The 114,204-nt window shown below is 60.6% G+C and carries 102 protein-coding genes and 5 pseudogenes (2 of these 107 running past the window's edge); 59 read left to right on the top strand and 48 right to left on the bottom strand.

Features of this window, described 5'->3' with window-relative positions; translation table 11 throughout:
- On the top strand, positions 1–182 hold the 3' end of the coding sequence (locus ACS4RR_RS29290; RefSeq protein WP_456190512.1) for a LysR family transcriptional regulator. Its footprint begins 808 nt before the window's first position; the window shows 182 of its 990 coding nt (coding positions 809–990); its start codon lies beyond the left edge, outside the window; it ends in the stop codon at positions 180–182.
- Here ACS4RR_RS29290 and ACS4RR_RS29285 read toward each other — a convergent pair.
- Positions 145–1,011 (bottom strand): creatininase family protein, encoded by an 867-nt coding sequence (locus tag ACS4RR_RS29285; RefSeq protein ID WP_456190511.1) that lies wholly within the window; start codon positions 1,009–1,011, stop codon positions 145–147. The two genes, ACS4RR_RS29290 and ACS4RR_RS29285, sit on opposite strands and share 38 nt — an antisense overlap.
- Before the next feature lie 234 nt (positions 1,012–1,245).
- Between ACS4RR_RS29285 and paoA the strand changes: the two genes are divergently transcribed.
- The 6 genes from paoA (at position 1,246) to ACS4RR_RS29255 (ending at position 7,490) form a co-directional block, all read left to right on the top strand.
- Complete coding sequence (paoA, locus tag ACS4RR_RS29280; protein WP_260059669.1) at positions 1,246–1,893, top strand: aldehyde dehydrogenase iron-sulfur subunit PaoA; 648 nt, start codon at positions 1,246–1,248, stop codon at positions 1,891–1,893.
- Complete coding sequence (locus ACS4RR_RS29275; protein ID WP_260059670.1) at positions 1,890–2,840, top strand: FAD binding domain-containing protein; 951 nt, start codon at positions 1,890–1,892, stop codon at positions 2,838–2,840. Before paoA ends, ACS4RR_RS29275 begins: the two co-directional genes overlap by 4 nt.
- 3 nt (positions 2,841–2,843) lie before the next feature.
- Entirely contained in the window at positions 2,844–5,042 is a 2,199-nt protein-coding gene (gene paoC, locus ACS4RR_RS29270; protein ID WP_260059672.1) for an aldehyde oxidoreductase molybdenum-binding subunit PaoC, read from the top strand.
- A 55-nt stretch (positions 5,043–5,097) separates the two neighbouring features.
- Entirely contained in the window at positions 5,098–6,024 is a 927-nt protein-coding gene (locus ACS4RR_RS29265; RefSeq protein ID WP_260059673.1) for an XdhC family protein, read from the top strand.
- The gene (locus ACS4RR_RS29260; RefSeq protein WP_260059674.1) at positions 6,017–6,631 is read left to right on the top strand and encodes a nucleotidyltransferase family protein; all 615 of its coding nucleotides are present in this window, start codon (positions 6,017–6,019) and stop codon (positions 6,629–6,631) included. Before ACS4RR_RS29265 ends, ACS4RR_RS29260 begins: the two co-directional genes overlap by 8 nt.
- A 373-nt stretch (positions 6,632–7,004) precedes the next feature.
- Positions 7,005–7,490, top strand: a complete 486-nt coding sequence (locus ACS4RR_RS29255) for a GFA family protein (protein WP_260111394.1) — start codon at positions 7,005–7,007, stop codon at positions 7,488–7,490.
- Between the two features lie 96 nt (positions 7,491–7,586).
- Here the strand turns inward: ACS4RR_RS29255 and ACS4RR_RS29250 are convergent, their stop codons facing one another.
- The 3 genes from ACS4RR_RS29250 to ACS4RR_RS29240 form a co-directional block, all read right to left on the bottom strand.
- Complete coding sequence (locus ACS4RR_RS29250; protein ID WP_017967695.1) at positions 7,587–8,168, bottom strand: nucleoside 2-deoxyribosyltransferase; 582 nt, start codon at positions 8,166–8,168, stop codon at positions 7,587–7,589.
- 222 nt (positions 8,169–8,390) lie between these two features.
- The gene (locus ACS4RR_RS29245) at positions 8,391–9,728 is read right to left on the bottom strand and encodes an epoxide hydrolase family protein (protein WP_260111395.1); all 1,338 of its coding nucleotides are present in this window, start codon (positions 9,726–9,728) and stop codon (positions 8,391–8,393) included.
- Positions 9,729–9,908: 180 nt separating this feature from the next.
- Positions 9,909–10,508 (bottom strand): TetR/AcrR family transcriptional regulator, encoded by a 600-nt coding sequence (locus ACS4RR_RS29240; RefSeq protein WP_162115825.1) that lies wholly within the window; start codon positions 10,506–10,508, stop codon positions 9,909–9,911.
- Positions 10,509–10,626: 118 nt separating this feature from the next.
- Here ACS4RR_RS29240 and ACS4RR_RS29235 point away from each other — a divergent pair, with 118 nt between their 5' ends.
- A complete protein-coding gene (locus ACS4RR_RS29235) occupies positions 10,627–11,853 on the top strand; it encodes an MFS transporter (protein ID WP_456190510.1) in 1,227 nt (408 codons plus the stop codon).
- Between the two features lie 232 nt (positions 11,854–12,085).
- Here the strand turns inward: ACS4RR_RS29235 and ACS4RR_RS29230 are convergent, their stop codons facing one another.
- Both ACS4RR_RS29230 and ACS4RR_RS29225 read right to left on the bottom strand, forming a co-directional pair.
- Entirely contained in the window at positions 12,086–12,373 is a 288-nt protein-coding gene (locus ACS4RR_RS29230; protein WP_017967692.1) for a hypothetical protein, read from the bottom strand.
- A gap of 94 nt (positions 12,374–12,467) precedes the next feature.
- Complete coding sequence (locus tag ACS4RR_RS29225; protein WP_456190509.1) at positions 12,468–13,316, bottom strand: ADYC domain-containing protein; 849 nt, start codon at positions 13,314–13,316, stop codon at positions 12,468–12,470.
- Positions 13,317–13,696: 380 nt separating this feature from the next.
- Between ACS4RR_RS29225 and ACS4RR_RS29220 the strand changes: the two genes are divergently transcribed.
- Entirely contained in the window at positions 13,697–14,776 is a 1,080-nt protein-coding gene (locus ACS4RR_RS29220) for a helix-turn-helix transcriptional regulator (protein WP_456190508.1), read from the top strand.
- A 52-nt stretch (positions 14,777–14,828) separates the two neighbouring features.
- Here the strand turns inward: ACS4RR_RS29220 and ACS4RR_RS29215 are convergent, their stop codons facing one another.
- The 5 genes from ACS4RR_RS29215 to ACS4RR_RS29195 form a co-directional block, all read right to left on the bottom strand.
- Positions 14,829–15,743, bottom strand: coding sequence for an SMP-30/gluconolactonase/LRE family protein (locus ACS4RR_RS29215; protein ID WP_222313345.1), 915 nt, complete (start codon positions 15,741–15,743; stop codon positions 14,829–14,831).
- 14 nt (positions 15,744–15,757) lie between these two features.
- Positions 15,758–16,708: an ABC transporter permease gene (locus tag ACS4RR_RS29210; RefSeq protein WP_260111400.1), complete on the bottom strand. Its 951-nt coding sequence runs from the start codon at positions 16,706–16,708 to the stop codon at positions 15,758–15,760.
- Positions 16,705–17,652, bottom strand: a complete 948-nt coding sequence (locus tag ACS4RR_RS29205; protein ID WP_222281307.1) for an ABC transporter permease — start codon at positions 17,650–17,652, stop codon at positions 16,705–16,707. The genes ACS4RR_RS29210 and ACS4RR_RS29205 overlap by 4 nt, the downstream gene beginning before the upstream one ends.
- Positions 17,649–19,097, bottom strand: a complete 1,449-nt coding sequence (locus tag ACS4RR_RS29200) for a sugar ABC transporter ATP-binding protein (RefSeq protein WP_456190507.1) — start codon at positions 19,095–19,097, stop codon at positions 17,649–17,651. The genes ACS4RR_RS29205 and ACS4RR_RS29200 overlap by 4 nt, the downstream gene beginning before the upstream one ends.
- Before the next feature lie 72 nt (positions 19,098–19,169).
- Positions 19,170–20,186 (bottom strand): ABC transporter substrate-binding protein, encoded by a 1,017-nt coding sequence (locus ACS4RR_RS29195; protein WP_260111402.1) that lies wholly within the window; start codon positions 20,184–20,186, stop codon positions 19,170–19,172.
- Between the two features lie 280 nt (positions 20,187–20,466).
- On the opposite strand from ACS4RR_RS29195, the gene ACS4RR_RS29190 reads away from it, so the two are divergent.
- Together ACS4RR_RS29190 and ACS4RR_RS29185 are read left to right on the top strand one after the other, a co-directional pair.
- The gene (locus ACS4RR_RS29190) at positions 20,467–21,705 is read left to right on the top strand and encodes a GAF domain-containing sensor histidine kinase (RefSeq protein WP_260111403.1); all 1,239 of its coding nucleotides are present in this window, start codon (positions 20,467–20,469) and stop codon (positions 21,703–21,705) included.
- Positions 21,706–21,718: 13 nt separating this feature from the next.
- The gene (locus ACS4RR_RS29185) at positions 21,719–22,441 is read left to right on the top strand and encodes a response regulator transcription factor (RefSeq protein ID WP_260111438.1); all 723 of its coding nucleotides are present in this window, start codon (positions 21,719–21,721) and stop codon (positions 22,439–22,441) included.
- A 57-nt stretch (positions 22,442–22,498) separates the two neighbouring features.
- Here ACS4RR_RS29185 and ACS4RR_RS29180 read toward each other — a convergent pair whose 3' ends face one another.
- A complete protein-coding gene (locus ACS4RR_RS29180) occupies positions 22,499–23,824 on the bottom strand; it encodes an aminotransferase-like domain-containing protein (protein ID WP_260111404.1) in 1,326 nt (441 codons plus the stop codon).
- A 102-nt stretch (positions 23,825–23,926) separates the two neighbouring features.
- Here ACS4RR_RS29180 and ACS4RR_RS29175 point away from each other — a divergent pair, with 102 nt between their 5' ends.
- From ACS4RR_RS29175 to ACS4RR_RS29145, 7 genes are all read left to right on the top strand, one after another.
- The gene (locus ACS4RR_RS29175) at positions 23,927–24,889 is read left to right on the top strand and encodes a type 2 periplasmic-binding domain-containing protein (RefSeq protein ID WP_222385887.1); all 963 of its coding nucleotides are present in this window, start codon (positions 23,927–23,929) and stop codon (positions 24,887–24,889) included.
- A gap of 71 nt (positions 24,890–24,960) precedes the next feature.
- Complete coding sequence (locus ACS4RR_RS29170; protein ID WP_222385888.1) at positions 24,961–25,851, top strand: ABC transporter substrate-binding protein; 891 nt, start codon at positions 24,961–24,963, stop codon at positions 25,849–25,851.
- Positions 25,848–26,777, top strand: a complete 930-nt coding sequence (locus ACS4RR_RS29165; protein WP_222385889.1) for an amino acid ABC transporter permease — start codon at positions 25,848–25,850, stop codon at positions 26,775–26,777. Before ACS4RR_RS29170 ends, ACS4RR_RS29165 begins: the two co-directional genes overlap by 4 nt.
- Entirely contained in the window at positions 26,774–27,553 is a 780-nt protein-coding gene (locus tag ACS4RR_RS29160; protein ID WP_222385890.1) for an amino acid ABC transporter ATP-binding protein, read from the top strand. The genes ACS4RR_RS29165 and ACS4RR_RS29160 overlap by 4 nt, the downstream gene beginning before the upstream one ends.
- A 71-nt stretch (positions 27,554–27,624) precedes the next feature.
- Positions 27,625–28,815 carry a M20 aminoacylase family protein gene (locus tag ACS4RR_RS29155; RefSeq protein WP_222385891.1) on the top strand — a complete coding sequence of 397 codons (1,191 nt, stop codon included), beginning with the start codon at positions 27,625–27,627 and terminating at the stop codon, positions 28,813–28,815.
- 117 nt (positions 28,816–28,932) lie between these two features.
- A complete protein-coding gene (locus ACS4RR_RS29150) occupies positions 28,933–29,412 on the top strand; it encodes an MEKHLA domain-containing protein (RefSeq protein ID WP_260111405.1) in 480 nt (159 codons plus the stop codon).
- A 149-nt stretch (positions 29,413–29,561) separates the two neighbouring features.
- Positions 29,562–31,676: a carboxy terminal-processing peptidase gene (locus tag ACS4RR_RS29145; RefSeq protein WP_222385893.1), complete on the top strand. Its 2,115-nt coding sequence runs from the start codon at positions 29,562–29,564 to the stop codon at positions 31,674–31,676.
- 105 nt (positions 31,677–31,781) lie between these two features.
- Here ACS4RR_RS29145 and ACS4RR_RS29140 read toward each other — a convergent pair whose 3' ends face one another.
- From ACS4RR_RS29140 to ACS4RR_RS29120, 5 genes are read right to left on the bottom strand one after another with little or no spacing between them, the layout of a single operon-like run.
- The gene (locus tag ACS4RR_RS29140) at positions 31,782–32,744 is read right to left on the bottom strand and encodes an ABC transporter ATP-binding protein (protein WP_222385894.1); all 963 of its coding nucleotides are present in this window, start codon (positions 32,742–32,744) and stop codon (positions 31,782–31,784) included.
- Positions 32,741–33,712, bottom strand: coding sequence for an ABC transporter ATP-binding protein (locus ACS4RR_RS29135; RefSeq protein ID WP_222385895.1), 972 nt, complete (start codon positions 33,710–33,712; stop codon positions 32,741–32,743). Before ACS4RR_RS29135 ends, ACS4RR_RS29140 begins: the two co-directional genes overlap by 4 nt.
- Entirely contained in the window at positions 33,712–34,629 is a 918-nt protein-coding gene (locus ACS4RR_RS29130; RefSeq protein ID WP_260111406.1) for an ABC transporter permease, read from the bottom strand. The genes ACS4RR_RS29135 and ACS4RR_RS29130 overlap by 1 nt, the downstream gene beginning before the upstream one ends.
- Positions 34,626–35,546, bottom strand: coding sequence for an ABC transporter permease (locus ACS4RR_RS29125; protein WP_017967673.1), 921 nt, complete (start codon positions 35,544–35,546; stop codon positions 34,626–34,628). The genes ACS4RR_RS29130 and ACS4RR_RS29125 overlap by 4 nt, the downstream gene beginning before the upstream one ends.
- Before the next feature lie 40 nt (positions 35,547–35,586).
- Positions 35,587–37,107, bottom strand: a complete 1,521-nt coding sequence (locus tag ACS4RR_RS29120) for an ABC transporter substrate-binding protein (RefSeq protein ID WP_170259487.1) — start codon at positions 37,105–37,107, stop codon at positions 35,587–35,589.
- A gap of 214 nt (positions 37,108–37,321) precedes the next feature.
- Here ACS4RR_RS29120 and ACS4RR_RS29115 point away from each other — a divergent pair, with 214 nt between their 5' ends.
- The 5 genes and pseudogenes from ACS4RR_RS29115 to ACS4RR_RS29095 all read left to right on the top strand — a co-directional run bounded on the left by ACS4RR_RS29115 (position 37,322) and on the right by ACS4RR_RS29095 (position 41,164).
- Complete coding sequence (locus ACS4RR_RS29115; RefSeq protein WP_222385897.1) at positions 37,322–38,107, top strand: IclR family transcriptional regulator; 786 nt, start codon at positions 37,322–37,324, stop codon at positions 38,105–38,107.
- A 70-nt stretch (positions 38,108–38,177) separates the two neighbouring features.
- On the top strand, positions 38,178–38,900 hold the full coding sequence (locus ACS4RR_RS29110) for a ribonuclease activity regulator RraA (RefSeq protein WP_017967670.1): 723 nt from the start codon (positions 38,178–38,180) through the stop codon (positions 38,898–38,900).
- Positions 38,901–39,326: 426 nt separating this feature from the next.
- Positions 39,327–40,162, top strand: a pseudogene (locus ACS4RR_RS29105) (DUF6030 family protein).
- A gap of 199 nt (positions 40,163–40,361) precedes the next feature.
- Complete coding sequence (locus ACS4RR_RS29100; protein ID WP_164577378.1) at positions 40,362–40,640, top strand: type II toxin-antitoxin system TacA family antitoxin; 279 nt, start codon at positions 40,362–40,364, stop codon at positions 40,638–40,640.
- Complete coding sequence (locus ACS4RR_RS29095) at positions 40,637–41,164, top strand: GNAT family N-acetyltransferase (RefSeq protein ID WP_222385899.1); 528 nt, start codon at positions 40,637–40,639, stop codon at positions 41,162–41,164. The genes ACS4RR_RS29100 and ACS4RR_RS29095 overlap by 4 nt, the downstream gene beginning before the upstream one ends.
- A 117-nt stretch (positions 41,165–41,281) precedes the next feature.
- On the opposite strand, the pseudogene ACS4RR_RS29090 reads toward ACS4RR_RS29095, so the two are convergent.
- Positions 41,282–41,785: pseudogene (locus tag ACS4RR_RS29090) on the bottom strand (hypothetical protein).
- Positions 41,786–42,043: 258 nt separating this feature from the next.
- On the opposite strand from ACS4RR_RS29090, the gene ACS4RR_RS29085 reads away from it, so the two are divergent.
- Entirely contained in the window at positions 42,044–42,565 is a 522-nt protein-coding gene (locus ACS4RR_RS29085; RefSeq protein ID WP_026154513.1) for a tetratricopeptide repeat protein, read from the top strand.
- 112 nt (positions 42,566–42,677) lie between these two features.
- Here the strand turns inward: ACS4RR_RS29085 and ACS4RR_RS29080 are convergent, their stop codons facing one another.
- The 14 genes from ACS4RR_RS29080 to ACS4RR_RS29015 form a co-directional block, all read right to left on the bottom strand.
- A complete protein-coding gene (locus ACS4RR_RS29080) occupies positions 42,678–43,238 on the bottom strand; it encodes a hypothetical protein (RefSeq protein WP_260111408.1) in 561 nt (186 codons plus the stop codon).
- A gap of 79 nt (positions 43,239–43,317) precedes the next feature.
- Entirely contained in the window at positions 43,318–44,622 is a 1,305-nt protein-coding gene (locus ACS4RR_RS29075) for a DUF8689 domain-containing protein (RefSeq protein ID WP_260111409.1), read from the bottom strand.
- Between the two features lie 15 nt (positions 44,623–44,637).
- Complete coding sequence (locus tag ACS4RR_RS29070) at positions 44,638–45,582, bottom strand: type II secretion system F family protein (RefSeq protein ID WP_260111410.1); 945 nt, start codon at positions 45,580–45,582, stop codon at positions 44,638–44,640.
- 7 nt (positions 45,583–45,589) lie between these two features.
- A complete protein-coding gene (locus ACS4RR_RS29065) occupies positions 45,590–46,543 on the bottom strand; it encodes a type II secretion system F family protein (RefSeq protein WP_260111411.1) in 954 nt (317 codons plus the stop codon).
- On the bottom strand, positions 46,540–47,985 hold the full coding sequence (locus tag ACS4RR_RS29060; RefSeq protein ID WP_260111412.1) for a TadA family conjugal transfer-associated ATPase: 1,446 nt from the start codon (positions 47,983–47,985) through the stop codon (positions 46,540–46,542). The genes ACS4RR_RS29065 and ACS4RR_RS29060 overlap by 4 nt, the downstream gene beginning before the upstream one ends.
- Positions 47,986–48,001: 16 nt before the next feature.
- Complete coding sequence (locus tag ACS4RR_RS29055; RefSeq protein ID WP_170255613.1) at positions 48,002–48,562, bottom strand: L,D-transpeptidase; 561 nt, start codon at positions 48,560–48,562, stop codon at positions 48,002–48,004.
- On the bottom strand, positions 48,559–49,701 hold the full coding sequence (locus ACS4RR_RS29050) for a pilus assembly protein (protein ID WP_260111414.1): 1,143 nt from the start codon (positions 49,699–49,701) through the stop codon (positions 48,559–48,561). The genes ACS4RR_RS29055 and ACS4RR_RS29050 overlap by 4 nt, the downstream gene beginning before the upstream one ends.
- 29 nt (positions 49,702–49,730) lie before the next feature.
- Complete coding sequence (locus tag ACS4RR_RS29045; protein WP_260111415.1) at positions 49,731–50,354, bottom strand: TadE/TadG family type IV pilus assembly protein; 624 nt, start codon at positions 50,352–50,354, stop codon at positions 49,731–49,733.
- On the bottom strand, positions 50,348–50,827 hold the full coding sequence (locus ACS4RR_RS29040; protein ID WP_260111416.1) for a TadE/TadG family type IV pilus assembly protein: 480 nt from the start codon (positions 50,825–50,827) through the stop codon (positions 50,348–50,350). Before ACS4RR_RS29040 ends, ACS4RR_RS29045 begins: the two co-directional genes overlap by 7 nt.
- Positions 50,824–52,425 (bottom strand): TadE/TadG family type IV pilus assembly protein, encoded by a 1,602-nt coding sequence (locus ACS4RR_RS29035; RefSeq protein ID WP_260111417.1) that lies wholly within the window; start codon positions 52,423–52,425, stop codon positions 50,824–50,826. Before ACS4RR_RS29035 ends, ACS4RR_RS29040 begins: the two co-directional genes overlap by 4 nt.
- Positions 52,426–52,516: 91 nt before the next feature.
- Complete coding sequence (locus ACS4RR_RS29030) at positions 52,517–52,822, bottom strand: hypothetical protein (protein ID WP_260111418.1); 306 nt, start codon at positions 52,820–52,822, stop codon at positions 52,517–52,519.
- Positions 52,806–54,293, bottom strand: coding sequence for a type II and III secretion system protein family protein (locus ACS4RR_RS29025; protein ID WP_260111419.1), 1,488 nt, complete (start codon positions 54,291–54,293; stop codon positions 52,806–52,808). The genes ACS4RR_RS29030 and ACS4RR_RS29025 overlap by 17 nt, the downstream gene beginning before the upstream one ends.
- 55 nt (positions 54,294–54,348) lie before the next feature.
- A complete protein-coding gene (gene cpaB, locus ACS4RR_RS29020; RefSeq protein ID WP_222281332.1) occupies positions 54,349–55,266 on the bottom strand; it encodes a Flp pilus assembly protein CpaB in 918 nt (305 codons plus the stop codon).
- A gap of 99 nt (positions 55,267–55,365) precedes the next feature.
- A complete protein-coding gene (locus tag ACS4RR_RS29015) occupies positions 55,366–55,560 on the bottom strand; it encodes a Flp family type IVb pilin (RefSeq protein ID WP_260111420.1) in 195 nt (64 codons plus the stop codon).
- A gap of 259 nt (positions 55,561–55,819) precedes the next feature.
- Between ACS4RR_RS29015 and ACS4RR_RS29010 the strand changes: the two genes are divergently transcribed.
- The 5 genes from ACS4RR_RS29010 to ACS4RR_RS28990 all read left to right on the top strand — a co-directional run bounded on the left by ACS4RR_RS29010 (position 55,820) and on the right by ACS4RR_RS28990 (position 63,925).
- On the top strand, positions 55,820–56,338 hold the full coding sequence (locus tag ACS4RR_RS29010) for a prepilin peptidase (protein ID WP_260111421.1): 519 nt from the start codon (positions 55,820–55,822) through the stop codon (positions 56,336–56,338).
- Positions 56,339–56,829: 491 nt separating this feature from the next.
- Positions 56,830–58,476 (top strand): acetolactate synthase large subunit, encoded by a 1,647-nt coding sequence (locus ACS4RR_RS29005; protein WP_260111422.1) that lies wholly within the window; start codon positions 56,830–56,832, stop codon positions 58,474–58,476.
- 1 nt (position 58,477) lies between these two features.
- The gene (locus ACS4RR_RS29000; protein ID WP_456190506.1) at positions 58,478–59,869 is read left to right on the top strand and encodes an aldehyde dehydrogenase family protein; all 1,392 of its coding nucleotides are present in this window, start codon (positions 58,478–58,480) and stop codon (positions 59,867–59,869) included.
- 307 nt (positions 59,870–60,176) lie between these two features.
- On the top strand, positions 60,177–61,301 hold the full coding sequence (locus ACS4RR_RS28995) for a metallophosphoesterase family protein (protein WP_260111424.1): 1,125 nt from the start codon (positions 60,177–60,179) through the stop codon (positions 61,299–61,301).
- Positions 61,298–63,925, top strand: coding sequence for an AAA family ATPase (locus ACS4RR_RS28990; protein WP_260111425.1), 2,628 nt, complete (start codon positions 61,298–61,300; stop codon positions 63,923–63,925). Before ACS4RR_RS28995 ends, ACS4RR_RS28990 begins: the two co-directional genes overlap by 4 nt.
- A gap of 88 nt (positions 63,926–64,013) precedes the next feature.
- Here ACS4RR_RS28990 and ACS4RR_RS28985 read toward each other — a convergent pair whose 3' ends face one another.
- The 10 genes from ACS4RR_RS28985 to ACS4RR_RS28940 form a co-directional block, all read right to left on the bottom strand.
- Positions 64,014–64,196, bottom strand: coding sequence for a type II toxin-antitoxin system RelE/ParE family toxin (locus ACS4RR_RS28985; protein WP_260111426.1), 183 nt, complete (start codon positions 64,194–64,196; stop codon positions 64,014–64,016).
- A 122-nt stretch (positions 64,197–64,318) separates the two neighbouring features.
- Complete coding sequence (locus ACS4RR_RS28980) at positions 64,319–64,594, bottom strand: ribbon-helix-helix domain-containing protein (RefSeq protein ID WP_260111427.1); 276 nt, start codon at positions 64,592–64,594, stop codon at positions 64,319–64,321.
- Between the two features lie 125 nt (positions 64,595–64,719).
- Positions 64,720–65,988 carry an MGH1-like glycoside hydrolase domain-containing protein gene (locus ACS4RR_RS28975; RefSeq protein WP_456190505.1) on the bottom strand — a complete coding sequence of 423 codons (1,269 nt, stop codon included), beginning with the start codon at positions 65,986–65,988 and terminating at the stop codon, positions 64,720–64,722.
- A 21-nt stretch (positions 65,989–66,009) separates the two neighbouring features.
- Positions 66,010–67,068: an ABC transporter ATP-binding protein gene (locus tag ACS4RR_RS28970; RefSeq protein ID WP_456190504.1), complete on the bottom strand. Its 1,059-nt coding sequence runs from the start codon at positions 67,066–67,068 to the stop codon at positions 66,010–66,012.
- Positions 67,069–67,081: 13 nt separating this feature from the next.
- Positions 67,082–67,939 (bottom strand): carbohydrate ABC transporter permease, encoded by an 858-nt coding sequence (locus tag ACS4RR_RS28965; RefSeq protein ID WP_260111430.1) that lies wholly within the window; start codon positions 67,937–67,939, stop codon positions 67,082–67,084.
- Positions 67,936–68,787, bottom strand: a complete 852-nt coding sequence (locus ACS4RR_RS28960; protein ID WP_260111431.1) for a carbohydrate ABC transporter permease — start codon at positions 68,785–68,787, stop codon at positions 67,936–67,938. The genes ACS4RR_RS28965 and ACS4RR_RS28960 overlap by 4 nt, the downstream gene beginning before the upstream one ends.
- A gap of 72 nt (positions 68,788–68,859) precedes the next feature.
- A complete protein-coding gene (locus ACS4RR_RS28955) occupies positions 68,860–70,134 on the bottom strand; it encodes an ABC transporter substrate-binding protein (RefSeq protein ID WP_456190503.1) in 1,275 nt (424 codons plus the stop codon).
- A 42-nt stretch (positions 70,135–70,176) separates the two neighbouring features.
- Positions 70,177–71,187, bottom strand: a complete 1,011-nt coding sequence (locus tag ACS4RR_RS28950) for a LacI family DNA-binding transcriptional regulator (protein WP_260111433.1) — start codon at positions 71,185–71,187, stop codon at positions 70,177–70,179.
- Between the two features lie 146 nt (positions 71,188–71,333).
- Positions 71,334–71,657 carry an antibiotic biosynthesis monooxygenase family protein gene (locus tag ACS4RR_RS28945; RefSeq protein ID WP_170259509.1) on the bottom strand — a complete coding sequence of 108 codons (324 nt, stop codon included), beginning with the start codon at positions 71,655–71,657 and terminating at the stop codon, positions 71,334–71,336.
- Between the two features lie 150 nt (positions 71,658–71,807).
- Positions 71,808–73,343: a sensor histidine kinase gene (locus tag ACS4RR_RS28940; RefSeq protein WP_260111141.1), complete on the bottom strand. Its 1,536-nt coding sequence runs from the start codon at positions 73,341–73,343 to the stop codon at positions 71,808–71,810.
- Positions 73,344–73,703: 360 nt separating this feature from the next.
- Between ACS4RR_RS28940 and ACS4RR_RS28935 the strand changes: the two genes are divergently transcribed.
- The gene (locus ACS4RR_RS28935) at positions 73,704–75,518 is read left to right on the top strand and encodes a putative bifunctional diguanylate cyclase/phosphodiesterase (RefSeq protein ID WP_260111142.1); all 1,815 of its coding nucleotides are present in this window, start codon (positions 73,704–73,706) and stop codon (positions 75,516–75,518) included.
- A gap of 84 nt (positions 75,519–75,602) precedes the next feature.
- A pseudogene (locus tag ACS4RR_RS28930) lies at positions 75,603–76,561 on the top strand (HD-GYP domain-containing protein).
- Positions 76,562–76,573: 12 nt separating this feature from the next.
- Here ACS4RR_RS28930 and ACS4RR_RS28925 read toward each other — a convergent pair.
- Positions 76,574–77,520, bottom strand: a protein-coding gene (locus tag ACS4RR_RS28925; protein ID WP_222282285.1) for an IS630 family transposase whose coding sequence is annotated in 2 segments (ribosomal slippage) — positions 76,574–77,179 and positions 77,182–77,520 — 945 coding nt in all. Because the reading frame shifts where the segments join, the coding sequence is not laid out codon by codon here.
- A 323-nt stretch (positions 77,521–77,843) separates the two neighbouring features.
- Positions 77,844–78,524: a redoxin domain-containing protein gene (locus ACS4RR_RS28920; protein WP_222385922.1), complete on the bottom strand. Its 681-nt coding sequence runs from the start codon at positions 78,522–78,524 to the stop codon at positions 77,844–77,846.
- A gap of 192 nt (positions 78,525–78,716) precedes the next feature.
- Between ACS4RR_RS28920 and ACS4RR_RS28915 the strand changes: the two genes are divergently transcribed.
- The 8 genes from ACS4RR_RS28915 to ACS4RR_RS28880 all read left to right on the top strand — a co-directional run bounded on the left by ACS4RR_RS28915 (position 78,717) and on the right by ACS4RR_RS28880 (position 85,635).
- Positions 78,717–78,902, top strand: coding sequence for a hypothetical protein (locus tag ACS4RR_RS28915; protein ID WP_222296209.1), 186 nt, complete (start codon positions 78,717–78,719; stop codon positions 78,900–78,902).
- A 24-nt stretch (positions 78,903–78,926) separates the two neighbouring features.
- Positions 78,927–79,391, top strand: coding sequence for an NUDIX hydrolase (locus tag ACS4RR_RS28910; protein WP_260111143.1), 465 nt, complete (start codon positions 78,927–78,929; stop codon positions 79,389–79,391).
- 168 nt (positions 79,392–79,559) lie between these two features.
- Entirely contained in the window at positions 79,560–79,841 is a 282-nt protein-coding gene (locus tag ACS4RR_RS28905; protein WP_222385924.1) for a hypothetical protein, read from the top strand.
- 355 nt (positions 79,842–80,196) lie between these two features.
- Complete coding sequence (locus ACS4RR_RS28900; protein ID WP_456190502.1) at positions 80,197–81,063, top strand: DMT family transporter; 867 nt, start codon at positions 80,197–80,199, stop codon at positions 81,061–81,063.
- Between the two features lie 156 nt (positions 81,064–81,219).
- The gene (locus ACS4RR_RS28895; protein ID WP_222385925.1) at positions 81,220–82,134 is read left to right on the top strand and encodes an ABC transporter permease; all 915 of its coding nucleotides are present in this window, start codon (positions 81,220–81,222) and stop codon (positions 82,132–82,134) included.
- A gap of 3 nt (positions 82,135–82,137) precedes the next feature.
- Positions 82,138–83,064: an ABC transporter permease gene (locus tag ACS4RR_RS28890; RefSeq protein WP_260111144.1), complete on the top strand. Its 927-nt coding sequence runs from the start codon at positions 82,138–82,140 to the stop codon at positions 83,062–83,064.
- Positions 83,057–84,691: an ABC transporter ATP-binding protein gene (locus ACS4RR_RS28885; RefSeq protein WP_260111145.1), complete on the top strand. Its 1,635-nt coding sequence runs from the start codon at positions 83,057–83,059 to the stop codon at positions 84,689–84,691. Before ACS4RR_RS28890 ends, ACS4RR_RS28885 begins: the two co-directional genes overlap by 8 nt.
- Positions 84,688–85,635, top strand: a complete 948-nt coding sequence (locus ACS4RR_RS28880) for a 2-hydroxyacid dehydrogenase (protein ID WP_260111146.1) — start codon at positions 84,688–84,690, stop codon at positions 85,633–85,635. Before ACS4RR_RS28885 ends, ACS4RR_RS28880 begins: the two co-directional genes overlap by 4 nt.
- A 24-nt stretch (positions 85,636–85,659) precedes the next feature.
- Here the strand turns inward: ACS4RR_RS28880 and ACS4RR_RS28875 are convergent, their stop codons facing one another.
- Positions 85,660–86,379 carry a GntR family transcriptional regulator gene (locus tag ACS4RR_RS28875; protein ID WP_222385929.1) on the bottom strand — a complete coding sequence of 240 codons (720 nt, stop codon included), beginning with the start codon at positions 86,377–86,379 and terminating at the stop codon, positions 85,660–85,662.
- 143 nt (positions 86,380–86,522) lie between these two features.
- On the opposite strand from ACS4RR_RS28875, the gene araD reads away from it, so the two are divergent.
- From araD to ACS4RR_RS28840, 7 genes are all read left to right on the top strand, one after another.
- Positions 86,523–88,259, top strand: coding sequence for an L-arabinonate dehydratase (araD, locus tag ACS4RR_RS28870; protein ID WP_260111147.1), 1,737 nt, complete (start codon positions 86,523–86,525; stop codon positions 88,257–88,259).
- Between the two features lie 9 nt (positions 88,260–88,268).
- On the top strand, positions 88,269–89,459 hold the full coding sequence (locus ACS4RR_RS28865; RefSeq protein ID WP_222385931.1) for an L-talarate/galactarate dehydratase: 1,191 nt from the start codon (positions 88,269–88,271) through the stop codon (positions 89,457–89,459).
- A 22-nt stretch (positions 89,460–89,481) separates the two neighbouring features.
- The gene (locus ACS4RR_RS28860) at positions 89,482–90,192 is read left to right on the top strand and encodes a ribonuclease activity regulator RraA (RefSeq protein ID WP_260111148.1); all 711 of its coding nucleotides are present in this window, start codon (positions 89,482–89,484) and stop codon (positions 90,190–90,192) included.
- Between the two features lie 66 nt (positions 90,193–90,258).
- Positions 90,259–91,776: an aldehyde dehydrogenase (NADP(+)) gene (locus ACS4RR_RS28855; protein ID WP_260111149.1), complete on the top strand. Its 1,518-nt coding sequence runs from the start codon at positions 90,259–90,261 to the stop codon at positions 91,774–91,776.
- A 12-nt stretch (positions 91,777–91,788) separates the two neighbouring features.
- Positions 91,789–92,694, top strand: a complete 906-nt coding sequence (locus ACS4RR_RS28850) for a 5-dehydro-4-deoxyglucarate dehydratase (protein ID WP_260111150.1) — start codon at positions 91,789–91,791, stop codon at positions 92,692–92,694.
- A gap of 184 nt (positions 92,695–92,878) precedes the next feature.
- On the top strand, positions 92,879–94,399 hold the full coding sequence (locus ACS4RR_RS28845) for an ABC transporter substrate-binding protein (RefSeq protein WP_260111151.1): 1,521 nt from the start codon (positions 92,879–92,881) through the stop codon (positions 94,397–94,399).
- 70 nt (positions 94,400–94,469) lie between these two features.
- Positions 94,470–95,531: an Ldh family oxidoreductase gene (locus tag ACS4RR_RS28840; RefSeq protein ID WP_260111152.1), complete on the top strand. Its 1,062-nt coding sequence runs from the start codon at positions 94,470–94,472 to the stop codon at positions 95,529–95,531.
- 60 nt (positions 95,532–95,591) lie between these two features.
- On the opposite strand, the pseudogene ACS4RR_RS28835 reads toward ACS4RR_RS28840, so the two are convergent.
- Positions 95,592–97,357 (bottom strand): annotated as a pseudogene (locus tag ACS4RR_RS28835) (SLC13 family permease).
- A 258-nt stretch (positions 97,358–97,615) separates the two neighbouring features.
- On the opposite strand from ACS4RR_RS28835, the pseudogene ACS4RR_RS28830 reads away from it, so the two are divergent.
- The 8 genes and pseudogenes from ACS4RR_RS28830 (at position 97,616) to ACS4RR_RS28795 (ending at position 107,154) form a co-directional block, all read left to right on the top strand.
- A pseudogene (locus tag ACS4RR_RS28830) lies at positions 97,616–97,926 on the top strand (DUF982 domain-containing protein).
- A gap of 114 nt (positions 97,927–98,040) precedes the next feature.
- Positions 98,041–100,686, top strand: a complete 2,646-nt coding sequence (ligD, locus tag ACS4RR_RS28825) for a DNA ligase D (RefSeq protein WP_260111153.1) — start codon at positions 98,041–98,043, stop codon at positions 100,684–100,686.
- Positions 100,687–100,808: 122 nt separating this feature from the next.
- Positions 100,809–101,537: a FadR/GntR family transcriptional regulator gene (locus ACS4RR_RS28820; RefSeq protein ID WP_162115904.1), complete on the top strand. Its 729-nt coding sequence runs from the start codon at positions 100,809–100,811 to the stop codon at positions 101,535–101,537.
- Between the two features lie 21 nt (positions 101,538–101,558).
- Positions 101,559–102,545 carry a D-erythronate dehydrogenase gene (gene denD / locus ACS4RR_RS28815; protein WP_162115763.1) on the top strand — a complete coding sequence of 329 codons (987 nt, stop codon included), beginning with the start codon at positions 101,559–101,561 and terminating at the stop codon, positions 102,543–102,545.
- Between the two features lie 166 nt (positions 102,546–102,711).
- Positions 102,712–103,779: an ABC transporter ATP-binding protein gene (locus ACS4RR_RS28810; RefSeq protein ID WP_260111154.1), complete on the top strand. Its 1,068-nt coding sequence runs from the start codon at positions 102,712–102,714 to the stop codon at positions 103,777–103,779.
- Positions 103,780–103,927: 148 nt separating this feature from the next.
- A complete protein-coding gene (locus ACS4RR_RS28805) occupies positions 103,928–105,232 on the top strand; it encodes an ABC transporter substrate-binding protein (RefSeq protein ID WP_260111155.1) in 1,305 nt (434 codons plus the stop codon).
- Between the two features lie 85 nt (positions 105,233–105,317).
- Positions 105,318–106,250, top strand: coding sequence for a carbohydrate ABC transporter permease (locus ACS4RR_RS28800; protein WP_260111156.1), 933 nt, complete (start codon positions 105,318–105,320; stop codon positions 106,248–106,250).
- A gap of 4 nt (positions 106,251–106,254) precedes the next feature.
- The gene (locus ACS4RR_RS28795; RefSeq protein ID WP_020397497.1) at positions 106,255–107,154 is read left to right on the top strand and encodes a carbohydrate ABC transporter permease; all 900 of its coding nucleotides are present in this window, start codon (positions 106,255–106,257) and stop codon (positions 107,152–107,154) included.
- A 192-nt stretch (positions 107,155–107,346) separates the two neighbouring features.
- Here the strand turns inward: ACS4RR_RS28795 and ACS4RR_RS28790 are convergent, their stop codons facing one another.
- Together ACS4RR_RS28790 and ACS4RR_RS28785 are read right to left on the bottom strand one after the other, a co-directional pair.
- Entirely contained in the window at positions 107,347–108,648 is a 1,302-nt protein-coding gene (locus ACS4RR_RS28790; RefSeq protein WP_456190500.1) for an MFS transporter, read from the bottom strand.
- A gap of 182 nt (positions 108,649–108,830) precedes the next feature.
- Complete coding sequence (locus ACS4RR_RS28785) at positions 108,831–109,283, bottom strand: MarR family winged helix-turn-helix transcriptional regulator (protein WP_017967618.1); 453 nt, start codon at positions 109,281–109,283, stop codon at positions 108,831–108,833.
- A 200-nt stretch (positions 109,284–109,483) separates the two neighbouring features.
- Here ACS4RR_RS28785 and ACS4RR_RS28780 point away from each other — a divergent pair, with 200 nt between their 5' ends.
- The 5 genes in view from ACS4RR_RS28780 to ACS4RR_RS28760 are tightly spaced (at most 47 nt apart) and all read left to right on the top strand, a layout consistent with a single transcriptional unit that may run on beyond the window.
- Positions 109,484–110,023, top strand: a complete 540-nt coding sequence (locus ACS4RR_RS28780; RefSeq protein WP_017967617.1) for a flavin reductase family protein — start codon at positions 109,484–109,486, stop codon at positions 110,021–110,023.
- Positions 110,024–110,033: 10 nt separating this feature from the next.
- Complete coding sequence (locus ACS4RR_RS28775) at positions 110,034–111,266, top strand: flavin-dependent monooxygenase (RefSeq protein WP_260111158.1); 1,233 nt, start codon at positions 110,034–110,036, stop codon at positions 111,264–111,266.
- Positions 111,267–111,313: 47 nt separating this feature from the next.
- Positions 111,314–112,294 (top strand): gamma-resorcylate decarboxylase, encoded by a 981-nt coding sequence (gene tsdA / locus ACS4RR_RS28770; RefSeq protein WP_260111159.1) that lies wholly within the window; start codon positions 111,314–111,316, stop codon positions 112,292–112,294.
- A 1-nt stretch (position 112,295) separates the two neighbouring features.
- Positions 112,296–113,354 carry a maleylacetate reductase gene (locus tag ACS4RR_RS28765; RefSeq protein ID WP_260111160.1) on the top strand — a complete coding sequence of 353 codons (1,059 nt, stop codon included), beginning with the start codon at positions 112,296–112,298 and terminating at the stop codon, positions 113,352–113,354.
- Between the two features lie 19 nt (positions 113,355–113,373).
- On the top strand, positions 113,374–114,204 hold the 5' portion of the coding sequence (locus tag ACS4RR_RS28760) for a dioxygenase family protein (protein WP_017967613.1). The gene runs 18 nt beyond the window's last position; only the first 831 of its 849 coding nucleotides appear in the window; its start codon is at positions 113,374–113,376; its stop codon lies beyond the right edge, outside the window.

Below are 114,204 nucleotides of genomic sequence, written 5' to 3'. Positions count from 1 at the left end.
TGAAGCTGTTTGCGCGTGCCCGCGCGCCCCTCGACGCGGCCACCAGCCTTTTCGTCGAATATCTGCTCGCCGAACTGCTCGGCCTGGTGCAGGAATTGCAGGCCAAGGGTCATATCCCACCGGATGTGAAACCCGCGGCTGAGCCTATTTCACATAGAGATCTGAAAGCGGATAGGCCTTGAGATCCTGGAGCAGCTCGACAAACCCCTTGACCTGATGGCGGCAGATCGCCTCGCCCTTTTCGGCTGTGGCGATCGAGGCATCGCCGACCACGCCGAAGGGATTGAGGTCATGCGCGATCCAGGCCAGCGAATGCGGCGGCAGAGGCTGAAGAAATTTCGATTGCTCTCGCATCCCTTCGGCCTTCGAGGCAAAGTTTTGGGCCTTGTCCATGCGCACCAGTTCGGGGCGGAAGTTGAGCATCAACGACGTCTCGACATCACCGCCGTGGATGCCGTATTTGCTCTCGTGATCGCTGACCATGCCTTCCGGATGACCGAAACGGCCCCATTGGGTGGAGACCACCGCCATTTGATGGCGCACGCGCAGTTCGCGCGCGACGATGCTCATGATGTCGACATTGCCGCCGTGGGAGTTGACGATCACCATCTTCCGCAGCCCGGCTTCGGCAACCTTTGCGCCAATCGCCGTCCAGACGGGGATGAGTAGTTCGGCACTGAGCGACAGAGTGCCGGGGCCGTAGATGTGTTCGTTGGCCTTGCCGATCTCCTGTGTCGGAAGAACCAGGATATCCAGATCCTCCGGCTGCTGCCGCTTCAACTCCGCCAGCATGCCGGTCGCGATCGCGACATCCGTTGCGACCGGCAGATGCGGGCCGTGCTGTTCGGTCGAGGCGATAGGCAGGATAGCAATCGTGGTCTCGGGGGAGAGGCCGGCAAAATCATATGTGTTGAGCTCGTTCCAGTAAAACGGCGTGGGCATGCGGTCATCCCTTTTCGTCACCTGCTTCGATAGGGAGTAGGGAATAAAGATAAGCCGGAAAAGCATCATTTTTTGCGCATGGCGCTGCTTTTTTTCGCGCGCATCGGCGGCCGTTACTCCGCGGGCGCTTCAGCATCCAATCCGACTTTACTGAATATGTGGCTCGCAGCATCATACGAGCGCGGCTCGGGGAATTCATGAGCTAGATCGATAACCGTATGCAACGGAAAGGGACTAATCAGACGGCGGAGTTGCACTACCTCAGCAGACGGCGTCGACGCGCGCCTATGTCCAACGAGCAAGGTGGAACACTTCATGCCAAGCCAGACACAACTGGAACTTTCCCGTCGAGATCTACTTATCTCGTCGGCCGCAGCGATTGCGGTCACCGGAGCCGTCGCGCCCGCAGCGGCACAGTCCCCAGGAAATGAAATGGCCTATACATCGAAAGTTTCTTTCGCGGTCAACGGCGAGAACCGTGATCTCGAGGTCGACAACAGAACGTCGCTGCTCGACGCGCTGCGCGAGCACCTGCATCTCACAGGCACGAAAAAGGGATGCGACCACGGCCAATGCGGTGCATGCACCGTGATGGTCGACGGCCACCGCATCAACGCCTGCCTGACGCTGGCGGTGATGCACGAAGGCGATCAAATCACCACGATCGAAGGCCTCGGCCAGCCTGAAAACCTTCATCCGATGCAGGCGGCCTTCGTCAAGCATGACGGCTTCCAGTGCGGCTACTGCACGCCGGGACAGATCTGTTCCTCCGTGGCCGTGCTCGAGGAGATCAAGGCGAACATACCGAGCCACGTCACCGGCGACCTTACGGCTCAGGCGGCTGTCACTGCGGCCGAGATCCGCGAACGCATGAGCGGTAACATCTGTCGATGCGGCGCCTATTCCAACATTCTCGATGCCATTTCGGAAGTCGCGGGGATAAGAGCATGAGAGCCTTTACCTATGAACGCGCCTCGTCCGTCGAGGCCGCGGCCAAGGCGGCCGCCTTAAATCCTGAGACCAAGTTCATCGCCGGCGGCACCAATCTCCTCGACCTGATGAAGCTCGAGATCGAGACGCCGACGCATCTGATCGACGTCAACGGTGTCGGCCTCGACAAGATCGAACCCACGCCGGAGGGCGGGCTGCGCATCGGCGCCTTGGTCCGCAACACCGATCTTGCCGCCCATGAGACCGTTCGCCGTGACTACGGCCTGCTCTCCAGGGCCCTGGTCGCCGGCGCCTCCGGGCAATTGCGCAACAAGGCAACCACGGCCGGCAACCTTCTGCAGCGCACGCGCTGTCCCTATTTCTATGACACGAACCAGCCGTGCAACAAGCGGCAGCCCGGCAGCGGCTGTTCCGCCATCGGCGGCTTCAGCCGCCAGCATGCCGTCGTCGGCACCAGCGAATCCTGCATCGCCACGCATCCGAGTGACATGGCCATCGCCATGCGGGCGCTCGATGCTGTTGTGGAAACCGTCAAGGCCGACGGCAGTCGCCGCGCGATTGCGATTGCCGACCTTCACCGGTTGCCCGGCGACACGCCCCATTTGGAGACCGTTCTCGAGCGCGGCGAGTTCATCACGGCGGTCCTGCTGCCGCCCCCGATCGGCGGCAAGCACATCTATCGTAAAGTCCGAGACCGCGCCTCCTATGCCTTCGCACTCGTCTCGGTCGGAGCCGTAATCCAATCGGACGGCACAGGACGGATCGCCGTCGGCGGCGTCGCCCACAAGCCATGGCGCATCGAGGCAGCCGAAGCCGAGCTGCCGAAAGGCGCGCGGGCGGCGGCAGGCGTTCTTCTTGCCGATGCCCATCCGACCGAACAGAACCGTTTCAAGGTCGATCTGGTCGAGCGCACGCTCGGCGCCGTCATTGCCGAAGCAAGGGGTTGAGCCATGCAGTTCGATACGCCAGCGACAACCAACCCGATCGACAATCTGAAGGTCGTCGGACAGCCGATCCACCGGATCGACGGTCAGCTCAAGACGACCGGGCGGGCAATGTATGCTTATGAGTGGCACGATCCGAATATGCGCTACGCCTATGGTTATCCGGTTGGCGCGGCCATCGCCAAGGGCCGCATCACCTCCATGGACGTTTCCGCCGCCAAGACGGCTCCGGGTGTGCTTGCCGTCGTGACGACACTCGACGTCGGCGAACGGAAGAAGGGCAAGTTCAACACCGCCAAGCTCTTCGGCGGCGACGAGGTTCAGCACTATCACCAGACAGTCGCCGTCGTCGTTGCCGAGAGCTTCGAGCAGGCGCGTGCCGCAGCCGCTCTGGTCAAGGTCGACTACGCCGAAGAAAAGGGTGTGTACGATCTCGGCCAGGCAAAGGATAAAGCCGTCAAGCCGGACCAATCGCAGCAGCCCGATACCGCAGTCGGCGATTTCGAGGCTGCCTTCAGGTCAGCGCCCGTCACTCTGGACGCGACCTACACGACGCCCGACCAATCCCATTCCATGATGGAGCCGCATGCTTCCATCGCTGCCTGGAGCGGCGATGAACTGACGGTGTGGACGTCAAGTCAGATGATCGACTGGTGGCGCACGGATCTGGCGACCACACTCGGCATCGACAAGGAAAAGGTCCATCTGATGTCGCCGTTCATCGGCGGCGGGTTCGGCGGCAAGCTCTTCCTGCGAGCCGACGCCGTGCTTGCCGCGTTCGGAGCAAAGGCGGTCGGGCGGCCGGTCAAAGTCGCTCTTCCACGACCGCTCATGCCGAACAACACAACTCATCGGCCGGCGACAATCCAGCGGATCCGTATTGGAACCGAGCGTGACGGCAAGATAACCGCCATTGCGCACGAAAGTTGGTCCGGCGACCAACCCGGCGGTCAGCTTGAGACCGCCGTCAATCAGACCCGTCTTCTCTATGCCGGGGCGAACCGCATGACCGCGATGCGGCTGGCAACACTTCACCTTCCAGAGGGCAACGCCATGCGCGCTCCGGGCGAAGCCCCCGGACTGATGGCGCTCGAAATCGCCATCGACGAGATTGCCGAAAAAGTTGAGATCGATCCCGTGCAGTTTCGGATCGTCAACGACACGCAGGTCGATCCGGAGAAGCCGGAGCGGCCTTTTTCCCAGCGCAATCTCATCGGCTGCCTCACGCTCGGTGCAGAGCGGTTTGGCTGGGGTCAACGGGGAAGACCAGGTTCCAAACGGGAGGGAAACTGGCTGGTCGGCATGGGCGTAGCCGCTGCCTTCCGCAACAACCTCGTGCTTCCTTCCGGAGCAAGGGTGAAGCTCGACCAAGAAGGCGTCGTGACGGTTGAAACCGACATGACCGATATCGGCACCGGCAGCTACACCATCATCGCCCAGACGGCCGCCGAAATGATGGGTGTCACGATCGACAAGGTTGCCGTCCAGCTCGGCGACTCGCGTTTTCCTGTTTCGGCAGGCTCCGGCGGACAGTTCGGTGCGAACTCTTCCACGTCTGGCGTCTATGCAGCCTGCGTCAAGCTGCGTGAAGCCATTGCCAAGAAGCTCGGCTTCAATTCCGAAGACGTCGTCTTCGAGAACGGAGAGGTCCGCTCGGGCAATCGTTCGGTGCCCCTTGCCGAGGCTGCCGGTCCGGATGGCCTTGTCGGCGAGGACACGATCAAGTGGGGTGAGCTCACCGAGACCCATCAGCAATCGACGTTCGGAGCGCACTTCGTGGAGGTTGGCGTCGACATTGCCACCGGTGAGAGCCGCATCCGCAAGATGCTCGCAGTCTGCGCGGCGGGCCGCATCCTCAACCCGATCACCGCCCGCGGCCAGGTCATCGGCGCGATGACGATGGGGGCCGGCGCAGCGCTGTCGGAGGAATTGGCGGTCGATACCCGCCGCGGCTTCTTCGTCAATCACGACCTCGCCAGCTACGAAGTCGCGGTGCATGCCGACATTCCGCACCAGGAGGTGATCTTCATGGACGAGACCGATCCGATGTCCTCGCCGATGAAGGCCAAGGGCGTCGGCGAACTCGGCCTTTGCGGCGTTGCGGCAGCGATCGCCAACGCCGTTTACAATGCGACCGGCGTCAGGGTTCGGCACTACCCGCTGAGGCTTGACAAGCTGATCGGCGGCCTGCCGGACGTGGCGTGATTATGTCGACGGCGGTGCGAAAGCCGGACCGTCGTTAATTCCTGTAGGATTTCCCATGGATCAGACACTTGCACCCGTCACGGCGCCAATTCCCGTCAGAGCCTCGTCCACCGACGACCCTGCGGAACTGCTTCGCTTCGCGATAGACGCCCATGGTCTTGGCGCGGCGGCACTTGCCACCCTCGTCGACATCCGGGGCGGGGCTGCACGCGCGCTCGGCGCTCATATGGTGGTCGCCGCAGACGGGCGGTTCTGCGGCTATGTCTCCGGCGGATGTGTCGAAGCCGCCGTCGCTTCCGAAGCGCTTCTGGCAATGGCGCAAGGGCGCGACCGCATGGTCAAGTTCGGCGACGGCTCGCCCTTCTTCGACATCGTCCTTCCCTGTGGTGGAGGAATCTCTGTCGCAATCCATGTCCTGAAAGATGTCGCAGCTTTGCGGCATGTGCTGGAGCGTCTCGAACGCAGGCAGGCAGCCGGCCTTGCATATTCGCCAGAGCGCCAGGCGCTCGAACCGGTAGAACCGCTGCCACGGACGTGCTGGCTCGAACGAGATTTCCTGACCGTCTACCGTCCCCGTACCCGCGTCCTCATTTCCGGGCAGACGATCGAAGCGCAAGCCGTCGTACGACTGGCCGAGGCTTCCGGCTACGACGTGATTGCCGTGCCGCCGGGCGGCGTCCGGCCGGTTGCCGACATCATCGATCCCTTCACGGCCATCGTGCTCCTGCATCATGAGCTTGACGCCGAAGCTGCCATTCTCGAGACCGCACTTGCCTCGCCTGGGTTCTACATCGGCGCGCTCGGCAGCACCCGGACGCATCGTCGACGTGTCGAGCGGCTGAGAGCCATGCCTTTCAGACGGGACGACATCGCTCGCATCAAGGCGCCTATCGGGATGTTCGGCCCGACACGGGATGCAACGTCGCTCGCCCTGTCGGTTCTGGCTGATATCGCCGCGGCAAGACTGGTGGCTTATGCCTAAGGCGTCGGTCGCGATCGTCGTTCTCGCTGCCGGCAAGGCAAGCCGGATGGGTGAGGGCGGGAAACACAAGTTGCTGGCCGAATTCGACGGCGTGCCGCTCGTGAGGCGGTCGGCATTGATCGCGCTCGGTGCGGATGCCGGATCCGTCATTGTCGTCACCGGCCATCGCAGGAGCGAGATCGAGGCCGCGCTCGATGGGCTCGATCTGACTTTCATCGATAATCCCGACTACGCCAGCGGCATGGCGAGTTCGCTGATGGCAGGTGTCTCATCAAAGTGGGCCGACGGCGCCGACGGCATTCTCGTCATGCTGGCCGATATGCCCGGCCTTTCCACCGCACATCTCGATGCCTTGATTTTCGCATTTCGCAATGCGGGCGGCGAGGCTGCCGTGCGCGCCGTCTCACGCGGCAAGCCCGGCAATCCCGTTATTCTGCCGCGTGCTCTCAAACAGGCAGTGCTGAGACTTGAGGGCGACGTCGGCGCGCGCGATATCATTGCGACGTCAGGGCTGCCCGTGCTCGATGTCGATGTCGGCGATGCGGCTTGCCTCGACGTCGATACGCCGGACGATATCGTGGCCGCCGGTGGCGCAATGAAGAACTAGTTCGCGGACAAGGCAGCGAGATGGTCCGGTTGCATTCGGTCTGGAACCACCACGGCTAAAGGTGGGTCGAGATATGTTTATTCACAGGTGACGTTGACGTCCGTCAGAACAGGTCGTCACAGACGGCTTTCGATCCCGCGAAATAATTGTTATTGAGGACGCGGTTGCAGGTGTGAAAAACGTGCTGCAATGGAGAAGTGAGGACCGGCTCTATGCTCACTGAAGACGCTACTTTTGGGTGCTGGCAAGGCGCCTCCGCCCTGGACACACACCCTTACCAAACGGGGGCACCGTTTCAACCATTTCGCCCCCAGGTGATACGTACTCCGCCAATACAACGCGAGCCAGCGCGATCTTTCCATGGTTTGTCCGCATGCAGACCGTCGTTCTGACGGGTGGCTGCCAATGTGGCGCCGTGCGGTACGCGCTGGAGGAGCCGCCGCAAAACGTCCATATCTGCCACTGCCGGATGTGCCAGAAGGCTGTGGGCGGTCCGTTCGCGATCATCTGCCCGGTGATGAAGCCCGCTTTTCGCCTGACGCGTGGCGCAATCAGCTATTTTCGCAGCTCGGACGTCGGCCGACGTGGTTTTTGCCGTGACTGTGGCACCCCACTCATCTTCGATTATCCCGATGGTGACGACATCGGAGTTTTGGTCGGTACCCTCGATGAGCCCGATCGGGCGCCGCCCGAAAACCAATACGGCAACGAGAGCCGGGTATCCTGGTACGCCAACCTGGCCCAAGTGCCGGGCGAGCGACCGACCTACGCCGACGATCCCCAGATGTTGCACCGGATCAGCAGCACCAATCATCAGCATCCTGACCATGATACCGACCCTTGGCCGCCGTCCGGCTAACTCTCAAACTTGTCCACCCACACAATGCGCGACTGGAGCGGCGATCCCTCGGGCGGCGTGAAGCGGGCTGCAAGCGGTCGACCGAGGGACTGCTGATTATTGAGCGCCTGAGCGCAGTTTTTCAACGGCGGCGGCAAGACAGGCCTTGAACGCGGCAAGGTCCGTATAGAGCGCATCCCGCGCCGCGTCTCCGACGATGAGGACGCCACCGCGCCGCTCGATCCCGGCGTGCAGCATCAGATTGTCGGCCAGGCCGAAATCCTCGACCGCAATTCCATTCGGGTCTCGCAATCGACCGTCGCCATCATAGGCGATGGCCCCGCCATAAAGATCGCTCACTCGTCCGCTGTGATCGCGAGCCACATTCGTGTAAGCGAATACAGGCTTACCGCTTGCGCACATAAAGCCGAGTTCGAAGGCTGTCCCTGTATCGGCCGCAATGCCGCGAAAGGGCGTCAGGTTGGCGATGATAGCGTCAGCCTCAATCATCATCTTCTCGTCCACCGCGTTTATCGCAGCCGCCCGCTCGCGCTTCGAGTTTGTGTGCGGGATTTCCAGATCGCCGGGCGACAGCGGGATAAGTCCCGCCTCACGGGCAAGTGCCGCCTTGCGGTCGAGCATTTCACGGGCATTGGGAAGGAAGACCTCCGGACCGGCGAGATAAACTTTTTTTGTCATAAAATCGCACCTTAAAGGGATGGGTTCGGCATCAAAATACCTTCCTCGCTCTACAGCGAAGTAGGATCACAATCCAGTGGACGAAACCGCCCACTGGATTGTAAGGGCTGCGTCGGCAGCGCAACGCCATCGCCACATCGGGCCTGCTCGTGCTCGATGTCGAGATTGGCGACGCGGCCCCGCTCGACGTCGACACGCCGGACGGGTATTACCGCCGGTGTATCAACGCACCGACCGGAACGCCTCTCGCAATTCCTCAGCGAAGAGTTTGGGCTGTTCCCAGGCGGCGAAGTGACCGCCCATATCGACACGGTGGTAATAATGCAGCGTGGGATAGGCCTGCTTGCTCCAACTCTCCGGCGCCTGGTAGATCTCCTTTGGGAATACGCTGATGGCCACCGGGATCTTGATCTCTTTGGTCTTCTGGGCGTCTGCGCTGAAATTGTTGTTGTTGTTTTCCCAATAGAACCGCGACGAGGATGCCCCAGTGTTGGTCAGCCAGTACAGCGTGATGTCATTCAGCATTTCGTCCTTCGAAAAAACGCGTTCAGGAATGCCCTCACTGTCGCTCCACTGCGCAAATTTTTCGTAGATCCATGCAGCCAGGCCGGACGGCGAGTCGGAAAGCGAGTAGCCGATCGTCTGCGGACGCGTCACCATCACGGCCCCATAGGCGGCATTCCGGCCGAAGAAGGTGCTCAACGATTCATAGGCATTCCGCTCGGGCGCCGACAGTTCCGCAGGAGCCGGGTCTCCGCTGTTGATCGCCTTCGTGAGATTGCCCGGAACGGTCGCCGGCATGTTGAGATGGATACCAAGCAAGCCCTTGGGTGCCTGGCGCGCCAGCGCGTCGGAGATAACGGAGCCGTGGTCGCCACCCTGGGAAACGTAGTGCGCGTAGCCGAGCCGCTTCATCAGCATGTCCCATGCTCGGGCAACGCGGTCAGGCCCCCAGCCAAGCTCCGTGGGCTTACCCGAAAAGCCGTAGCCGGGGATGGAAGGGATGACGACATCAAATGCGTCCTCCGCTTTACCGCCATAATCAGTCGGATCTGTAAGAGGGCCGATCGCCTTGATGAACTCAAAGGTCGAGCCCGGCCAGCCATGGGTCAGAATGACCGGAAGGGCGTTGGGATGACGCGATCGTACATGAATGAACTGGATATCGACCCCGTCGATCGTCGTGATGAATTCCGGAAGTGCATTGAGCTCAGCCTCGGCTTTGCGCCAGTCGTAATCAGTGCCCCAGTAACGCACCAGATCCTGGACGCGCGAAAGCTGAATGCCTTGCGAGGCGTCGCTCACCGTCTCCTTGTCTGGCCAACGCGTTTCGGCAATGCGCTTGCGCAGGTCGTCAAGCTGTGACTGCGGAACGTGGATCTGGAACGGGCGGATCGTTTCGTCGGCCCCGATCGGCGTCGCCGCCCCGTCCGATGTGAGGTCGGCGGCACTCGCTGGCACAAGGTAGCCGGCTGAAAACAGCAACATTGGTCCAACCGCCATCACCATTGCTCCGCGGGCAAGGCGGCGCCAGGCGAGAATATTGTCTATCTTCTTCATGAGGCACTCCATGTTGTTGTCGCCCAGGGCGACATTTCGTGACGGAGTGATGTCTGACGGGTCTGCGTATCTGGCATGTTTCAAGAAATGCCAAAAAAGTATCGGAGTGTGGCGGCTACACAGAGGCGGGAACACGATCGTCATGGAACGACCTGGTGCCCACGGCGCCTGAATAGGAAATCAAACACCTCTTTGCTGCCTGCGGAGGCTCTCCAGCATAGCCTTGAATCCCGTGACCGCCCGCTTCGAAACCCCCTCCGGATTCTCGGCATTGGCGATCCAAAGCGCCATATGGCTGCTGGCGCCATTGATGAGGCGGGCGGCGGTTTCGGTGTCGATGTCGATGATCTCGCCATCGGCCTTGAGTCGGTCGAGGCTGCGGGAGAGGGCGGCGATACAGCCGGGGGTGTTCTGCCATTGCGAGATGTCGCCGAGGACAGCCGGGCCATCGCGAAACATGATACGGCGGATTTCCGGTTCAAGCGCCATTTCAATATAGGCGGAGCATTCGTCGACAAAGCCCTGCCAGCGTGTCGGAGCGGCGGCCGAGACCTCGTTCAACCGCTCCGTCATCTCAGCATCGATCTCCACGATGACAGCCTGCAGCAGACCCTTCTTATCACCGAAGTGGTGATAAAGGGCCCCGCGCGTCAGCCCCGCTTCGCCGGTGAAATCGTCCATCGAGGCTTCCGCGTAGCCGATCGTGCCAAAGGCACGCCGCCCGGCTGCGATAAGTTTGCCGCGGGTCTCTGCGATCATCTCCCGGCGCGGTTTGCGCATGGCTTCTCCATTGGCATACGCCGCGTATCTTTTTCATTGACATACGGAGCGTATGCATTATCTGAACACATACGCTCCGTATATAAGTGTTCTATCCGATAGCTGGAAGGATCGTCCCATGTCAAATCCGTATAGGCAAATATTCGCGGCACCTGGAGCCAAGGGCTTCTCCGCAGCCGGCTTTTTCGCACGCCTTCCCATCGCCATGGCGCCGATTGGCATCGTTGCTATGCTCTCCCAGGCACATGGCGAATATTGGCTGGCAGGCGCCGTGTCGGCGACCTATGCACTCACCAATGCGGTGGTCTCGCCGCAGATTTCGCGAGCGGTCGACCGGCTGGGCCAGACGGCAGTGGTCGTTCCCACAACCATCGTATCGGTGCTGGCGTTCATCGCGCTGATCGCCGCGGCCAACCAGAACTGGCCGGTGTGGACGCTCTTTGCCTCAGCCTTCCTCGCGGCGGCCATGCCAAGCATTCCGGCGCTGATGCGGGCCCGCTGGACGGAACTCATTCGCAACCGGCCCGAGCTCAACACGGCCTTCGCGTTCGAAAGTGCCGCGGACGAACTGGTCTATATCACCGGCGCCTCGCTGTCGGTCGGGCTGGCCGTGGCGCTATTCCCGGAAGCCGGCATGATGGTGAGCACGGCTTTTCTGGCGCTCGGGACGGCCGCCTTCATCGTGCAGCGCGGCACCGAGCCGAAGGTGCGTCATGTCGCCGGCGCGGCTTCGGTTGGCTCCGCGATCCGCCAGCGTCCCGTGCAGATCATCACACTCGCGCTGATCTTCGTCGGCGCGATCTTCGCAACCGCTGAAGTGAGTGTTGTCGCCATCACCAAGGAGCTTGGTCAGCCGAATGCGGCAAGCCTGGTCATCGGTGTCTATGCCCTCGGTTCCTTCCTAGTGGGTTTGACCCTCGGCGCGCTTAATCTGCGCATCCCCTTGCAGCGTCAGCTGCTGATCGCTGTTGCGATCCTCGCACTGACCTCGCTGCCGCTGCTCGTCGCCGGCAGCTCGGTAACCCTGCTTGCTACCGCCGTCTTCGTCAGCGGCATCGCGATCTCGCCGACCTTTATAACGGCCTTCGGACTGATTGAGCGTCGCGTGCCGGAATCGGTGCTGACGGAAGGTGTCACCTGGGTGATGACGGGCATCGGCATCGGTATGGCGCTCGGCGCCTTCGTCTCGGGCTGGGTCGTCGATGCCTACGGCCCCCAGAGCGGGTTCTGGGTGTCTGCGGCGGCCGGGGCCGCCACCGTCCTTATCATTGCGCTCGGTCAGCGTACACTTTCGGGCGAGTGCACCGACGGAGAAGATTGCGCGATGCTGGAGCCGGCGCAGTAGGGTGGGCGATCGAAAGGAACGGCGCAGGAGACTTCCGAAACGCAGATGTCACGGACCTTGTCCTGCAGGATATTCTGGCGGGCGTTCTGTTGCCCGGAACCAGGCTGAAGCAGATCGATCTGGAGCGCTGATCGACGCCATCGCCGTCTGCATCGAGGAATGCAATCCAACCGAGTCAAAACATCGCCTTCGCCTGGAGAGCAGGGGCGAACAGCGCTCGCCCCTCCCTGGCTCATTTCGTGATGGTCTTGCCGCTCGGCAGTTCCACGCCAATGACGTCATCGACACTACCGGCGCCTATCTCTCCGACGGGTGCGACAGTTGCGGCTGAAAGAGCGTTCGTGTTGAGGGCATTGGAGGTAATCGCATTCGCGGTGATGGCGTTCGCGGTAATGGCATTCGCAGTGATGGCATTGGCCGTAATCGCGTTTGCAGTGATGGCATTGCTGACGGTTTCCGCAGATGCCGGAACCGCTGACGCAGTGAGAAGTGCGGCGGCGACGAGTTGGCGGATTTTCATGATCATTTCCTTTGGCTGAAGAGAACCGAGGACAATCCAGCGGTTTTGAAATTCCTGCGCTTCAAGGATTTGAAGACAGGAAACGGTGTTGCCGCTAATGGGAGCGGTTGAAAATCAACGCCTTGCCGAACAGTCCGGTTTTGGCGTTCTGTGCCGTGCAAAGCACCGAGCCGAGGCGGTTGGCGAGGCGGGGACAGGAGCGCTGTAGACCGTCGAGTGTCATCCTGTCCGGGACACGGGTATGAGCCACGCAGACAGCACCCGCGGTACTCCATCCCGCTTCGAAACTCAGCTCATCGCTCCCGGAACTCTCCGCCTCGCGTTGGATGCCGCGATCGTCGTAAATGTCGATCTTCATGCCCGTTCGGGTCGTGGCGCGATCGCCGCAATAGTCGGCACGGACCATATCGACGCAGGCGCGGTGATACTCCGCCAGATCCGTCCCGTCGGACAGGGTTTTCCAGGGCTTGTAACCGAAGCGGACGCACTTCCCCTGTGCTCCGGCTGAACATGTAAGGGTAAAACCGGACTGCGAAATCATCTTTCCCTCCGAATTCCATTGCCCCTTGAGCGGAAACATCCAGCGATTTCCATCAGGATCAGGGTCGCATAGTTCGACCGGTGTTCGGCCGTCGACAACGGTGACTTTGTGCAGGAGCACCTCGCCGTCGGGATCACGGCTGTCGGTCACGATGTCATCAATGCGGACACGGTGGGCAACAGCATCGCCGGACAAGCGTAGGGACAGGGTTGCGCCAACGAGTTCCTCGCCCTGAAGAACTTTGCCGCTCGAGAAGGTAAATCGGAACGCAGTTCCGACCACCTCGGTTTTCTCGATCCGCTCCGGCGGCGACGCTGCGGCCGCAGCCGGAAGCGAAGAGCTCGCGAACGCCGCGCAAAAGAGCAGAGCGCCAACAGCCAGTTTGATAAATGTTGCGATCATTATGGCCACACGATCACAATAAATACCGCAACGGCTCTTGCGCGTTGGCGCAGTTGATAGTGGCGGATATCCATGGAAGGTCTCGAGATCGAAGTTCTATGAAAGAGCGCGGCGCGCCTTGAGCAACGACGTCTAAAGAACCCTCCCGGCGCCGTCGTCACCCGCAAGTATGATGTCTTAAGCATTGTCTCCCGCAGAGCTTGCGCCACGAAAGCTTTCGATTGCATATCTCCCAGTATTCCTGCCAGTGTCTGGCTGGCAGAGGTGGAAGAAGCGATTGCGCAGGGGACCGCATGAGTAGGCTGGGTGACGAAATACTGTCTTCGATAATCGGCGATATCTATGATTGCGCTTTGAGCCCGGAAGGCTGGACGGGTGTCATGACCCGCATTACCAGCACCATCGACGCCGCCTATACGACGATTGCACTCACTAGCGTCACGGATAGCCGAGGTAGGTTTGCGGCTCAGTCTCCCTGGGACGCCGAGCAGTTGAGAGCGCTACAGGACTATGAGCTCGACGCGATACCGGGCCTGAGGGCCGCGGTCATTGGCGACATTGATCTGCCGCAGCGGACATTGTCTCTCGTCAGCGAAGGGGAACTGGAGCAATCCGCATTCTTCCAAGAATGGGCAAAGCCTCAAGGCCTACGCGAGGCGTGTACGACGAAGTTCGTCGATACTGCCGACCGGATTGGACTATTCAGTACGACGACGTGGGCGAACCGGCCGCCCATCAGCGCCGAAGAACAGCGCTTTCTGGCCTTGCTTTCACCCCACCTGCGGCGAGCTTCCCTGATTGGCGACCTTTTGGATCAGACGCGCGTCACCACCGGCATGTATCGCGGTGTCCTCGACAGCCTCGCAGTTCCCGTCATTCTCACTGGGGCAGATGGGGCAGTTCTTCACGCCAACGCCCATGCGGCAAAATTGCTTGACGAGCGTATACTTCTGCGCTCGCGAAACGGCGTTCTTCAGGCCCAGACACCCATGGTTTCACGGGCTTTGCTGGAAGCAATCGGCGCCGCAGCCCATGCGGACGCCCTGTTGGGGTCGCGCGGTATCGGCCTTCCGATTTCCACTCCGGGCCAGTCTCCGGCGGTCGCCTATATTCTGCCGTTGAGCGAAGGGACGGCTCGAGCAGCTTTTAGGCCTGCATGCGCTGCCGTGTTCATATCAACCACCATTTCGGCTTCGCCTCCGCCAGAAGAGGTGTTGATCACGCTTTACGACCTGACCCCGGCCGAGGCGCGGGTCGTCCTGCAGATCGGCAGAGGATTGAGCGCTGCGCAATGTGCTGCAACTCTGGCAATCAGCGAGAATACGCTGAAGACCCATCTTGGCCGGGTCTATGCAAAGACCTCCACCGCACGTCAGGCCGATCTCGTCGCCCTCGTTTCGACGATCTCATCACCAATCATGCACGGGATGTCGCTGGCGACATCGGCTAACACCACGTGATACGGATTGCAGGGTCGATAGCTCGATCTCACCCATGGCGACAGTCAAGACCTCACGGCACCTGCGCCCCACTCACCGCGACATAGACCGAATAAACCGAATGCGTCGCTGCAATAAAAAGCCGGTTGCGTTTAGGCCCGCCGAAGGTGAGGTTGGCGACGGTTTGCGGGACGCGGATCTTGCCGATCAGTTTGCCCGTCGGGTCGAAGCAATGCACGCCATCGGCCGCACTCGACCAGAGGTTCCCGCTGGCGTCGGTGCGGATGCCGTCCGGGATGCCGCTATCGATGAGGCAGAAGACGCGGCCGTTTGCCAGACTGTTGCCGTCGACCACGTCGAAAGCGCGGATGTGGCGCGGCAGGCTTTCGTCGTGGCTTGCGGCCGAATCCGCCACATAGAGGATTGTCTCGTCGGGCGAGAAGGCGAGGCCGTTCGGCTGGATAAAATCCGTGACGACAGCCGCAAGCGCGCCGCTCGTCGGATCGAGCCGATAGACGTTGCGCGTCGGTTGCTCCGGCTCGGCGCGAAAGCCTTCGTAGTCCGACATGATGCCGTAGGTCGGGTCGGTGAACCAGATCGTGCCGTCTGATTTCACCACCACGTCGTTCGGCGAATTGAGCCTGGCGCCGTCAAAACGGTCCGCGAGCACGGTGATCGAGCCGTCGACCTCTGTGCGCGTGACGCAGCGCGTCCCATGTTCGCAGGAGATCAGCCGCCCCTGCCTGTCGCGCGTATGGCCGTTGGTGAAGTTGGAGGGTTGGCGATAGACGGAGACGCCGCTCTCGGGCGTCCATCGCAGCATGCGCTGGTTGGGAATGTCGCTCCACAGCAGCTGGTTCGCATCGTTGAACCAGACGGGACCCTCCGCCCAGCGGCAGCCGGAATAGAGTTCGTCGAGACCGGCGCTGGTCACGATCATCTGCCGGAAGCGCGCGTCGTGGATTTCGTAAATGCTGGCCTCGGCCATGGCGGTCTTCCCGTTTATCGCATGCCGGCCCGGCGACCGCCGGCGAGCATGATGACGCTGATGATGATGAGGCCGGTCAAGATCAGGCGGATGCCCGCGCCGAATCCGTAAGTGTTGAGCATGGAGACGACCAGGAACATGAAGAGCGATGCGCCCCAGATCCCCGGCACATTGGAATCGCCGCCGGCAACCGCCGTGCCGCCGATCACCACGACGGCGATCGACATCAGCAGATATTCCGAGCCCATGTTGAGCGCTGCGCCGCCGGAGAAGCAGGCAAGCAGATAGCCGGCGACCGAGGCGAGCACGGCACAGAAGAGGTAGGTGACGAAACGCGTGCCGTCGACGGGTATGCCGGCCATGCGCGCGGCCGGCATGCTCTGGCCGATCGCCGAGATCCAGCGCCCGTAGATCGTTTTCTCGAGCAGGAACCAGGCAATGAGCGAGATGAGGAATGCCACGATCGCCGCGTTCGGCATGCCGAGCGTGTTCGACGTCGTGAATTCCGCCAGCACGCTCGGAGGTTTGATGCGCAAGCCCCGGTTCGTCCAGATCGCCGCGGATTGGACGATGAAGCTCATGGACAGTGTGGCGATGATCGGCGGAATGCGCAGCGCCTTGATGAGCGCATAATTGCCGAGGCCGACAACAAGGCCGATGACAATGGCGACAAGAAGGCCCGGCAGGATCATGCCGTTTTCGACATTCATCAGCTTCAGTGCCACCGTGCCGGCAAGCGTCATGGTGGCGGGAACCGAGAGATCGATATTGCCGGGGCCGAGCGTGATCACGAACATCTGGCCAATGCCGACGATGACCGAAAAGGCGGCGAAGGTGAGGGCTGCTTGCGACAGACCGAGCGTGCTGGCGCCGAGTGTGACCATGATCGTCAGGAACCAGACGACAAAGGCGGCAAGCCAAGACCAGATCCAGGGTTTGCCGAAAAGGCGAAGGAGGGCGGTCATCGACGTTTCTCCCGCTTCTCCAGGCGATTCAGCATCAGCCGAAGTGCCAGCACGATGATCAGGATCGCGCCCTGAGCCCCGATCTGCCAGTCCGGCGAGATGCGCAGGAAGGACAGGAACGAGCCGGCGAGCGTCAGCGTCAGCGCGCCGATGACGGCGCCGATCGGGGAGACGCGGCCGCCGATGAACTCGCCACCGCCGAGGATCACGCCGGCGATCGACAGCAGCGTGTAGCGCAGCGCTATATTGGCATCGGCCGAGGTGGTCAGCCCGACGAGGGCGATGCCGGCAAGCACGGCAAAGAGGCCCGCAAGACCATAGGCGGCAGCGCGCGCGCCGACAATCGACCAGCCGGCGCGCTCGACCGAGCGTTGGTTACCGCCGATGCCACGCATCAGCACGCCGAGCGACGATCGCATGACGAGAAGATGGGCGACCAAGGCGATGACGATGCTGGCAACGATCGCCATCGGCGCCAACGGCGGCTTGACGGTCATCAGCCAGCGCACCCAGTCCGGCGCCTGCCCGCCCGGTGCCGGTAGCAGCAGGACGGCAAGGCCACCCCAGACGAAGCTCATGCCGAGGGTCACGACGATGGACGGCAGGTTGCGTAGATAGATGACGACGCCGAGGCCCGCATAGGCTGCGATCGCGCCGGTAAGGATCAGGACGCCGCTCATCGGGGCATCCCGCAGAAAAGTCGCGGTGACGCAGGCGACGAAGCTGACGAAGGCGCCCATCGAGAGATCGAGATCGTTGACCGCCATCACGATCATCTGGGCGATCGTCGCAAGCGCGATCGGCACAGCCAGGTTGAACAGCAGGTTGAGCCCGACATAGCTCATGGCGCGCGGCTGCAGCCAGAAGACGGCGGCGAGCAGCAGGGTCAGCGACAGGGCGGGAATGGCAAGACGCAGGGCGTCGGACGACAGCCGGAACGTCATGCGGCGACCCCTTCGAAGGAGGCGGCGATGATGTTCTTCTCGTTGACGGCATCACCGGCGAGTTCAGTGGTGATGCGGCCTTCGCGGAACACGTAGACGCGGTCGCAGAGGCGGACCTCGTCCATCTCGGTCGAGTACCAGATGAAGGTGCGGCCGCGCGCCGCTTCCTCGCGGATAATCGCGTAGACCTCCTGCTTGGTCCCGACGTCGACGCCGCGCATCGGATCGTCCATCAGCACGATTGGCGCGCGCGTCGCCAGCGCGCGAGCAAAGAGCACCTTTTGCTGGTTGCCGCCGGAAAGCGAGAGGATGCGGTTGCCCATATCGGGCGTGCGGATCTCTATCCGCCGCTTCCAGTCGGCGCCCTTTGTCTCCTCTTCACTTTCAAGGATGAGGCCGCGCCGGGACAGGTCGCCAAGCGAGGCGATGGAGAAGTTGCGCAGGATGCTCCACAACTCGAAGACGCCGTTGAGGCGGCGGTCGCCGGCGACAAAGGTGACGAGCGGATCGCGCTCGGGCAGCCAGTTGCCGGACTGGGCGGTATGCAGGGCAAGCAGCAGCTCGGTCTGCCCATGGCCCGCCAGGCCCGCCAGTCCGATGATCTCGCCCTTGCGGGCCGCAAAGGAAAGGCCCTTCGCCTGATGGGACAGAATAAGCGGAGCGGTGGATTGTTGGCGGGCCGAGCGCTTGGTTTCCTCCTTCGCAACAGTGCCCATGGCTTCGACGAGGCCATGATGGTCGAAGCCATGAGCCGGACGTTCGGCGACGACGCGGCCGTCCTTCATGACGACGATGCGATCGGAGGTTTCGAGGATCTCGTGCAGGATATGTGAGATGAAGATGACGGACCCGCCCGTGGCGATGAAGCGGCGGACATGGCCGAGCATCTGGCGGGCAAGGCTTGCATCGAGCGACGAAGTGGGTTCATCGAGGATCACCAGACGCGGCGCAATGCCGGCGTCGGAAAAGGCCATTGATATCTCGACCATCTGCCGCTCGGCGATCGAAAGATTCCCCACGGCCCGGCTGCTGTCGATGCCGTGGCCGGGAAAGACGGCGTCGAGGCTCTTCTCGATAATTTTTGCGGCGCGCCTCCGCCAGCCGAAGCCTCCGAGATGGCGATGCATGATGCGCGTGTTCTCGACGATCGAAAGGTTGGGGCAGAGCGAAAGCTCCTGGAAGACGCAGCGCACGCCGCGGGCCCGCGCCGCGTTGATGCCATAGCGCTCCAGTCGCTCGCCGTCGCTCGCCACACTTCCTTCGTGTGGCATGAGGCCGCCGTTGATGACGCTGACGATGGTCGACTTGCCGGCGCCATTGTGTCCGACAAGCCCGACGCATTCGCCCGGCATAACGCGGAGGGTCACGCCATCGAGCGCTCTGACCGCGCCGAAGCTCACCTTGGCGCCATCGATGGCGATCACCGCCTTCACAACGTCATCCATGCTGCCCGCCATGCCTGCTTGCAAAAAAATGCCGCGCGGCATTCTGTGGCCGCGCGGCAGTCGCCGGGAGATTTACTTTGCCGACTCGATGACCTTGATTGCGTCTGCCTGCGTGTATTCCACGTTGGCGACGCCGCCGGCCTGGGTATTGGCGAGGTTGGTTTCGAGATTGTCCTGGTCGATGCGCAGGAAGGGCACGACGAGGTCTTTCTTGACTTGCTTGCCATCAAGGATCTGCTGCGCCACCCAGAAGGCGAGCGTGGAGACACCTGGCGCGATCGACACGGACATGGTCTCGTAGCCCTTCGCGTCCTTCTGCTCCTTCCACCACTTCAGTTCGTCTTCGCGGTTGCCCATGATAATGATCGGCATCTTCCGGTCGGTCGCAGCAATCGCCTGTGCGGCGCCATAGCCGTCGCCGCCCTGCGTTACCACGCCGGCAAGGTCGGGCAGGCTCGGCAGGATGCCGGCAACAGCCTTCTGCGCCACGTCCTGGGCCCAGTCTCCATGAACGGAGCCGACAATCTTGAACTGCGGGTACTGTTTGACGCCGTCGTGAATGCCGGCCGAGATCTCGTCATCGACGAAGACACCGGCAAGGCCGCGGATCTCGAGCAGGTTACCGCCTTCCGGCAGTTTCTTCGACAGGTACTCGACCTCGCTGCGGCCCATTTCCTTGAAGTTGACGGCGATGCGCCAGGCGCAGGGTTCGGTGACGATGCCGTCGAAGGACACGACGGTGATGCCGGCGTCGCAGGCCTCCTTGACCGCGCCGTTCAACGCCGTCGGCGAGGCGGCATTGAGCACGATGGCGTCATAGCCTTGCAGGATCATGTTCTGGATCTGCGCGGCCTGTTCCGTCGCCTGGTTCTCGGCGGTGGTGAAAGGGTCGGCTGCGGCAACGGTGCCGGCCTTTACGGCTTCGCCCGTCACCTTGCCCCAACTCGTCAGCATGGCCTGGCGCCACGAATTGCCGGCATAGTTATTGGAAAGGGCGATTTTCTTGGCCGCAGTATCGGCAAAGGCGGAAACGGGCATCGCGGCGCAAGCAATAGCGGCCGATGCCAGAAGCATCTTACGGATTGTCATGTCTTCCTCCCTGATGATCGCGCTGGTCGGCGGATCGATTCACTCCTGCCGGCCCAATTGGGTCCGAGTGAAAATTGTTCTTGCACTGAGCTTCCTCCTCTCAGTAAGGGCAGGATGCGGGAGATCGATCGGCCTGTACAGGGGCAAGGCGGCAATCCGTTTGCGGGATTTGCGCAACAAGCTGCGGGTTTACGCAAGACGGAGGCGCTTCCGCAGGCGCTTACTGGGAAGGGGCGCTGCAGGTTGAGGAGCCTGCCGCCGTCTCGGGGAGGAACTGACGATGCTGCATCTCGTACCGGCAGCCATGTTCGACCATTATCTCGGCATTTCCCGGCTGCTCGCGGGCCAGCTCGACTTCCGCTCGGCTATCCGTTCCGTCGCGGCCGAGGTCGCCCATATCATCCCGCACGACCATCTCGATGTCTGCGTGCTGCTTGAGGGCGGCAACTATCACACGGCCTACGAGACGGGCATCGAGACCGCCTGGGGCGGGCTTGCCGGCGCGCCTGTTGTCAACAGCCCCATCCGCTCGCTGCTCTGGGGCGAGGTGGATTTTCTGCTGGCGGACGACGCCATGACCGACCCGCGTTTCCACTTCGAGGGCGCCTTCAAGCGGCCGATCGTCGAACAGTCGCTGAGGAGCCGCTTGCATGTGCCGATGAAGGTGCAGGGCACGATCATCGCAGCACTCTCCTGTTCGTCGCACAAGGCGGGCGTCTATACGATGGAGGATATCGAACGCGCCCGCATCATTGCCGATTTGCTGACGCCCTATTTCTTCGCGCTGCAGGCGGCCGAGCAGGCGCAACGCTCGGCCATTGTCGAGGCAGAGGCCCGCGCTCGCGAGGAGGGCCTGCGGCAAGGTGCGCTGAAGCTTACCGAAGCGCTGGAGCAGGAACGCCAGCGGATCGGCATGGATTTGCACGACCAGACACTCGCCGACCTGACGCGGCTCGCCCGCCGGATCGATCGGCTGTCGCGCAACGGCGAGGTGGCGCCCGAGACGCTGGAGCCGATCTCCCGTTCGCTGCAGCATTGCATGCAGGATCTGCGGCAGATCATCGAACAGGCAAAACCCTCCGTGCTGCAGCTCTTCGGCCTCGCCCAGGCGATCGAGCATCATCTGGACCGATCGACCCGCGACAGCGGATCGGGCATCGAATGGGGCCTTGTCGACGAGACGCACGGCGCGCTGGAGCGACTGGAACCAACCGTCAGCGTTGCGCTGTTCCGGATCGCCCAGGAGGCGATCAACAATGCGGTGCGCCATGCCGCGCCGCTCGCCGTCACGGTACGGCTCGAGGCCGACGAGGAACGGCTTTCGATCGAAATCTCCGACGACGGAACCGGGCTTGCTAAGGCGCGGGGACGGATCGGCGGCGGCATCGACAATATGAAGACCCGTGCGCGGCTGATTTCGGCGCGGTTCACGACCGGGCCCGGTCACAACAATCACGGGACTGCGGTGCGCGTCGTGCTACCGCTTGTCCCGCACGACCCGGCAATCGGGGCAAACTGAGGACAAGGGCATGATGAAGGTTCTGATCGTCGAGGATGACCCGCTGCACCGATCCTATCTGCACGAGGCGGTCAACGCGGCTCTGCCGGAATGCGACACGGTGATCGAGGCGGAGAACGGAACCGTCGGCGAGAAGCTCGCCCGCGACCACAAGTCGGCGCATATCGTCATGGACCTGCAGATGGCGAGCCGCAACGGCATCGAAGCGGCGCGCACCATCTGGAAGGAGCGGCCGGAGACTCGCATTCTGTTCTGGTCGAATTATTCGGACGAGGCCTATGTGCGCGGCGTTTCCCGCATCGTGCCGGACGGCGCCGCCTATGGCTATGTGCTGAAATCCGCCTCCGACGAGCGGCTGAAGCTTGCGCTGCGCTCGATCTTCATCGAGAGCCAGTGCGTCATCGATCGCGAGGTGCGGGGCCTGCAGCAGAAGAGCCTCGGCCAGACGAACGGCTTCACCGATTCCGAATACGAGATCCTCGTCGATATCGCTCTCGGCCTCACCGACCGGGCCATCGCCAAACGTCGGGGCCTGTCGCTGCGCAGCGTTCAGAACCGACTGCAGCAGCTCTACGACAAGCTCGACGTCTACCAGAGCGCCGGCGACGACCACGAGGATGGCCGCTTCAATCTCCGCGCCCGCGCCGTCACGGTCGCTTTCCTGCGCAAACTCCTGAATTACAGCGCTCTGGAGCGGGCTGAGGCAGAGCTGCAGGAGTGGCTTGAGGGAAAGTAGCTCTGGACTTGGGTGGAATGGCTGGGGACCAGAGACTTGGGCTGCGGCCCCTGCTTTTCAAGGCGTATGAGCCAGCGCGATCGCATCGGCGGCTTCCTGATAGCGATGGCTGAGCGTGCTGGTCGCCACTCGAATATGACTGCTTGGCAAGACGGAGAATTTGCTGCCCGGGTTGACGGCGATATTGCGCGCAGCAAGCGTCACCATCGCGAATGGTTCGGAGACGACGGGCACCCAGAGGCACAGGCCCTGGCCCGCCGGTATCGGTATTCCCCGTTCGCTGAGCGCATCGGCAAGGGCGTCCCGCCTCTGCTGATAGATCTCGCGCGCCTCGCCGATAAGCTGCCAAGTTGCCGGATCGCGTAGCAGCCAGGCGGCGGCACCTTGCAGGATACGGCTGGTCCAGCCGGCGCTGAAGGAACGGTAAGACTGGATCTCGTCGACGATCGGCGCGGAACTCGACAGAACCGCGAGACGCAGATCCGGGCCGAGGCTTTTCGAGAGGGAGAGGATATGGATCGTCCGCTCCGCAAATCGGCCACCGAGCGACTGCGGATTTGCCGCCGACACGTCGCCGACGCCGTCATCCTCGATGATAAGCGTATCGCTGTCTTCCAGCACATCTCCTAGCTGATCGAGGCGGGATGAACTGACCGCAACGCCGGTCACCGAGTGCAGCCGCGGCTGGAACAGGAAAGCCGCCGGACGTTGCCGCAATGCGTCGCGCAGCGAATCCGGCAGGGGGCCTTCGCCGTCGCACGCGACAGGGATGATTTTCACGCCGAGATCTTCGAGAATATCGAGCAGTCGCATGGCTGTGGGATGTTCGATCGCGACCGACGAGCCCGGGGAGACCAGCGCATGCAATATCGTATAGACAGCGTTGTAACCGCCATTGGTGGCGAGAAAGGCTTCAGCCCCATAGGGCCATCGCTTGGAAATGGCATCCTTCAACTCAGGGACGATCCGGCTGCGCTCATAGCTGTTGAGATCATCGACAGACGCGCCATAGGCCATTGCGTCGGCGAGGCGCGGAAGAAGTGCTGCATCAGGCCCGGCTAAGGTAAGGTCGAGCACACCTGCCCTATAGTTTCCCGAGCTGGCGAGGCGTTCCGGCTTGGCGACAAAGCGGTCGCCGCTGACCCAGGTGCCGTTGCGCCCCCGGCCGCTGATGATCTTCTGCCGCCGCAATTCGCTCCAGGCTTCGGAGATCGTTGCCGGACTGACATGCAATTCGTAAGCGATATCGCGGATTGCCGGCAGGCGCGTCCCAATGGGCAGGACACCGGCACGGATCAGCGCGCTCGTTTCGAGAGCGATCCCCCGGATGCTGCGGTCGGCTATTTTTTCGGCAAACCAGGAGGCCTCGACCGTGTCGTCCATTTTTCTCTCACTTTAAATGTTCAATAACGTAATAACATTTGTACTCTCTACTTTGAACATTTAATTTGCCCCTCGTCGAGCCATTTCAGCGAGTTTTTTTGCATGCCTCTGCCGCTTCGCATCGCCCTGAGAGATTGGGATTACATGACACCGCTCGTGCTCGGTGACGTCAGTTCGTCCCGTCTCGATATCAAAGTGGATCGGGTGGGCACGCTGGTGTCCAGCCTCGCTGATGATGAGGCGCATGACGCCGCGGAAATGTCCTTCAGCCGCTATTCGCAGATGCGTCATGATGGCGATGATCGGGTTCTGGGCATGCCGAACTTCATCATGCGCGGCTTCCGTCATCGCTGCATCATCACCGCCAAGGGCAGTCCGCTCCGTACGCTGTCCGATCTGGCCGGCAAGAACATCGGCGTGACCGGCTGGCGCGATTCCGGAAATACCTGGACCCGCGCTGCGTTGCGCCGGGAGGGCGTCGGCGTCGAGGATGCGATGTGGTATGCCGGACGCCTGACCGAGGCTCATCCGATCGTGGATCGGCTCGATGGTTTCGGACGGCCCGGCCGCATCGAGGCTGCCCCCGGCGAACGTCCCATGGTCGATCTCTTGCTGGATGGCGGGCTCGATGCCGTGTTCACGCCTTTCATGCCGAAGGGTTTCTTCGACCAGGAATCGCCTCTGCGTCAGCTGCTGGATGATTTCCGCGCCGCCGAAGTCGCTTACCTCAATGAGGTTGGTTATATCCCGGGCATGCATCTGATCGGCTTCAAGGCTGATATCGTCAAGGAGCATCCTTGGATCATGGATGAACTCAGCGAGTTGATCGACGAGTCACAGCGTCTGTGGCTGGAAAAGCGCGAGAAATATGCCGACACCACGCCCTGGATGATCGACGAACTGCGCCGCTGCGCGGCCGACCTGCCGCCAAGCTGGAACGTCAGCGGGCTTGCAGCGAACGAGGCAATGATCGCCGATTTTGCCGAGGAACTTTACGAACAGAAGGTCATGCCGCGCCTTTTGACGCCCGCCGAGCTGTTTCCGTGGCACGCCAAGGCCCAGTGAACCATGCCCGGTGAAGCTCTTCAGGTCTCATCGTTGAATCACCATTTCGTAAACCAAAAAAGGGGAATGACATGCATTCGAAACTGATCGCTTCCGCCACCCTGCTGGGTCTGATGATGACGACGTTGGTCTTCGCTGAGGAAACCGCCGTACCAAAGCAGATCGTCAATGACGCGCTTCGGGCCCGCCTGCCGGAGAAGATCCGCACCGACGGCAAGATGATTTCCGTCAACAATGGTTCCTTTCCTCCCTATGAGATCGTCACCGGCACGAAATTGAGCGGTGCCAGCGCCGACCTGACTGATGCGATCGGCCAGATGCTCGGCGTCGAGATCGAGCATGAAACCGTCAGCGGACTGACCGCATTGCTCGCCGGCATCAATTCCGGCCGTTACCAGTTCGCCTTCGGTCCGATCGGTGACTTCAAGACCCGTGAGGAGGCTAATGATTTCGTCGATTGGGTTCAGGAGTTCGTGGTCTTCTCCGTTCAGAAAGGCAATCCGAAGGCCATCGGCTCGCTCGACAGCGCCTGCGGCAACCGCATCGCCGTCATGGCTGGCGGCTCCGCCGAAAAAGTGATCCAGGCCCAAGTCGAAAAGTGCAAGGCAAACGGCAAGCCTGCGCCCGAAGTGCAATCCTACACCGACCAGCCGAGCTCGATCCTGGCGGTCCGCTCCAAACGCGCCGATGCCTTCTTCTCCTCGCAGGCACCGTTGACCTATTTCGTGTCTCAGGCAAACGGCCAGCTGGAACTGAGCGGCGTCGGCCAGAAGAATGGCTTCGACGATCTCTATCAGGGCGCCGTCGTGCCGAAAGGCTCGCCGCTCGGCCCCGTTCTGCTCGACTCGATCAAGGCGTTGATGGATAACGGCGCCTACGCCGCCATCATGAAGAAGTGGGGTCTTGAGAACAACATGATCAAGCAGCCCGGCCTCAATCTTGGTGGAGCCCTGCCGAAATGAACAATAACCGCACGACTGCCGCACCGCCGCATGGCGGTGCGGACTTCCGGGATGTTGCCCACGCCCACAAGCCCTTTCAAACGGTCCGGCTCCTCCTGTGGGTGATCGTGCTCCTGATTGCCGCAAACTTCCTGTGGATCGTCGCCCATAATGAGAATTTCGGCTGGCCTGTTGTCGCGGCCTATTTCTTCGATCCGACTGTCATCAGTGGCCTTTACGTCAGCCTGGGCCTGACGATGGTTGCGATGGCCATCGGCATCGTGCTCGGCCTCGGACTGGCAATCGCCCGGCTGTCGAATGACCGGCTCGCACGTTCGCTGGCATCGCTGTTCATCTGGTTTTTCCGCGGCACGCCGCTCCTGGTGCAGTTGATCTTCTGGTACAATCTCTCGACCCTTTTCCCCGAACTTTCGATCGCCATTCCGTTCGGTCCGACGCTCGCAAGTTGGGAGACCAATTCGGTGATCACGCCGATGACAGCGGCAATCGTCGGCCTGGCCTTGAACGAAGCGGCCTACATGGCCGAAATCATTCGCGGCGGCCTGCTCTCGGTCGATCGCGGCCAGTTCGAGACGGCGGAAGCCTTCGGCATGACCAAGGCGAGGGCGCTGTGGCGGATCATCATTCCACAGGCGATGCGCTCGATCGTACCGCCGACCGGCAACCAGCTGATCAGCATGATCAAGGCAACGTCGCTCGTCAGCGTCATCGCCATGGCCGATCTGCTCTATTCCGTTCAGTCGATCTACAATCGCACCTTCGAGATCGTACCGATGCTGCTTGTCGCAGTCCTCTGGTACTTGCTTATCACCTCGATCCTCAATCTCGGCCAGAGCTATATCGAGGCCTATTACGGCCGCAGCGAACGGCGCAATAGTGTCGCTGCCGCAAAGCCCGAGGCCGTTGTCCAGGAGGCAAACCATTGATCGCCGCCGAGACCGCAAAACCTCTCGTCAGAGCCCGCAACGTCCACAAATCCTTCGACCAGCTCGAAGTGCTGAAGGGGATCGACCTTGACGTCATGCCGGGTGAAGTCGTCGTGGTGCTCGGCCCGTCCGGGTCGGGAAAGTCTACCTTCCTGCGCTGCATCAACCACCTCGAAGCGATCAATAAGGGGTTCATCGAAGTCGATGGCGAACAGATCGGTTATCGCCTCCGCAAGGACCGGCTGGAAAAGCTGTCGAGCAATGGGATCGCCCACCAGCGGCGCAAGATCGGCATGGTGTTCCAACAGTTCAACCTCTATCCGCATATGACGGTGCTGCAGAACATTATCGAGGCCCCGGTCGGCGTTCACGGAGAAAGCCGCAAGGCCGCGACCGAGAACGCCATGCGGCTTCTGGAACGGGTGGGGCTGTCGGAAAAGGCGGGCAGTTATCCCCGCCAGCTCTCCGGAGGTCAGCAGCAGCGCGTCGCCATCGCCCGTGCCTTGGCGATCAAGCCCAAGCTGATGCTGTTCGATGAGCCGACCTCGGCGCTCGACCCTGAACTCGTCGGCGAAGTTCTTTCCACCATGCGTGATCTGGCCAAGCAGGGCCTGACCATGATCGTCGTGACCCACGAGATCGGCTTCGCCCGCGAAGCGGCCGATCGTGTGGTGTTCATGGATGGCGGCAATGTCGTCGAAATGGGCAAGCCCGAGGATGTCATCGGCGATCCGCAACATCCCCGAACTCAGGCGTTTCTCGCCCGTTTTCTCTGACTGGTGTCAGCTTGCTGCTTCGACCCCCGGGCCGGAGCAATGGTTCTTTTCGATCAAGACTGGATGTTTTCATGCCCACGCTAGACAATGCCTATGCCCGCCTCTCCGATTTCGAAGCCACGGAGGCGGAGCTGAGGGCGACCCGTCACTACCTGCATGCCCATCCGGAACTCTCTTTCGAAGAGGCGGAGACGGCGCGTTACGTCGCCGAAAAGCTGGAAGGATGGGGTTATCAAGTGACCCGCAATGTCGGCGGTCACGGCGTTGTCGCCCGGCTCAGCGCCGGCAGGGGTGGCAAAGGCATCGCCATCCGCGCCGATATGGATGCACTGCCGATCATCGAGGAAACCGGACTACCCTATGCCAGCAGCACTCCCGGCAAGATGCATGCCTGCGGCCATGACGGCCACACGACCGTGCTGCTCGGCGCGGCCGAGTATCTCGCCCGCACCCGTCGCTTCAGCGGCACGGTGACGCTGATCTTCCAGCCGGCGGAAGAGGCGGGCAAGAATAGCGGCGCCCAGGCGATGATCGCCGACGGACTGTTCGAGCGGTTTCCGTTCGACGCAATCTTTGGCCTCCACAACCACCCCGGCGCTCCCGAAGGCACCATCCTGCTGCGATCCGGCCCGATGATGGCGGCATCGGATACCGTCGAGATGACTATCAAGGGCAAAGGCGGTCATGCCTCACGGCCGCACCTGACCATCGATCCCGTGGTCGTGGCCTGCAACCTGGTCGTCTCGCTACAGACGATCATCTCGCGCAACCTCGATCCGACCCAGACGGCGGTCATCACCGTCGGCACCATCCATGCCGGCGATGCCGTCAACGTCATTCCGGAATATGCCAAGCTCGCATTGAGCGTGCGCTCCTTCGAGCCCCGCATTCGCGATCTCCTGCAGGAGCGCATCACCAAGCTCGCCCGCTCTGTGGCCGAGGGTCACGATGCTGTGATCGAGATCGACTACGATCGCGGCAATCCTGTGGTCGTCAACTCGCGTGCCGAGACGGATTTCGCCCGGATCGTGGCGGCGGAACTGGTCGGCGAAGACAAGGTCGCGACTTGCCCGCTCATCCCCGGCAGCGAGGATTTCGCACACTTTCTCGAGCACAAGCCGGGCAGTTTCCTGCGTCTCGGCAACGGTATGAATTCCGCCATCCTGCATAGCCCCAAATATGACTTCGCCGATGCCAGCCTGACGGTTGGCGCGGCCATGTGGGCAAGGCTTACGGAACGCTACCTCCAGGACGACGACTGAAGTCTTGGTCGCCCTGCTTTACAGCGTCGCATTTGAAGCTTGCATTTTCTGCAGCGCAAAAGGATTTTGTAGGCCCTTGAAGTGAGGATCTCTCGCCGCAATTCCAGGATGCGCAGGATGATTGCCGATTATAACGACGCCGGACTCGACTTGTCTTACGATCTCGAATTTTACGCACTGATGGCGGAAAGCTTCGAACGAAGTGTGGGACGCCGTCTGGCGCCGGAAGGCGAGGGTGCTGAATGGCTCTACGACCAGTCGCCGGCAGTTGTCCTTGCCCACAACACAGACGCCGATCCGCGCTTTATCTACGCAAACCGCGCGGCCCAGGCCTGTTTTGAATATTCATGGGACGAGTTCATCACTTTGCCATCCCGTCTGTCGGCGGAGGCGCCCGATCGCGCCGAACGTGAGAGCTTGTTGAACGCCGTAACAACGAATGGCTTTATCGCCGACTATCGCGGACTTCGCATCGCCAAGTCAGGGCGGCGTTTCTACATCGAGAAAGCCGTCGTCTGGAATCTCGTCGACCGCAACGGATGCCGTCGCGGTCAAGCTGCGACATTCGATTCCTGGCGGGAAGTCCAGGCTGATTGAGCGCCGGCTCCGGAGACGCCGATCACGCGCTGGGTATGTTTCCGCGGCTTTGCAAACTATGTCGTTTGCCACTTGGTTGCCAAAAAACCATGATTGCGTCACATAGATCGCATATCGACACTCGGCATTAAGAATTGGATCAACGCTGAATGCGCATAGCCTACGTTTTCCTTGGTGCATTTCTCGCAATTGCACAGTCCGCATATGCTGAAGTCGCATCACCGCCTGTTTTGGCGCCGCTGAAGCGACAGGCACAAGCCGCAGAGTTGAGCGCACAATTTCTTTCGCGGTATAGCTACAAGCCCGTTCCACTTGACGACGCCCTGTCGGCCAGGATCATGGATGCGTTCATCAAGTCACTTGATCCGGACCGCATGCTATTCCTGCAGACTGATATCGACAGGTTCATGGCTGACCGCAGCGAGATCGACGATGCGATAGAACGGAAGGACTTGAAGATCCCATTTAGGATTTTCAACGCCTATGAACAGCGCGTTGTCGACCGCATGAACTACGCGCGCGGCCTGCTCAAGCAGGGCTTCGATTTCAGTGCGCAGGAAAATTATTCGGTGCTGCGCGATAAAGCGCCGTGGCCACAGTCGGAAGCCGAGAGCAATGAGCTCTGGCGCAAGCGTGTCAAGAGCGACTGGTTGCGGCTGAAGCTGGGCGGCAAAACCGATGCGGCTATTCGCGAAACGCTCGACAAACGTTATGAAAACACGCTCGAGCGCGCTTACAAGTTTAAAAGCGACGACGTTTTCCAGTCGTTCATGGACGCCTATTCAAACTCGATCGATCCGCACACCGACTATTTCGGCGCGGCCGCTTCAGCCGACTTCAATGTCTCGATGAAGCTTTCGCTGTTTGGTATCGGTGCTGTACTGCAGGAACGCGACGACTACACGACGATCCGTGAACTCGTGCCTGGCGGGCCGGCGCAACTGTCCGGCAAGCTCGCGGTCGGAGACCGCATTACCGGCGTTGGTCAAGGCAAGGATGGGGCGATCAAAGAAGTGGTGGGCACGCGCCTTGATGAAGTCGTGCAGATGATACGAGGGAAAAAAGACTCCGTCGTGCGGCTGGACATCCTGCCGGCAGATGCCGGAGCAGATGGCACGCATCGGGTCATCAGCCTGGTCCGCGATAAAATCAGTCTCGACAAGCAGGCCGCCAGGAAGACTGTGCTGTCCGTTAAGGCGGGCGACGCGACGCGTAAAATCGGGATCATCACTCTGCCGGTATTTTATGAGGACTTCGACGCCAAGGGCAAAGGGGACCAGGATTACAAAAGTGCAAGCCGCGATGTCGCCAAGCTTCTCGACGAACTGAAGCAAGAAAAGGTCGACAGCGTGCTCATCGACCTGCGTAACAATGGCGGCGGTTCATTGGACGAGGCGATTGATTTGACCGGTCTGTTCATCGGCAGTGGCCCGGTCGTTCAGCAACGTGGCAGCAATGGCAAGATCGAGGTCAAAAGCGCTGAGTTTGCAGCGCCTGTCTGGACGGGCCCGATGGGTGTCCTGATCAATCGCGGCTCGGCCTCGGCTTCGGAGATTTTTGCCGCGGCAATCCAGGATTATGGTCGCGGCGTGATCGTCGGCGAACCCAGTTTCGGGAAAGGCACCGTTCAAACGGTCGTCGATCTTGACCAGATTGTTCGCAACAGCAAACCCGAGTTCGGGGAGCTGAAAGTGACAATTGCCCAGTTTTTCCGGGTCAACGGTGGTACGACGCAGTTGCACGGCGTGACGCCAGATATCAGTCTGCCAGGACTTTCCGATCCGACAAGTTTCGGCGAGACCAGCTATGACAATGCCCTGCCGTGGGCTGAGATCAAGCCCGCGAACTACACGCCCGCCGATACAATCACGACGTTGCTGCCGACATTGAAAAGCCGCCATGATGCGCGGGTTGAGAGCAATCCGGACTTCCAACGCCTGCTAAAAGACATTGCCGACCTCAAGGCGCAGCGCGAGAAAGGAATTGTTTCCCTCAATGAGGCCGAACGCCGCAAAGAAGCGGCTGCTCGCGAGAAACGGTTTAAGGATCGAGCGGAAGCAGGGGATGGCGAGGATCTTGGAGATGATGGCCTGGAGGCTGGCGAGCGCAGCCTAAGTGCTGATATTGCCATTGAAAATGCTCGCAAGAATGCAAAAGACGTCTTGCTGGACGAGACCGTCGCCATTCTTGCCGACGAGGCGGGTCTGCAGGAAGGCGTGCTAAGGGCAGCCACGAAAGAACCGGGAAACACGAACGGAAAATAATCGTCGTTGACCGGCGCAACGGTGCGCGCAGCTTTGCGATCACCTTGGCATAATGGGCCTGGGTTCAGCTCCCTTCAAGGCGAGGGAACTCATGCAGTGTCCGAATCAGGCGGGGTGATGACAGGCGGTCAGAAGACCAGGGGCCGCCGTTCGCGCGGTCAGGGCAGGTTCCTGTTCTGCGCAGATCGACGTCGCTTTCCAGCAACGCGTTCGAAAACGGCATCCGCTGGGCGGATTGGCGGGGCTCGGCAGATCGCCCTGCAGAACGATGCGCTTGCGCTGCGCGCGACGCCTCGGATCGGGTGTCGGGACCGCCGACATCAGGGCCTGCGTGTAGGGATGAGCCGCCGCGCTGAAGATCGATTGCTTCGGCCCCGTTTCGATGATCTTGCCGAGATACATGACCATCACACGATCCGAGACATGCCGCACGACGGCGAGATCATGCGCGACGAACAGCATCGCCAGATTGCGCTCGCGCCTCAATCCGGCCAGCAGGTTGATCACCTGCGCCTGGACCGAGACGTCGAGGGCCGAGACAGGCTCGTCGCAGACAAGAAGTGTCGGATTAAGCGCGAGAGCGCGGGCAATGCCAAGGCGCTGCCGCTGGCCGCCTGAAAATTCAGAGGGATAACGGTCCGCATGCTCGGCGCGCAGCCCGACGGATTCGAGCAGCTTGACCGTCTCTTCACGCCAGTTGCTCTTGGGCACGACCCCCGGCTGCAACGCCCAGGGTTCGGAAATCAGCCGATCGACCCGCATGCGGGGATTGAGCGACTGGTAGGGGTCCTGGAAAACGACCTGCATCTTGCGGCGCAATTCATGCAGCCGCCGGCCACTGGCTGTCGTAATGTCCACACCGTCAAGCAAAGCGCTGCCGCTTGTCGCCGGTCCAAGCTTCAAGAGCGTCCGAACCAGCGAGGTTTTGCCGCAACCACTTTCGCCGACGAGGCCGAGCGTCTCTCCCTTGGCAATCTCGAAGCTGACATCGTCGACGGCACGCACCGGCGCCGAGGCGCTGCCGAAGTGCCGGGAGAGGTTTTGGACCTTGAGCAGAGGTTCGATCATACTGGTGATACCGGGAAGTGGCAGGCGGCCTGGCGGCCCGACCCTACGGTTTCAAGAGAGGGGACGACCTCGGCACAGAGCCCTTCGGCGCGTGGACAGCGCGTTCTGAATGCGCAGCCGGAAGGCAGGGCGACAGGATTGGGTGCGGAGCCGGGGATCGGCACCAATTCGTCTTCATCCGTGTCCATGCGCGGCTGCGAGGCAAGCAATCCAACGCTGTAAGGATGGCGGGCATCTTCGAACAGTTCGAAGACGCTTGCGGTCTCCACGACGCGGCCGGCATACATGACGGCGACGCGATCGGCGAGTTCGGCGACGACGCCGAGATCATGGGTGATGAAGATCATGCCGGCATCGCTGCGTTTGCGGATCGTCTCCAAAAGATCGACCACCTGCGCCTGGATCGTGACGTCGAGCGCCGTCGTCGGCTCGTCTGCGATGATGACATCCGGTTCCAGTGCCACGGCCATGGCGATCATGATGCGTTGGCGCATGCCGCCCGAAAACTCATGCGGATATTGCCTGGCACGGCTTTCAGGGTCGGGAATGCCGATGGCCGTCAGAAGGTCGATCACGGCTTTTTCGACACCACCTTTCGGAGTGCGGCCGTGGATGCGGAACATTTCTGCGATCTGCCAGCCCACGGAGTAGACCGGGTTGAGCGCTGCGAGCGCATCCTGAAAGATCAGGGCGATCCGATCGCCGCAGAGATCGCGCCGCTCGTTTCGCGAGAGCTGCAACAGCTCGACACCGTCGAATCGAATCGATCCTTGATTGATTTCGCCCGGCGGGTTGGGAACGAGATCCATGATGGCCGATGCGGTCACCGACTTGCCGGAGCCGCTCTCGCCGAGAAGCGCCAGGACCTCTCCACGCTCGAGCGAAAAGGAAACGCCGTTGAGCGCCAGAATGCGGCCCGCGGCCGTATCGAAACTGACCTGCAAGTCCTTGACTTCGAGAAGAGCCATCAGCGCCTCCGGCTGACAAGACGCCAGTGCTGCGACGGGTCATTGACGATCCGGAACCAGTTGGCGAGGAGATTGAAGGACATGGTCGTGAGCATCACAGCCAGACCGGGGAAAAAGCCCAGCCACCAGGCGGATGACAGATATCCCTGGCCTTGCGCCACCATCAGACCCCAGCTCACGGCAGGCGGCTGGATGCCGAGACCGAGATAGCTCAGCCCGGATTCGAACAGCATGACCACGGCGAGATTGACCGAGGCGAGCGTCAGCATCGTGGGAGCGACGCTTGGGAGAATGTGATTGCGCAATATCCAGACAGGCCCGCCGCCGAAGACGCGCGCCGCATCAACGAAAAGCCTCTCCCGGACTTCCAGAGTTTCGGCTCTTGCGACGCGGATATAGGCAGGCGTGCGGGTAACGGCGAGCACGATGATCAGGTTGCCGACGCTCGGACCGAACAGGTAGAGCCCGAAGAGCGCCACCAGCAGCGTGGGGAAACCCAGGATGATGTCGCATATCCGCATAACAAGGTTGCCGATGATGCCACCGAAGTAACCCGCGATCACGCCGAGCAGCGTTCCGCCGATCAGGCTCGTCAGAACGGTCACAAGCGCTATGCCGATGGTCGTCGATGCCGCCTGCATGAGGCGAACGAGGAGCGGGCGCCCAAGGGCGTCGGCGCCCAGCCACAACGTCCAGGACTGGCCGAAATCGAAGGGCGGCAGGTTGCGCGCCTTCAGCGAAATGCGGTTTCCGCCTAGCAGCGACGATGCATCCGCAAGGATGGCAAGGACGACGATCAGCAGCCAGATTATCGCAGCGATCGCCATCGGGTCACCCGCGAGCGCGCGCACGAACCACAAGATGCGACGGCTTCGGCGCTCGCCGGCAGGGAGGACGTCGACGGACGTGCTGGTCATTCGACCCTCACGCGCGGATCGATCGATGCATAGAGCATGTCGACCAGAATGTTGATGAAGAAGATGACGACGGCGACCGCGAAGATCGATGCCTGGACGATCGCGAAATCGCGCTTCAGGATGCCGTCGATCAGCAGCTTGCCGATGCCGGGAAACCCGAAAACAACCTCGACGACGCCACCGCCACCGGCGAACTGGGCGGCGAGGTCTCCGGTCACCGTCACCGCGGGCAGGAGGGCATTGCGCAACGCATGCACGAAGGTCACCCGGCCGCCGCGCGCGCCCTTGGCCCGCGCAGTCCGGACAAATGTCGCGTTCAGTGCTTCGATCATCGAGCCGCGGACGATCTGCACCAGCGTCCCGAACGGTCTGGCAAAAAGACAGGCAACCGGCAGGATCCAATAGATCGGACCGCCGAAACCCGATGTCGGCAGAATGCGCAAGGTGACGGCAAACAGCAGGACGCCCATCAGCCCGAGCCAGAAATCCGGCACGCTGGCCGCTGCCTGCGACAGCACGTTAATAGCCCGGTCGATCCAGCCGCCGGCGTTCACAGCGGCAATCGATCCAATGATGACGGCAGCGATAAAGGCCAGGGTCAAGGCAATGGCGCCGAGCGCCAGTGTATTCGGCAACGCCTCAAGGACAACATCCATGGCCGGGCGGTTGTGCCAAAGCGACGTGCCGAAATCGAGGCTCAGCATGTCCCCGGCCCAATCGAGGAATTGCCACGGGAGGGAACGATCGAGGCCGAGACGGACGCGCATGGCTTCGCGGGCCGCATCCGAGGCATCGACGGGCAGGTAGAGATTGACGGGATCGCCCGTCAACCGCACCAGGAAGAAGGCGGATGTCATCAATGCTGCAAGCGCGAGTGCCGCAAAGGCCGCACGTCTCAGGAAGTAGGTGAAGGACATCCGCTCTCCTCAAGGGACGTTCGGCGACCAGTCCGGGCGGTCAGCGATAGCTGATCGATTTAAGCTTGATCTCGTTGCCGGCCTGCACATCGGGCGTATAGGTGACGTTCTCGGCGACGCGGGCAATCGTGACCATGTGGAAGAGCGGGACGATATTGATCGCATCGACGGCGATGTAGCTGAACGCGTCCTCGAACAGTTTCTCGCGTTCGTCGCCGGTTGCCTTCGACGCGTTGGCAATCATCGCGTCGAGTTTGGCATCGGCGATGGTCGACTGGTTGCCGTCGGTGGTAAAACGGTTCGGCAGTGTAAATACGGCATCGCCTTCGGTGTTGTCGATCTGCGTCTGCAGGATCGACGGCTGACGTTCCTTGTCCCAAGGTTTCAGCAGCTTCTTCAGCCACGGGCTCGTTTCAAGCATTTCGAGCCGGGCATTGAAGCCGGCATCCGCGAGCATCGCCTGAATGGCTTCCAGGCTTTCGGACGAATTGGGATAGATGCCGATGCGGCCGTAGATGACGATTTCCTTGTCGACCGGCACGCCATCGGCTTTCGCCGCGGCGAGCAGGGACTTCGCTTTTTCGGGATCATACGTCCAGACGGGGATGTCGGGATTGAAGCCGAAGACGGACGGCGGCACCGCCTGCATCGCCTTTTGGGCATCCTGGTGGAAGATGGTGCCGACAAGGCCGTCCCGGTCGATCGCAAGATTAAGGGCTTCACGCACGCGTTGGTCGTTGAGCGGCGGAATTTCCGCGTCGATCCTCAGCAGCGAGGTTTCGGCGTTGGGGAAGGCATGATCCCGTTCCGTCGTGCCGTCCTGGGGCGCTATTTCATAGGCGATCTGCGCTTCCCCAGTGGCGACCATCGCCGCGCGAACAGCGGATTCGGCGCGCCAGATGATGGTTGCGTTCTTGATCGCCGGCTTGTCGCCCCAATAGGCGTCATAGGCCACGAGGTCGACCGATTGCCCGGGCGTCCACGCTGCAAGCTTGTAAGGTCCGGTTCCGGCCGGGGAGCGCGACTTGCCGTCGTTCGGGGTCGCCGGCGAACCGATGTCCACGGCGGACATCTTGTTCGGCAGGATCGGCTCGACGATATCCGTTTTGATGAGGAGGGTGGTCGGGCTCACCGCTTCTGCATTGAACTTGACGCCCTTCAACGTCGCAAGTCCGACTTCGCAGGCCAGTGCCGGATCCTGCGCCCGCTTGAGAGCGGCAACGACGGCATTGGCATCGAAGGCCTTGCCGTCGTGGAAGGTGACGTCGTCGCGAAGCTTGAATTCCCAGGTCAGTTCGTCCACTTGCCGCCAGCTGGTGGCAAGGCTCGGGACGACCGATCCGTCGGCCGGACTCAGGTTGACGAGCGCTTCGGTGATGTTGTTGTGCAGAATGCGAGAATTGCCCGAAAGGTCGGTATCACAGGGATCGAGCGATTTCGGTTCGTCGGTCACCACCACCGTCAGCTTATCCGAGGCAGCGTCGGCGCGAATTGCGCTGGCCGGAGCCAGCAGAAATGCCAACCCCATGCTCAGCGCGCCAATACCCTTCATCTTCTTCATGAAATCCCTCCTCCAGATCCAAACGAGCGGCATCCCGTCCATCGCGGTGCCGTCTTGTGAAAACCATGCGGTTGCGCACCGCCTGAGCGGGCATCCAAATGGCTTTACTTCCTCCGCCAAGCGCGTAGTGTCAAATGTGACACTCACGCCACTGAGCATGCCCGCTCGGTCCGGCGAAGTCAATATCGCAATTCTCATTTGGAATTCAAAGTTCATGATTGAACCCAAACATGGATCACCCGTCGTCGAAAAGACCGCCCACCTGCTTGAGGCCGTTGCCGATGCGAAGACGGGAATTTCCCTGGCCGCGCTGGTTGATCAGCTTGGAGTTCCGCGTTCGACCGTCTATCGGATCCTCAATTCATTGGCAGCGCATGGGCTTGTAGCGCGGGTGAATGGTGGAGCGTCCTATGAACTGGGGCCAAAATTCGTCGAGCTTGCGCGGCGCATCTCGCCCGGCGCCGACAGGGCAACGGTAATCGAGGCGGCAAGGCCGATCCTGACGGCTGCGGCTGACCGCATTTTCGAATCCTTCCGGCTGGCCGCCCCCGAAGGCAACGAGATGACGACGATATTTGCAGCCTGCAGTCCCGGCGATTATTCGCTTTTCATCAAGGTCGGCAGCCGCTCGCGTAAACATGTCGGCGCCGCCGGCAAGCTCGCCCTTGCCTATTCGGACTACGGTGACATCGAGGCCTATTGCAGCGGCGGGCTGGAGTCGAAGACGCCATACACGATCACCGATCCGGAGGCGCTGAAGGAGGCACTCGTTGAAATTCGGCGCAATGGCTGCGCCGAGGACAATCAGGAATCCAACCTTGGCCTCCGGGCCTTTGCCGCCCCCGTCTTCGATTCCGAAGGTCGACTCGTCGCGACGATCAGCGTCCCGTTCATTGGTGAAGCGACGCCGGACAGGGCGCGCGCAATCAAGCGCGAGGTTGTGGAGGGTGCCGCCATCTTGACAAAGGCGATCGATGGCAAGCAGCCTTTGTCCAAATAAGAAATATAAAATTCGTTATTGAACTATCTTCTCGTTATGCTAGAGCTTCAACCGGACAATGGAGGTTCTCATGACGGCTTTGGACCCATCAGTTTACGCAAAGCTTTTGCGGACGAATTCTGCAAGTCTCAGCACTCTGTTGCTGAAGCGTGGCCTGAAGAATACCGCGGTTCGCGGCGTGCGGCCGCTGGCGAACGCCGGCAGGCCGATGATCGGCCCAGCGGTCACTGTACGCTATATCCCCGCACGGGAAGATATCGACGGTTCGACTTATAGTTCGGATCCATCCAATCAACAACGCAAGGCCATCGACACGATCCCCGACGGCCATGTCCTCGTCTTCGATTGCCGCTCCTTGGCGGAAGTCGCCGGCATCGGCGCCATGCTCGCCCGTCGTCTCGTCTATCGTGGCGCCGCCGGTCTCGTGCTCGACGGCGGCGTCCGCGATACGGCCGATGTCGCGCAGCTGGGGCTCCCGACTTACTGCATGGGACCGGCTGCGCCGGCGAACCTGGTTGCCCACCATGCCTCAGACATGAATCAGCCAATCGCCTGCGGCGGCGTCGCCGTTTATCCCGATGACATCATCTTTGGCGACAGCGAAGCGGTGATCGTTATTCCGCGGGAATATGTCGATGACATTGCCGAAGAAGCTGTCGCGATGGAGGAGCAGGAAGAGTTTCTCAAGCTGGAAATCGAGTCAGGCAAATCGACCTTAGGCGTATACCCGCCAAACCAGCAGACCCTAGAGCGTTATGAGGCCTGGCGCCAAGCGCGTCAAATGACGGCATGACAGCATTGCTTCAAAGCATTGTCTAAGGCTGTCGTCTGCTCACAGATTAACCCGTGCGTTCGTTCTTTTGAAACGCGCTCCGGTGCTGCCGACATTGCAAAGCCGCCGCGGGATATTAGGGAATGAGCGCCATCAACTAGCGTTGCTGCTTGACGCTCCATACACGCCACTTCACAATTACTGGGTCGAAGGTGAGTCGGACAGACTGTACCGTTTTTCGCATCCGTTGCTCATCTCAGAGGGAGGCGTCAGCAGGGTTGCTTGGTCCGTGCCCCGACCGACACCGGTTGATCGCAAATGGGATCGAGATTGATTGAGTTCGAACTCGCAGCCGCTCCTATTTGCTTGTGAGGTCGCGCCGTGGATAAAGTGCCATCAGCAGTCGATCCTCGTCGCGAAAGTTCCCGTTGGCAGCGGATTTTCCCAATGCCGAGGAACCGCCGGTCCCTCCTTTGGCCAGGGCTTTTGATCTCAATTTTGCTTCTTGCGGGCATCGTTGTTTTTTACGATGAAATCCACCACCTAGAAGATGTCGGGCTCGTTGAAAATGCCGCTCGCGATAAGGCTGCACGATCATCTCACACAGCCGCTCGCCCGGATCCTGCGGTTCCTTCTCCCCTCCTGTCGACGACGATATCGCTGCAGCTGATCGAAGTCCCGAAGCTGGAGCTGGCAAGTCAGTTTATGCGGGTGTGGCGGGTCTCGGGGCGGAATATGTGCGGCGCTCTTCGAGAGGCCGGCATCGAGATGAGCGAGTGGAAAGCCGCATCGATGCGCAATCGCAGCTATGAATGTTATTTTCAGCGCATCTACGAACGGGACGAGGTGCGTCCCACCAGTTCAACCTTCCTTAAGGTTCGTGGAGATGAAATGGGCAATATTCTTGAGATCCGCGCCAAGATCATTGGGCCGTCGACCGACGCCCAGGGACGTCTCGCCCCGGCGGTCCTGCGCATATTCGAGATCATTGTGAAGCAGGCGTGCTGGCATGATTTCGAGGATACTCTTGCGTCGATCCAAGACCTTCGAAACGTCGAATACGAACGATTTGGCTCCTATCTCAGCTTCACGCGCGAAGCCGGGCGACCAATAACTTCAATTTTGTGCTTGGTCTTAAGGCGACGTCAGGTCCGCAGGTGAGGACGAAGACCTATTTTTCGACTGAGCGCTGGCTAGCCGCAACAAATTCGCGCAATGTTCCCGCAAACCTCATCCTCACGGACCGCTTGGGCGCGTCGAAATCTGCCAATTGCGCTCAATGACGTAGCAAGTGCCAGTCACATCCAGGATCAGGCTGGAGCTTGTCTGAACGTTGACGATTTCAATGTTTCGAGCGATGAGCGTCACCACCTTTGAGCATGAGACGTGAGACCGCCGTGTGATTTCGGCCCTGAATGCTGCGATCAACCAGGAAACTTCGTGTACACATACAATGTGTACATTGAGACCAAGGAGATAATCATGCCGAGAACCGCGGACAGTAAAACCGAACGCTACCAGCTGCGCATCCCGCCAAAGCAGAAGGCAATGATCGCGCGCGCGGCTGCCCTCTCGAACAAGGATATGGCCGATTTCATTCTCGATAAGATCGTACCTGAAGCCGAAGCCGTCATCCAGGCTGCGGAAGTTGAGACCGTTTCGAGCCGCGATTTCATCCGCATCCTCGATCTGCTTGAACACCCGCCCAAACCGAACGCGAAACTACGAGCCGCGATCTCTGCTCTACCGGATGCCTTGTGACCCTCCCCGTCTGGCATGAAGAGCCGATCGCTAAGTCGCACGATCGGGCCGCATTCGATTGTGGTGATGCGGCAATGAACGAGTTCATTCGGCGCTTAGCTCGGCAGAGCCATGAGCAGAATGCGGCGAAGACCTTCTGCGCTATCGACAAGGCCCAACCTGATTGCATCCTCGGATTCTACACAGTCGCGCCTTCGGCCGTTACGCATGAGGCCGTGCCTCCGAAGATGACGAGAGGCCTCGCGCGCCATGAAGTCGCAGGCTTCAAGCTCGCGCGCTTGGCAACCGACATAAAGGTGGCGGGAAAAGGTTTAGGCGGCCAGTTCATCGCCGCTGCGGCGCTCCGTTGCCTGCGGCTCGCCAGCGAGGGCGGCGGGATCCTGCTTATCATCGATACCAAGAACGAACGCGCCGCCCATTGGTATGCCGGCTACGGCGCCGAACCGCTGCAAGGGAAACCGCTCACCCTCGTTATGCCGCTTGCCACCTTCGCCGCCGACTTCAAGGCCAAGGGGCTTTTGTAGCCGCTTTGCCGCCAAGCGATTGGTTTCGTCCCTTCAGCACGCTGCTCAGGCAATACTCACGGAAGGACCTCGAGACTGCCGATTGTTACTGAGCGGGGGCGGTTCGCCCCTTTTCTATCATGCCGATTTTATACGATTGATGATTGTTAAATGGCAGCAAATGCAAGCCGACAATACGGATATGAAAAGGAAGGTCCCAAGCGGGGAGTGGGATAGCGGCAGGAACGACCAGTCGCCTCGCTGAAACTGAGGCATCGCCAAGTCGGAAAAGCCGGCTTGCGCAACTGCTGCCCGCCCCATCGTTAGACCGGTCGCGATCAGCGCGATATGCGCATGGATGAATCCAGACCGGTGGTGTCTTTGCGGCTGCAGAGCCACTCGAATCCCGAAAATCGATGCAAGCATCAACAGGATCGTGGCGCTCCAAATTCCAACGCCGGGTACCGCCAAGAGCAGATAGATGGGCTCGCGCATGACCGGAAGTACCGTCATATGCAGCCATCAGGCGGACGCACTTGATGGGTGGCTTTCCAAGAGTGGTATGCTGAGAACGAAGATCGATGCTACCGCGTAAGCCAATGATGGGGCAGGTCGCATCAGCGTGAAAATAGCGATCCGCATGCGGCGTTCCCTCTTTGACCTGGCGAGCAGGTAGGCGACGCTGATTAATTTTCTACGCTGAGAATCACTGAGCACAGGATACCAACTTTGAATGGTTGGCATTTATCACCTTGGCGCGTTCCGCGCGAAGACGGTATCTGTCGCTTTTTTGCGACTACTTGCTTAAATTCTTGAGTTGTTAGCTTTTTTTTATGATGATTTCCGGTGAACACATCCGAGTCTTGGGTAAGAATGTCTGATGGGGGGATCAAGTTGTCAATGTTGCAAATCAGAGCTGGGACTAAATGCATTGCGTTTTTGATAGCGACTGGCGTGATCTTAGCTGGTTGCCAGTCGTCTAGCGTTGATGGTCTGGCTGCTTATGGCGACAGTGCAAAGACCCTCGAGGATGACTCAGCCGTCGCCTTCTATAAGAACGACGAGTTGATAACGACCGGCAAACTGCAGTTTCAGGAAAAGAACTACGGAAAATCCTACGCCATTTACAAGCGAGCGGTTGACGTTTTTCCGGAAGATCCGGCCGCCTGGCTAGGCTTGGCAGCCTCCGCCGACATGGTTGCCCGCTTCGACACCTCCGACCGCGCCTACCAGCAACTCTCGCGCATGATCGGCAACACCCCAGTCTACTACAACAATATCGGATATTCTCACCTGCTGCGCGGTGACTTGCGCACTGCCAGACGGTATTTCCTGAAAGCCTATGAGCTTGATCCCGGAAACGAAGTCACTGCCCGTAACCTCGAATTGATGAAGAACAGCGTGAACTACGCTCAGCGGTGATGGGGCTTTCAGCGATCTGCATCGAGACGAGAGTGCCCTTGCCGCGTTGCGAGCATCGGCGCGGCGCCTCTGGCTGCGTCCAGCGACTGCTTTTTTGGGTGAAGTCGTTGTTTTACCGTGCCTTCCGAAGGATGAGCTGGCCCTCCGGCGAAAGGGTTCGTTCGTAACGCGGCAGGTCGTTGACTGCAATGCCCCCGGCCGCCATCGACCCAAGACTGCTATCCGGAGTTAGAGTTTCCGCTGGGGCGGCACGGGGTGCGAAAAATTGTGCCGGTTCCTTGCCGGGTGCGCGAAGGACCAAAGCTGAACCCATGCGAAGACCGCTTGTGTCGTTTCGCCGTTCGTTCATCATAGTCTTTTGCAGCCCATCCATCCCCTGGCGGATAAGTGCGACTTCGTCAGCCTTGGCATTATCCGCGATGTTGCGCGACTGCTTTTCCATTTGTCCCCTCAGGCCATCGATGGACCTCTTAAGCGCGGCGATGGTCTCGCGGCTCTCGCGAACATCCGCCGAGTTTTTGGCGGTATAGATGAGAACGCCAGCATTCACGGGCAGGAGCATCAGCAGCAAACCGACGAATAGCGGGCTTTTTGAGCCCCGCTGCTCTATCGCTCGCAAATTGCTTGGTTCTGCGCGGTCTGCGTCGACCTCAATACCCGGAATGCTGGTCATTCGTTTACTCCCCCATAAGTCATCAAATCTGCGTTGGACAGGTTGTCCAGGAACACCCCGTGTCAGCGACAAGCCCGCATCATTCCGACGTAAATACACCTTCCCACGCCCGTTCGAGCATACCGAGCGACGCGATCCCAGCTATGCCCTTGAACTCGCAGTAAGAACTGACGAAATCCAGAAGATATTTTGGATGATAGCAAGACGCTAGCACATCGCCATTATACTTGCGATCGTAGAAAAGATTCAGGTCTGGATCACAGACAACCAATCCCGTGCCGCTGGCATAGGATTTGAAGATTCTGATATATTCGTCGCGCGACGGAGTGTTCACAAAGATCTTGTATTTGAGGCGCCGCAAGCCCGCCTCATCAGAAAGATCCTTCGGTGCGATATTCGTCGAAAATACCACCAGCTCGTCAAAGGGAACCTTGAACTTCTTGCCGGTGTGCAGCGTCAGGAAATCATATCCGCGCTCGAGCGGCACAATCCAGCGATTGATAAGCGCCTGCGGCGCCACTTGTTGACGCCCGAAGTCGTCGATGATGAAAACGCCGCCTGATGCCTTCAAGTGGATGGGCGCTTCATAGACATTCGGTCCCGCGTTGAAGGTGAGATCGAGCTGATCGAGGGTCAATTCCCCGCCCGTCTTGATCACCGGACGGCGGCATTCGATCCATCGTTGATCCGCTTTCGGATGGGATTGTGTGTCAGCCTCCGATACAGGATGATGCACGGCTTCGTCATAGAAACTGATGACATGGCCGCCGACCTCGATGGCATAGGGCACCCAGATTGTTTGACGAAACAGTTGCGACGTCCGCTCGGCAATACTCGTCTTTCCGTTTCCGGGTGGTCCGTAGAGCAGGATCGAGCGACCGGAGTTGATGGCCGGGCCCAGCTTTTCGACCAAGGCGTCTGAGAGCACCAGCCCGTCAAGGCTTTCGGTCAGCCGCTCTGGCGTTACGCGCTCGTCATGGATGGACTGCAAGCCTATTTGCCGGCAGAACGCGTCCAGCGACACCGGCGCCGGCCCGACATATTGGCTTTGACGCGACGCCGCGTGGGCATATTCGAACCCCTTCATTGAAAGCGCATATCGAATATCGGATCTGACATCCTCGCCAGCCAGGCCGCGCGCCTCGAGGCATGCGAGTTTCACGAGTTCCTTGATCAGGATATTGACGATCACTTTCGGCAATTTCATCCGCTCAGCCAGATGAGATGCCGTGGTTGTATCCTGCTCGGCTGCACATTTTGACGCCAGCCGGAGGAGGAACGACGGATCCAGTCCGGCTTGTTCCAGGCTTGTCGGTGCCATCGGCATGCGCGGGTCGAGAGGAATGGTGGCATCGTTACGATCATGTTCGAGCGAATACTGCATATGACCTCGCTTGGCTCAACCGCTGGGGCTCATGCTGAGAAGAAGACTGATGACGCGGATAACAACGGGAACGAGAACGATGATGAGACTTACCGGAAAAAGGAACGCGCCGAGCGGCAGCAGCATCTTGACCGGCAAGGCGTTCGCCTTTTCCTCCGCGCGAATAATACGGAGGTCGCGCATTTCCTTGCAGTAGACCCGCAACGTCTGCGTTACGCTCGTCCCCAGTTCCTCCGATTGGCGGAACAGAACGGATAGCGCCCGGGCTTCGTCAATCCTCAGGCGGACGGCAAGGTTCGCAAGCGCCTCGCGTAAGCGCCGGCCTCCTCGCACTTCCAGCATCATGATCGAGAGGTGCAGGCCGAAGTCCTGCCGCTTGTCGACGAATTCCCGGGCAACTCGGTTCGCCGCTGCCTCGATGCTCATGCCCGCATCGAGGCAGACGATCAGCATATCCATAAAATCGGGAAAAAGGCGGCGGTACTCCCTCTCTTTGGCGGCGCCACGCCGGTCGATATAGATGTTGACCAGAATGAAGGTTACGCCCGCAGCAAACATGGCAACAACCAGCGTAACCACCCGAGACATGTCCGGCACGACCCAATTGAGAGCCCAGACCGCCGCGACCAGCACGCCGATACAGACCACTGCGCGAACCACCTGGAAGGTGGTCACGGCGCCGGCGGCGAAATAGCCTGCCCTGATCAGCCGGTTCTGGGTGGAGTTCGCATTGGTGTCACGTCGCGTAATCTCGAAATAGCGACGGATCAGGCGGTTTTCCGCCTCGCCGAGATCGGCAATCGTCGTATCGCCAAGGTGGAACTCCTCGCCTGTTGCCGCCGAGCTCTTTGAGACCCGAACCGAGACCTCGCGCCGTCGAAAATACAATTCCGACGCTGTTGCAGAGAATATCAGCACTGCAAAGAAGACGATCAGGTAAATTCCATACTCACTCGACATGACCGCCTCAGTACTCGAAGTTGACCATCTTGTAGAGAATGACATTCCCGATCGCCATGACGGCCAGCAGCACGGTCACGACGATGGCTCCGTGGCCGCTCTCCCAGACGGGATCGAAGTAGGTCGGCGACAACGCCTTGATCATCGCGTAGAGCAGAAACGGATACATTGACATGACGATCGCCGTAATGCGTCCTTCCGAGGAAATCGCCCTGACCTTTGCCTTCAGTAGCATGCGGTCTCGCAGCGTCTTCGAAAGGTTCTGCAAGATCTCCACGAGGTTGCCGCCGGTTCCCGCCTGTACGCTCAGCGATATCGCAAGCAGGTTCAGATCCTCGACGCCGACCCGGTCGGCCAAGTTCACAAGGGCGTCGTCTAGCGTCACGCCGTAGGTGAGTTCATCCGAGAGCAGGCCGAACTCGGTGCCGATCGGATCGGGCATCTCGCGTGCCACCAACGAAATCGCCGCCGGCAGCGGGTGGCCGGCGGCCAAGCTGCGATTGGCGACATCGAGCGCTTCAGGAAGCTTCTGTTCGAATTTCCTCATGCGGCGCACCCGGGCGCGCCAGACGACGAGTGCGGGGATGAGAAGGCAGATCAGCAGAAAGGCTGGCACTCTGAACAGAGTGTTCGGCAGGAGGATTTGAACGACCAGCCACGTCAAAAGAGCGCCCGCGATGGCGAAGAGAGCAAATCGCTTGGCATCGAACTTGATTCCCGACTGGGCGTAGAACTGCAGCAGCCGCTGCATCAAGGGGGTCTGCCGCCAACTGCCGCCGGCCCCGCGCTCCTTGAGCATATCACTATAGGTCTTGCGATGATCATCGCTGACCTCGAGCAAGCTCAGCCGATGGTTCACCGCGCGGTGGCGTTCGGATGTCTTGAAGTAGCCGCGCATGACCGCTTCGACAGCAACAAGGGCGGCGGTGAAAACGGCCGCGTAAAGGAGAAGCAGGATCATTGGACAGGTCCCGTCTGCAGCGGTTTACCGGGATCAAAAATCGTCACAGGGATCTCGATCCCGAGTTCGGCAAATTCCTCGACGAACCGCGGCCGAATGCCGGTGGCGCGGAATTCTCCATGGATTCGTCCGCCTTCATCGGTGCCGAGTTTCTTGAATTTCATAATCTCCTGCATCTGCACGACTTCGCCCTCCATGCCGGTGATCTCGGAAATCGAGACGACTTTGCGGGTACCGTCGCTCAGGCGCTGGACCTGCACGATCATGGTGATGGCGGAGGAGATCTGCGAGCGAATGCTCATCTGCGACATCGGCATCCCGGCCATGCCGACCATCTGCTCAAGCCGACCGACGGCATCGCGCGGCGTATTGGCGTGAATGGTCGTCATCGATCCCTCGTGACCGGTATTCATCGCCTGCAGCATGTCGAACGCTTCGTCGCCGCGAACTTCGCCGACGATGATACGATCGGGACGCATGCGCAGGGCGTTTTTCAAAAGTTCGCGTTGACGGATCTCGTTGCGTCCGTCGAGCGTCGGCGGGCGGGTTTCCAAACGTCCGACATGCGGCTGCTGGAGTTGAAGCTCGGCCGCATCCTCGATGGTGATCAGGCGCTCCCTTGGAGAAATCTGCGACGAGAGAGCGTTGAGCAAGGTGGTCTTGCCAGAACCGGTGCCGCCTGAAATGACCATGGACACCTTGCCCTTGACCGCGGCGCTGAGAAGGATGCGCATCGCATCGGCCATAGCGCCATATTGCACGAGGCGCTCCATTGTCAGCGGCTTGCGGGTGAATTTGCGAATGGAAACGAGCGGTCCATCGACCGAGATCGGCCTGATGGCGACGTTGACGCGCGAGCCATCCTTGAGGCGAGCGTCGACCATCGGCGTCGACTCGTCGACACGGCGGCCAACCGCCGAGACGATCTTGTTAATCACCCGAAGGAGATGATCCTCATCCTTGAAACGGACGGCGGTGCTCTCGAGCTTGCCGCTGCGCTCGACATAGACGCTGTTGTAGCCGTTGATGAGAATATCTGCGATCGTGTCGTCGGCCAGCAGCGGCTCGATCGGTCCGAGCCCGAGCATCTCGTCGGTGATATCGCGGATCAGATCATTGATTTCCTTGGCATTCAGCGGAAAATTGTTGGTCCGGATATAGTCCTTGACCAATGGCCGGATCTCGGTGGCGATCTCCTCGTTGTCGAGTGTATCGAGGATCCCGAGATTGATGCGATCGAGCAGGTAGCGGTGGAGATTGACCCGCTCGGAGACCATATCCGGCCCGAGCGAAGCCTCTTCGTCACTCGTCGCGGCGCTGTCGGAGGCCGGTTGGGCAGGCATGGCCTGAGCCGCGCCGAGCAAAGACAGTTCGGCCGTCTCCGGATGTTCCCGCTTTTCCGGCTCCTGCCTGTAGAAACGCCCCATGATACCGCTCGCCATGCGCCCCACTCCTGAACTATTTTACAATGACCGTGGAACCGACCTTCACCCTCTCATAGAGATCGATGACGTCGGCATTGCTCATGCGAAAACAGCCCGATGACGCAAAACCGCCGACCGTCGACTGCTCGTTTGTTCCATGAATGCGGTAGAGCGTGTCGGCCCCACCCTTGTAGAGATAGATCCCGCGAGCACCCAAAGGATTGAGCGGCCCGGCAGGCACCAGGTCCGGAAGCCCGGCTGCGCGTGCCTTCATCTCGGCAGGCGGGCGCCAGTCGGGCCATTCTGCCTTGCGTCCGATCTTGACGGTACCGCTCCAGCGAAACCCGTCTCGCCCGACGCCGATCTTGTAGCGGATCGCGCGCCCTTCGGAGATGACGAGATCCAGCGTACGGTTGCCGCTGACGATGACGATTGTCCCTGCCGCGTAGTTTTTTTCGATCGGCACCACGGCGCTTGTCGTCGGCCCGAGGCTGCGTGGCACAAGCCCGCTTGCCGCTGCATCTCCGACAGCGGCCAGAATTGCCAAAACGGCAAGGCCGGCACCGGCTGCGCAGGACCTTATGATCGCCTTCATCGCACCAGTGCTCCAAGCTTGCCGACCGCGCCGCAGAAGCGCGCCCGGGAATTCACTTGAAATGGCAGCACGCCGCGGTTGACCGCCTCGCTCAAAGTCTCCCAGTCATCCGCAATGACATGCGTCGGGATATCCTTGAATATCTTCTCCGTCTGTTGCCGGCGCAGGCCGAGGCCGAAAAGCTTGGCGCGGTATTTGTTGATGACGATGAATATCTGGTCCGCACTGCCCCGCAGCCGTACCAGATTGGCAAACAGATCCTTGGCTTGAGAAAGCGCAGGCACCGTCATTTCGGTGACGATGCAGACGCTGTTGACCGAAGTGAGCACCTCGTATTTCCACGGCGTGTCATAATAGGGAACGTCGATGATCGTGTGATCGCTCTCGAAGGCGGCGACGTCGAGCATACGCAGCACGAGTTCACGGCCCTTCGGCGCCAGAAGGACGGATGGCTGCTTGAAAGACAGCAGTGAAAAGCCCCCCGAATGCCGCTTTCGGACCAGATCGATGAATTCCAGATCGACCCGGGAGGGATTGGCGATGACCGGTTTCAAGTCGTAGTCGTTCACAAGGTTGAGATAATAGCCAAGCGCCCCGGAGCAAAAATCCGTGTCGAACAGGTCAATCCGCGGTGTGGAATTCTTGGTCGGCTGGGCCAGTACATGAGCAAGCGACGAAGCGATCACGCTGGCGCCGGCGCCGCCGACGGCCGAGACCACTGCATGCACCCGGCTGTCGCTCGCTCCGGTGCCCGGCGCATGGGTCGAAATCATGTCGATCAGTGCCCGGCGCTCGAGTGGCTTCTTCAGCCAGTCATTGCCGTTCAGGCGGAAGAGCAGCCGCAGCATGTCATCAGGCAGGTCTTCGGAAACCACGACGAGCGGAATGTCCCGATAGCTGGTGCGAAACGTGAAAAGCTCCGGCTGCTGCAGCAATGTCCCATTGTCGACGTCGAGAACGATCAGATCGAACTGCGCCGGATCGAACCGGCCCTTTTCCGCGAGCGCCTTCAGCGCGAGATGGCGGACATCGTACCGCGAAAGCGACCCGAACGTATCGAGCATGAAGCTCGCTGCAGCCGCGTCGTCGGAGAGGACCAGGATCTTGGTAGATGCGGCAATGTTCATGTGCGCTGTCATTTTCGCTTTCCTACGCGTAAATTAAGGAGTCAGCAGGTGGAGCACGTCTTCAGATCTTCCGTCGTGATCGTCACCGGATGGGCGGGGATGGTGACGTCGTTCAGTCCCAACAGGCCGCCGAGAACCGGCAGATCGAAGGTGATGTTGCGCACCTCCAGCCGCATCGTCAGCACAGGCCCGTCCGGCCGGCCCCAATAGCCGAGCCCCGATCGCTGATAGGTGACCATCAGCTTATCCGGCGTGATGCGCCAATTTAGGTCGCAAATGCCGGGGCGAGGATCAATACCCGCGTTGCAAACGCCGTCGCTTCCCCGGACAATCCGGTTCAATGCCGCCGTGCAGTTTGCAAGAGCCGGTCCGCAGGTCGAGGATATTGTTGCATCGTTCGGCGCCGCTTTGCCGTTGTTGAGTGGATCGGCGGCATCTGTTGGGAAAACGGCATTGAAATTCGTGGTCAGCGGATCGGATACTGCCGCCAAACGGGCGCCATATTGCAGTGCCTTGACCGTCTGATTCCACTGCGACATCGCGTAGCCGAACTCGATGAAGGCGGCGAACACCAGCATGACGATCGGAAAGGTCAGCAATGCTTCGACAAGGCTGACACCGCTGCTATCCTGCCAGAATGCCTTGATTGCCCTAGAGCTCACCATCCGATGTATCTCTCTTCATGGAAGGAACTGATGGTGATGGCGCCGATTCCCAGAAAGCCGAACACCGGCGAGGTCTGGTAGAGATGAGCGGTGGAAATGGTGATGTCCCCGTCCGCATTCGGCGCAGTGATGGTGATGTCGGCAGGGTTATTCCAGCCGGGGACGCGGGGTATGGCGCCTGCCGCGGGTGTTTGCGTTCCGTAAAAGGCGATCGTCTTCGCAGTCGCCTGATTGCATGTCGGCACATAGGTTCCCGACACCGGCCGGCATCGCGAGAGGTAACGCCCCGCATCGCGCAAGCCTGCGTCGATCTGCATACGCTGCCAGAAGATGCTGCCAAACTCGAGTATACCAGCCGCAAAGATCGTCACAAAGGGGATGGCGAGCAGCGCTTCGGCAAGCACTGCGCCTTCCTCACGCCGCAAGAAGCCGAGGCAAAGCCGATCCCGTATAAAATTGCGGAGCGCCATCATCTGACCAGCTCCGCTTCTTCCCGCAGCAATTCGTCTGCCGTACCGCGACCACCCTTGCCGGTGATGTCGATCATCTCCAGGGAAAGGTATCGTTCGCTGGAATCCTTTATCGCCGGCTTGGTCAGGAACATGCGCGCGAAGGCCACGGCGCGTGTGGCCTTGTGACCGTTTAAATGGCCGACCGAGGCTTCATAGCCACAATTGACAATGGCTGAGAAGATTTCGCGGCGATCACCATATTCGGCCGCCGTATAGCTCGAAAGGTCCGGGCCGGTATAGCACTGGCCGCCCATTACCGGTTTGCCGGTCTCGCCATTCGCCGAGGCATGGTTGATCAGAGATGCGTTGGCAAGCTCGTAACGATAAACATCGTATGCGGAGGGTCGGCTTGGTGTTCCAGTCGCCTGCGGGGGATAACTGGAGTAGTTGCTGAGGACCGTGCTCACCGATGGCGCAGCCGTGCCCTGCGCGACGTTCCAATAGGTCGTGTAATCCCAATTGTTGCTGCTGCTGATCTTGCCGCCGGAAAGCGAGGCCATGGCCGCTCCGTAGCCGAGCGGCAAAGCCTTGGTCGCATCGCCGACAACCTCTCCAACCTTGACGGGATCATAGGTGTCGCAGCCCGCCTTTCCCTTGGTGATTGCCCGAGCGGAGCGTACGTTTTGGGCAGGACGGTATCGATAATCTCCCTTCGACTTGTTGAAGGAGGAGGAGTAATAGCCGAAGCGCGTATTCACCCCGTCCTCGATCGGCCCCGCCATTCCGCCGGTCTCCGTATCGAGATTGTCCTGTGTATAGCAGGCGCCGGGATTGCCGGTGGCAAGAGCCTCCGCCAGCACGGACGCACCATTGCCCAACGGGGTGCGCAGGAACCCGAAATTGCCGGGACCGGGATTGGACACCGAGGTGCTGTGAAGCTCGATCTGTCGCCCGTAGAGATTGCCGGCGGCAAAATTGGTGTGTAGGGCCGTTGCTGCAGTTTCGCTGGCGCTTTCACTCGTGTTCCCTGCGGGCTCGAACGGATTGCAGATAAAGATCGGCGTCACGTCGCAGGCGCTGGCATGGTATACGGCCACGGCATCGGCAGCGATATTGATCGTACTGCGGGTGAACCCAACCGGAACCGGAAAGATGGTCTGCATCGCTTGCGGCTTGGCGATGACCCAGGCATAGGACGCTTCGCTCGCCACCGTCGTTTTCATCGAAGCCGGGATTGATGTATCGTCACTGGCCGGGATGTTCTTCAGAAAAAACACGGTGACCGTGCTGCCGGCGTCGTTTCCGGCGTTATAGGTCATGCTGATGTGCGAGCCGAGCGACATGCCGGCCCCGCCGCCGGAAAAAGCCGCGCTATTGGCGATTTTCTCGATCGACGTCTGCGCCCTCGAAATGGCATCGTCGCGGCCATCGAGTTCGCGGGCTCCGGCGAGCGCCATTGCATCGACCGCGTTCTGGAGATCGGTGTGCAGGTTGCTACTGCGGCCGACATCGATGACCAGCAGCGAAAAGCCGAGAAGCATAGGCATGGCGATGAGCGTCAAGGCGATAACATAGCCACGATGATCGTTCCAGAACCGTCTGACAACCCTGCTCAGCATTGGCCTACCCCCATCACGGCTTTCGTCGTGACGACCCTGTTTCGTGCATTTCCCTTCCGGCGCGCTACCGCCGTTCATGCCTTTCGAACCGCTACTGGCTGATGGTGGCCCCATTGGACGCACCGTTGGCCTCCATAGCGGGCGACGGCTGAATGACCCCCACCCCACCGTTCTGGTACTCGGTCATCACCCTGCGGATCACCTTGCCGTCGCTTGCGATACGGGTTCGCTGGGCTTCTGGCGGGAACGGGTCCTCTGTATGGATGGCCTTGTTTGCTTCCATGGCGTTCCCGAGCCCGAAGGTGATCGAGTCTCGATGGTTCATGTAGTCGGCGCAGCCGGAAACCAGGCCGGTGGCCGCAAGGACGAGAAGGACGCGCTTAGCGTTTTGTAGCAACAACTTGGGCTCCCTGGTTCAGGTCGAGACGATGGCCATAAGGCCCGGTCACACCTTCGCCGTTGCGAAAGCGCCGGAGCATGTCCTTGTCGACTTCCAGGACCCCGAGCGCGAAAAGCTCGACGTCGTTGGACGACCGCGTCTGATCGAGTGGACTATAGAGGTCCTCACCCGGGCGGGCGGGCCGCACGATGTGCGGCGTGACAACGATCACGAGGTCGGATTCCTTCTTCTGAAAACTCGTCGAGCGGAACAGCGCGCCGAGGATCGGTATCTTCCCCAGGCCCGGCAATTGCTGGATGTCCTTGGCATTGATCGACTGCAGCAGGCCTGCCATGGCAAAGCTCTGGCCGTCGCGAAGTGCGACCGTGGTGCTGGCCGCGCGCGAGATGAAACCCGGATTGCCGTTGACGTTGATCGACGGATCAAGCTCGGAAACCTCAGGCTCGATTTCCAGATTGATGACGCCGTCGTCAAGCACCACCGGTTTGAAGGTCAGCCGCACACCGAAGGGGCGATAGTCCGTCTCGGTGGCGACTGTCGTGCCGTTGTTGGTCGTCTTCAGGATCGGCACTTCACCGCCGGCATGGAAGCTGGCGGTCGAGCCGCTCATGGCGATGAGGTTCGGCTGAGCCAGACGACGCACCAATCCCTTCTGCTCGAGCGCGTTGATGACCACGTCGATGCGGCCGCCCGAAATTTCCAGCACCTTGGCGATCAACTGGCCGAAGGGCAGCATGCCGGTTGCCGCGCCCTTGGGGTCAACGAGGGTACGGGCCAGGCTGCCGTCATCGTTCACACCGATACCCTGGCTGGTCGTTGCCTTGCCGATGCCATTGTTGCCACGCCCGGACCAACCGATCCCGAGGTCACGACCCGTCTGACGCGAGGCTTCGATGACACGGACCTCCAGCATCACCTGCTGGCTGTCACTGACGCGCAACTGGTTCAGCACTGGTTGATCGGAATAGGACTGGGCAATTTCGATCACCCGCTGCAATTCGACGCCGTCACGAACCATACCCGTCAGGCGAATGCGGTCGTTGGAATTGGCCACGATAACCCGGGCCGAGGGCGCGGCAGAGCGAATGGCGGCGGCGACTTCGCTGAAATCGCTGGCAACGCGGACATCGATGACGCCGAGAAGCGACTTGTCGTCGCCATAGACAGAGATATTGGTGGCGCCGACCTTCTTACCGCGGATGAACAGCGACTTGTCGGAAAGCGGCACCACGTCAATCATATCGGCGCTGCCGATGACGAGATCGCCGAAGGGCTGGCCGGTGTTGAGCGTCAGCGTCGCGTTCGGAGGCAACGTCACACGCTGGACCGATTTGCCTAAGGTGACCGACTTTTCCTGTGCGTTGGCGCAGCCGGCAAATCCGGGACCTAAACACACACAGGCCGAAAACACTGCCGCCAGTGCCGCAAGGCTTTTCGTACTTGCGATTCTTCTCTTGCCATCCGCCATGCCTGCTGTTGCCCCCTCATTCGGCTGGCCGCATCTGCGGCATGCCGCCTAAACATCACTGGACCAGGCCGACTCTGTGCTCCTCGCGCTTCGTCGTGTTCCAGACCCCCACCGTCACCCACTTCGGCTCGACCGGCAATACCGGTTCGACCTTTGGCTCCACAATCTGCACTTGTTTTTCAGGTTCTGGCAACTTATTCTTTTCCAGATCATTGCCGAGTTCGGTCGCCATCGCCCCGCCACCAAGGTCGGCAACGGTGATCGGCCGGGTTTGCTCGATGGAGGCAGAGGCAATATTGCGAAGCGCCAGCGAGAGCGTGCCGATGCTGGAGCCGAGGGTAAGGCGCTGCGCCTCATCGGTCGTGACTTCAAAAGTCACGGTTTTCACGACGGATGGTTCGTCCTTGCGCTCGTCGGCCGTCTGGTCCACCGCCAGCACCTTGACGCCCTGCAGCAGCACGTCGACGAAGGTCTGGTCGTTGCCGGTCGGCCCGCGTACGACCCGCGTCAGAAGCACGTCGACGCGATCGGAAGGCCTGACGAAGCCGGCAACGCCGAGCACGTCGTTGACGCGGATGGAAACGGCCTTCATGCCCTGGTCGAGGGCCGCCGACAGCGTGGCGCGTTCGCCGGTACCGGTGATTTTCGAGGATAGCACCGGCTCGCCGGGGTCGATCGCCGCCATGGCATAGCGCGGCTGGGCATCGCTGCCAACGACCAGCTCGACGCTGACGAACGAGCCTGCGGGTGTTTCATTGGAGGGCCATGGGATGGCTCTGAGATTTTCGGGCCGGATCCGGTCGCCGAAGCGCATCGGTTTGGCGGCGACAACGAGTGTCCGTTCCTCGGCCTTCACGCCGTTCATCGCCAGCAGCCGGGCCTTCTGATCGGAGAGATACTCGCGCATGCCGAAAACTGCTGCGGCGGCAAGTACAAACGCAATAACGAGACTTAAGATCGTTGAAGAACGCATCGCGGTTACTCGCTACACTGGACGGAGTGCATCCATTCATTTTTGCTAATTTAGAGGAGAGGGGTTAACAAAAACCCCTCCCTTCTTAGAACGCCAATATCAGGCTGGGACAGCCAGATTGGTGGTGAACCACCCTGCCCATCCCGTCCAAACGGCAGCCAGATTGGTGCCGGCCAATGTCACCGCCGTAATCACGCCGCCGACCAGCAAGGCAAGCAGAATGAGGTATTCAGTGAGTGCGACGCCGTCTTCTTCCCGCGCGAAAGCGCGTACGCAGTTTACAAGTGCTTTCATCGAGAATTTACCTCCCAGGTAAGTTGTGCGCCGTAATTTCCCCCGGCCGCTCTGTCGTCGAGACCGCCCCTTCGACTGGTTGTATTAATAATCTGTTAAGTCTAATTTAGTCAATTGTTTTATACGCGGGCGATCGGCATCTATACTTTTATGGTTAAGACGAAAGTCCAGGGTCAATTCGTAAAAACCGAATACGTCATCGGATTTTATTGGAACTCAACTTTAAATCAGCGCATAATAGCCCGAAAGGTTGGATACTATGCTGAAAATGTTCGATGTTATTAGTTCGATTTCAGTATTACTTTTTCTCTACGCCGCCTGGACCGATTTCCGCACATGGAAGATCCCCAACGCGATCGTGCTTGCGCTCGTGACACTTTATGCACTGCGCGCGGTGGCCGTGATGCTCGGCTCCGAGGACGTCGGCGCTGCTCTCTTTGCGTCGAGCGGAATTGGCGGCGACGTCGGGGCCGGTCTGCTGATGTTTATGCTCGGAGTGGCGCTCTGGGCGTTCCGGCTGTTTGGTGCAGGGGATGCCAAGCTTTTTCTGCCGATCGGCCTTTTTGTCGGATGGCATGGAATGCTGCCGTTTTCGTTTTTCCTCCTCGTCCTTGGCATCGTCACACTGCTGGCCCTGCGGCTGCCGGTGCCATTGCCCGTCGCACACCTCGCCTTTTTCATGCGCATCGAGGAAATTCGGGCGAGCCGGAAGATACCTTATGGCGTCGTCATGGTATTCGCCGCGCTCCTCACCTTGGCCTTGCCCATTATCCGATAGCAACTGCGGCTACGGTGACCCGGCGTCGACAGAACTTCCTCGCAAGAGCCCCTTCGCATTCACGATCGTTTTCAGCAAAATCTGTTTTATCAGCTCGCACAGAAGACAGGCCTATCGCGCCCACAGTCGATGCGGCGCGAACGGACTTGGGGCGTTTCGGTATCAGCGAGAATGCGACGGGTCGCGAGAGTGGTCGTTTCAGCTATAGGCGGTGCTTGCAATTCACAGCGAGGCACCTGATCTTTTGCCGGCAACCGCGTGAGATGCCGGCCTAACGGCAACATCTCACATCATCAGTCAGAGCTGTCTGCCGGCAGAACTGCGGACAGCTTTTTTATTCCCGCGGCAAATCTTATCTGCAAATTCCCGGTCACCAGGATTGAGGGCAACCGCCAATGCCGTCGAACGCATGGACGAGCGCGAATAAGAACATATGTTCGAGGGGTCCTTCCTTTCTTGAAGCCTCTAACCAAACAGCGCGGCACACATCCATGACCAAAGGCTCCGATCTTCTAGTGGCAGCGCTTGAAAACGAAGGTGTCGATCGCATTTTCGGCATCCCAGGCGAAGAGAATCTCGACGTTGTCGAATCCATCCGCAAGTCGTCGATTGAGCTCGTGCTCACCCGACACGAGCAGGCGGCGGCTTTCATGGCGGCGACCTATGGCCGCCTGACAGGCAAGCCGGGCGTCTGCCTGACGACTCTCGGGCCCGGCGCCCTGAACCTCTCTACGGGTGCCGCATACGCCCTGCTCGGGGCGATGCCGATGGTGATGATCACCGGTCAGAAAGGCATCCTCTCGTCCCGCCAGGCGCGCTTCCAGGTGGTCGACGTCGTCGCGTCGATGAAGCCGCTGACCAAGCTCGCAAGGCAGATCGTGTCGCCGCAGATGATCCCGACGACGGTCAGGGAGGCGTTCCGCATCGCCCAGGAGGAAAGGCCGGGGCCGGTGCATCTTGAGCTTCCGGAAGATATCGCGGCCGAAGAATGCCAGGAGGTGGCGCTGATTGCGCCGCATCAGCTCGAACTGCCGACGGCAAGCGACGCGGCGCTTGACCGCGCCGCCGCACTCATTGCCGCAGCCAAACGTCCGCTTCTGATGTTCGGGGCCGCCGCCTCCCGTCCCCGCTCGACCTCTGACATCGCCCAATTCGTGATCCGCACGCGCATCCCGTTCTTCACGACCCAGATGGGGAAGGGAACGGTTCCAGGTGGAACCGAACTTTACATGGGCACCGCGGCGCTATCGGAGCGGGATTATGTCCACGAGGCCATCGAACAGGCCGACCTCATCATCACGATCGGCCATGACACGATCGAGAAGCCGCCGTTCATCATGGGCAAGGGCGGCCCGAAGGTCGTCCATATCGGATATCAGCCGGCGACCGTCGAGCAGGTCTATTTCCCGCAATCCGAGGTCATCGGCGACATCGGCCCCTCTCTGAAGGCGCTGGCCGACCGCCTCGAGGGCAAGCTGCCGAATGCGCAGGCGCTTCTCCATCTGCGCGAGCGCATTCTCGAGCGCATCGCCGCGCGGGCGACGGAGGATCGTTTCACCCCACAGCGGCTGGTCCACGATATAAGAGAAGTAATGCCGCATGACGGCATCCTGGCGCTCGACAACGGCATGTACAAGATCTGGTTCGCGCGGAACTACCGGACGCGGATGGCGAACACGCTGTTGCTCGACAACGCTCTTGCAACGATGGGAGCCGGACTGCCGTCGGCGATGGTTGCCTCGATGCTCTATCCCGAGCGACGGGTCATGGCCATCTCAGGTGACGGCGGCTTCATGATGAATTCCCAGGAACTCGAAACCGCCGTCCGGCTCAAACTCAACCTCGTTGTCCTCGTGATCGAGGACAATGCCTACGGCATGATCCGCTGGAAGCAGGCGGTGGATGAGTTCCCGGATTTCGGGATGACCTTCGGCAATCCCGACTTCGTGAAATATGCCGAATCCTACGGCGCCAAAGGAACCAGGGTCGATGATATCGGCCGGTTCAAACAGGTCCTCGAAGAGGCGTTCTCCGGCGGTGGCGTGCATCTGGTGAATGTGCCGGTGGACTACTCTGAAAATGAATGCGTGCTGGTGAAGGAGCTTCGCGAACGGCTCCCCGCGATATTGGAGGTCTGAGATGCCGCTTGCCATGAAGGTCTACCAGGCGTTCGACCGCGAACCGATAACAGAGCTGCCGGCAGACGACGCGGCCGCGCTCGAGCGCAAGCTTCAGCTCGCCGCCAAAGCCTTCGCCGATCGCGATGGCTGGCTGCCCGCGCATCAGAGGATGGCAATCCTCAGGAAGGCGTCGGCACTTCTTCAGGTGAACCGCGATCGTTTTGCGATGATGATCGCTCGTGAAGGCGGCAAGCCGCTGACCGAAGCAATCATCGAGGTGACGCGCGGGATCGACGGCCTCCTCAATGCGGCGGACGAGCTGCGCAATTTCGGCGGCAAGGAAATCCCTATGGGGCTGACTGCGGCCAGCGCGAACCGATGGGCTTTCACCACCAAGGAGCCGATCGGCGTCGTGGCGGCGATCTCGGCCTTCAACCATCCGCTCAATCTCATCATCCACCAGATCGCGCCGGCGATTGCAGTCGGTTGCCCGGTGATCATCAAGCCGGCAGCAACGACCCCGGTTTCCTGTATCGAGATCGTCAAGCTGTTCTGGGAGGCCGGTCTCGACGAACGCTGGTGCCAGACCCTCATCACCGAGGACAATGTGCTTGCCGAAGCCTTGGCAATCGATCGTCGTGTCGCGTTTCTGAGCTTCATCGGCTCGGCGAAGGTCGGCTGGTCCCTCAAGAGCAAGCTGCCGCCGGGCACCCGATGCGCGCTTGAGCACGGTGGAGCAGCACCCGTCATCGTCGACCGCAGCGCAAAGGTCGATGCGATCGTCGGCACCATCGTCAAAGGCGGCTATTATCACGCCGGGCAGGTCTGCGTGTCGGCCCAGCGTCTCTTCGTGCATGAAGATATTGTCGCTTCCTTCACCGAAGCTCTCGCTGCCAGGGTGGCAGCCCTGCATGTCGGCGATCCCACGCTTATGCAAACCGAGGTAGGGCCGCTCATTCTGCCACGCGAGGCAGACCGCGTCACGGCCTGGATCAAGGAGGCGACGGACGCCGGAGCCAGGCAGATCGGCGGTGGGCGGATGTCCGAGACGACACTTCTGCCTTCGGTTCTGCTGAACCCGCCTACTGAGGCGAAAGTGTCCATGCTCGAGGTCTTTGGACCACTGACCTGCGTCTACGGCTACCGCGACCTCGACCAAGCGATCCGCATTGCCAACTCGCTGCCTTATGCCTTCCAGGCGAGCGTCTTTTCCGCCGACATAGTGGTTGCTCTCAGGGCGGCAAAACATCTGGATGCATCGGCCGTTCTCGTCAACGACCACACCGCGTTCCGTACCGATTGGATGCCTTTTTCCGGACGCAGGCAGTCAGGATACGGGGTCGGTGGCATTCCCTGGACGATGGAAGAGATGGCCGACGACAAGATGGTGGTGTTCAACCAGGTGACTTAGGCGCAGCGATGATGGGATCAACTGTTCGATTTCCATCGGCAGGTAAAACCCTTGGATAATAGACGATGCCTTCGCCGACGTGGTCGGTCACCGCGTCTGCATAATTCCTGTACGGCGACGGGATGGATGTCGTGCACCGCTCAAAATCAGACAAACATTGGATAACCGCTTGCTCGGCCAGGATGGACTTGCCTCGCCCATAGCCGGGAGTCATGGTCTGCCTCGGAACAACGAATCACAAAACTGCGGACGAGAGGTCTTTGGCCATGCTCGAAGGCTCGCAGCGCATCGCAAACATGGCTGATCAATGTTTTCCTTCCTGCACAGTTCGGACCTGCATATTGGCAAACGATTTGGCAATCTTCCGGAGGATTTGAGAGGACGCCTGCGCGAGGCACGGCATGGTGTCATCGCCAGGCTTGCCGCTGCAGCACGAGAGCATGGGGCTGGTTTCATCCTGCTCGCCGGCGACACCTTCGACACCGAGACGCCGACGCCTGCCGTGCTTCGGCAAGCGCTTGGCGAGATGGCCCGGAATACGCCGCTGCGCTGGGTCTTGCTTCCCGGCAACCACGATTCGCTGCTGGCCGATCAGCTCTGGAGTGCTGCGCGCGGCGTGGTGCCCGACAATGTCATCCTGGCGACGGAAGCGGTGCCTCTTCCACTTGGGCCTGATGTCATCCTGCTGCCGGCGCCTTGCACGACCAGGAGGCCGGGCCGCGACCTGACCGAATGGATGACGGGTGCCGCCACAGCGGACGGCGCTATCCGCATCGGCCTCGCCCATGGCCCCATCCAGGAATTTTCGGAGGATGCCACGGCCGCCAACGTGATTGCGCCGAACCGCGCGGCGCTCGCCGGCCTCGACTACATGGCGCTCGGCGATTGGCACGGATCGGTGGCGGTGGACGCCAGAACATATTACAGCGGCGCGCCCGAGCCGGACCGTTTCAAGCATGACCGGCCGGGGCAGGCGATGGTCGTCTCCATTGCCGGGCAGGGGGCGATGCCAACGACGACGGCGGTGACGACCGCCAGCTTTTCCTGGCAGACATTGCAGCTTCCGCTGCTGGCGTCGGAAGACGGCGTTGAAGTGCTCAAGGCCGCGCTGCCGGAACCGTTCGCGCGGCGACAAACCCTGTTGCGCGTGGCGCTGTCCGGCCGTGCCCGGTTGAACGGGCGAACGGCGATGATCAGCCTGCTGGAGCAGGTCGCGCCGGAATTTGCGCATCTGGAGATCGATGCCGACCTTCTGGGGACCGACTGCGAGAGCGATGATCTGGAGACCATCGACCGAGCCGGTGCGCTGCGCGATGCTGCGGAATTGCTTCTTGCCGAAAGCCTCGACGAGGCCCGTTCCGGCGATGACAGGGGCGTGGCGCGCCAAGCGTTGATCCGCCTGTTTTCCTATTGCGAGGCGATCGATCGATGAAACTCACCGCCCTTCGCCTCCACAATGTCAAACGCTTCGCCGGCCGCGGAATATCCGTCGAAGGAATCGCCGACGGCGTCAATGTGCTGAGCGCCGCCAACGAACATGGAAAATCAACCTGTTTCGAGGCGCTGCATGCCCTGTTCTTCCAGCCGCACAGCGGCAACCCAAAGAGCGTGCAGATGCTACGCCCCTATAGCGGCGGCAATCCGATCGTCGAGGCCGATATCACGATCGAAGCCGGCCGCTACCGCCTGACCAAGCAGTTCCATAGCGGACGGCGCGCCAGCGTCACCGATCTCGGCAGCGGCCGGATCGTCGCCCAGGCTGACGAAGCCGAGGCTTTCATCGGCGATCTCATTTCCGGCGGAACCTCCGGCCCGGCAGGCCTGCTCTGGGTTCGCCAGGGCGTCACCGGCATCGAAAATCGCAGCAAGAGCGAGGAAGAAAACGACAAGCGAGTGCGCGAAAGCCTGCTGTCTTCGGTGCAGGGCGAGGTGGAGGCGCTGACGGGCGGACGGCGCATGTCGGCGGTGCTCGAAGCCTGCGAGGAAGAACTCAATCGCTTGGTCACCGCAACGCTGCGGCCGAAGGCAGGAGGCCGCTTTGCCGCCGCGCTCGAGGAGCGTGACGGGCTGCAGGAGGAGGAGGCGCGACTGGCCAAGGAGGTGGAGATGCTGCACGGCGCACTCGACCGCCGCCGCTCGGTGCAGGCGAGACTCGGCGAACTGGAAAACCCTGATGAGGAAGCCGGCCGGAAAACCGCGATTGCCAACGCCGAGTCGGTGCTCGAAGCCGCTAAACTGCATGACAGGGAACTCAAAGCGCTCGACGCAGAGGGTGCCTTGGCCGCCAGCCGCCGCGATCAGGCGCAGCAGGCATTCGACCGCTTCCACGCAGCATTGAACCGCAGCGGCGAACTCGCGCGGCGTTTCGCCTTGGCGGAGAAAGAGCTTTCAAATGCAGCCGAGCGACGCGCGGCATCGCTTGTTGAAAGCGAGGCTGCAACGGCGGAGGTGCAGGCGGCCGAAGAGGAGGAGCGGTTGAACCGCGAACTGCTTGGGCGGCTGGAGGCAGCGCTACGTTCACGCCACGCCGCCGAGCGTCTGGCCGAGGTCCGTCTGCGTCTCGAACAGGCGGAAGCGGCGCGCCAGCAGATCGAGGATGGGGAGGCGGCGCATGCATTGCTCGCCATTCCAGCCGATGCCATCGAACGGCTTGAAGCACTCGACATCAAGATCGTCGGCTTGCGCGCAGCCGCCGAGGTCGGCCTTCCCTCACTCAGGATCGATTACCTGAAGGACGTTTCCGGATTGGTGAGCATGGACCGCCAGCCTCTGCATGGGGGCGAGGATAAGAGCTTTGCCGGAATGGCGAGGCTTGACATAACAGGCATAGGCACCCTGACCATCCATCCCAGCCGGCAGGCCGACCACAATGGGGCGCTGGAGACCGCGGAAGCCACGCGCCAAACATTGCTTGCCAAGCTCGGTGTCGACAGTCTGCGGACGGCGCGGCAGCGCGATATTGCTGCGCGAAACAAGCGGGAGGAACTGGTGAGGGCGCGCCAGCGGCTCGCCGAACTCGCTCCGAATGGCATTGACGAGCTTCACCTCGACGCCGCACGCTTTGCCGAACTCAGCCAAGGTCCGGTCGAACTTGACGCCAACCCGGAAGAGGTGCGTGCCCGTCTCGCGGATGCGACACGGCGCATCGAACTGGCGCGCAACCGGGCGCGGGAGGCGTCAGTGATGCGCACGGAAGCCGGCGAGGCCATATTGCGCGCGCAGACCGAGCACGCCAGGCTTGGCCAGGAACGCGAGGCCATTGAGGCGGTCATCGGCCCTGAGGCGGGCCGAAATGAATTGCAACAGAACCTCGCCGAAAAACTCTCCAGCGCCAAAGAGCAGGTCGATACGATCGAACTCAGGGCCGCGCCTTTGCGCAGGACAGGGCGGGACCTCGCAGGCGCGGAGGCTGCCCTTGCCAGGGCGCGCTCGGTCGCCGACGCCGCGGGCCGCGAAATTGCCAGGCTTCGCGAGGAGCTTGCTGATCTCGGCGGTCAGATCCGCACCCGCTCGGACAGTGCTCTGGAAGAAATCTGGGCGGAAACGCGGGATTTTCTGGCAGCCGCGCGCGAGCAGGTGAAGCGTTTCGAAACGGAGGTCGGCGTGCTCGATCGCTTGCGCAAGGCGCTGACGGCGACGCGCGCGGCGGCGCGTGATCTTTATCTCAAGCCGGTCATGAACGAACTCGCCCCGCTGCTCGGCCTGCTGTTCGACGACATCTCGATCACCTTCGACGGCGACACGTTGCTGCCGCAAATCGTGCGCCGCAACGGCCTGGACGAGGATGTCGACCGGCTGAGCGGCGGCATGCGGGAGCAGCTCTCGGTGCTGACCCGCCTTGCATTCGCACGGCTGCTTGCCCGCGACGGCCGGCCGGCGCCTGTCATCCTTGACGATGCGCTTGTTTATTCCGACGACGACCGGATCGAGCGAATGTTCGATGCGCTGCACCGCCAATCGCGCGACCAGCAGATCCTCGTCTTCTCCTGTCGGCAACGCGCCTTCTCCAAGCTGGGCGGCAATGTGCTCACCATGCAGCCATGGCAGCCGGATTAACCATAGAGCCCCTTTAGAGTTGGTCAGCCATTTTCTGGGGCTGAGCGACCCATTTTCTGGCAGCCAGCTGCCGATCATGATGGCTTTGCTAATCGTCGAAGCTGACATCTTGGCCGCGATGGAAAACACGCAGGATAGATACAATATTCTCTTCCACCACAAACGCGATGCTTGCCTTGCCGCGATATCCAACGACGCGTAGCCCCAGCCGCAGATCGTCACGCAAGGCGCCACGCTCGGGAAACGTTTCAAAACTGAGGCAGTAATCCACAATCTTATCGACTTAGCTGCAAGCCGTCTCCCGCCCGGCCTCGTCTATCAGATACACCAGCAGGTTTTCGAGGTCATCGCTCGCCTGAGGCGCGAAAATAACGGTGTAGTTCATGCCCCGCGTTATTTCTTGGCGTGAGCGGCCATACGGGCATTGAGCCGCCGGCTGACTTCCTCGGCGGAGAGGGCGCGCTCAGGGTGAGCTTTCATCGCGTCATAGGTGGGCACCACCTCGTCGCGAAGCCATTTCTCAATAGCGGCGTCGCGGGCGGCCAAGGTGCGCAGGCCGTCGCGGACGACTTCGCTCTCGGTCGCATATTCGCCGGAGCTGACTTTGGCCTTCACCATTTGCGCCATTTCCAGCGGGAGGGTAATGGTGAGGGGTTGGGTTGTGCGCATAGTGTGTGTCCTTCGTTATCTCCTTATAACAAAGCGTATGATTAAATCATGCGCTTTACATATAGGCGACCTTGGAGCGGTTAATCCAACCGCAGAAAATGGCTTGGTAACGCCCTGCTCCACACTCAAGCAGGGAATGCGCTTCGTTCAAGCCACAGGTACGCGGCAGCCGTCCAGGAAAAGCCGAGGCCGCCGCAACCTTGACCAGTGACCGGGTCGAAATATTCGGCGAAACCTTCCGTCTCGATCGCTGCGATGGTGGATTGCCGCAGCTCTTCGGCGACACCCGCGTAGCCATTGCGCTTGAGGCCGTCGATCAGCAGCCAGTTGATGATCGCCCAGGCGGGGCCGCGCCAGTAACGCTTCGGCTCCCAGCTAGCGATACCCGGCTTGGTGGTGGGAAAGGCGACCTTGAGGCCCTCGGACCAGGCCTTCATTTCCGAAACCAGCGCGTCGGCAACCTGCCTGCCGAGATCCAGCGAGAGGAGGGGGATGAAGCCGGCTTGCGTGGCGGCCTCGACATCTTCGCCGGAGATCAGGTCTCGCGAGACAAAGCGGGCAAGGTCCGGCCGCCATTGGACCATCATCGCCTTGCGGCTGCGGTCGTTGAGGGCGGCAATCTCGATTGCGTCCTCCGTCCGGCCGAGGAGGCGGGCGAGGTGTTCGAGGTCTTCGCCGGCCTTGAGCAGGATGGCGGTCGTCTGGATCTCGGCGACCTTGAACGGCGCCTTTTCCCATTGTTTGGCCGGATCCCACCCGCAGGCAGCATAGGTATCGACCAGATGAATGAAGCGGCGGTAATCCTCGTCGCGCGGGCGCATGTCGGCATCGACATGGCCGGTATCCTTGCGCACCACCGGCGTGTCGGTGGTGGTGGGTACACGAGCGAGCGCGATGTCCCAGGCCGGAGAATTGTCGCTGCCGCTTTCCCATGGATGCAGGAGTGCGACGAGCCCGGTACATTCAGGGTCGCGGGCGGAATACCACCAGCGATGCCATTTCAGCGCCGCCTCGTAGAGGGGCAGGGTGCGCGCTTCGCCCTCCTTGCCGGCGGTTTCGTGCAGCTTGCGCAGTGCGATTGCGAAGACCGGCGGCTGGGTTATGCCGGAGGTCGGGATCTTGTGCTGCGTGCGCCAGACGGTCGGTCCTGGGAAATAGGTTTCGCTCGGCGCATGGAAGACGATATGCGGGATCATCCCGTCCACCCATTGGCCTTCGACCAGCCGCTCCAGCTCGCGATAGGCACGATCGATATCGTAGAGCGCGAAGCCCATGGCGACGAAGGCGGAATCCCAGTTCCACTGGAAGGGGTAGAGCCTGTCGGTCGGCACGGTATAGCCGCCGCGATCGTTGGCAGCGAGGATGCGCTTCGCCTGGTCGATATGCATGTTCATGTCGGGTACTCCGGTATATTCTTAGGCCAGGACGGACGGAAAGGATTTGCCGCTTTCGGGCGAAAGCCAGGTGATGCGCTTCTGGTCGAGCTTCAGGCCGATCGTATCGCCGCTGTTTACGGTCTCCGAAGCCGGCAGGATGACGCGCACCGGCTGGTCGTGGATCGAGCCGGTCAGAAGCAGGTGCGAGCCCATAGGTTCGGCAACGCGCACCCGCATTTCGAGACCCTGCGGCAGCGGCGCGAGTTCGACGGCTTCGCCGCGCAGGCCGAGGATCACTTCATCGCCGGACTCCTGCGGCGCTGCAAGCCGTTCGGCGCCTGCCGCCACCTGGCTGTTCGTCACCGGCACCTTGATGAAGTTCATCGGCGGGTTGCCGATGAAGCCGCCGACGAAACGTGTTGCCGGGTGATTGTAGATCTCGACCGGATGGCCAACCTGCTCGACCACGCCGCCATGCATGACGGCGATGCGGTCGGAAAGGCCCATCGCTTCCGTCTGATCGTGGGTGACGTAGATCGTCGTGGTGCCGGCCGATTGCAGCACGGTCTTGAGTTCGGTGCGCATTTCCAAGCGGAGCAGCGCGTCGAGGTTCGAAAGCGGCTCGTCCATCAGCAGCACCTTCGGTTCGACGGCAAGGGCACGAGCGACCGCGACGCGCTGGCGCTGGCCGCCGGAGAGCTTGTTCGGGTATCGGTCGAGATATTGCTCGATATGCAGGAGGCCGGCGGCCTTCTCGACCTGCGCCTTCACGCGTGCGTCGTTGGCTTTCTGCATCCGCAGCCCGAAGGCGACGTTTTCGTAGACGGTCATATGCGGAAAGACGGCGTAGTTCTGGAAGACCATCGCAAGGCCGCGATCCCGAGGCGCCAGGCCGATCACCGACTTGTCGCCGATGCGGACATCTCCCGATGTGGCCGTCTCGAGGCCGGCGATGATGCGTAGCAGCGTGGTCTTGCCGCAGCCGGATGGACCGAGCAGCGAGACGAATTCGCCGTCGTTGATCGTCAGCGAGACCTCTTTCAGCGCCTCGAAGGCTCCGAAGCTCTTGCGGATGCGGTCGATGACAATATTGGCCATATCTCTGGTCCCGTTACTTGGAGGAAATGCCCCAGATCGCGAAGAGGTAGCGCCTGACCGCGAAGATGAAGACAACCGAGGGAAGGATGAGCATCAGCCCCCCGGCAAAGCGGTAATGCATCGGGCTTTCCGAAAGCACGGTCAGCAGGTAGGCGGTCAGCGTGCGGTTGCGCACCGTCAGCACCGAGGCGGCAAAGACCTCGTTCCACGAGATGACGAAGGCAAAGACCGCAGTTGCGACGATGCCGGGAAGCGCCAAGGGTGCCACCACCTTGAAGAAGGCCTGGATGCGGGTGCAGCCGAACACCCAGGCGGCTTCCTCCAACTCCTTGGGCACGCCGAGGAAAATGCCCTGGGTGACGAGTGCGGCGAAAGGCAGCGCCAGCACCGTATGGATGAGGCCGACGCCGAGGATCGTATCGTAGAGGCCGAGCCGTATGAAGGAGACCGTCAGCGGCAATGCCAGGATCGCCAGCGGGAAGGCGCGGGTCAGCAACACCAGGAGGCGGTAGCCGTCCTTGCCGCGGAAATCATAGCGGGCGAGCGCGTAACCGGCCGGCGCGCCGAGCATGATCGAAAGCGCCACCGTGATGCCGGCTGCCCCCAGCGAATTGAGAAAAGATTGGACGACGCCCTCGGTCTTCAGGAAGAGAAAAAAGGGCCCCAGTGAAATGCCGGTGGGAAGGCCGGTCTTCGGCCAGATATAGACGCCCTGACGTCCGCCGAGGGCGCCGAGCGCGACCAGATAGATCGGGACCAGCACCCAGGCGCAGAGGGCGGCGATGCCGCTCCAGAGCAGCCAACGGCGCGATGAGACGAAGCCGGTGGCGTCGGGGGTGTCCGCGGTCATGCTGATGGTATCCGTGGTCATGGCAGGCGCTCCGGATTGACCTTCAAGGCCTTGAGATAGATGAGCGTGGCGGCAAGCGAGATGATCATGATCAGCACCGCGTAGGCGGCGGCGACGCTGTAATTCTGGTTCTGGTTCTGCCAGTTGTAGGCCTCGCCGACGAGGACCGGAAAATTGCGCCCGCCGAGCGCATAGACTACCGCGAAGACTTCGAAGGCGAGCACGGTGCGCAGGATCAGTGCCGATTGCAGGGCCGGGCGGATCAGCGGCAAGGTGATACGCCAGAAGCGCGTCCACGGACCAGCGCCGAAGATTTCGGCGGCTTCTTTGAACTCCTTCGGCACCTGGTTCAGACCGGCGACGATGATGACCATGACGATGGCCGTGCCGCGCCAGATTTCGGCAACGGCAATCGCGAGGAAGAGCGCGACCGGCGTCTGGTAGGAGAGCCAGCTTGCCTGTCTGCCGATGATGCCGAGGCCGAAGAGCAGCGAATTCAGATAGCCGGTATTTTGCAGGATCGACAACCAGACGAGACCGGCGGCGAGATCGGAAATGCCGAGCGGGATTGTCCAGATCCACAGGATCGTCTCGCGCCCGCGGCCGACTTTGGCGACCATCGTGCCCATGGCCAGCGCCAAGGCGATCTGCACCGGCACGACCGCGATCGTCAGCAGGAAGGTGTTCTTAACCGAGCGGGTGAAATTGATGTCGGTTACCATGCGCTCGGCATTGGCGAGCGATGGCGCGCCATTATCCGAAACCGCCAGCCAGATCGTCTGCACCAGTGGCACGACGAACAGCAGTGCCAGGAAGGCGACGGATGGCAGGATCAGCAGATAGGGGATCCAGGGTCGGCTATTGGTCATCGGCTCCGGCCTCGACGAGCAGAGGGTTGAAAGAGCGCCCGGGCAATTCGCCCGGACGCGTCTCGGGCGGATTTATTCTACCGGGCAGGGGCCGTCGCTCTTGGCATCGGGCGCCCAGCACGCAGCCTTCGTATCGGCCATCAGCTTGGCTATCGTCGCGCCTTGAGCCTTCAGCACGTCTGCGACCGGCTCATTCTGCAGCACGATGCGCTGGAAACTGTCCATGTAGACCTTGTTGAACTCACCGCCCTTGTCGCCGAGGCCAACCGGCAGCAGCGAGATCACCGCGTCCTTGGAGGCCTGGGTGGCGGTGACCGCAGCGGCGAGCAGGGCGACGCCGGCATCGAGATCCGGCGGCAGCTTGACATTCAGGGTCGGGAAGAAGCCGACCTTGGAGGCGGTCAGGAGCTGCGTCTCCGGCATGGAAAGGTGTTCGATGATCTTTTCTGCGCCGGCCTTGTCAGGTGCACCCTTCGGAATGGCGAGACCGGCAACGACCGGCATATAGCCACGGCCCTTCGGGCCCGCAGGCGCCGGAAAGACGACATAATCGTCAGGTGCTGCGGAAATGGCATTCTTCAGGCGGGCGATATGGTCCCAGGCGACCATGACTTCGCCGGCAGAGAGCGGCTCCTGCATGAAGTCGTAGCTGGTCGAGTTCGGCGTCACATAGGCCCAAAGGGCCTTCAGCCTCTCCCAGCCGGCGGCCGCATCGGCACTCTGGAAAGTACGCACGACGCCGCCGGTGAAGGAGGGATAGAAATAGCCCTGGAAGTAACGCGCCATCAGCCCCTTCGGGCCCGCCGGGAACCCGATCTGCGGCTGGCCGGTTGCGTCCTGCATATTCTTGCCCCACGCGATCAACTGGTCGTAGTTCAGCGCGTTCACGTCGGCGCCGGCGGGCAGGTATTGCAGCGCTTCCTTCTTGGCGGCCATCACATAGGTCGCCTGCATCCACGGGATGTACTGCTGGGTCGATTTGCCGAGCTTGCCGAGGTCGAGCAGCGACTGCGGCATGCCGCTCGCTGCCAGCTTCTTGGCAAGGTCATCTAGCGGTTCGAGCAGATCCTTGTCCGCAAGCGGCGAGAGTTCACCATGCAGCGCACCGACGAGGCTGACGGTGTGTTTACCGGCCTGGCGTTCGGCCTCCATGCGGACGGCAAACTGCGGCGGCTCCTCGACCACGTAATCAACCGGGCCGACGTCCTTCAGCAGCTCCTCGCGGACGACGGTCGCCTCCTCGATCGGACGAAGCTGGGTGGACACGAAAACCGTCTGGGCAAGCACCGGCGAGGCGAAGGCCAGCACAGTGGAAGCGAGAATTCCAAATGACATGATATGTTTCATCTTCTCCTCCTTCATTGTTCTTTGTTTGACATGCACTTCTGTCTATGCCGCTTTGGCGGGACGGCGATGGCTGTCGCGATCGACAAATTCGATCGCGTGAAGCTCCTGGAGTTCTTCGGCGGGTTCGCCGGCAATGGCGCGCAGCAGCAGCGAAGCGAAGCTCGCGCCGAGGTTTTCGCCGGTCATGCGCATGGTCGAGAGCGGCGGGCTGGTGAAGGCGCCCATCGGCAGGTCGTCATGGCCGATAATGCTGATCTGGTTGCCACCATCGACTTCGCGTAGCGCCCGGAGCGCTCCGATTGCCATTTCGTCGGTGGCGCAGACGAGTGCGGTCGGGCGCGAGGGTTGGCGCAGAAGTTCGAGTGCTGCGAGATAACCGCCCTGTTCCAGCGGCGCGCCCTCGGCGCAGAGATCGGTCGCGAGACCGCATTCCTCCATCGCCGCCCGCCAGCCGCGGCAGCGGTCATGAGCAAAGTAATATTCCTGCGGGCCGGCGATATGGCCGATGCGGTGGTGGCCGGCGGCATGGAAGCGCAGCGTTGCGGCACGGAAACCGGCAAAGCCGTCGCCATCGATAAAGGGATGGGGCAGCAGGCTTTCGGTGCGGCCGTTGGTGACGAAGGGAATGCCGCGCGACTGCAGGAATTCGACGCGCTCGTCCTTCCGCTTGGTGCGGACGAGAAGCATGGCGTCGACGCGGCGGCCATCGACGAAGCGGCGGCAGATGTCGAGCTCGCTCTCGCCACGCGGCACCGGCGCAATCACCAGATTGAGACCGGCAGCGGCAAGATGTTCGGCACAGCCGGACAGCATTTCGAGGAAATGCGGAGGACCGATATGGCCGGGATCGCTCGGCAGCGTGACGGCCACGAGCTCGGCGCGCTGCCTGCGCAGACGGCGGGCCGAAGCATTCGGCCGGTAGCCGACCTTGTCGGCAGCCTGACGAACCCGTTCGCGCGTGGCGGCCGACACATCGGCGTAACCGTCGAGCGCACGCGACACCGTGGTGATCGACAGTCCCAGCGATTGCGCGAGCTGTTTGAGATTGGCCAAGATCTTCCTCCCGAAGTAAGGGTAACGATTCTCCAAAACGTTTTGGGAGTCAAGCCAAAACGTTTTGGTTCGATGAAAGGCGCCGGACCGTGTGATTATCTTGAGACTGGCGGGAGGCGCGAGACCTGTGAAAGCGGCCGGGACTCTCAACGCAGATGCGGAGGGACCACTATCTTGTGTATCTGGATACGCTCGGGAAGTTCGCACAGCAGTTCTGCATCACGCTCCAGATGGTGAACCTGCTCAGGATCACCCTTGGTAAATGCCGTCATCGATTCCATGTCCGCCCAGTAGGAGATCGTCGTGAACCATGTTTCATCCTCACGGTCTTCGCGCAGCAACTGGACGCCGAGTGCTGTCTTTAACAGTGGCGGAATTCCCTCTGCGCGGTTGTAAGCTTCATATTCATCGGCGAGTTCCGGCTTCGTGCGACCACGCCAGATACGGGCTATGGTTGGAACTTTCGTCATGTTGTGCTCCTAGTGACATCTGAACAAAGCAAGCCGACGGCGAGGAAATCCCGCACGGGCGCCAGGGCATCTGGAAAATATGTCGCCCCAAGTCCAACGAAAAGTGCCGATGCGAAGGTTTGATTTAGGCAGGGAGGTGGCTTTTCTCGCTCAATCGGTAAGTTTGAGTGTTGCCGTAAACTGCGTCCCCTCCAGGCGATTGTATCTCGCCTCGCCATGCAGTTGATTGACGAAGGCTTTGATCAGCCGCGTCCCCATCCCGGCGCTGTCCGATCGGCCATCAAAACCAATCCCGTCATCCGCGACGGTAAGTTGAGATTCCTCTCCTTCAGTCGCGTGCAGCATGACGCGAATATTTCCGGATTCCCGGCCGTCGAATGCGTATTTCATGCTGTTGGCAATCAACTCGTTGAGCAGGAGGGCAAACGGCGTTGCCTTGTCTGCTGCAATCACGATGTCGTCGATTTCAAAGTCGACGGAAACGGCGCGACCATGGACGTCGACGATCGTCCTGACGAATGATGGGATGAACTCTCGAGCAGATATTCCGCTAAACTGATCGAAGCCGTACATCTGCTCGTGGACGGCGGACATTGCAGAAATGCGCTCGTTTAATTTTTGAACGGCCTCCGGTTCAAAACCCTGCAAGCGCAGCAGGGCCATCACCGTCTGCAGGTTGTTCTTCACGCGATGGTGTATCTCGCGCATGAGCGTTTCATTCGACCGCAACGCATCCGCAAGCTGCCTGGTGTGCAATGTGTCCACTTTGATGAGGTTCTGAATCCACAATGCAGCGGCTAAGGCACCAACCAGGGCGAAAGCGACCAACAAAGACGCAATTTTGGCATCCTCCCAAAAGGGCTGCATGATTACATGGATATCTGCCGAAGCAATGGCCACAAAAGGGGTGCGCTCGAGGATTCGGTATCCGACCAGGCGGTCTTCATGGTCGACTGGCGACACGGAGCGATATGTGCCTGATGTCGCCTTCCTCATATAGTCGGTAAATAGCTTGTGGTTCCGCATATCGACCGGTCCGGCGGGTTCCGGGTATCGGGCGATAAGTTGCCCGTCGCGTCTTATGAGGCTGACAATCGAGTTCTCGCCGATCGCGACCGCGTCCCATATTGGTCTTAGGATGCTCGCGTCGAAGGCAATTACGGCGACGCCGGCGAATACGCCATTTCGTTCGAGCCTGCGGCTGAAGACGAATATCTGCCGGTGGGAAAGGCGGCTGATGATCAGCGGGGATGTATATTCGTCAGCACCGTTTCTCAGCCGAACGAAGTAGTCGCGGTCCGTAACGTCGACCGGCCGGATATCTCGGTCATTTGAATAGAGCGTTTTTCCATCGGCCCCGATGACATAGGCAGTCGCCTGAGGAGGCAAGTCGTAGACGGCAGCGTCGAGATCGCGCACGCGGTCCGCGCCGGGCAATGACGTACTCGGCCCCAGAGCATCATCAATTCGGTGCAGGGTCTCCCGAGCAAGGGAATTCAACCAGTTCGCGTTCGCTGCAACGATTTTGGAGGCGGCGCTGACACGCTCGTCGCCCCGGCGAACAGCTGTCTCGTAACTGGATATGAGCCAGAGCGACAAGAGGGTGGTCACTGACAGAAACATCAGCGCGATGATCGCGAGCGATGCTTTGCCTACGGAGCCAACGTATTTATCGCCACCGATCATCTTTCAGGCCAATTTCCATTGTGCGGCGACGGCCATATGGGGACATTGCAACGCATTCCGAACCATATCCCATAAGCTGATTTCTGACTCTCGAAAATTATGCCGTGCCCACTCACTCGGGGCTCTCAAGAGCACGACTGCGGATTGTATTTCATAATCGTCTTTAGAGAATGACCGTGACATCGGTCAATCTCGCTCCGTTCGAAAGGAGGTCAGAACGTAGAGAAAACCCCTTTCGCACGCGACGTCGGCGCGACTGAAATGATCATCCGGCGCCTATTCGATCAAAATCTAATCAACGGCGTAACCTGATTTGAAAGTCGGTTTGGTACGGAGGGTCTCCTTCCGGGAAGTGACGTCATGATCCTTGAGTTGCAGAATGCCATTCTGGAAATGATTGCCAAAGGGGAACCGCTGGCAGCAACGATCGAGCAACTTTGCCTGAAGGTTGAGGCCGCCATTCCTGGGATCATCGCTTCGGTGCTGACGTTCGACGGGAGCCGTCTTCACACACTTTCTGGCCCCTCCCTTCCGCCTCACTATTCAGGGGCGGTCGACAATCTTGAAGCCGGTCCTCTTGCGGGCTCCTGTGGCGCTGCTGCCTATTTCGGAGAAGCGGTCATTGCCACCGATATCGAGATCGATCCTCGTTGGCAGGACTTCAAGTCCCTGGTCCTTCCGCTGGGGTTGAAGGCTTGCTGGTCCAGCCCCATCAAGCGTGGCGACCGGGTGATCGGCACCTTCGCCTTCTACTATCGAGACCACCGCGGTCCAAAGGCCCTCGAACGGGATCTCGTCGATGCTTGTGTCCATCTCTGCACAATCGCCATCGATCGCGAAGAACGGGTGATGGAACGCCAGCGGCTCACATACAGCGACGCTTTAACAGGGCTGTCGAATCGCGCTCGTTTCAACCAGCTCCTAGCCGAAGAGCTGCCTCGATCCCGGCGCGCCTGGGGCATCTTGCTGGTGGACATCGACAACTTGAAACTCGTGAACGACACGTTCGGGCACGCAGCCGGCGACGCATTGATTCAAGTGGTTGCAGACCGGGTCGCCAAGACAGCAGGCGCCAAGAACACCTTTAGGCTCGGTGGCGATGAGTTTGCTGTGATTGTGTCGGACGACAAAGACCTTGATCTCAACGCGAGGGCGACCGACATCTTCAAAGCACTGTCTTCTCCTTCAACGTGCGACGGTCATGTCGTCTTTCCTGCCGCCACGATTGGCGGCGCGTTGGCAGAGACCGAAACAAACCCTGACCAGATCCGACAGAACGCCGATGTGGCGCTCTATCATGCGAAAGAACACAACCGCGGCCGGTACGTGCAACACTATCCCGGCCTGGGCACTGCCCTGACCCGACGTTTCAGGGCGGTTCGCGATGTGGGCATCGCCCTAGAAGACGATCGGATCGACGCGCATTACCAGCCGATCTTGCGCCTCGATACGCGGGAAATCGTCGGTTTCGAAGCCTTGTGTCGAATGACCACGCCTTCCGGCGAAATCATCGCCGCAGCGCATTTCCATGAGGCGACGAAAGACGCGCATATTGCTGCTGAGCTGACCCAACGAATGTTGCTGAGGGTTGCGAGGGACATCCGCAGCTGGCTCGCCCGGGGCCTTCCCCTCCAACATGTCGGCATCAACCTGTCCGCCGCAGATTTTCGCGGCGGTAATCTGCAAGACAGGCTGTGCCGAATTTTCGGGGAAGCGGAGGTTCCTCTCGAGCACATCATCCTCGAAGTGACGGAATCGGTTTATCTCGGGCAACGGGACCATGTCGTAGCTGACGAGATAAAGGCTCTTCGGTCCAAGGGCTTGCGGGTTGCCCTCGACGACTTTGGCACGGGCTACGCGTCTTTGACCCACCTGCTGACGGTGCCGGTCGACATCATCAAGATCGACAAGTCCTTCATCGACCGCATGGTGCCGGGCGATGCTGGGACGGTCATCGTCGAGAGTCTGATCGGAATAGCTCACAAGCTCGGAATCCGGGTCGTCGCAGAAGGGATTGAAACAGAAACCCAAGCTGTTCAATTGAGCCAGCTCGGCTGCAAGCTCGGACAGGGCTATCTGTTTTCGAAAGCAGTCGATCGAACGGTTGCCGCGGCTATTTTAGAGCAGCATGGACAACGGCTCAACCAAAACAAGACCCGCGCCGGAGCCCTATAGCTTGAGCGAAGTTTTCGCACTCGGGCCAGCCCCGGATACCTGAGACAACGCTTGAGTACCAAGATCATTTTGAACGGATCAGAGATGCGAAAACGGATACATGTCAGCCAATTGCGGGTCGGAATGTATGTCGAAGACGTTGAAATCGAGGAGAAGACAGGACGCGTCGGTTCAAGCCGTTCCTGATCTCGGCCGCCGGTCAGGTCGATAGTTTGATGGCAAGCCGCCTGATGACTGTCGTGATCGACGTCGGAAAAGGTGCCGATGTCGATCCGGGTGGGCCGCAGGACATCGACCGGACTGCGTTTGACGCCCAGCTTCGTGCCGTGTTTTCGGCAAAGGATATCAAGCAGGCGAGGGAATGCGTCGAGGATACACGGCCGCAGATCCGCCAAATGCTTGCGCACGCCAGGATCAAGGCGTCTTTTGCCAGTGATGCGGCAAGCGCAGCTGTGGAGCGGATTATGTCGGCAGCCTTCGACAACGCCGGCGCGTTGATCGCAGTCGCGAAACTGAAGGAAAAGGATGAGCTGACGTTTCTCCACTCGCTGGCTGTCAGCGCATTGATGATCACCCTGGGGCGCAGCCTCGGTCATGGAGAAGAGGATGTACGGGTCCTGGGACTCGGCGGACTGGTTCACGATCTTGGAAAAATGGCGCTCCCCGACGACATCTTGACGAAACCCGGTAAGCTGACGGCCGAGGAAATGGATCTTGTCCGCGGGCACCCTCAGCGGGGATATGAGCTGGTGTCTTGTGTCGCCCATGTCCCGAAGCCGGTGCTCGACATTTGTCGCTACCACCACGAAAAGTTCGATGGCTCGGGCTATCCTGGTCGGCTCGCCGGAAAGAAGATCCCTTACGTCGCCCGGCTTGCGGCGATTTGTGACGTTTACGAAGCGCTGACCACCATCAGGCCGTATAAGCGCGCCTTCTCGCAAGCGGAGGCGATCAACATGATGATGAATTCGCCGGGCCATTTCGATAGCCAGCTTCTTTCCGCATTCGTATCAAAAATGGTGATCAGCGGCACGCTCCACTAGAGCGGGATTGTTTTATGTCCGTTCATATCCGGCTTCCTTGAAGTAGTTTTGGCACTCTTTCGGCGAGACGGTTTGAAGGGTGGCTGCCAGCGCGTCGTCGATGGCCTGTCGGGTTCGAGCCTGCGCCTTGCGCAGCTCGTGCTTGATCTTGGCGAAGAGTTTTTCGATCGGATTGAGATCGGGGGAATACTGCGGCAGGAAGAACAATCTGGCGCCGGCCTTGCGGATGGCGGCACGGATAGCGCCGGCCTTGTGCGAGCCGAGATTATCCATGACGACGATGTCGCCGGGTTTGAGCTCCGGTACCAGCACCCTCTCGACATAGATGCGAAAGCGTTCGCCATTGATCGGGCCGTCGATGATCCACGGTGCGCTGACGCGGTCGGCCCTGAGGGCTGCGACAAAAGTCATGGTATTCCAGTGGCCGAAGGGCGCATGGCCCAACAGCCGTTCGCCGCGCGGCGCCCAGCCCCTGAGCGGCGTCATATTCGTCTTCGTCCAGGTTTCGTCGATAAAGACAAGGCGAGATGGATCGATGCGATGGCGATGCTTCAGCCAGCGCGCCCGCCGGGCGGCAACATCGGGCCGCTCGCGCTCGCTGGCGACCAACGTCTTTTTTTATAACTCAGCCCTTCCTCATGCACGAAGGTCCGGACGGCGCTGTAATCCACTTTCAGGCCGCGCTCTCCGAGTTCCGCCACCAACCCGCGCAAGGTGAACGCCTGCATGTGGCAGCGATCGATCAACCAGACCCGATGTTTACCTGAGATCGCCCGTGGCTTGTGCCCGCCCATCTGGCCGGGAGCCGCGCTGCCCGTCTCACGCAAGCGCCGGACCCAGTCGATCGCGGTGCTGATGCCAATGCCGAAGCGCTTTGCCGCCGCTCGACACGACAGGCCCTCGCGCGTTACTGCGCCAACAACGCGTTCCCGAAGATCATCCGAAAAAGGTTTCGCCATCCAGACCGGCCTCCTGCACCGGCCAGAATGGTGAATCTGATTTGCACCAGAAAGGGAATCCCTGTTCCGATTCCGACTAAAACAATCCCGCTCTAGAACCGGATGATTTTAGGCCGGATCGGCCTAAAATCTGAACCCTGTTCTACGTTATATAGCTGGAGCATGATGTCGTCCTAAAACCGCTCACACTTTTCGGCATCATGCACGGCGCGTCGTACCGGCCAAACGTCAATTGCAACACCGCTCCGGATGGGCGGTCATTTCGGCGGCAGGGGCCGGTTCATAAGAACGATCTATCGTGCAGCAACGCTGGTCGCTGCACGTCAGCGCCCAAGGCTGCCGGCGGCGGCGATGATCTCCGCCGCGGTCGGGAAGATGGAGAGGTTGTTCGGTCCGTCGAGCGACTCGATTTGTGCCCAGCAGATGGTGCCCGTCGCATCGACCAGGAAGTGGCCGACGAGCTGGGTAGCGTGGTTTGCGAAGATCGCATGATCGGCCTCGTCAAGTTCGAAGCCGTCCTTGGCGTTGAGCACCGTGTTGGCTTCCATCGGGTGCAGCGGTTCCGGCAGCTCGCCCGTGGGGTTGATGCGTGCCGCCTGGAACTGCGCCATCGTTGCGCCATAGGGCCATTCGGGCTGCTCGCAGCTCCCATCGGGCAGGAACTCGCCATGCGGCACGCCGTAGGCCCGATGCGTGCGGCAGTCCGGGTCACACAGAAGCGTTATCGGCGTCGGCCGGTGGCGGAAATACAGGCGGGCACGTTCCACCGGCGTGTTGATAACGGCGACGGTCTCCACCCCGACGGCGCGCAGGGTCGGCTGTAAGCCGGCAAGCTGTTCTAACTGGCGTCGGCAGAACGGGCAGTGCAAGCCGCGAAAGAACCCGATCACGAACGGGCGACCGCTCAAGTCGGCGAAAGAGACCGTTCCGTCGAAGTTGGCCGTGGCGAGTGCGAAGGCGGGGGCAGTTTCTCCTGGTTGCAGCGGGCGTTTCTGGTCTCCCATGGAATAGTTCCTTTGTCGCATCGTCCAGGTGGACGACCGAATTTTGACTATAGCACTTGTCGCAACAGGGCCCAGCGCTCCATGTTGAGATCGCGAATGTGGTTGCCATTTGGCCCTCCGACCGGCGCTGAGAGCTTGCCGGTAGCGATTGCCGCTCCTATCTTATTTAGAATAGACTAATGGAGCAACGAGATGGCGGAACTTGTGGCCGAGACTCTAGTTGTGGCCGACACTCTAATCGGCACGACGATCGAGATCATTCCACCGGAAGACAAAAAGGAACAACCCGACAGTCGTGCTTGCCTTTGCTGCAAGCGCCGGCGTCAGTGGATGGACGATGACGGCTGCGGCATCTGTGAGGAATGCCTGGCCTCGTGATCGACACAAGAAAGGCACAACGCGATGGTCATCCGCAGCGCCGGACTTTTGATATACCGGCGCATTTCCAAGGACATCGAAGTGCTTCTCGTGCATCCGGGTGGTCCTTTCTGGGCTAGGAAAGACGAGGCTGCGTGGTCGATCCCGAAGGGGCTGATCGAGCCAGGAGAGGATGAACTCGCGGCGGCAATCAGAGAGACTGCCGAAGAGCTGGGTGCAGTAGTCGATGGCAGGTTCACACCGTTGGGCGAATACCGGCAACCTGGCGGAAAGATAGTTGTCGCGTGGTCGATCGAAGCCGATCCGGTACTAGACGTGAATGTGATACAGACCTCCAAATTTCAAATGGAATGGCCGCCACGGTCCGGCCAGGTAAAACGCTTTCCGGAAGTCGATCGCGCCGGGTGGTTTTCCCCAGCCGACGCAGCGATAAAACTCTTGAAAGGCCAGCGACCAATACTTGCCGGTCTCCTGAAGCATCTGGAATGATCGGCCGAAGTTCGGTGAACCGTCTCCATCTCGCTACTGTCATGCATGAGGTGCGCGGCAGCCATGAGTTGCTTCTGAAGACAGCCGTCCTATCTGACAGTGACCGCCATGTGACTGAAATGGAGAAATCGGCGCTGCGACGCGCCCTGGGCGCGCGAGGAGACAATCATGAACGGCATTTCCAAAACCCTGAACGACATGACGCTTATCGAACGCTCGAGCCTGCTCGACACCGTCGCCGATGCTTTGGAAGCAACGGCCGAGGAGGCGGAAGGTGAGGGCGACGCCCGCTTTGTCGCCAACTCCATCTGCGTCGCCAATACGATTCGCGGGCTATCCGGCGATCTCACGCCGCGCGATCTGATGGCGGCCGAGTTGCTGCTTGAGCAGGGCATCATGCTCGTCCATCAGTTCTCGAATAGGACGAAGACCAACGGAGTGGTCCACTAGAACTGAATTCTATTTAAATCAAATAGTTGGAGCATGACGCCGTCGGAAAACAACTCATACTTTTCGGCATCATGCTCCAACCGTGGGCGAAGGCGCCCTCGTTAGCAATGCGCTCTGTGAGGGTGGACGGCGACAGATGGATTGAGATAAAGCCGTTAATCCGCGCTGCGGAATAGTGGATGCTGCCGGTCCCTGGTGGAAACGAGGCGGTTGCACCGCGGCACACCTGCGGGAGCCCGGAGATCAGCGGACACGCCAGGAAGGCTTCATTTTTCATGGATTGCCGGTTCAACGCGCAACTGTATCGAATGACCGATATAGCAGGATTCACCTCTGTTCCGTCAGGAGAAGCGTGATGCAGCCTGGTCGCACAGGCCTCGCCGTCGGCTTGATGGTGGCAGCCGCTTTTTTAAATAGTCTCGACGCGGTCATCGTACGTTTGCTGGCCGGCGAGGTGCATCCATTGACGATCGGCTTTTTCCGTTCGTTTTTCGGGCTTCTTGTCGTCACGCCCTGGATCGTGTCACGGGTCGACCTGAAATCCTCTCTCTATCGTGTTCTGCATGTCGTACGTGCGGGTCTGAAGCTTGCCTCACTGGTTGCTTTGTTCGTCGCCTTTGCGCACGCGCCACTCGCCGATGCGACGGCGATCAATTTCACCATGCCGATCTTTCTCGTTCTCGGTGCTTGGCTGGTGCTCAAGGAACATGTGGGCATCTCCAGCGTGGCCGGCATTGTCGCAGGTTTTATCGGCGTCATGATTATCATTCGCCCTGGAGCGTCCGGTTTTGACGAATGGCTGCTTTTTGCGCTGGCCGGAGCGGTCTTGACGGCGGCCAGCCAATTGATGCTGCGTCGGATGGCGTTGAAGGATAGTGCCGACCGGCTGGTTGCATGGAATCTGATAGCGACGGTGCCGCTCGGTTTGATCGTCATGCTGCCGGTATGGTCGATGCCGACCTGGAACCAACTCGCACTGCTTGCCCTGCAAGGGGCACTCGGCGCACTCAACATGACGCTGATCACGCGTGCCTTCGGCATGGCGGCCGCAAGCGTTCTGGCACCGCTCGACTTTCTCCGGCTGCCCGTCGTAGCCCTCATGGCCTTCTCATTTTTCTCGGAAGTTCCTGCCGCACAGATGTGGATCGGTGCGGCAGTCATCATTGGCGCAGCCATTATTGGAACGCGCAGCGTGACGTGGCGACGCAAACCACCGCGATAAAGCCCCGAGTATTTTTGGGCTTCACAAAAATGTTAGATGAACTAATATTTCAGTTACTGCGACTGGTCGTCGAGCCGTGCCTGGTGCCGGAGGGGCATGACAGGCAGCCGGACGAACGGACATCACGACCCCATGGGGTTCACTCGGGAGGAGTGCATGAAGAGTTTCATCGGCAAACGCGCGATCGCCAGTGGCGTATCGCTCGTGGTGCTTATCGTCATCGTGTTCTTCCTGTCTCGGCTGACGGGCGATCCGACCGACCTCTATCTGCCGATCGATGCGACCACGGAAATGCGCCAGCAATTTCGAGAGATGAACGGTTTCAACGATCCGTTGATCATCCAGTTCGGCCGTTATGTCTCGCATCTTGCCCAAGGCAATTTCGGTCATTCACTGCGACAGGCCCGTCCGGCCATGGATGTCGTGCTGGAGGCTTTCGTGTGGACCTTCTGGCTGGCCGTCATCACCATGGCGCTGGTCACGGTCGCCGCGATCGTCATCGGTTCGCTCGCGGCGTTTCGCGTCGGCGGCGTCTTCGACCGTCTCGCCACTTTCTTCTCGCTGATTGGCGCTGCGGCGCCGGACTTCTGGCTGGCAATCGTGGCGATCGTCATTTTCGCCGTCAAACTGCATGTTCTGCCGACATCGGGAACGGGAACTTTCTGGCACTGGATCCTGCCGGTCAGCGTGCTGTTCATTCGACCTTTCGGCCTGATACTGCAGGTGGTCCGCGGCTCTATGATCAGCGTTCTGTCTTCCGCCTATGTGAAGACGGCTCGCGCCAAGGGGGTCCGCTCGAACTCAATCATCTTCATTCACGGACTGCGCAACGCCATGCTGCCGGTGATCACAGTCATCGGCGACCAGGCGGCCGCCATCCTGAACGGTGCCGTCGTCGTCGAGACGGTGTTTGGCTTTCCGGGCATCGGCAAGCTGATGATCGATTCCATTTTGCTTCGCGATTTCGCCGTCGTGCTGGCCGTCATCATGGTCTCGGCACTGGCGATCTTCGTCATGAACCTGTTGATCGACATCGCCTATGCGCTGCTCGATCCGCGCATCCGGTATTGAGCGATGACGATGGCCGACACAAAAATCCTCGCCGAGAAAAAACCAAGCGGCCCAATCGGGCGCTGGCTGACGATGCTGTGGGCGGACAAGCTCGCTTTCTTCGCGGCGCTGTTCCTCTTGATCGTTCTGCTCTGCGCGCTGTTTGGCCCGTTCCTGCTGGAGGCCATCGCCACTAAGCAGAACCTGCGGGGCCGGAACGCGCCGCCGTTCGATATCACCCGCGGATTGCTTTATGTCCTCGGCGCTGATGCGCTGGGGAGGCCGCTTCTCGCCCGCATCATCGTGGCGGCGCAAAACACCATCCTGGTGGCCGCGGCAGCCGTGCTCGCATCATCTGTCGTCGGCACGGCGCTCGGTCTGGTGGCAGGTTACAGCCGCTCCTCCGCGGCTCAATGGATCATGCGCCTCGGCGACGTCATCATGTCTTTTCCGTCGCTGCTTCTGGCGGTGATCGTGCTCTACATGCTCGAGCCCTCGGTCACCAATATCGTCCTCGTCCTGGCGATCACCCGCATTCCCATCTATCTGCGCACCACGCGCGCCGAAGTGCTGGAAGTGCGCGAGCGGATGTTCGTGCAGGCGGCGAAGGTCATGGGAGCATCGTATTGGCGCATTGTCCTCCATCACATCCTGCCGGTGATCCTCCCAACGCTGGTGACCATCGCGACGCTGGATTTCGCTTTCGTCATGCTGGCGGAGTCCTCCCTGTCGTTCCTGGGCATCGGCATTCAGGCGCCGGAGATCACCTGGGGTCTCATGGTTGCTCAAGGACGACCCTATCTCACCAATGCCTGGTGGCTTTCCTTCTGGCCGGGCCTTGCAATCATCCTGACGACGCTGTCGCTGAACCTTCTGTCGAATTGGCTGCGCATCGCGCTCGATCCGACGCAACGCTGGCGCCTTGAAATGAGGGGCAGGAAAAATGGCTGAACATCTTTTGGAAGTGCGTGACCTCTCGGTCGAGTTTCACACGGCCAGCGGGACCGTCAAGGCGGTGCAGGATGTCAGCTGGCATCTCGATCGCGGTGAGACGTTGGCGATCCTTGGGGAAAGCGGTTCAGGCAAATCCGTGTCGGCCTCGGCGGTCATGAATCTGATCGACATGCCGCCCGGAAAGATCACCAGCGGCGCCATTCTCCTCAACGGGCGCGACATGCTGAAAATGCCGTCCGAGGAGCGGCGCTCGATCAACGGCGCCAAGATCGCCATGATCTTTCAGGACCCGCTCGCCCACCTCAATCCGGTCTATCCGGTCGGCTGGCAAATCACCGAGATGATGACGACGCATGGCCAGTCGGCGGAACACGCCGGTGCGAGGGCGCTCGAATTGATCGGACGCGTCGGGATAATGGATCCTCAGTCGGCGATGCGAAAGTACCCGTTCCAGTTTTCCGGCGGACAGCGGCAGCGCCTGATGATCGCCATGGCGATCGCCTGCAAGCCCGATATCCTGATCGCGGATGAACCCACCACCGCGCTTGATGTGACGGTGCAGGCGCAGGTGCTCGAACTTCTGCAGGAGTTGCAGCAGGAAACCGGCATGGGCCTGTTGCTGATCACCCACGATTTGGGCGTCGTTGCCGAGATCGCGGACCGCGTGGTGGTGATGAATTCCGGCTGCGTCGTCGAAACCGGCAATGCGGCTGAAGTCTATCGCAACCCGCAGAACGCTTATACGAAGAAGCTGATAGCCGCAGCACCGGGCAAGGGTGCAATGGCGCAAGAGCGTGACCGGGGAGGCGAACCGCTGCTGCGCGCCATCGGCTTGAAAAAGAGTTTCGGCGCATTCCAGGCGCTGAAGGGCGTGGATTTTGTCATCATGCCCGGTGAAACCGTTGCCGTTGTCGGCGAGAGCGGTTCCGGCAAGTCGACCCTTGCCCGGGCAATCGTTCGCCTCGATGATCCGCAGCAGGGTCAGGTTCTCTACCGCGGCAACGATCTGCTTGCGATGACCCCCAGAGAAATATTCGGGCTGCGTCGCGATTTGCAGATGGTCTTTCAGGACCCCACCCAGTCACTGAACCCGCGGATGAGCGTGTTCCGGTTGATTTCCGAGGCCTGGGTCATTCACCCGGATATCCTGCCGAAAGCGAGATCGAAGGAGAGAGTGGCCGAGTTGCTGGTCAAGGTTGGCCTGAAACCGGATATGGCCGACCGGTATCCACATCAATTTTCCGGCGGCCAGCGCCAGCGCATTGCGATTGCCCGGGCGCTGGCGATGGAGCCGAAACTGATCATCTGCGACGAGGCGGTTTCGGCACTCGACGTATCGATCCAGGCGCAGGTGATCGCTTTGCTTCAGGGCCTGCGCCGCGAATTCGGCCTGTCTTACCTCTTCATCGCACACGACCTGCCGGTGGTTCGCGATTTCGCCGATCGCGTCATAGTAATGAAGGCCGGCGAAATTGTCGAGGAGGGTCCGGTGGAACAGATCTTCAACGCACCCTCCCACCCCTACACGCAGGCACTTCTTGCCGCGAGCCTCGATCCCGATCCGGAGATCCAGGCCACCCGACGCGCCGCCCGCCAGCTACAGGAAGGACTCGTCTCCGCATGAAGCCCGATGTCATCGTCGCCTATCCGCTCCGGCCCCATCAGATGGCAATGCTGGAGGAGACCTACACGCTGCACCGGCTCGATCTCGTCAAAGGCGAAGAGCAGGATGCTCTCCTGCGGAAAGCCGGCCCGGTCTCTTCCGCGCTGGTCTGCAACGGCCATGTGACGATCGACGAAGCCCTGCTTTCGAAATTGCCGGCACTGAAACTCGCCGCCTGTTCTTCGGCTGGCTACGACCAGATGGATGTCGAGGCGATGACACGGCGCGGCGTCAAGCTCACCAACACATCCGAGGTGCTGTGCGACGACGTTGCCGACATGGCATTGCTTCTGATGCTGGCGGCACGCCGGCGCCTTCCGGAAGGCGACCGCTATGTGCGCTCCGGCGACTGGGGGCAGAAGGGCATGATGCCGCTGACGACATCGACGTCGGGCAAGAAAGCCGGGATCGTCGGCCTCGGCCGCATAGGGATGGCGATTGCCAAGCGATGCGAAGCTGTCGGGCTGACGGTCGGCTATTACGGGAGGATGAAGAAAGCTGGCAACGATTTTGCCTATTTCGACACGCCGGTAAAACTGGCGAACTGGGCCGATATCCTGATCGTCGCGACCCCTGGTGGAGCTTCGACCGAAGGTTTGATTTCGACGGACGTGCTGAATGCGCTCGGACCGACGGGCACTTTCATCAACATTGCCCGCGGCACCGTGGTCGACGAGCCGGCCTTGATCAAGGCCTTGCAGGAAAGGCGGATCGCCTGGGCCGGCATCGATGTCTACCTCAACGAACCTAATCCCGATCCGCGCTTCGCAGCACTCGACAACATTGTGCTCTATCCCCATCACGCCAGCGGTACCGAGGAAACGCGCGACAGGATGGCGCAATTGACGGTCGACAACCTTGCCGCCTTCTTCGCAGGCAGGCCGCTGCTGACTCCGGTCAATTGACTCCCGCAAAACCCGCGCGGCAGATCAGACGAAATAGTTCGGGAACTCCTTCCGCAGGTCTTCCACTTTTGCGACGGTTTGGCTGAGATGTTCACGGATCGCGTCGACCGCACCCTGTTCGTTGCGAGCGGCAATCGCATCGATGATGGCGTGGTGCCCATCGAGAATGCTGACGATCTTGCCCTTCTCGGGCAGATGCAGGCGACGAATGCGCTCGAGATGGCCTGACCGCTCACGTATCAACTGGTGGAGGCTGCTGCGCTTGGCGCCTGCGAACAACGTCTGGTGAAAGAGCTCGTCGAGCTCCTGGAAGATCGCGATCTGATCGGCGTCGTCGGCGACTGCCGACTGCATCTTGATGATCGACCGGGCGCGGGTAATGACGCTCGGATCCGGATCCGGATCGGTTGCGAGGCGGCGGCAAACTTCGGTTTCCAGTGCAACGCGAAGGAAATGTGCTTCGTAAATCTGCAGGACGTCGATCCTGGTCACCACAGTGCGCGACTGCGGATAAATGCGAACCAGGCCCTCCTGTTTGAGAAGCTGCAATGCGTCACGGATGGGAGTCTGGCTGACTTCATAAGTCTCGGTGAGTTCGGTACGCGAGAGCGTGGTGTCCGGCGGCAGCTGAATGGTGATGATGCGCTTTCGCAGATCATCATAGACCCGCTGGACGGTACTGCCGGCAACGACCGGAAAGCCGGGAGCGGTCAGGCCGAATGTGGAGGCGAACTGGGAATTCATGTGAGGCGTCCTTTTCGACTCCATTCATAGCTTTGCACGACCTAATGCACAAGAACGCAAACTTTCCATTGATATATATGTCAAACTAAAATATCAGTTGGTACAAACGCTGGGATTAGCAGGCGAAAAGGTGGGAGAAAGCCGTGACCGCGAGGAAAACCTACGAGCAATTGCGGTCCGCCCGATGGATGATGCCGGATGATCAGCGCTCGTTCGGCCACCGGTCGCGGACCATGCAGATGGGTTACGCGCCCGAGGACTGGCAGGGAAAGCCGATCATTGCCGTGATCAACACCTGGTCCGATGCGCAGCCGTGCCACATACATTTCCGTGAACGCGCCGAATGGGTGAAGCGGGGAATTCTTCAGTCGGGCGGGTTCCCCATGGAACTGCCCGCTCTTTCCCTTTCCGAAAACTTCGTCAAGCCGACCACGATGCTCTATCGCAATATGCTGGCGATGGAGACAGAGGAACTGCTTCGGAGCCATCCTGTCGATGGCGCCGTTCTGATGGGTGGCTGCGACAAGACCACGCCCGGCCTTGTCATGGGAGCGGTCAGCATGGGCATTCCCTTCATTTATCTGCCGGCCGGCCCGATGCTTCGCGGCAACTATGCCGGCAAGACGCTGGGCTCTGGTACCGACGGCTTCAAATATTGGGACGAGCGCCGCGCCGGCACGATCACCCAGGAGGAGTGGCAGGGCATCGAAGGCGGAATCGCCCGCAGTTATGGCCATTGCATGACCATGGGCACGGCGTCGACGATGACGGCGATCGCCGAGGCTATGGGATTGACGCTGCCGGGCGCATCCTCGATCCCCGCAGCCGACGCCAACCACCAGCGCATGTCGGCGGCCTGCGGCCGCCGCATCGTCGATATGGTGTGGGAGGATCTGACGCCGGACCAGATCATCACTCCGGCGGCCGTCGACAACGCAGTCACGGTCGCCATGGCGACCGGCTGTTCCACCAATGCGATCATTCATCTGATCGCAATGGCGCGGCGCGCCGGCGTCCCGCTGGAGCTTGATGATCTCGATCGCATCGGTCGCACGACACCGGTTCTCGCCAACATCCGGCCTTCCGGTTCGACCTACCTGATGGAGGACTTCTTTTACGCGGGTGGCCTGCGCGCCCTGATGAAGCAGCTCGGGGCCAAGCTGGATCCCACCGCGATCACCGTTATGGGAAAACCCTTGGTGGATGGTTTGGACCAGGTGAAGATCTATAATGACGACGTTATCCGGCCATTGTCGAACCCGGTCTATCACGAAGGTTCGCTGGCCGTGCTCAAGGGGAACCTGTGTCCCGACGGCGCGGTCATCAAACCAGCGGCCTGCGACCCGAAATTCCATCGCCATTGCGGCCCGGCGCTGGTCGCCGACAGCTATGCGGAGATGAAGAAGATCATCGATGATCCCGACTACCCGCTGACGCCGGAGACGGTTCTCGTGCTCCGCAACGCCGGCCCCCAGGGCGGGCCGGGCATGCCGGAATGGGGCATGATCCCAATGCCGAAGGCGCTGTTGAAGCTCGGCCTGCGCGACATGGTCCGCATCTCGGATGCCCGCATGTCCGGAACCAGTTTCGGCGCCTGCGTGCTGCATGTCGCACCGGAATCTTATGTTGGCGGGCCTCTGGCGCTGCTGAGAACCGGGGACATGGTCGAGCTTGATATTCCGGCACGTAGCCTCAATATGCTGGTTTCCGAAGAGGAGATCTCAGTGCGGCGGGCTGCCTGGGTGGCGCCGACGCGGCATTACGAGCGCGGTTACGGCTTCATGTTCTCCAGCCATATCGAGCAGGCTGACAAAGGCTGCGACTTTGATTTCCTGACGACGGAATTCGGTGGCAAGACGCCGGAACCGGCTATCAACTGAGGCACGACGATGTTTGATCCCAGTCGACGCTCGATCCCGGAACAGCCTCCCAAGGCTGGCTTCGCTGCCGGTCCGTCCAAGCTGGACGCCATCCAATCGGTCACCCTGTCGCTCGTCTACCTGCCGTTGGAGCGGCCGATCAGCGATGCCAAGGTTTTGACGGGCCGGCAGAAGCCACTGACGCAGGTGGCCTTTCTGTTTTGCGAGATCGTCTCCGAGGCCGGCCATAGTGGGCTTGGTTTCAGTTATTCGAAGCGGGCTGGCGGACCTGCCCTTTATGCCCATGCCTGCGAGCTTGCCGACAACCTGATTGGCGAAGATCCCAACGATACCACGCGCATCTGGGACAAGCTCTGCTGGGCCGGGGCCTCGGTCGGCCGCTCCGGCATTGCGACCCAGGCAATCGCCGCCATCGACATCTGCCTCTGGGACCTGAAGGCGAAACGCGCCGGCCTGCCGCTTGCAAAACTGCTTGGCGCCCATCGCGACAGTGTCGCCTGCTACAACACCTCCGGCGGCTTCCTGTCATCGAGCGTTGAGGAAATCCGCGACGCCATCGACCACTCGATAGCCTCCGGCATCGGCGGCATCAAGATCAAAGTCGGACAGCCGGACCCGATGATCGACCTTCGCCGGCTCGATGCGGTGACCAGCCATATCGATGGCCGTGTTCCGCTGATGGTCGATGCAAACCAGCAATGGGACCGCACGACAGCGTTGCGTTTCGGCCGGCTGGTCGAACCACTCAACCTCGGATGGATCGAAGAGCCGCTCGATGCCTATGACGCCGAAGGCCATGCGGCACTGGCACGCGAACTCGCCACGCCGATCGCCACCGGCGAAATGCTGGCCAGCGCCGACGAGCACATGGCGCTGATCCGGGCCGATGCGGTCGACTTCATTCAGCCGGATGCGCCGCGTGTTGGCGGCATCACGCCCTTTCTGCGCATTTGCGCGCACGCCGAGGCGAAACGCGTGCGCCTGGCGCCGCATTTCGCCATGGAAATCCATCTGCACCTGGCCGCCGCCTATGCGCATGAGCCATGGGTCGAGCATTTCGATTGGCTGGCGCCACTGTTCAACGAGCAGCTCGAGATCAAGGACGGCCGGATGATCGTGCCGGCCCGTCCGGGGCTCGGCTGCAGCCTGACGGGCAAGGCTCGTGACTGGACTGTGGAAACGCGCAGCTTCGGCGCCTGAATGAGAACGAGGAGAAGGATATATGAACCCCGCAACCCGTGAAAAACTGATGGGTGTCTCCGTCGCGACGCTCTGTTCGGCCCTGTTCAAGCGCGGTCTAAGAAACCAGACGATCCAGGATGTTCGGCCGGTGCAGCCGAAGGGCCGCAATATGGTCGGACCGGCCTTTACGCTGCGCTACATGCCGGCGCGCGAGGATCGTAACGCGATAAACGTCTTTCGGAACCCGAAACATCCGCAACGGCTTGCCATCGAGACGTGCCCGCAAGGCGCTGTTCTGGTGATGGACAGCCGCAAGGATCCGCGCGCAGCGTCTGCCGGCGACATCCTGATTACCCGCCTGATGATGCGCGGCGGAGCCGGCGTTGTCACCGACGGCGGCTTCCGGGACGCCATGACGATCGGTGGTCTCGATATCCCCGCCTATCACAACCGTCCCTCCAGCCCGACGAACCTGACGCTGCACGAGGCGATCGACATCAACGTGCCGATAGGCTGTGGCGATGTGGCGGTTTTCCCGGGCGACATCATCGTCGGCGACGACGATAGCGTGATCGTCATCCCTGCCGAAATCGCCGACGAGATCGCCGATGAAGCGGTGGAGATGACCGCTTACGAGCATTTCGTGACGGAACGCGTCAAGCAAGGTCATACGATCATTGGCCTCTACCCGGCCACCGACGAAAGCAATCTGACGCTCTTTGCCGAATGGCGGAAGGTGAATGGGCGCTAAGGCGGCGCATCTTGAACAACGGATCACCGATCAGGACGGAGCAAGGCTCCGCCGAGGAGAATAACAATGAACTGGACCCCTTCAGGCAGGCATTTCATCGCCGGCGAGTGGATTGCCGAAACGACGACATTTCGGTCCGAGCCGGCGCATGGGCAGGCTCATGACTTTGCTGTCGGCACAACGGAACTGGTCGACCGTGCCTGCCGCGCTGCCGAAGCTGCTTTTTCAGCTTTTTCGGCAACGACACGCGAGGAGCGCGCCATTTTCCTCGAGACAATCGCCGAGGAGATCGACAAGCGCGGCGAGGCCGTCACTCTCATCGGAACGCAGGAAACCGGACTTCCGGAAGGCCGTCTCAACGGCGAACGTGCCCGGACCACCGGCCAACTCGGGCTGTTTGCCGACCATATCCGCAAGGGCTCGCATCTCGACGCGCGCATCGATGCGGCGCAACCGGACCGGCAACCGGCGCCGCGCCCCGATATCCGCCTAGTGCAACGGCCGATCGGCCCCGTCGCCGTCTTCGGCGCTTCGAATTTTCCGCTGGCATTCTCGACGGCGGGCGGCGATACGGCAGCCGCGCTTGCAGCGGGCTGCCCGGTCGTGGTGAAGGGACATTCAGCCCATCCCGGCACGGGTGAGATCATTGCCGAGGCGATTGCAGCCGCTGTCGCGCGCACCGGAATGCCGGCCGGCGTCTTCAGCCTGATCCAGGGCGGCCGCCGTGATGTCGGAACGGCTCTGGTGACCCATCCGGCCATCAAAGCCGTTGGCTTTACCGGCTCTCTTGCCGGCGGGCGTGCTCTCTTTGACCTTTGCGCCCAGCGCCCTGAGCCAATTCCGTTTTTCGGGGAATTGGGCAGCGTCAATCCGATGTTCCTGCTACCGGCCGCTACCGCTGCCCGGGCGGAGGCAATCGGTTCAGGCTGGGCCGGTTCACTGACCCTCGGTGCCGGCCAGTTCTGCACCAAGCCCGGCATCGCCGTCGTCGTCGACGGGCCGGAGGCGGACAAGTTCACCAGTGCCGCCAAGGCGGCTCTTGAAAAGGTGGCAACGCAGACGATGCTGACCAACGGCATCGCCGCGGCCTATCACGACGGTGTGGACCGCCTGCGGGCAAGCAATGCCGTCGCGTCGGTTCTCGCTGCAGAGAGTGCCGGTCGCGACGCAGCGCCGAACCTGTTCGAAACCAACGGTTCGGCCTGGCTTGCCGACCACTCGCTCGCAGAAGAGGTGTTCGGCCCTCTCGGCCTCGTCGTACGCGTCGGCTCGCCTGAAAAGATGCTCGCCTTTGCCGAAAGCTTTCAGGGACAGTTGACCGCGACGATCCATATGGACGACGCCGATCTTGGCCTTGCCCGCGATCTGCTGCCGATTCTCGAAAGGAAGGCGGGCAGATTGCTAGTCAACGGCTTCCCAACCGGCGTCGAGGTTGTCGATTCCATGGTGCATGGCGGACCCTACCCGGCCTCGACCAATTTCGGCGCGACCAGCGTCGGGACCATGTCGATCCGCAGATTTCTGCGCCCCGTTGCCTACCAGAATTTCCCTGCCGGCCTGCTGCCGCAAGACCTGCGCAACTGAAGGAGTACCAGATTGATCGCCCCGACGGAACTTCGCGAGATCATTCGCAACGGCCTGCTGTCCTTCCCCGTCACCCCTTTCGATGCCGAGGACCGGTTTGCCGCCAAACCGTTTTCCGCGCATCTGGAATGGCTATCATCCTACCCCGTTGCCGGCCTGATCGTTGCCGGCGGCACCGGTGAGCTGTTCTCGCTGACGCCGGGTGAGGTGGTTGAGGTGGTAAAGGCCGCCCGCGCCCTATCCGGCGATGCGCCTGTTATTGTCGGATGCGGCTACGGCACGCGCATCGCCTGCGACATGGCGCGCGAGATCGAGGCGGCGGGCGGCGACGGCATTCTTCTGTTGCCGCATTACCTGACCGAGGCGCCGGCAGATGGCATTGCCGCGCGTGTCCGGGCCGTTTGCAAGGCCACCAATATGGGCGTCATCGTTTATAATCGTGGCCAGGCGCGGGTGTCGGCCGAGCAGCTTGTTCAGCTTGCCGACGAATGCCCAAATCTGATCGGCTTCAAGGATGGAACCGGCGACATCGATACCGTGCGCCGTGTCACGATCGCGCTCGGCGACCGCCTGTCCTATATCGGCGGCATGCCGACCCACGAACTATTTGCTCAAGCCTACCGCGGAGCCGGCATGCCGACCTATTCCTCGGCGGTCTTTAATTTCGTGCCTGAAACGGCACTGAAATTCCACAAAGCATTCCTCGCCGGTGACGACGCGGCCTGTGAGCAGATGCTGAGGGATTTCTACTATCCCTTTGCCCGTATTCGCGATCGCAAGGCCGGTTATGCGGTTTCCGCCGTCAAGGCAGGCGTGCGTTTGCGCGGCTTTGAGGCGGGGCCGGTGCGGGCGCCCCTGACCGATCTCACCGGCGAGGAAGTCGAGATGATGCGCGAACTGATTGCTTCGGCCAGGTAAAATTGGCGGCTCCAGCTGGGTTGAAGTTCATACCAGGCAGCGTCAAGGTTGAAGGCCACCGTAAGCTAGTATATTAGTGCACTTATGCATTAGGTTTTCGAGGAGGAGATTGATGTCGGATCACCGGAACCGGGACGCAGATTTGCTGTGAGGAGCGCCAGCGGCGCATGGGAGGAGAAACGAAATGAAATTGCATTTGTTAACTGCCTGCTTTTCAACCACGGTGCTCGCGTTGAGTTTAGGCTCGGCTCAGGCGCAGGATGCCAAGAGCAACGTCACCGTGGTGCTTGCCGAAACCGTTGACGTCGTCGAGCCCTGTATGGCAGCCCGCCAGGACGTCGGTCGGGTCATTTCTGAAAACGTCAACGAGATGCTGGTGGAATTCGACTACGTCAATGGCGGCCTAAAGCCCCGCCTCGCGACGGAATGGTCGAAGATCGATGACGACACCTGGGAGTTCAAGCTGCGTCCAAATGTCAAATGGCACGATGGCAAGCCGTTCACCGCCAAAGATGTTCAGTTCACCATCGAGCGCAATAAGAACAAGAAGCTCAGCTGTGAGACCGGCGGCAAATATTTCGGCGGCACGGAGTTCAGCTTCGAGACGCCGGATGCCAACACGATCCAGATTACGACAAAGCCGGCGCAGCCGATTCTTCCGCTTCTGATGACGGTGATGGCTGTGGAATCGGCCGAGGCGACACCAGCAGACGAATTCACTCGCAAGCCGATTGGCACTGGCCCTTATACGTTCGACAAATGGGAAATCGGCCAGTCGATCGTGCTGAAACGCAATCCGGAATATTGGGGGGAGAAGCCGCAGGTGGAGCAGGCAACTTATCTGTTCCGCTCCGACAGTGCCGTTGCTGCCGCGATGGTCGATGCCGGCGAAGCCGATATCGTTCCGGCCGTCTCCGTGCAGGATGCCACCAACAAGGAAACCGATTTCGCCTATCCCAATTCCGAAACGACATCGCTGCGCATCGATACGCGTGCAGCACCGCTTAATGATCGGCGCATCCGCGAAGCGATGAACCTCGCCATCGATCGTCAGGCAATGCTCGGAACGCTGTTCCCCGAACAGGCGAAGATCGCAACACAGCTCGTCGTGCCCACCACGATCGGCTATAATGCCGATATTCCTGCTTGGCCCTACGATCCCGAAAAAGCAAAGGAATTGGTCGCGGCGGCGAAAGCTGACGGCGTTCCGGTCGATCGCGAAATCCGCATCATCGGTCGCAACGGGCAATATCCCAACGCCACCGAAGCGATGGAAGCGATCATGGCGATGCTTCAGGAGGTCGGCTTGAACGTAAAGCTCGACATGTATGACGTTTCCGTGTGGAACGGCTACTTCGTTGCACCCTTTGTCGCCGATTCCGGTCCGACGCTGACCCAGTCGCAGCACGATAATGCGACCGGCGATCCCGTCTTCACCGCATTCGTGAAATACGCCACCGACGGCTCGCACTCCATGGTTCGGGATCCCGCCGTCGACGCGCTGATCGCCAAGGCGACGTCTGCCACCGGCGACGAGCGCACAAAACTCTGGAAGGAGCTGTTCGCCAAGGTGAACACCGAAATCATCGCAGACATCCCGATGTTTCACATGGTTGGTTTCACCCGCGTCTCGCCGCGTCTCGACTTCAAGCCGACGATCGCGACGAATTCCGAACTGCAGCTGTCACAGATCCGCTTTAAGTAAGGCGGTATGCCGCGCTTAAGCACGGGCCGCCGCAAATAGCGGCCCGTGCTTTCCATGACGCGAGGGAGGAATGCCTATGCCCCTGATTGACCGCATTGTCCTGACCCAATTCGCCGAGCAGATTTTAACGCATGCGGGCATGGAGACCGACAAGGCCGAAACGACTGCCGCAGTCCTGGTGGAAGGCGACATGATCGGCCACGAAACCCATGGCGTCAGCCTTCTGAACTGGTATGTCGAAGCGTTGGAGGACGGTTCCCTTGCGAAGTCCGGCAGCTATGACGTCGTCAACGACCGCGGCGCAGCCTTTGTTTGGGACGGCAAATCCCTGCCGGGCGCATGGCTGCTGACGAAGGCGATCGAGCAGGCCTGCGAACGGGTCGGCGATCATGGCGTCGTCACTGCCGCGATCCGTAACTGCCACCATACCTGCGCTCTTTCAGCCTTCATGCGGCAGGTCACCGACCGCGGTCTGATCATACAGCTGTCGGTCTCGCATCCCGCAGCTAGCAGAGTCGCGCCCTATGGCGGTACAAAGCCGCTTCTGACGCCCAACCCGATGGCGGCCGGCTTCCCGACGTCCAAGGATCCGATCCTGATCGACGTCTCTGCCTCGATCACCACCACGACCATGACGCAAAACATGGCGAAGGCCGGGGAGAAATTTCCTGAGGCCTGGGCTTTCACCGCCGCAGGCGAACCGACCGATGATCCGCGCGAGGTGACCGAACGGGGCGGGACGATGATGCCCCTCGGCGGCCAGTTGAAGGGGCACAAGGGCTTTGGGCTCGGGCTGATCGTGGAATTGCTGGGACAGGGGCTTTCCGGCAAGGGACGGGCGAACGCGCCGTCCGGTGTGTTTTCGCAAAGCGCTTTCCTTCAGGTCATCGACCCCGCCTTTTTCGCCGGGCTGGATGCCTTTACGGCGCAGTCCGACTTTCTCGCCTCTTCCTGCCGCAGCAATCCTCCGGCACCCTGGAACAATGGCCCCGTCCGCATGCCGGGCGACAACGCGGCACGAAGGCGCCGCACCGCGTTGGAAGAGGGGGTGCCGGTCGGCGATGCAGCTTGGCAGAAGCTTTGTAAACATGCCCAGATTCTGCGCTTGTCTATTCCTGACGTCGCCGCGTGAGGAAAACATCTCGGCTTAGAAACTTCTATCGGTCGGCGCAACGCCCAGTGTCAGATGCGATCAGATCGGCCAGACCAGCAACAGGATCGGCACACTGACGAGCACCACAATGAGCGAGAGCGGCAGGCCCAGTCGGGCGTAGTCACCAAATCGATATCCGCCCGGTCCCATCACCAGCGTGTTGCACTGGTGTCCGATGGGCGTGAGGAAGTCACAGCCTGCTCCGATTGCCACCGCCATCAGAAAAGCGTCGGGGCTGAAGCCCAGCTTCTCGGCAAAGGTCGCGGCGATCGGTGCCATGACCAGAACCGTTGCTGCATTGTTCAAAAACGGCGTTACGGCCATGGCCGCAATCAGGATGAGAGCCAGGGCACCGAAGGGCGGGAGCATTTCGGCGGTTCGCGAGAGCAGATCGGCGATGATGTCGGTGGTTCCGGTGGTCCTCAGCGAATCGCTGATCGGGATCAAAGCGGCCAGCATGATCAGAATGGGCGCATCCAGCTGGCGATAAACTTCCCGTAAGGGGATGGACCCGGCGACCACCATAAAAAAAGCGGCGGCGAAAAACGCCGCCGCAACGGGAATCCCACCGAAGGCTGTGGCCGCCATCGTTGCCATCAGGATGATGACAGGGACGAGGCCATTCCGGGCGTTGCCGAGCTTGAGATTTCGTTCGACGAGCGGCAGGCATCCCCATTCCCGCAGAAGATCCGGTAATGCCTGCAGGTTGCCCTGCAGGACCACGACGTCGCCATTGCGGATCTTGATCTCCCCCAGGCGCTCGGTGAAGCGCTTGTCGCGGCGACTGACGGCGAGAAGGTTGAGGCCGGTATTGTCGAAGAGCGAGACATCTTTTGCGCTGACGCCGATCAAACGGGAATGTTCGCCGACAATGGCTTCGACAGAACTGATGTCGCGGCCTACCTCGGGCTCGTGCTTGCGGTCGGACAGTTGAAGCTTGGCTTCGCTGACGATCTTGTCGAGCGCGCTCTGCTCCCCCTCGATGATAAGAAGATCGCCATCCTTGAGAACGGTGTCGGGAAGGGGCGTGCGCTTTTGGCCGCCGCCACCGATAATGGCGGTGACCATCGCGTCGCCACCACCAGGTTTCTGCAGCCAGCTGATTGACTGCCCGATCGCTCCTGACGGCGCGGCGACCTTGGCTTCTGTGGTGTAGTTTTTGATCGCTACCGCCTCGTCCATCGAGGTTTCCACCCGTGATCTTTCAGGCAGCAGCTTGTAGAAGAGCGCCAGAAAGACAACGCCGGCGATTGCGAGCGCCAGGCCGACGGGTGTGTAGTCGAACATCGTGAACGGCTGGCCGGTAATCTCCTCGCGCACCCTGGAAACGATGATGTTCGGCGAGGTGCCGATCTGCGTCATAAGCCCTCCGAGCAGCGAGGGAAAGACATAGGCATCAGGAACATTGACGGCGATACGCTTGATTTGCGGGCCATTTGCACAGCCACCGGTATCATGATCGCCAGCGCGCCGATGTTTTTGATAAAGGCTGACAGAGCTGCGACAATTGCGACCAAGATGATCAACTGCATCCGTGGCCCGCGTCTTTCGGGAGAAAATCTGCGCAATGCGACGTCCATGATCCCCGACCTGGATATCGCAGCACTGACGATGAGCGCGCTGCCGACAATGATGACGATGTCGTCGGCAAAGCCGCTAAAGGCATTTTTGGCTGGGACGACCCCGACAACGATAGCGATGAGAAGTGCGCTCACGGCGACGATATCATATCGATAGCGACCCCATAGAAACGCAGCCATCATCAGCGTGATGACGAGAACGGACAGCCATTGATCCCAGCGCATCTTTGCATCCCCGTGGTGGCAAATAACGCTTGAAGCAAGATAACGATGCAGCGAGACGTTGATTTTTTTCTCGCCGGTGTCCGCCACGGTTCCCCGGGAGACAGTAGAACCGAATGTGACTGTGACGCAGGACAGTCAAGCGAAAGAGCGCAGCGGTACGATGATCTTCAACGGAGTGGCAGGCCGCTCTTGAACGGTCCGCCATCACCCACAATATCATTTTCATCAGGACCATTGGTGGCATGAAAGGAGGAAAAGATGCCGCTGAACGATGTTCCATGGACCGGCCGGTGATAATCCGGCTGCAGTGCGGTTTGGAGCGCACCTTCACCAGCGTCGACGAGGCCTTGGATTTTCTCGAGAACGAGTGGCCGCTGCGTCATGGAGAGCGCCATGATCGAGCGGTGAAGACGTGCCGCGGTGCCCTCAATGCCGCTATTCCCGGCATCATTGCCCGCGAGGCTTTCGTGGCCGCCTGTTTCGAAGCCGGCATGGCGGTCGTTCTGGCCCCCTGGAAGAGGAAGCCTGCCACGCATCCGCCCCGGCCAGTGCGCCATGCGGCCATCTAGAGTATCAATGATGACGAAGTGGGCGTTTTCCCGATGAGCGCCGGAATAAGACTGTAATGGAACTTACAGCCCTCGGCCGGCATTTCGCTGGCAGGGTTGCTTTTGGGAACGACCATGGCCAGTGACAAACTATCGACCTATCGATCGAAGCGCGATTTCCAAAAGACGGCCGAGCCGAGCGGTGAAAAACGTCTCTCGCGCAGTAATCGCCGTCGCTTCGTCATCCAGAAACACGACGCCACCCGACTGCACTACGATCTCAGGCTCGAGCTGGACGGCGTCTTCAAGTCCTGGGCTGTCACGAAAGGGCCATCGCTCGATCCGCACGACAAGCGGCTGGCGGTTGAGGTGGAGGATCACCCGCTGGACTATGGTGATTTCGAAGGCACCATTCCGAAAGGCCAGTATGGCGGCGGCACGGTGATGCTGTGGGATCGGGGCTATTGGGAACCGGAAGGAAAGAAGAGCCCGGAGCAGGCGCTGGCAAAAGGCGATTTCAAGTTTACGCTGGAAGGCAAACGCCTGCACGGCAGCTTCGTGCTGGTGCGGATGCGCAATGATCGCGATAGTGGCAAGCGCACCAACTGGCTGCTGATCAAACACCACGACGAGTTTTCTGTCGACGAGAACGGCGCGACTATCCTCGAAGAAAACCAGACATCGGTCGCATCCGGCCGTACCATGGAGATGATTGCGGCCGGCAAAGGCCGCAAGCCCAAGCCTTTCATGGTCGAGGGTGGCGATGTTCAGGCCGATGCGGTCTGGGACAGCAATCAGGGACTTGCCGCCGAAGAAAGAAAAGAGGATGCCCGAACTGGAGGAGCCTCCAAGACGGTGACACAGGTCGATCTGCCGGATTTCATCGCGCCGCAGCTCTGCCAGACCCTGGAGCGCCCTCCGGCAGGCACCGGCTGGATTCACGAGATCAAGTTCGACGGCTACCGGATCCAGATGCGAGTGCTTGATGGTGAGGTGACGCTGAAGACCAGGAAAGGGCTCGACTGGACAGCTAAATACCCAGAGATCGCCGCGGCGGCATCGACACTGCCCGATGCGATCATCGACGGCGAGATCTGCGCCCTCGACGATCATGGCGCTCCCGACTTTGCCGCACTGCAGGCCGCCCTTTCGGAAGGCAAGACAAGCGAACTCGTCTATTTCGCTTTCGATCTTCTCTATGAGGGAGGCGAGGATTTGCGATCTCTGCCGCTCGTCGGGCGCAAGGCGCGGCTTCAAAGCCTTCTGTCCGACGCCGGCAGCGATCCGCGCATCCGTTTCGTCGAGCATTTCGAGACTGGCGGCGATGCAGTTCTCCGGTCTGCCTGCAAGCTCTCGCTGGAAGGCATCATCTCCAAACAAGGGGATGCACCCTATCAATCCGGCCGTACCCAAAGCTGGGCGAAGTCGAAATGCCGCGCCGGCCATGAGGTGGTAATCGGCGCCTATGCCAAGACCAACGGGAAATTCCGCTCCCTGCTGGTCGGCGTCTATCGTGGCGACCACTTCGTCTATGTCGGCCGCGTCGGTACCGGATATGGCGCAAAGAAAGTGGAAATGCTGCTGCCGAAGTTGAAAGCGCTCGAGACGGCGAAATCGCCATTCACCGGCATCGGCGCGCCGAAGAAGGAGGCCGAGGTCACCTGGCTGAAGCCCGAGCTCGTGGCGGAAATCGAATTCGCAGGCTGGACCGCCGACGGCATTGTCCGGCAGGCGGCCTTCAAGGGACTGCGGGAAGACAAGCCGGCGAGAGAGGTCAAGGCCGAACGGCCGGCGAAGCCCGCACAAATTGACGTGCCGCAGCCGGCGGCGCAGGCGAAGGCTAGGCCCGTCCGCCGAAAAAGCGCCAAGGCCGAGGTCATGGGGGTGCTGATTTCAAACCCGGACAAGCCGCTATGGCCGAATGCCAATGACGGCGAACCCGTCACCAAGGAAGAGCTGGCTCGCTACTACGAAACCGTCGGTTCCTGGCTGATCGAGCACATCAAGGGACGCCCATGTTCGGTCATCCGCGCACCCGACGGGATCGGCGGCGAGCAATTTTTCCAGCGCCATGCGATGCCCGGCACCTCGAACCTTCTCGAACTGGTCAAGGTCTTTGGCGACAAAAAGCCCTATCTGCAGATCGACCGTGTCGAAGGCTTGGCTGCCGTCGCGCAGATCGGCGCCGTCGAGCTGCATCCCTGGAATTGCGAACCGCATCAGCCTGAGGTGCCGGGCCGGCTCGTCTTCGACCTCGATCCAGGTCCGGACGTGCCATTCTCCGCGGTCGTTTCAGCGGCCCGGGAAATGCGCGACCGTCTCGACGCGCTGGGCCTGATCAGCTTTTGCAAGACGACCGGCGGCAAGGGTCTGCACGTTGTCACTCCGCTTGCGGTCAACAAGCGCAAGCCGCTTTCGTGGGCCGAAGCGAAGGGTTTCGCCCATGATGTGTGCCAGCAGATGGCGCGCGACAATCCCGATCTCTATCTGATCAAAATGACGAAGAGCCTCAGGGACGGCCGGATCTTCCTCGACTATCTGCGCAACGACCGGATGGCGACGGCGGTGGCGCCTTTGTCACCGCGCGCCCGGCCGGGTGCCACCATCTCGATGCCACTGACCTGGACCCAGGTCAAATCGGACCTGGACCCGAAGCGCTTCACCATCCGCACCGTTCCGGCCCTGCTGTCGAAGTCCTCTGCCTGGGAATATTACGGCGATGGCAAGCGTCCACTGGAACAGGCGATCAAGCGCCTCGGCAGAATCTCCAAAGCCGCTTGAACTCGGCGCTGATGATATCGATTGACGAGGTTGCGGACATGAAGCGTTGACAACCTTCGTAAGCTCGGTTCTACTGGTCCACTAACCGGACCAGTAGAACTATGGGCGAGGAGGGGAAAGCAATGGATGTTCGAGCGATGCTCGAAGACGACGTTGCGACGCTCGGCGGGGCGCCGAAGACCTCGATGAAAGACTTCGTCGTCCAGAAGATCACAACATTCATTGCAACCGGTATTCTCAAGGTGGGCGATCCGCTACCAGGCGAACGCGAACTGGCTTCCGCGCTTTCGGTCAGCCGCGAGACCGTGCGTGGCGCGATCCTCATCCTTTCCACCCACGGCGTCCTCTCCGTCGCGCAAGGGATGCGAACCGTGGTGGCATCCGTGGACGTCGGCGAGCTGGCTGTTCAAGCGGCGCGTTATCGCGACATTGCAGCCTACAATCTCGATGATGTTCATGAGGCGCGGCTTCTTATCGAAGCGCGAGTAGCAAGGGCGGCAGCCGTCAAGATCGAGCCTTCAACTCTCGATTATCTTCGCAATTCGATCGCAGCACAGGAGGCCGCGTGTGACGATCCTGTCCGTTTTTTGATTTGCGACCGCGAATTTCACACGGCCATCTACCGTTCCAGCGGCAACGCGGTGCTGGCTGATGTAGCCGCCGACCTTTACTCCTATCTCCTGAGCCACCGAAAGCGCGTCGTTTCGCAGCCGGGGACTATCGCCGCGAGCATCGCCGACCACCGGATGATCCTCGCCGGCTTGGAGACGCGCGATCCCGACGCAGCATCCGCGGCCTTCGCGACCCACGAAACCCGTATTTATACGACGACCAAGCTACTCTTCTCGTAGTTCGCAGGGAGGCGAAACACGATGCATATTCTCATTGTCGGGGCAGGAGGAATGATCGGCCGGAAGCTCGCCGCCACGCTGGGGCGCGGTGGTTCCCTCGGCGGCGACGCAATCACGCGCATGACGCTCGTGGATATCGCGCCTCCACCGATACCCACGGGTGTCGTCGGGCCGGTGGAAGCGCTGGCTGCCGATATTTCCGAAAGCGGCGCAGCGGAAGCCCTGGCGTCTCGCCGGGCCGACGTGATCTTCCATCTCGCGGCGATTGTTTCCGGCGAAGCCGAGCGCAATTTCGAACTCGGCTACCGGGTCAATCTCGATGGCACGCGATCGCTGTTGGAAGCGATCCGCCGGGAAGGAAGCCGTCAGGCGTATGTCCCGAGGTTCGTATTCTCCTCGTCGATAGCGGTCTATGGCTCGCCGTTTCCCGATCCCATTCCCGACGATTACGTGCTCGCACCTCTCACCAGCTACGGAGTCCAGAAGGCGATATCCGAGCTTCTGCTTGCCGACTATTCGCGGCGCGGCTTTATCGACGGCGTCGGAATTCGGTTGCCGACCATCGTGATCCGGCCTGGTGCGCCGAATGCCGCCGCATCGGGCTTCTTTTCCGGAATCCTGCGGGAGCCGCTTGCAGGCCAGCGGGCTGTTCTCCCGGTCGAAGAAACGGTCAAGCATTGGCTGGCAAGCCCGCGTTCCGCCATCAAGTTCCTGATCCATGCTGCGACGCTCGACACGGCGGCGCTGGGTGTCCGGCGCACGCTCACCATGCCGGGCGTCGCCGCCACCGTTGCCGACCAGATTGCCGCCTTAAGCCGTGCTGCCGGTCCCGACGCGGCGGACTTGATCGATCGCCGCCGCGACGAGGTCATTGAAGGGATCGTCGCCGGATGGCCGAAGTCCTTTACGCCTGAACGCGCGGTGCAACTGGGTTTCGTCGCCGAAACCACGGTGGACGAGTTGATCGAGGTCTACCTCGCCGAAGACGCTCCGGGTGCGTCCGGATGAGATTGAGCGGGGCTAAAACCGCCCCATAGGAGGAGAGTACCGCCCAGGCACACCCGCATATGCGGGACTGCAGCGGCTGAGGGCCTTGAGAAGATGAGGCCGCCGGCAAGATATACGAAAATACGAAGACATAGCATGTAGCGCTCGATTTCTGGGAGGAGTGGGTATGGCAGGCGTTCAATTCACGGATGTGCGGAAATCATTCGGGTCATTTCCGGTGATCAAAGGCGTCGATATCGACATTGCCGACGGGGAGTTCGTGATCCTGGTTGGCCCGTCTGGTTGTGGAAAATCTACTCTTCTGCGGATGCTGGCGGGACTTGAGAATATTTCCGGCGGTGAGATCAAGATCGGCGGGCGTGTCGTCAACACGCTGCCGCCCAAGGACCGCGACATCGCCATGGTGTTCCAGAACTATGCGCTCTATCCGCATATGACGGTACAGGAGAACATGGGTTTCTCGCTGATGCTGAACAAGGCGCCGAAGGCGGAAGCCGAGAAGCGGGTGAAATACGCCGCAGGCATCCTCGGTCTCGATAAATTGCTCGACCGTTATCCGCGCCAGCTTTCCGGCGGCCAGCGCCAGCGTGTCGCCATGGGGCGAGCGATCGTCCGCGATCCGGAAGTCTTCCTGTTCGACGAACCGCTCTCCAACCTCGATGCGAAGCTGCGCGTCGCCATGCGCGCCGAAATCAAGGAACTGCACCAGCGGCTGAAAACGACGACGGTCTACGTCACCCATGACCAGATCGAGGCGATGACCATGGCCGACAAAATCGTCGTCATGCATGACGGCGTCGTCGAGCAGATCGGCACGCCGCTCGACCTTTACGACAAGCCGGCCAATCTCTTCGTTGGCGGTTTCATCGGTTCGCCGGCGATGAACATGATCAAGGGCAGGCTCGACCCCGAAAACCCGACACGTTTCAAGGCGCCGGACGGCACGGCGCTCCCGGTTTCCAACCCGCCTGTCGACGCCTTGGGTCGCGACCTCGTTTACGGGCTTCGCCCGGAATACATTCTGCTCGACGCCAATGGCCTGCCGGGTGAGATCGTGGTGATCGAGCCGACCGGCTACGAGACGCATCTTATCCTTAGGCTCGGCGGCAGCGACCTCAGCTGTGTCTTCCGCGAGCGCGTCAGCGCGCGGCCGGGCGAAACCCTGCGCGTTGCGATCGACGCCGCTCATGTTCATCTCTTCGATGCCGAGAGCGGCCGGAGATTGACCGACTGACGCCGTCCGGCGGTGGCGCGGGGCGGAGGAACCCCCGTCACCCGCAGGTTGGCAGCACCCCGGTTCAGGGATGCAAGGACCGTCGTTCACCAAGCGGGAGGTGAGTGCCGGAGAGTTCGCACCCGCTGTTTTGAAGAGGAGGAGTATCATGAGGATTAAGAGACGTGACTTTCTTGCCGCCTCGGCTGCCGTCGCCGGCGCCGCCGGCATCGGCATCCGGCCGACCTTCGCGCAGGCCGAACCGACCTACACGCCGGAAAGCGGTGCCAGCCTGCGGCTGCTGCGCTGGACACCCTTCGTCAAGGGCGACGAGGAGGCCTGGCTTGCAAACACCAAGAAATTCATGGACGCGACCGGTGTCCAGGTACGCATCGACAAGGAAAGCTGGGAAGATATCCGCCCGAAGGCCGCCGTCGCGGCCAATGTCGGCTCCGGCCCGGACCTCATCATGTGCTGGTTCGACGACGCTCACCAGTATCCCGACAAGCTGGTCGACCTGACCGAGCTCGCCAACTATCTCGGCAACAAGTATGGCGGTTGGTATGATGGCCTGAAGGGCTATGCCGCGCGCGGCGACACCTTCATCGCCATGCCGCTGACGGCAATCGGCAATGCGGTGGTCTATCGCGACACTCACGTGAAGGCGGCCGGCTTCAGCGAATTCCCGAAGGACACGGCGGGTTTCCTCGAGCTTTGCAAGGCGATGAAAGCCAAGGGCACGCCGGCCGGCTTCCCACACGGCAAGGCCGTCGGCGACGGCAACAACTACGCCCATTGGCTGCTCTGGAGCCATGGCGGCAAGATGGTCGACGAGGGTAGCAAGGTAACGATCAACAGCCCGGAAACGCTGGCTTCGATCAATTACGCCAAAGAGCTCTATGCCACCTTCATTCCGGGCACGGAAAGCTGGCAGGACGTCAACAACAACCGCGCCTTCCTCGCAGGCCAGGTGTCGCTGATCGCCAACGGCGTCTCGGTCTATTACACCGCCAAGAACGACCCAAAACTTGCCGAGATCGCCAAGGACATCCGCACGACGAATTTCCCGATCGGTCCGGTCGGTCAGAGCGCCGAGCTTTTCCAGACGAGCTCGCTGCTTCTCTTCAAGCACACCAAGTATCCGGAAGCGGCGAAAGCCTACATCAAGTTCATGATGGAAGCCGACCAGATGAATGCGTGGATCCAGGGCTCCAGCGCCTATTGCTGCCAGCCGCTCAAGGCTTTCGCCAACAACCCAATCTGGACATCCGATCCAGTCCATGCGCCTTACGCGCGTGCCTCGGAAAAACTGCGTCCGAACGGCTATGCCGGACCCCTCGGCTATGCCTCGGCAGCGACCATGGCCGACTACGTCCTGGTCGACATGTATGCGGCCGCCGTCACCGGCCAGATGTCGCCCGAAGATGCGATGAAGGAAGCTGAACGGCGGGCAAACCGCTACTATCGCGTCTGAGCCGCGCTTTAAAGCAAGCGGCATGCCGGCCTTCGGCGTGCCGCGAAATGATCTGGGAGTTCAAGTGCAATCTGGGAGATAGGCAATGTCGATGGCGAATTCGGAGGATAGACGCGGGCCGATCTCTTCGCTCCTGCAGAACAACAATGTGCTCGGCTTCCTGTTCATGCTGCCGGCGGCCGTCTTCCTCGTCTGCTTTCTCACCTATCCGCTGGGGCTCGGTGTCTGGCTCGGCTTCACCGATACGAGGATCGGCCGCGACGGCATCTTCATCGGGCTGGAGAACTACCAGTTCCTGATGGACGACAGCGTCTTTTGGGTGTCGGTCTTCAACACCATTCTTTATACCTCCGTCGCCTCGGTGCTGAAATTCGCGCTCGGCCTCTGGCTGGCAATGCTGCTCAATCAGCACCTGCCGTTCAAGTCCTTCTTCCGGGCTATCGTGCTGCTTCCCTGGGTGGTGCCGACGGTGCTTTCGGCGCTGGCCTTCTGGTGGATCTACGATTCCCAGTTCTCAATCATCTCCTGGTCGCTGATGCAGCTGGGGCTGATCAGCGGACCGATCAACTTCCTCGGCGACCCGATAAACGCGCGCATATCCGTCATCGTCGCTAATGTCTGGCGCGGCATTCCCTTCGTGGCGATTTCGCTGCTTGCGGGCTTGCAGACAATTCCGGCATCGCTGCAGGAGGCCGCCTCGCTCGACGGCGCCACGAACTGGCAGCGTTTCCGCTATGTGACGCTGCCGATGCTGACGCCGATCATCGCCGTGGTCATGACCTTCTCTGTGCTCTTCACCTTTACGGATTTCCAGCTCATCTACGTGCTGACGAAGGGCGGACCCGTCAATGCGACGCATTTGATGGCGACGCTATCCTTCCAGCGCGGCATCCCCGGCGGCCAGCTCGGCGAGGGTGCGGCCATCGCGGTCGCCATGGTGCCCTTCCTGCTCGGCGCGATCATGTTCAGCTTCTTCGGCCTGCAGCGGCGCAAATGGCAACAGGGCGGTCAGGATTAGGGCGATGTCGATAAATTCAAATGCCGCCGATCAGGTCGTGACCGACAATGCCGAAGGAATGAGCTATCTGAACCGCCTGCCGCGGCGGATCGTGATGCTCTATCTGCCGATGGCCGTCTTCGTCTTCGTGCTGCTCTTCCCGTTCTACTGGATGGCGATCACCGCGGTGAAACCGAACGACCAGCTGACCGACTATAGCAACTACAGTCCCTTCTGGGTGGTGGGACCGACACTCGAGCACATCAAATACCTGTTCCTCGAGACATCCTATCCGGGCTGGCTGTGGAACACGATGCTGGTCGCGGTCTGCTCCACCTTTCTCTCGCTGGTGGCCTCGGTCTTCGGCGCCTATGCCATCGAGCGCGTCCGCTTCACCGGCTCCCGCTCGGTCGGTCTGGTGATCTTCCTTGCCTATCTCGTGCCGCCGTCGATCCTCTTCATCCCGCTTGCCTTCATCGTCTTCAAGCTCGGGATCTACGACTCGCGGCTGGCGCTGATCTTCACCTATCCGACCTTCCTCATTCCCTTCTGCACCTGGCTGCTGATGGGCTATTTCCGCTCGATCCCCTTCGAGTTGGAGGAAAGCGCACTGGTGGATGGCGCTAACAGATGGCAGATTCTCACCAAGATCATCCTGCCGCTCGCTGTACCCGGGCTGATTTCCGCCGGGATCTTCGCCTTCACGCTGTCCTGGAACGAATTCATCTACGCGCTGACTTTCATTCAGTCGTCGGAAAACAAAACCATCCCGGTCGGCGTGCTGACCGAACTGGTGCGCGGCGACGTCTTCGAATGGGGATCGCTGATGGCGGGCGCGCTGTTCGGCTCGCTCCCGGTGGTCATCCTCTATTCGTTCTTCGTGGACTACTACGTCTCATCGATGACCGGTGCAGTGAAGGAATAGCACGTGGCTGGATCTTGTTGACGGTCGGCGCATTGCCCGCAGTATGGGGACGGCCATACCGTCTGCTCGCGCCGCTTGTTGACCGGCGTTCCAGTACAGCAGCCTCGCTTACTGGAAACAAGCTGAATTTGGCTTCACAAGGTTTGCATTGTCGGCAGGTTCTGAATGCCAGACCTGCCGACAATCTGGCCGTCAATCAGCCTTTTTGCGATATAGCAACGTCATGAGTGCGAGCACGCATCCCAAGGCTCCTACCGATGCGAAGATGTAGAAGTTCCACTGCGGAGCCAGGCCCGCACCCAGAACCGCACCGCCGATAGCCGGTCCTATCATGCCGCCGATACGACCGATGCCGAGCGAGAAGCCAAGGCCGGTTCCGCGGATTTCGACAGGATAGAGATTTCCAACGAGAATGTTGGCGAGGATCTGGGTGCCGATCGTTCCCGTACCGGCAAGTGCGACGAGACCATAGACCTGGAGGCCCTGATCCACCTGCGTCAGCAACCAGATCGAGCAGGCTCCGAGAAGAAACATACCTGCCACGACAATTTTGACATTTCCGCGGTCAGCAATCCTTGCGCCGATCAGGAGGCCGACGGCGGCTCCGAGATTGAGCGTTACGGAGAAGAGGAGAGCAGAACCGAGGTCATAGCCCATCTTGTTCATGATGGTCGGAAGCCAGTTCACCATGCCGAATGTCAGCAGAAGCGAACAGAAGTGGATGCTCCATGCGTTTAATGTCGGCAGCAGGCGACCTTCGGAAAACAGCGACCGGATGCCGACCTGGCGTGACGCAGCAGGCCTGGCGACGGCATTGGGCAGCCCGTACTGGTTTGCAATTTGGTTGGCTTCGGTCTGGCGGTTCTTCGTTGCCAGCCATTCGGGGGACTCGGGGATGAGCCGGATGAAGAAAGACAGAAGCAGGATCGGTGCGCCGCCGATAATCATCAGTGGCCGCCATCCGTATTTCTGAATCAACAGCATTCCGAGCATGCCCGAGATGATGCCGCCGGCCAGGTAACCCAGAAGAGCAATCGAATAGGCCATTGCCTTCCGCTTCGGCGGAGAAAACTCGATGATCAAAGCGGTTACGGTTGGAAAAAGAGCGCCAAGACCCAGGCCGGCGAGAAAGCGTGTTCCCTCGAAAACGAGAAAGTTCGGCGCAAGACCGCTGCCGATCATCATCACGGAAAAGCTCAACAGACTGCCGATGATGACCTTGCGACGACCTATCCTGTCAGCAAGTGTTCCGGCAACGAGAGCGCCCAGCAGCATCCCGAACAGGGTGATGGAGGCAGCCCGTCCGACCATGCCCGGCGTCAGGCCCCAACTGGCTTCACCGAGCAACGCCGGCGCGACTGCGCCGTAAACGATCAGGTCATAGCCGTCGAACAGGATCAGCAGACCGCAAAGGGCGATGATGATATTCGGGCTGCGAACACGTTCATTGATAATAGCGAGATCTTGTATGGCCAATTTTCCCTCCCCATACATTTGCGTACAGGAAGTACGCTCCTGCCAGCGGCAGGTCCGCGTCGATCCGTGTACAAATCCTCCTGGATCGTTGCCGGCGTGGTTCCTCCCAGCGCCAGACTCACCCGCAAACGGGCTATGTCAAGACAACGATGACACGCTATTAAATACTTGCGAATAAAATATTTGCAACTGCAAACTTTTCAGCTCGCAACTTTTCCCTTTCCGGACATTGCCGGCAGGTTGCTGTGCATGCGGCGCAGCGCCTTCTTCAGGGCTGCGACCTCCTCGTCCGACATGTCCTGGACCGCAGTGCGTTCAAGCTCGACGGCAAGCGGCATGAGCCTTTCCGTCAGCGCCTCGCCCTGGGGGGTCAGCTTCACGATGACGATGCGGCCGTTATCTTCCGGCCGTGTTCGCGATACCAGCTTGCGCTTGGCCAGTGTGCCGACGAGGCGCGAAAGCGTCGAAATCTCGACAGAGACGACGTCGGCGAGATCCCCCAGGGTGCTTTCCCGGCGCTCCTTGAGCATGGCCAGAACCCGGTACATCGCCACGCTGAGATTGTCTTCGGCGATTCTCTGCGCGAATACCTCGGCTATCCGCACGCCGGCGCGATTGAGAAGATAGGGAACGGAATCGGTAAGTTTGTACATGTCTCTGTCTGCTGGCGGGATTCGGCTTGCTGGGGGCTCTCTCCGACATGCACCTAAATTACCGGGTTGACAACACGATTGGCTTTCAGTCGCCGAGAAGGGCTGGGTAGATCAAGCATTTTCCAGCTGATTTTTAAATTTGCGTTGACAACAGTTGCAAATGCAATAATCTAGATGCCAAGGAGACACGGGAGGAAATCATGTCTGCCACTGCTGCCCTCGGCATAGCGCCGGCCCCCGCACCGATCAGCGATGCGTTTCGATCGACCATGCGCCGTTTCCCGGCGACGGTGACGGTCATTTCTGCTTGTCGCAACGGCGCGGATCATGGAATGACGGCGACCGCCGTCACATCACTTTCGATGGATCCGCCATCTCTCATCATCTGCCTGAACAATCGCACCTACCTGCATAACATGCTGCTCGAAGTGCCGGAATTCGCAGTCAGCATTCTGACCGACAGGCAGGCAGCCGTATCGGAAGGCTTCAGCGGCAAGATTGCGCCTGAGCGTCGGTTCGACGCTGCCGATTGGGTTCGCCATGAGCGCGGCATGATGGTGCTGGGCTCCGCTCATGCCTCTGTTGTCTGCCGCCGCATGGGCGCAGTTCCCTATGGAACGCACACCATCTTCATCGGGCAGGTGGTGGATACACGCCATTCCGAAAACACAATCGCACTGATGTACGAGAATTCGAAATATTGCGCGCCACAGCACGCGCTTCCTGCATCCCAGAACTGAAGGTAGTTCCATGAACCATACAGCCGCCCTGTTTCCCGCCTCGGCGCGGGTCAAGACCGCATGCCTTGCAGATCGCATCGCCCCGATGCTGGACGAAATCCGGGCCGGCGCGCGCGATACCGAAAAATCCGGCCGTGTGCCGGCGCGCTCCATCGATCTGCTGCGCTCCGCCGGCTATTTCGATATCGTCAAGCCTGCCCGCTTTGGCGGCGACCAAGGATCCTTTGCCGAGCTTGTCGATGCAAATATCGAACTGTCGGCGGCCTGCGCCTCCACCGGCTGGGTTGCCGGTCTTCTTTCCGCGCATCAATGGTTGCTTGCCATGTTCGATGAAAGGGTTCAACAGGACGTGTGGGGCAGCGATCCGGATGCGCTGCTCTGCGGTTCCTATGCGCCGGTCCGCATGGCGGAACGCGTCGAGGGTGGTTTCCGGCTATCCGGCGATTGGGCCTTTGCGAGCGGATGTGAAAACGCGCAATGGGCGCTCTGTGCGGCAATCATTCCGCCAAATCGCGAGGGGGAACGTCCTCTTCCGGCGTTCCTTCTGGTTCCTGCCAGCGATTATACCATTGACGAGACTTGGGATGTGGTGGGCCTCGCGGGCACCGGCTCAAAAAGCCTGATCCTCAAGGATGTCTTCGTTCCGGAATACCGCATTCTGAGCTTTCCGGATGCGACCTCCGGCAGGACGCCGGGCGGACGTGGCTACGAGGGTATCGGCCTTTTCAACATTCCGCTGCTCATGGGGGTTCCGTTCTGCCTCGGCAGCGCAGCCGTCGGTGCGGCGAAGGGCGCCCTGGAGAGCTACATCGACCACATGGGGGCCCGTGTGACACGCGGTGCAGTGGCCGGCGGCAACAACAAGATTGCTGAATTTCCGACGATCCAGCTTCGCGTGGCGGAAGCCTCCGCATCCGTGGATGCCGCCCGCGAAATCATTCTGCGGGATATTGCCCGGGCGCAGCAACTGGCCCAGGCCCGCGAGGATGGCACCGGCGAGATCACCGAAGAAGATCGCATTCTCGCCCGCCGCAGCCAGTCCTTTGCGGTCAGCCTGGCCCTTCGGGCCGTGGAGGCACTCAATGCATCGACAGGCGGCCTCGGCCTCCAGATGTCCAACCCCGTCCAGCGGGCATGGCGTGATGCAAATGCCGTCGGACGCCATTTTTCCATGAATTGGGATGCCGTCGGCACCATGGCCGGCCAGCAACTGCTCGGCCTTCCGCCCAAGGGACAATTCTGATCCGCCATCCGCAGTATTTCGATTTAAGACAGGAAAGAGATTATATCGTGCAAGGCAAGATCGCGCTTGAAGAACATTTCGCCATCCCCGAGACGCTGCAGGATTCGGCAGGATTCGTGCCGGGCGACTACTGGACGGAACTGTCAGCCCGTCTCCTGGATATCCACGACAAGCGTCTGCGGTTGATGGATGCCCACGGCATCGAGAAGATGATCCTGTCGCTGAACGCTCCGGCTGTCCAAGCAATCCCGGATAAGGCAAAGGCCCTGGATATTGCCCGACGCGCCAATGACTTTCTGGCGGAGCAATGCGTCAAGAACCCGAACCGTTTCCTGGGATTTGCAGCATTGCCCCTGCAGGATCCGGATGCAGCTGCGCAGGAATTGCAGCGCTGCGTGACGACGATGGGTTTCGTCGGCGCGCTGGTCAATGGCTTCTCCCAGGAAGGCGACGGAACGACGCCGCTATATTACGACCTGCCGCAATATCGTCCATTCTGGGCCGAAGTCGAAAGGCTCAACGTTCCCTTCTATCTGCATCCGCGCAACCCGCTGCCGGAGGACAGCCGGATCTATGCTGACCATTCCTGGCTGATGGGCCCGACATGGGCCTTCGCCCAGGAGACCGCCGTTCATGCGCTGCGCTTGATGGGATCCGGCCTGTTTGACGAGCATCCGGCTTTGCGGATCATCGTTGGTCACATGGGCGAGGGGCTGCCATACATGATGTGGCGCATCGACAACCGGAATGCGTGGGTCAAGGTGGAGAAGAACTATCCGGCCAAACGCCCGATTGCCGATTATTTCAACGAGAATTTCTATATCACGACGTCGGGAAACTTCCGCACGCAATCGCTTATCGATGCAATGCTGGAAATCGGAGCGGACCGAATTCTGTTCTCGACAGACTGGCCATTCGAAAACGTCGACCATGCTGCAAACTGGTTCGACAGCACGACCATCTCCGAAGCCGACCGCCTGAAGATTGGTCGCACCAACGCGGTTTCACTCTTCAAACTCGATCGATAGCATGGTTGCACCTTTCAAATACACGGGCAGCGCGGCCCAGATCTTCTTCGGGAGCGGCTCGTTGAACCGTCTCGCCGATGCAATGACTGGGCAGGGCCGCAAGCGCGCCCTGATCCTATCGACCCCGCACCAGAAAGCGGAGGCTGAACGGATCGCTGCATCTCTCGGCCCGCTTGCGACGGGACTGTTCCACCATGCGACGATGCATACGCCGGTCGATGTGACCGAGCGCGCGATGGCGACATATAACGCAGCCGGTGCCGATTGCGTCGTCGCGATCGGCGGCGGATCGACGATCGGTCTCGGCAAGGCAATCGCCTATCGCAACGACGCTCTGCAAATCGTGGTAGCGACGACCTATGCGGGGTCGGAGGTTACACCGATCCTCGGCCAGACCGAGAACGGGCAGAAGACCACGGTCCGCGGGGCCGGCATCCTGCCCGAAGTGGTGATCTACGACCCCGAATTGACATTGGGATTGCCGGTCAACATGAGTGTCAGCAGCGGACTGAATGCAATGGCGCATGCGGTCGAAGGTCTCTACGCACGGGATCGCAATCCCATTTCGTCGATGATGGCGGTCGAGGGGCTGCGCGCGCTGAAGCAGGCTTTACCTCAAATCGTCAATGCACCTGGGGATATCGAGCCGCGAAGCGAAGCGCTTTACGGCTCCTGGCTGTGCGGCACGGTGCTCGGAGCGGTTGGAATGGCCTTGCATCACAAGCTTTGCCATACGCTGGGCGGTAGCTTCGATCTGCCGCATGCGGAAACCCATGCGATCATTCTTCCCCATTCTGCTGCCTACAACGCGGAGGCCGCAATGGATGCGCTAGAGCCCGCTGCCTATCTTTTCGGCGGCTCGCTGGGCGGCGGTCTTTATGATTTTGCTGCTTCGATCGGCGCCCCCATGGCGCTGCGAGATCTGGGCATGAAGGAAGCCGATCTGGACCGTGCGGCGGAACTCGCCGAGCAGAACCCTTACTGGAACCCGCGGCCCATCGAACGGGAAGCGATCCGGGCCTTGTTGCAGAGCGCCTGGGAGGGCGCGCGGCCGCGTTAACGCTTAGGAGGATGGCCACGTGCCTGAATATTTCAGCGAAGAGAGATCCGCGGAAGCTGTCAACTCGCGGATGGGGCAGGACATTAATCCGCGTCTGGCCGAAATCATGGCGTCGCTTGTCAAGCACCTGCATGCCTTTGCCAAGGATATCAGCCTGACCCCGGAGGAATGGGAGTTGGCCATAGGCTTCCTGACCCGAACCGGCCATCTCTGCCATGACGAGCGACAGGAGTTCATCCTGCTGAGCGACACGCTGGGTTTCTCGATGCTGGTGGATGCGATCAACAACCGGCGTCCGCCAGGCGCCACCGAAAATACAGTGTTCGGTCCGTTCCATGTCGAAGGGGCGCCTGTACGGCAGATGGGCGAAAACATCTCACTCGATGGCAAAGGCGAGAGCTGTCTCTTCGTCGGCCGAGTGCTGGATCTTGACGGCAATCCGATCGAGGGAGCCCGGATCGATGTATGGTCGGATAATTCCGATGGGTTCTACGACGTACAGCAGCCGGATATCCAGCCGAAGTGGAACAACCGGGGCATCTTCGTCACCGGCGCAGATGGCACCTATAGTTTCGTCGGCATAAAGCCGGTTTCCTATCCGATCCCGGATGACGGCCCGGTCGGCCAGATGTTGACGTGCCTCGGCCGCCATCCCTACCGTCCTGCCCATACCCATTACCTGATCACGGCTTCAGCTTATCAGAAGCTCGTAACCCACACTTTTGTCGGCGACGATCCCTATCTGGAATCCGATACGGTGTTTGGTGTGAAAAGCAGCCTGGTCGCGCCTTTCGAGCGTGTCGATCGTGCGACGGTCTGGCGCTCCGATTTCGATTTCGTGCTGACGCCA

The organism is Rhizobium zaerense (assembly GCF_051810725.1).
Lineage (GTDB): Bacteria > Pseudomonadota > Alphaproteobacteria > Rhizobiales > Rhizobiaceae > Rhizobium > Rhizobium leguminosarum_I.
This window is presented reverse-complemented; position numbering and strand designations above follow the sequence as displayed.

What these genes read in the sequence shown, in the direction of transcription:
- ACS4RR_RS29135 (WP_222385895.1), bottom strand. Translation starts at nt 33,712, where the DNA reads ATGGCTCTTCTCGAAGTCAAGGACTTGCAGGTCAGTTTCGATACGGCC.
- ACS4RR_RS28920 (WP_222385922.1), bottom strand. Translation starts at nt 78,524, where the DNA reads ATGGGAGACCAGAAACGCCCGCTGCAACCAGGAGAAACTGCCCCCGCC.
- ACS4RR_RS28945 (WP_170259509.1), bottom strand. Translation starts at nt 71,657, where the DNA reads ATGACGAAAGTTCCAACCATAGCCCGTATCTGGCGTGGTCGCACGAAG.
- ACS4RR_RS28900 (WP_456190502.1), top strand. Translation starts at nt 80,197, where the DNA reads ATGCAGCCTGGTCGCACAGGCCTCGCCGTCGGCTTGATGGTGGCAGCC.
- ACS4RR_RS29155 (WP_222385891.1), top strand. Translation starts at nt 27,625, where the DNA reads ATGCCCACGCTAGACAATGCCTATGCCCGCCTCTCCGATTTCGAAGCC.
- ACS4RR_RS28905 (WP_222385924.1), top strand. Translation starts at nt 79,560, where the DNA reads ATGAACGGCATTTCCAAAACCCTGAACGACATGACGCTTATCGAACGC.
- ACS4RR_RS28915 (WP_222296209.1), top strand. Translation starts at nt 78,717, where the DNA reads ATGGCGGAACTTGTGGCCGAGACTCTAGTTGTGGCCGACACTCTAATC.
- ACS4RR_RS29005 (WP_260111422.1), top strand. Translation starts at nt 56,830, where the DNA reads ATGACCAAAGGCTCCGATCTTCTAGTGGCAGCGCTTGAAAACGAAGGT.
- ACS4RR_RS29070 (WP_260111410.1), bottom strand. Translation starts at nt 45,582, where the DNA reads ATGTCGAGTGAGTATGGAATTTACCTGATCGTCTTCTTTGCAGTGCTG.
- ACS4RR_RS29240 (WP_162115825.1), bottom strand. Translation starts at nt 10,508, where the DNA reads ATGCGCAAACCGCGCCGGGAGATGATCGCAGAGACCCGCGGCAAACTT.
- ACS4RR_RS29255 (WP_260111394.1), top strand. Translation starts at nt 7,005, where the DNA reads ATGCAGACCGTCGTTCTGACGGGTGGCTGCCAATGTGGCGCCGTGCGG.
- ACS4RR_RS28885 (WP_260111145.1), top strand. Translation starts at nt 83,057, where the DNA reads ATGGCTGAACATCTTTTGGAAGTGCGTGACCTCTCGGTCGAGTTTCAC.
- ACS4RR_RS28875 (WP_222385929.1), bottom strand. Translation starts at nt 86,379, where the DNA reads ATGAATTCCCAGTTCGCCTCCACATTCGGCCTGACCGCTCCCGGCTTT.
- ACS4RR_RS29145 (WP_222385893.1), top strand. Translation starts at nt 29,562, where the DNA reads ATGCGCATAGCCTACGTTTTCCTTGGTGCATTTCTCGCAATTGCACAG.
- ACS4RR_RS29265 (WP_260059673.1), top strand. Translation starts at nt 5,098, where the DNA reads ATGGATCAGACACTTGCACCCGTCACGGCGCCAATTCCCGTCAGAGCC.
- ACS4RR_RS28960 (WP_260111431.1), bottom strand. Translation starts at nt 68,787, where the DNA reads ATGACCAATAGCCGACCCTGGATCCCCTATCTGCTGATCCTGCCATCC.
- ACS4RR_RS29080 (WP_260111408.1), bottom strand. Translation starts at nt 43,238, where the DNA reads ATGACCAGCATTCCGGGTATTGAGGTCGACGCAGACCGCGCAGAACCA.
- ACS4RR_RS29260 (WP_260059674.1), top strand. Translation starts at nt 6,017, where the DNA reads ATGCCTAAGGCGTCGGTCGCGATCGTCGTTCTCGCTGCCGGCAAGGCA.
- ACS4RR_RS29215 (WP_222313345.1), bottom strand. Translation starts at nt 15,743, where the DNA reads ATGGCCGAGGCCAGCATTTACGAAATCCACGACGCGCGCTTCCGGCAG.
- cpaB (WP_222281332.1), bottom strand. Translation starts at nt 55,266, where the DNA reads ATGCGTTCTTCAACGATCTTAAGTCTCGTTATTGCGTTTGTACTTGCC.
- ACS4RR_RS28880 (WP_260111146.1), top strand. Translation starts at nt 84,688, where the DNA reads ATGAAGCCCGATGTCATCGTCGCCTATCCGCTCCGGCCCCATCAGATG.
- ACS4RR_RS28910 (WP_260111143.1), top strand. Translation starts at nt 78,927, where the DNA reads ATGGTCATCCGCAGCGCCGGACTTTTGATATACCGGCGCATTTCCAAG.
- ACS4RR_RS29205 (WP_222281307.1), bottom strand. Translation starts at nt 17,652, where the DNA reads ATGACGTTCCGGCTGTCGTCCGACGCCCTGCGTCTTGCCATTCCCGCC.
- ACS4RR_RS29025 (WP_260111419.1), bottom strand. Translation starts at nt 54,293, where the DNA reads ATGGCGGATGGCAAGAGAAGAATCGCAAGTACGAAAAGCCTTGCGGCA.
- ACS4RR_RS29100 (WP_164577378.1), top strand. Translation starts at nt 40,362, where the DNA reads ATGCCGAGAACCGCGGACAGTAAAACCGAACGCTACCAGCTGCGCATC.
- ACS4RR_RS28795 (WP_020397497.1), top strand. Translation starts at nt 106,255, where the DNA reads ATGTCGATAAATTCAAATGCCGCCGATCAGGTCGTGACCGACAATGCC.
- ACS4RR_RS29195 (WP_260111402.1), bottom strand. Translation starts at nt 20,186, where the DNA reads ATGACAATCCGTAAGATGCTTCTGGCATCGGCCGCTATTGCTTGCGCC.
- ACS4RR_RS29120 (WP_170259487.1), bottom strand. Translation starts at nt 37,107, where the DNA reads ATGAAGAAGATGAAGGGTATTGGCGCGCTGAGCATGGGGTTGGCATTT.
- ACS4RR_RS29235 (WP_456190510.1), top strand. Translation starts at nt 10,627, where the DNA reads ATGTCAAATCCGTATAGGCAAATATTCGCGGCACCTGGAGCCAAGGGC.
- ACS4RR_RS29010 (WP_260111421.1), top strand. Translation starts at nt 55,820, where the DNA reads ATGCTGAAAATGTTCGATGTTATTAGTTCGATTTCAGTATTACTTTTT.
- ACS4RR_RS28990 (WP_260111425.1), top strand. Translation starts at nt 61,298, where the DNA reads ATGAAACTCACCGCCCTTCGCCTCCACAATGTCAAACGCTTCGCCGGC.
- ACS4RR_RS29150 (WP_260111405.1), top strand. Translation starts at nt 28,933, where the DNA reads ATGATTGCCGATTATAACGACGCCGGACTCGACTTGTCTTACGATCTC.
- ACS4RR_RS29040 (WP_260111416.1), bottom strand. Translation starts at nt 50,827, where the DNA reads ATGATGGCGCTCCGCAATTTTATACGGGATCGGCTTTGCCTCGGCTTC.
- ACS4RR_RS28765 (WP_260111160.1), top strand. Translation starts at nt 112,296, where the DNA reads ATGGTTGCACCTTTCAAATACACGGGCAGCGCGGCCCAGATCTTCTTC.
- ACS4RR_RS29050 (WP_260111414.1), bottom strand. Translation starts at nt 49,701, where the DNA reads ATGACAGCGCACATGAACATTGCCGCATCTACCAAGATCCTGGTCCTC.
- ACS4RR_RS28890 (WP_260111144.1), top strand. Translation starts at nt 82,138, where the DNA reads ATGACGATGGCCGACACAAAAATCCTCGCCGAGAAAAAACCAAGCGGC.
- ACS4RR_RS29165 (WP_222385889.1), top strand. Translation starts at nt 25,848, where the DNA reads ATGAACAATAACCGCACGACTGCCGCACCGCCGCATGGCGGTGCGGAC.
- ACS4RR_RS28840 (WP_260111152.1), top strand. Translation starts at nt 94,470, where the DNA reads ATGCCTATGCCCCTGATTGACCGCATTGTCCTGACCCAATTCGCCGAG.
- ACS4RR_RS28975 (WP_456190505.1), bottom strand. Translation starts at nt 65,988, where the DNA reads ATGAACATGCATATCGACCAGGCGAAGCGCATCCTCGCTGCCAACGAT.
- ACS4RR_RS29035 (WP_260111417.1), bottom strand. Translation starts at nt 52,425, where the DNA reads ATGCTGAGCAGGGTTGTCAGACGGTTCTGGAACGATCATCGTGGCTAT.
- ACS4RR_RS28780 (WP_017967617.1), top strand. Translation starts at nt 109,484, where the DNA reads ATGTCTGCCACTGCTGCCCTCGGCATAGCGCCGGCCCCCGCACCGATC.
- ACS4RR_RS29065 (WP_260111411.1), bottom strand. Translation starts at nt 46,543, where the DNA reads ATGATCCTGCTTCTCCTTTACGCGGCCGTTTTCACCGCCGCCCTTGTT.
- ligD (WP_260111153.1), top strand. Translation starts at nt 98,041, where the DNA reads ATGGCCAGTGACAAACTATCGACCTATCGATCGAAGCGCGATTTCCAA.
- ACS4RR_RS29190 (WP_260111403.1), top strand. Translation starts at nt 20,467, where the DNA reads ATGCTGCATCTCGTACCGGCAGCCATGTTCGACCATTATCTCGGCATT.
- ACS4RR_RS29140 (WP_222385894.1), bottom strand. Translation starts at nt 32,744, where the DNA reads ATGATCGAACCTCTGCTCAAGGTCCAAAACCTCTCCCGGCACTTCGGC.
- ACS4RR_RS28805 (WP_260111155.1), top strand. Translation starts at nt 103,928, where the DNA reads ATGAGGATTAAGAGACGTGACTTTCTTGCCGCCTCGGCTGCCGTCGCC.
- ACS4RR_RS29185 (WP_260111438.1), top strand. Translation starts at nt 21,719, where the DNA reads ATGAAGGTTCTGATCGTCGAGGATGACCCGCTGCACCGATCCTATCTG.
- ACS4RR_RS29115 (WP_222385897.1), top strand. Translation starts at nt 37,322, where the DNA reads ATGATTGAACCCAAACATGGATCACCCGTCGTCGAAAAGACCGCCCAC.
- ACS4RR_RS29225 (WP_456190509.1), bottom strand. Translation starts at nt 13,316, where the DNA reads ATGATCGCAACATTTATCAAACTGGCTGTTGGCGCTCTGCTCTTTTGC.
- ACS4RR_RS29170 (WP_222385888.1), top strand. Translation starts at nt 24,961, where the DNA reads ATGCATTCGAAACTGATCGCTTCCGCCACCCTGCTGGGTCTGATGATG.
- ACS4RR_RS28820 (WP_162115904.1), top strand. Translation starts at nt 100,809, where the DNA reads ATGGATGTTCGAGCGATGCTCGAAGACGACGTTGCGACGCTCGGCGGG.
- ACS4RR_RS28980 (WP_260111427.1), bottom strand. Translation starts at nt 64,594, where the DNA reads ATGCGCACAACCCAACCCCTCACCATTACCCTCCCGCTGGAAATGGCG.
- ACS4RR_RS29275 (WP_260059670.1), top strand. Translation starts at nt 1,890, where the DNA reads ATGAGAGCCTTTACCTATGAACGCGCCTCGTCCGTCGAGGCCGCGGCC.
- ACS4RR_RS28800 (WP_260111156.1), top strand. Translation starts at nt 105,318, where the DNA reads ATGTCGATGGCGAATTCGGAGGATAGACGCGGGCCGATCTCTTCGCTC.
- ACS4RR_RS29055 (WP_170255613.1), bottom strand. Translation starts at nt 48,562, where the DNA reads ATGAAGGCGATCATAAGGTCCTGCGCAGCCGGTGCCGGCCTTGCCGTT.
- ACS4RR_RS29110 (WP_017967670.1), top strand. Translation starts at nt 38,178, where the DNA reads ATGACGGCTTTGGACCCATCAGTTTACGCAAAGCTTTTGCGGACGAAT.
- ACS4RR_RS28785 (WP_017967618.1), bottom strand. Translation starts at nt 109,283, where the DNA reads ATGTACAAACTTACCGATTCCGTTCCCTATCTTCTCAATCGCGCCGGC.
- ACS4RR_RS29130 (WP_260111406.1), bottom strand. Translation starts at nt 34,629, where the DNA reads ATGACCAGCACGTCCGTCGACGTCCTCCCTGCCGGCGAGCGCCGAAGC.
- ACS4RR_RS29060 (WP_260111412.1), bottom strand. Translation starts at nt 47,985, where the DNA reads ATGGCGAGCGGTATCATGGGGCGTTTCTACAGGCAGGAGCCGGAAAAG.
- ACS4RR_RS29000 (WP_456190506.1), top strand. Translation starts at nt 58,478, where the DNA reads ATGCCGCTTGCCATGAAGGTCTACCAGGCGTTCGACCGCGAACCGATA.
- ACS4RR_RS29125 (WP_017967673.1), bottom strand. Translation starts at nt 35,546, where the DNA reads ATGTCCTTCACCTACTTCCTGAGACGTGCGGCCTTTGCGGCACTCGCG.
- ACS4RR_RS28865 (WP_222385931.1), top strand. Translation starts at nt 88,269, where the DNA reads ATGTTTGATCCCAGTCGACGCTCGATCCCGGAACAGCCTCCCAAGGCT.
- ACS4RR_RS28790 (WP_456190500.1), bottom strand. Translation starts at nt 108,648, where the DNA reads ATGTATGGGGAGGGAAAATTGGCCATACAAGATCTCGCTATTATCAAT.
- ACS4RR_RS29045 (WP_260111415.1), bottom strand. Translation starts at nt 50,354, where the DNA reads ATGGTGAGCTCTAGGGCAATCAAGGCATTCTGGCAGGATAGCAGCGGT.
- ACS4RR_RS29250 (WP_017967695.1), bottom strand. Translation starts at nt 8,168, where the DNA reads ATGACAAAAAAAGTTTATCTCGCCGGTCCGGAGGTCTTCCTTCCCAAT.
- ACS4RR_RS29245 (WP_260111395.1), bottom strand. Translation starts at nt 9,728, where the DNA reads ATGAAGAAGATAGACAATATTCTCGCCTGGCGCCGCCTTGCCCGCGGA.
- ACS4RR_RS28955 (WP_456190503.1), bottom strand. Translation starts at nt 70,134, where the DNA reads ATGAAACATATCATGTCATTTGGAATTCTCGCTTCCACTGTGCTGGCC.
- ACS4RR_RS28965 (WP_260111430.1), bottom strand. Translation starts at nt 67,939, where the DNA reads ATGACCACGGATACCATCAGCATGACCGCGGACACCCCCGACGCCACC.
- ACS4RR_RS28860 (WP_260111148.1), top strand. Translation starts at nt 89,482, where the DNA reads ATGAACCCCGCAACCCGTGAAAAACTGATGGGTGTCTCCGTCGCGACG.
- ACS4RR_RS28940 (WP_260111141.1), bottom strand. Translation starts at nt 73,343, where the DNA reads ATGATCGGTGGCGATAAATACGTTGGCTCCGTAGGCAAAGCATCGCTC.
- ACS4RR_RS29075 (WP_260111409.1), bottom strand. Translation starts at nt 44,622, where the DNA reads ATGCAGTATTCGCTCGAACATGATCGTAACGATGCCACCATTCCTCTC.
- ACS4RR_RS29015 (WP_260111420.1), bottom strand. Translation starts at nt 55,560, where the DNA reads ATGAAAGCACTTGTAAACTGCGTACGCGCTTTCGCGCGGGAAGAAGAC.
- ACS4RR_RS28775 (WP_260111158.1), top strand. Translation starts at nt 110,034, where the DNA reads ATGAACCATACAGCCGCCCTGTTTCCCGCCTCGGCGCGGGTCAAGACC.
- ACS4RR_RS29285 (WP_456190511.1), bottom strand. Translation starts at nt 1,011, where the DNA reads ATGATGCTTTTCCGGCTTATCTTTATTCCCTACTCCCTATCGAAGCAG.
- paoC (WP_260059672.1), top strand. Translation starts at nt 2,844, where the DNA reads ATGCAGTTCGATACGCCAGCGACAACCAACCCGATCGACAATCTGAAG.
- ACS4RR_RS28935 (WP_260111142.1), top strand. Translation starts at nt 73,704, where the DNA reads ATGATCCTTGAGTTGCAGAATGCCATTCTGGAAATGATTGCCAAAGGG.
- ACS4RR_RS29220 (WP_456190508.1), top strand. Translation starts at nt 13,697, where the DNA reads ATGACCCGCATTACCAGCACCATCGACGCCGCCTATACGACGATTGCA.
- ACS4RR_RS29180 (WP_260111404.1), bottom strand. Translation starts at nt 23,824, where the DNA reads ATGGACGACACGGTCGAGGCCTCCTGGTTTGCCGAAAAAATAGCCGAC.
- ACS4RR_RS29210 (WP_260111400.1), bottom strand. Translation starts at nt 16,708, where the DNA reads ATGACCGCCCTCCTTCGCCTTTTCGGCAAACCCTGGATCTGGTCTTGG.
- ACS4RR_RS28970 (WP_456190504.1), bottom strand. Translation starts at nt 67,068, where the DNA reads ATGGCCAATATTGTCATCGACCGCATCCGCAAGAGCTTCGGAGCCTTC.
- ACS4RR_RS28810 (WP_260111154.1), top strand. Translation starts at nt 102,712, where the DNA reads ATGGCAGGCGTTCAATTCACGGATGTGCGGAAATCATTCGGGTCATTT.
- ACS4RR_RS28895 (WP_222385925.1), top strand. Translation starts at nt 81,220, where the DNA reads ATGAAGAGTTTCATCGGCAAACGCGCGATCGCCAGTGGCGTATCGCTC.
- ACS4RR_RS28845 (WP_260111151.1), top strand. Translation starts at nt 92,879, where the DNA reads ATGAAATTGCATTTGTTAACTGCCTGCTTTTCAACCACGGTGCTCGCG.
- ACS4RR_RS29175 (WP_222385887.1), top strand. Translation starts at nt 23,927, where the DNA reads ATGCCTCTGCCGCTTCGCATCGCCCTGAGAGATTGGGATTACATGACA.
- ACS4RR_RS29200 (WP_456190507.1), bottom strand. Translation starts at nt 19,097, where the DNA reads ATGGATGACGTTGTGAAGGCGGTGATCGCCATCGATGGCGCCAAGGTG.
- denD (WP_162115763.1), top strand. Translation starts at nt 101,559, where the DNA reads ATGCATATTCTCATTGTCGGGGCAGGAGGAATGATCGGCCGGAAGCTC.
- ACS4RR_RS28855 (WP_260111149.1), top strand. Translation starts at nt 90,259, where the DNA reads ATGAACTGGACCCCTTCAGGCAGGCATTTCATCGCCGGCGAGTGGATT.
- ACS4RR_RS29230 (WP_017967692.1), bottom strand. Translation starts at nt 12,373, where the DNA reads ATGAAAATCCGCCAACTCGTCGCCGCCGCACTTCTCACTGCGTCAGCG.
- ACS4RR_RS29085 (WP_026154513.1), top strand. Translation starts at nt 42,044, where the DNA reads ATGTTGCAAATCAGAGCTGGGACTAAATGCATTGCGTTTTTGATAGCG.
- ACS4RR_RS28995 (WP_260111424.1), top strand. Translation starts at nt 60,177, where the DNA reads ATGTTTTCCTTCCTGCACAGTTCGGACCTGCATATTGGCAAACGATTT.